Origin of the sequence: Paludibacterium flexuosum, from assembly GCF_037076605.1 — a bacterium.
Classification (GTDB): domain Bacteria; phylum Pseudomonadota; class Gammaproteobacteria; order Burkholderiales; family Chromobacteriaceae; genus Paludibacterium.
Genome location: NZ_AP029060.1, coordinates 2,957,114 through 3,072,456, shown reverse-complemented (window position 1 = coordinate 3,072,456; position 115,343 = coordinate 2,957,114). Strand labels below are relative to the sequence as shown.

106 protein-coding genes, 2 tRNA genes and 1 pseudogene (2 of these 109 running past the window's edge) are annotated in these 115,343 nt (G+C 58.4%); 23 read left to right on the top strand and 86 right to left on the bottom strand.

What is annotated here, in order from left to right; all coding sequences use genetic code 11:
* On the bottom strand, nucleotides 1-138 hold the start of the coding sequence (locus AACH39_RS14640; RefSeq protein ID WP_215778238.1) for a DedA family protein. It extends 522 nt beyond the left edge of the window; only the first 138 of its 660 coding nucleotides appear in the window; the start codon lies at nucleotides 136-138; its stop codon lies off the left edge, out of view.
* Nucleotides 139-246: 108 nt separating this feature from the next.
* Here AACH39_RS14640 and alr point away from each other — a divergent pair, with 108 nt between their 5' ends.
* Complete coding sequence (gene alr, locus AACH39_RS14635) at nucleotides 247-1,320, top strand: alanine racemase (protein ID WP_215778241.1); 1,074 nt, start codon at nucleotides 247-249, stop codon at nucleotides 1,318-1,320.
* 61 nt (nucleotides 1,321-1,381) lie between these two features.
* Here alr and glmM read toward each other — a convergent pair whose 3' ends face one another.
* From glmM to rlmE, 4 genes are all read right to left on the bottom strand, one after another.
* Nucleotides 1,382-2,719 (bottom strand): phosphoglucosamine mutase, encoded by a 1,338-nt coding sequence (gene glmM / locus AACH39_RS14630; protein WP_215778243.1) that lies wholly within the window; start codon nucleotides 2,717-2,719, stop codon nucleotides 1,382-1,384.
* A 20-nt stretch (nucleotides 2,720-2,739) separates the two neighbouring features.
* Entirely contained in the window at nucleotides 2,740-3,579 is an 840-nt protein-coding gene (folP, locus tag AACH39_RS14625; protein WP_338621282.1) for a dihydropteroate synthase, read from the bottom strand.
* Nucleotides 3,580-3,621: 42 nt separating this feature from the next.
* On the bottom strand, nucleotides 3,622-5,508 hold the full coding sequence (ftsH, locus tag AACH39_RS14620) for an ATP-dependent zinc metalloprotease FtsH (RefSeq protein ID WP_215778245.1): 1,887 nt from the start codon (nucleotides 5,506-5,508) through the stop codon (nucleotides 3,622-3,624).
* Nucleotides 5,509-5,721: 213 nt separating this feature from the next.
* Nucleotides 5,722-6,339 (bottom strand): 23S rRNA (uridine(2552)-2'-O)-methyltransferase RlmE, encoded by a 618-nt coding sequence (rlmE, locus tag AACH39_RS14615; RefSeq protein ID WP_215778247.1) that lies wholly within the window; start codon nucleotides 6,337-6,339, stop codon nucleotides 5,722-5,724.
* 87 nt (nucleotides 6,340-6,426) lie between these two features.
* On the opposite strand from rlmE, the gene AACH39_RS14610 reads away from it, so the two are divergent.
* A complete protein-coding gene (locus AACH39_RS14610; protein WP_215778249.1) occupies nucleotides 6,427-6,753 on the top strand; it encodes a YhbY family RNA-binding protein in 327 nt (108 codons plus the stop codon).
* A 27-nt stretch (nucleotides 6,754-6,780) separates the two neighbouring features.
* Here the strand turns inward: AACH39_RS14610 and AACH39_RS14605 are convergent, their stop codons facing one another.
* The 19 genes from AACH39_RS14605 to AACH39_RS14515 form a co-directional block, all read right to left on the bottom strand.
* Entirely contained in the window at nucleotides 6,781-7,218 is a 438-nt protein-coding gene (locus tag AACH39_RS14605; protein ID WP_215778252.1) for a DUF4149 domain-containing protein, read from the bottom strand.
* Between the two features lie 13 nt (nucleotides 7,219-7,231).
* A complete protein-coding gene (gene greA / locus AACH39_RS14600; RefSeq protein ID WP_215778254.1) occupies nucleotides 7,232-7,708 on the bottom strand; it encodes a transcription elongation factor GreA in 477 nt (158 codons plus the stop codon).
* A gap of 147 nt (nucleotides 7,709-7,855) precedes the next feature.
* Entirely contained in the window at nucleotides 7,856-11,074 is a 3,219-nt protein-coding gene (gene carB, locus AACH39_RS14595; RefSeq protein WP_338620469.1) for a carbamoyl-phosphate synthase large subunit, read from the bottom strand.
* Between the two features lie 33 nt (nucleotides 11,075-11,107).
* Nucleotides 11,108-11,758 (bottom strand): leucine efflux protein LeuE, encoded by a 651-nt coding sequence (leuE, locus tag AACH39_RS14590; protein WP_215778258.1) that lies wholly within the window; start codon nucleotides 11,756-11,758, stop codon nucleotides 11,108-11,110.
* Nucleotides 11,759-11,780: 22 nt separating this feature from the next.
* On the bottom strand, nucleotides 11,781-12,923 hold the full coding sequence (gene carA / locus AACH39_RS14585; protein ID WP_215778260.1) for a glutamine-hydrolyzing carbamoyl-phosphate synthase small subunit: 1,143 nt from the start codon (nucleotides 12,921-12,923) through the stop codon (nucleotides 11,781-11,783).
* Between the two features lie 196 nt (nucleotides 12,924-13,119).
* Nucleotides 13,120-13,620: a type II secretion system protein GspM gene (gspM, locus tag AACH39_RS14580; protein WP_215778263.1), complete on the bottom strand. Its 501-nt coding sequence runs from the start codon at nucleotides 13,618-13,620 to the stop codon at nucleotides 13,120-13,122.
* Nucleotides 13,614-14,777, bottom strand: a complete 1,164-nt coding sequence (gene gspL, locus AACH39_RS14575) for a type II secretion system protein GspL (protein WP_338620468.1) — start codon at nucleotides 14,775-14,777, stop codon at nucleotides 13,614-13,616. Before gspL ends, gspM begins: the two co-directional genes overlap by 7 nt.
* Nucleotides 14,778-14,785: 8 nt before the next feature.
* Nucleotides 14,786-15,670, bottom strand: coding sequence for a type II secretion system minor pseudopilin GspK (gene gspK, locus AACH39_RS14570; RefSeq protein ID WP_215778267.1), 885 nt, complete (start codon nucleotides 15,668-15,670; stop codon nucleotides 14,786-14,788).
* On the bottom strand, nucleotides 15,667-16,215 hold the full coding sequence (locus AACH39_RS14565) for a prepilin-type N-terminal cleavage/methylation domain-containing protein (protein WP_215778269.1): 549 nt from the start codon (nucleotides 16,213-16,215) through the stop codon (nucleotides 15,667-15,669). Before AACH39_RS14565 ends, gspK begins: the two co-directional genes overlap by 4 nt.
* Complete coding sequence (gspI, locus tag AACH39_RS14560; RefSeq protein WP_215778271.1) at nucleotides 16,212-16,580, bottom strand: type II secretion system minor pseudopilin GspI; 369 nt, start codon at nucleotides 16,578-16,580, stop codon at nucleotides 16,212-16,214. The genes AACH39_RS14565 and gspI overlap by 4 nt, the downstream gene beginning before the upstream one ends.
* Nucleotides 16,577-17,023 carry a prepilin-type N-terminal cleavage/methylation domain-containing protein gene (locus tag AACH39_RS14555; protein WP_215778273.1) on the bottom strand — a complete coding sequence of 149 codons (447 nt, stop codon included), beginning with the start codon at nucleotides 17,021-17,023 and terminating at the stop codon, nucleotides 16,577-16,579. The genes gspI and AACH39_RS14555 overlap by 4 nt, the downstream gene beginning before the upstream one ends.
* Before the next feature lie 6 nt (nucleotides 17,024-17,029).
* Complete coding sequence (gene gspG / locus AACH39_RS14550) at nucleotides 17,030-17,464, bottom strand: type II secretion system major pseudopilin GspG (protein ID WP_215778276.1); 435 nt, start codon at nucleotides 17,462-17,464, stop codon at nucleotides 17,030-17,032.
* Nucleotides 17,465-17,527: 63 nt separating this feature from the next.
* Nucleotides 17,528-18,715, bottom strand: coding sequence for a type II secretion system inner membrane protein GspF (gspF, locus tag AACH39_RS14545; RefSeq protein ID WP_215778278.1), 1,188 nt, complete (start codon nucleotides 18,713-18,715; stop codon nucleotides 17,528-17,530).
* Between the two features lies 1 nt (nucleotide 18,716).
* Nucleotides 18,717-20,117: a type II secretion system ATPase GspE gene (gene gspE, locus AACH39_RS14540; RefSeq protein ID WP_338620467.1), complete on the bottom strand. Its 1,401-nt coding sequence runs from the start codon at nucleotides 20,115-20,117 to the stop codon at nucleotides 18,717-18,719.
* Nucleotides 20,114-22,147: a type II secretion system secretin GspD gene (gene gspD / locus AACH39_RS14535; protein ID WP_215778283.1), complete on the bottom strand. Its 2,034-nt coding sequence runs from the start codon at nucleotides 22,145-22,147 to the stop codon at nucleotides 20,114-20,116. Before gspD ends, gspE begins: the two co-directional genes overlap by 4 nt.
* Nucleotides 22,147-22,617, bottom strand: a complete 471-nt coding sequence (locus AACH39_RS14530) for a hypothetical protein (protein ID WP_215778286.1) — start codon at nucleotides 22,615-22,617, stop codon at nucleotides 22,147-22,149. The genes gspD and AACH39_RS14530 overlap by 1 nt, the downstream gene beginning before the upstream one ends.
* Before the next feature lie 218 nt (nucleotides 22,618-22,835).
* Entirely contained in the window at nucleotides 22,836-24,617 is a 1,782-nt protein-coding gene (locus AACH39_RS14525) for an acyl-CoA dehydrogenase (RefSeq protein WP_215778288.1), read from the bottom strand.
* A gap of 92 nt (nucleotides 24,618-24,709) precedes the next feature.
* Nucleotides 24,710-25,651 carry an FAD-binding protein gene (locus AACH39_RS14520; RefSeq protein ID WP_215778290.1) on the bottom strand — a complete coding sequence of 314 codons (942 nt, stop codon included), beginning with the start codon at nucleotides 25,649-25,651 and terminating at the stop codon, nucleotides 24,710-24,712.
* Nucleotide 25,652: 1 nt separating this feature from the next.
* Nucleotides 25,653-26,402, bottom strand: a complete 750-nt coding sequence (locus AACH39_RS14515) for an electron transfer flavoprotein subunit beta/FixA family protein (protein WP_215778293.1) — start codon at nucleotides 26,400-26,402, stop codon at nucleotides 25,653-25,655.
* A gap of 272 nt (nucleotides 26,403-26,674) precedes the next feature.
* Between AACH39_RS14515 and AACH39_RS14510 the strand changes: the two genes are divergently transcribed.
* Complete coding sequence (locus tag AACH39_RS14510) at nucleotides 26,675-27,091, top strand: MaoC family dehydratase (RefSeq protein WP_215778295.1); 417 nt, start codon at nucleotides 26,675-26,677, stop codon at nucleotides 27,089-27,091.
* A 1-nt stretch (nucleotide 27,092) separates the two neighbouring features.
* Here the strand turns inward: AACH39_RS14510 and queG are convergent, their stop codons facing one another.
* Nucleotides 27,093-28,178, bottom strand: coding sequence for a tRNA epoxyqueuosine(34) reductase QueG (gene queG / locus AACH39_RS14505; protein ID WP_338620466.1), 1,086 nt, complete (start codon nucleotides 28,176-28,178; stop codon nucleotides 27,093-27,095).
* Here queG and tsaE point away from each other — a divergent pair.
* Entirely contained in the window at nucleotides 28,177-28,665 is a 489-nt protein-coding gene (tsaE, locus tag AACH39_RS14500) for a tRNA (adenosine(37)-N6)-threonylcarbamoyltransferase complex ATPase subunit type 1 TsaE (protein WP_215778299.1), read from the top strand. The genes queG and tsaE overlap by 2 nt on opposite strands.
* Nucleotides 28,623-29,873: an N-acetylmuramoyl-L-alanine amidase gene (locus tag AACH39_RS14495; protein ID WP_215778301.1), complete on the top strand. Its 1,251-nt coding sequence runs from the start codon at nucleotides 28,623-28,625 to the stop codon at nucleotides 29,871-29,873. The genes tsaE and AACH39_RS14495 overlap by 43 nt, the downstream gene beginning before the upstream one ends.
* Before the next feature lie 66 nt (nucleotides 29,874-29,939).
* Here the strand turns inward: AACH39_RS14495 and AACH39_RS14490 are convergent, their stop codons facing one another.
* The 7 genes from AACH39_RS14490 to AACH39_RS14460 all read right to left on the bottom strand — a co-directional run bounded on the left by AACH39_RS14490 (nucleotide 29,940) and on the right by AACH39_RS14460 (nucleotide 35,816).
* Nucleotides 29,940-30,122 (bottom strand): DNA gyrase inhibitor YacG, encoded by a 183-nt coding sequence (locus AACH39_RS14490; RefSeq protein ID WP_215778304.1) that lies wholly within the window; start codon nucleotides 30,120-30,122, stop codon nucleotides 29,940-29,942.
* Between the two features lie 8 nt (nucleotides 30,123-30,130).
* Nucleotides 30,131-30,889, bottom strand: coding sequence for a cell division protein ZapD (gene zapD / locus AACH39_RS14485; RefSeq protein ID WP_215778306.1), 759 nt, complete (start codon nucleotides 30,887-30,889; stop codon nucleotides 30,131-30,133).
* 44 nt (nucleotides 30,890-30,933) lie between these two features.
* Entirely contained in the window at nucleotides 30,934-31,536 is a 603-nt protein-coding gene (gene coaE / locus AACH39_RS14480; RefSeq protein WP_215778308.1) for a dephospho-CoA kinase, read from the bottom strand.
* A gap of 14 nt (nucleotides 31,537-31,550) precedes the next feature.
* On the bottom strand, nucleotides 31,551-32,321 hold the full coding sequence (locus AACH39_RS14475; RefSeq protein ID WP_338620465.1) for an A24 family peptidase: 771 nt from the start codon (nucleotides 32,319-32,321) through the stop codon (nucleotides 31,551-31,553).
* Nucleotides 32,321-33,367, bottom strand: a complete 1,047-nt coding sequence (locus tag AACH39_RS14470; protein ID WP_338620464.1) for a type II secretion system F family protein — start codon at nucleotides 33,365-33,367, stop codon at nucleotides 32,321-32,323. The genes AACH39_RS14475 and AACH39_RS14470 overlap by 1 nt, the downstream gene beginning before the upstream one ends.
* A gap of 4 nt (nucleotides 33,368-33,371) precedes the next feature.
* Entirely contained in the window at nucleotides 33,372-34,502 is a 1,131-nt protein-coding gene (locus AACH39_RS14465) for a GspE/PulE family protein (protein WP_338620463.1), read from the bottom strand.
* Nucleotides 34,503-34,649: 147 nt separating this feature from the next.
* Entirely contained in the window at nucleotides 34,650-35,816 is a 1,167-nt protein-coding gene (locus AACH39_RS14460) for a porin (protein ID WP_338620462.1), read from the bottom strand.
* Nucleotides 35,817-36,148: 332 nt separating this feature from the next.
* On the opposite strand from AACH39_RS14460, the gene AACH39_RS14455 reads away from it, so the two are divergent.
* Nucleotides 36,149-37,540, top strand: coding sequence for a deoxyribodipyrimidine photo-lyase (locus tag AACH39_RS14455; protein WP_338620461.1), 1,392 nt, complete (start codon nucleotides 36,149-36,151; stop codon nucleotides 37,538-37,540).
* Between the two features lie 47 nt (nucleotides 37,541-37,587).
* Here the strand turns inward: AACH39_RS14455 and AACH39_RS14450 are convergent, their stop codons facing one another.
* Together AACH39_RS14450 and ccsA are read right to left on the bottom strand one after the other, a co-directional pair.
* Nucleotides 37,588-37,872 (bottom strand): ComEA family DNA-binding protein, encoded by a 285-nt coding sequence (locus AACH39_RS14450; RefSeq protein WP_215778322.1) that lies wholly within the window; start codon nucleotides 37,870-37,872, stop codon nucleotides 37,588-37,590.
* A gap of 38 nt (nucleotides 37,873-37,910) precedes the next feature.
* Nucleotides 37,911-38,732, bottom strand: a complete 822-nt coding sequence (gene ccsA, locus AACH39_RS14445; protein ID WP_338620460.1) for a cytochrome c biogenesis protein CcsA — start codon at nucleotides 38,730-38,732, stop codon at nucleotides 37,911-37,913.
* Between the two features lie 108 nt (nucleotides 38,733-38,840).
* Between ccsA and ffh the strand changes: the two genes are divergently transcribed.
* Nucleotides 38,841-40,193 (top strand): signal recognition particle protein, encoded by a 1,353-nt coding sequence (gene ffh, locus AACH39_RS14440; protein WP_215778335.1) that lies wholly within the window; start codon nucleotides 38,841-38,843, stop codon nucleotides 40,191-40,193.
* A gap of 60 nt (nucleotides 40,194-40,253) precedes the next feature.
* Entirely contained in the window at nucleotides 40,254-41,624 is a 1,371-nt protein-coding gene (gene purB, locus AACH39_RS14435; protein WP_215778337.1) for an adenylosuccinate lyase, read from the top strand.
* Between the two features lie 222 nt (nucleotides 41,625-41,846).
* On the opposite strand, the gene AACH39_RS14430 is transcribed toward purB, so the two are convergent.
* From AACH39_RS14430 to AACH39_RS14405, 6 genes are all read right to left on the bottom strand, one after another.
* Nucleotides 41,847-41,923: transfer RNA gene (locus tag AACH39_RS14430), tRNA-Met, on the bottom strand.
* A gap of 49 nt (nucleotides 41,924-41,972) precedes the next feature.
* Nucleotides 41,973-42,794 (bottom strand): undecaprenyl-diphosphate phosphatase, encoded by an 822-nt coding sequence (locus AACH39_RS14425; RefSeq protein ID WP_215778339.1) that lies wholly within the window; start codon nucleotides 42,792-42,794, stop codon nucleotides 41,973-41,975.
* 59 nt (nucleotides 42,795-42,853) lie between these two features.
* Nucleotides 42,854-43,471 (bottom strand): thiol:disulfide interchange protein DsbA/DsbL, encoded by a 618-nt coding sequence (locus tag AACH39_RS14420; protein WP_338620459.1) that lies wholly within the window; start codon nucleotides 43,469-43,471, stop codon nucleotides 42,854-42,856.
* 62 nt (nucleotides 43,472-43,533) lie between these two features.
* On the bottom strand, nucleotides 43,534-44,247 hold the full coding sequence (locus AACH39_RS14415) for an SPOR domain-containing protein (protein WP_252346091.1): 714 nt from the start codon (nucleotides 44,245-44,247) through the stop codon (nucleotides 43,534-43,536).
* Between the two features lie 71 nt (nucleotides 44,248-44,318).
* Nucleotides 44,319-45,821, bottom strand: coding sequence for a YifB family Mg chelatase-like AAA ATPase (locus AACH39_RS14410; protein WP_338620458.1), 1,503 nt, complete (start codon nucleotides 45,819-45,821; stop codon nucleotides 44,319-44,321).
* Between the two features lie 8 nt (nucleotides 45,822-45,829).
* Complete coding sequence (locus AACH39_RS14405) at nucleotides 45,830-46,090, bottom strand: accessory factor UbiK family protein (protein ID WP_338620457.1); 261 nt, start codon at nucleotides 46,088-46,090, stop codon at nucleotides 45,830-45,832.
* Between the two features lie 357 nt (nucleotides 46,091-46,447).
* On the opposite strand from AACH39_RS14405, the gene glnK reads away from it, so the two are divergent.
* On the top strand, nucleotides 46,448-46,786 hold the full coding sequence (gene glnK / locus AACH39_RS14400; RefSeq protein WP_133679525.1) for a P-II family nitrogen regulator: 339 nt from the start codon (nucleotides 46,448-46,450) through the stop codon (nucleotides 46,784-46,786).
* A 23-nt stretch (nucleotides 46,787-46,809) separates the two neighbouring features.
* On the top strand, nucleotides 46,810-48,120 hold the full coding sequence (locus AACH39_RS14395; protein WP_215778350.1) for an ammonium transporter: 1,311 nt from the start codon (nucleotides 46,810-46,812) through the stop codon (nucleotides 48,118-48,120).
* Between the two features lie 111 nt (nucleotides 48,121-48,231).
* Here AACH39_RS14395 and AACH39_RS14390 read toward each other — a convergent pair whose 3' ends face one another.
* From AACH39_RS14390 to AACH39_RS14335, 12 genes and pseudogenes are all read right to left on the bottom strand, one after another.
* Complete coding sequence (locus AACH39_RS14390) at nucleotides 48,232-48,678, bottom strand: ClpXP protease specificity-enhancing factor (protein WP_215778352.1); 447 nt, start codon at nucleotides 48,676-48,678, stop codon at nucleotides 48,232-48,234.
* Between the two features lie 9 nt (nucleotides 48,679-48,687).
* The gene (locus AACH39_RS14385) at nucleotides 48,688-49,290 is read right to left on the bottom strand and encodes a glutathione S-transferase N-terminal domain-containing protein (RefSeq protein ID WP_215778355.1); all 603 of its coding nucleotides are present in this window, start codon (nucleotides 49,288-49,290) and stop codon (nucleotides 48,688-48,690) included.
* A 154-nt stretch (nucleotides 49,291-49,444) separates the two neighbouring features.
* Nucleotides 49,445-50,200, bottom strand: coding sequence for a cytochrome c1 (locus tag AACH39_RS14380; RefSeq protein WP_215778357.1), 756 nt, complete (start codon nucleotides 50,198-50,200; stop codon nucleotides 49,445-49,447).
* 17 nt (nucleotides 50,201-50,217) lie between these two features.
* A complete protein-coding gene (locus AACH39_RS14375) occupies nucleotides 50,218-51,561 on the bottom strand; it encodes a cytochrome bc complex cytochrome b subunit (protein ID WP_215778359.1) in 1,344 nt (447 codons plus the stop codon).
* Nucleotides 51,562-51,576: 15 nt separating this feature from the next.
* Nucleotides 51,577-52,161, bottom strand: coding sequence for a ubiquinol-cytochrome c reductase iron-sulfur subunit (gene petA, locus AACH39_RS14370; RefSeq protein WP_215778371.1), 585 nt, complete (start codon nucleotides 52,159-52,161; stop codon nucleotides 51,577-51,579).
* 117 nt (nucleotides 52,162-52,278) lie between these two features.
* Nucleotides 52,279-53,025, bottom strand: a complete 747-nt coding sequence (locus tag AACH39_RS14365) for a Nif3-like dinuclear metal center hexameric protein (RefSeq protein WP_215778374.1) — start codon at nucleotides 53,023-53,025, stop codon at nucleotides 52,279-52,281.
* Between the two features lie 147 nt (nucleotides 53,026-53,172).
* Nucleotides 53,173-54,822, bottom strand: coding sequence for a chaperonin GroEL (gene groL / locus AACH39_RS14360; protein WP_215778377.1), 1,650 nt, complete (start codon nucleotides 54,820-54,822; stop codon nucleotides 53,173-53,175).
* Between the two features lie 39 nt (nucleotides 54,823-54,861).
* Nucleotides 54,862-55,149, bottom strand: coding sequence for a co-chaperone GroES (gene groES / locus AACH39_RS14355; RefSeq protein WP_215778379.1), 288 nt, complete (start codon nucleotides 55,147-55,149; stop codon nucleotides 54,862-54,864).
* A gap of 184 nt (nucleotides 55,150-55,333) precedes the next feature.
* Nucleotides 55,334-55,966, bottom strand: a complete 633-nt coding sequence (locus AACH39_RS14350) for a response regulator transcription factor (protein ID WP_215778382.1) — start codon at nucleotides 55,964-55,966, stop codon at nucleotides 55,334-55,336.
* A gap of 152 nt (nucleotides 55,967-56,118) precedes the next feature.
* Nucleotides 56,119-57,231, bottom strand: a complete 1,113-nt coding sequence (locus AACH39_RS14345) for a glycosyltransferase (protein ID WP_338620456.1) — start codon at nucleotides 57,229-57,231, stop codon at nucleotides 56,119-56,121.
* 378 nt (nucleotides 57,232-57,609) lie between these two features.
* A pseudogene (locus AACH39_RS14340) lies at nucleotides 57,610-57,948 on the bottom strand (transposase family protein); the annotation flags it as partial.
* Between the two features lie 81 nt (nucleotides 57,949-58,029).
* Nucleotides 58,030-59,138, bottom strand: a protein-coding gene (locus AACH39_RS14335; protein WP_338620455.1) for an IS3 family transposase whose coding sequence is annotated in 2 segments (ribosomal slippage) — nucleotides 58,030-58,880 and nucleotides 58,880-59,138 — 1,110 coding nt in all. Because the reading frame shifts where the segments join, the coding sequence is not laid out codon by codon here.
* A 189-nt stretch (nucleotides 59,139-59,327) separates the two neighbouring features.
* On the opposite strand from AACH39_RS14335, the gene rfbA reads away from it, so the two are divergent.
* The 7 genes from rfbA (at nucleotide 59,328) to AACH39_RS14300 (ending at nucleotide 67,608) form a co-directional block, all read left to right on the top strand.
* Nucleotides 59,328-60,206, top strand: coding sequence for a glucose-1-phosphate thymidylyltransferase RfbA (rfbA, locus tag AACH39_RS14330; protein ID WP_215778388.1), 879 nt, complete (start codon nucleotides 59,328-59,330; stop codon nucleotides 60,204-60,206).
* 2 nt (nucleotides 60,207-60,208) lie between these two features.
* Nucleotides 60,209-60,769 carry a dTDP-4-dehydrorhamnose 3,5-epimerase gene (rfbC, locus tag AACH39_RS14325; protein ID WP_215778390.1) on the top strand — a complete coding sequence of 187 codons (561 nt, stop codon included), beginning with the start codon at nucleotides 60,209-60,211 and terminating at the stop codon, nucleotides 60,767-60,769.
* Nucleotides 60,770-61,945: 1,176 nt separating this feature from the next.
* Nucleotides 61,946-62,083 carry a hypothetical protein gene (locus AACH39_RS14320; protein WP_215778393.1) on the top strand — a complete coding sequence of 46 codons (138 nt, stop codon included), beginning with the start codon at nucleotides 61,946-61,948 and terminating at the stop codon, nucleotides 62,081-62,083.
* A gap of 33 nt (nucleotides 62,084-62,116) precedes the next feature.
* Entirely contained in the window at nucleotides 62,117-63,157 is a 1,041-nt protein-coding gene (locus tag AACH39_RS14315; protein WP_338620454.1) for an NAD-dependent epimerase/dehydratase family protein, read from the top strand.
* 202 nt (nucleotides 63,158-63,359) lie between these two features.
* Nucleotides 63,360-64,505, top strand: coding sequence for a glycosyltransferase (locus AACH39_RS14310; protein WP_338620453.1), 1,146 nt, complete (start codon nucleotides 63,360-63,362; stop codon nucleotides 64,503-64,505).
* Nucleotides 64,506-66,473 (top strand): asparagine synthase (glutamine-hydrolyzing), encoded by a 1,968-nt coding sequence (asnB, locus tag AACH39_RS14305; protein ID WP_338620452.1) that lies wholly within the window; start codon nucleotides 64,506-64,508, stop codon nucleotides 66,471-66,473. It abuts the gene before it with no gap.
* 25 nt (nucleotides 66,474-66,498) lie between these two features.
* A complete protein-coding gene (locus AACH39_RS14300; RefSeq protein WP_338620451.1) occupies nucleotides 66,499-67,608 on the top strand; it encodes a glycosyltransferase family 4 protein in 1,110 nt (369 codons plus the stop codon).
* A 16-nt stretch (nucleotides 67,609-67,624) separates the two neighbouring features.
* Here the strand turns inward: AACH39_RS14300 and AACH39_RS14295 are convergent, their stop codons facing one another.
* The 17 genes from AACH39_RS14295 to gltB all read right to left on the bottom strand — a co-directional run bounded on the left by AACH39_RS14295 (nucleotide 67,625) and on the right by gltB (nucleotide 89,741).
* On the bottom strand, nucleotides 67,625-68,878 hold the full coding sequence (locus AACH39_RS14295) for a glycosyltransferase (RefSeq protein ID WP_215778404.1): 1,254 nt from the start codon (nucleotides 68,876-68,878) through the stop codon (nucleotides 67,625-67,627).
* Nucleotides 68,875-70,272 carry a hypothetical protein gene (locus tag AACH39_RS14290; RefSeq protein ID WP_338620450.1) on the bottom strand — a complete coding sequence of 466 codons (1,398 nt, stop codon included), beginning with the start codon at nucleotides 70,270-70,272 and terminating at the stop codon, nucleotides 68,875-68,877. Before AACH39_RS14290 ends, AACH39_RS14295 begins: the two co-directional genes overlap by 4 nt.
* A gap of 50 nt (nucleotides 70,273-70,322) precedes the next feature.
* On the bottom strand, nucleotides 70,323-71,081 hold the full coding sequence (locus AACH39_RS14285; RefSeq protein ID WP_338620449.1) for a glycosyltransferase: 759 nt from the start codon (nucleotides 71,079-71,081) through the stop codon (nucleotides 70,323-70,325).
* A 14-nt stretch (nucleotides 71,082-71,095) separates the two neighbouring features.
* Nucleotides 71,096-72,766 (bottom strand): ABC transporter ATP-binding protein, encoded by a 1,671-nt coding sequence (locus AACH39_RS14280; RefSeq protein ID WP_338621281.1) that lies wholly within the window; start codon nucleotides 72,764-72,766, stop codon nucleotides 71,096-71,098.
* Between the two features lie 172 nt (nucleotides 72,767-72,938).
* Nucleotides 72,939-73,526, bottom strand: coding sequence for a D-glycero-beta-D-manno-heptose 1,7-bisphosphate 7-phosphatase (gmhB, locus tag AACH39_RS14275; protein WP_215778412.1), 588 nt, complete (start codon nucleotides 73,524-73,526; stop codon nucleotides 72,939-72,941).
* A gap of 55 nt (nucleotides 73,527-73,581) precedes the next feature.
* Entirely contained in the window at nucleotides 73,582-74,820 is a 1,239-nt protein-coding gene (gene lhgO / locus AACH39_RS14270; protein ID WP_338620448.1) for an L-2-hydroxyglutarate oxidase, read from the bottom strand.
* Nucleotides 74,798-75,736 carry an SDR family oxidoreductase gene (locus tag AACH39_RS14265; RefSeq protein ID WP_215778415.1) on the bottom strand — a complete coding sequence of 313 codons (939 nt, stop codon included), beginning with the start codon at nucleotides 75,734-75,736 and terminating at the stop codon, nucleotides 74,798-74,800. The genes lhgO and AACH39_RS14265 overlap by 23 nt, the downstream gene beginning before the upstream one ends.
* A gap of 22 nt (nucleotides 75,737-75,758) precedes the next feature.
* Entirely contained in the window at nucleotides 75,759-76,340 is a 582-nt protein-coding gene (locus AACH39_RS14260; protein ID WP_338620447.1) for an SIS domain-containing protein, read from the bottom strand.
* Between the two features lie 11 nt (nucleotides 76,341-76,351).
* Nucleotides 76,352-77,092 carry a nucleotidyltransferase family protein gene (locus AACH39_RS14255; RefSeq protein WP_215778417.1) on the bottom strand — a complete coding sequence of 247 codons (741 nt, stop codon included), beginning with the start codon at nucleotides 77,090-77,092 and terminating at the stop codon, nucleotides 76,352-76,354.
* Nucleotides 77,093-77,098: 6 nt separating this feature from the next.
* Complete coding sequence (locus AACH39_RS14250) at nucleotides 77,099-78,268, bottom strand: DegT/DnrJ/EryC1/StrS aminotransferase family protein (protein ID WP_215778418.1); 1,170 nt, start codon at nucleotides 78,266-78,268, stop codon at nucleotides 77,099-77,101.
* 32 nt (nucleotides 78,269-78,300) lie between these two features.
* Nucleotides 78,301-79,263, bottom strand: a complete 963-nt coding sequence (locus tag AACH39_RS14245; protein WP_215778419.1) for a transketolase C-terminal domain-containing protein — start codon at nucleotides 79,261-79,263, stop codon at nucleotides 78,301-78,303.
* Nucleotides 79,260-80,078: a transketolase gene (locus tag AACH39_RS14240; RefSeq protein WP_215778420.1), complete on the bottom strand. Its 819-nt coding sequence runs from the start codon at nucleotides 80,076-80,078 to the stop codon at nucleotides 79,260-79,262. Before AACH39_RS14240 ends, AACH39_RS14245 begins: the two co-directional genes overlap by 4 nt.
* Nucleotides 80,079-80,087: 9 nt before the next feature.
* Complete coding sequence (locus AACH39_RS14235) at nucleotides 80,088-81,029, bottom strand: GDP-L-fucose synthase (protein WP_215778422.1); 942 nt, start codon at nucleotides 81,027-81,029, stop codon at nucleotides 80,088-80,090.
* Between the two features lie 2 nt (nucleotides 81,030-81,031).
* Nucleotides 81,032-82,027 (bottom strand): hypothetical protein, encoded by a 996-nt coding sequence (locus tag AACH39_RS14230; RefSeq protein WP_215778424.1) that lies wholly within the window; start codon nucleotides 82,025-82,027, stop codon nucleotides 81,032-81,034.
* 86 nt (nucleotides 82,028-82,113) lie between these two features.
* Nucleotides 82,114-83,388 (bottom strand): Vi polysaccharide biosynthesis UDP-N-acetylglucosamine C-6 dehydrogenase TviB, encoded by a 1,275-nt coding sequence (gene tviB, locus AACH39_RS14225; RefSeq protein ID WP_305798419.1) that lies wholly within the window; start codon nucleotides 83,386-83,388, stop codon nucleotides 82,114-82,116.
* A 480-nt stretch (nucleotides 83,389-83,868) separates the two neighbouring features.
* Nucleotides 83,869-85,281, bottom strand: coding sequence for an FAD-dependent oxidoreductase (locus AACH39_RS14220; protein ID WP_338620446.1), 1,413 nt, complete (start codon nucleotides 85,279-85,281; stop codon nucleotides 83,869-83,871).
* 11 nt (nucleotides 85,282-85,292) lie between these two features.
* Nucleotides 85,293-89,741: a glutamate synthase large subunit gene (gene gltB, locus AACH39_RS14215; protein WP_215778430.1), complete on the bottom strand. Its 4,449-nt coding sequence runs from the start codon at nucleotides 89,739-89,741 to the stop codon at nucleotides 85,293-85,295.
* Between the two features lie 285 nt (nucleotides 89,742-90,026).
* On the opposite strand from gltB, the gene AACH39_RS14210 reads away from it, so the two are divergent.
* A complete protein-coding gene (locus tag AACH39_RS14210) occupies nucleotides 90,027-91,538 on the top strand; it encodes a phospholipase D-like domain-containing protein (RefSeq protein ID WP_215778432.1) in 1,512 nt (503 codons plus the stop codon).
* A 6-nt stretch (nucleotides 91,539-91,544) separates the two neighbouring features.
* Here AACH39_RS14210 and rfbD read toward each other — a convergent pair whose 3' ends face one another.
* From rfbD to AACH39_RS14195, 3 genes are read right to left on the bottom strand one after another with little or no spacing between them, the layout of a single operon-like run.
* Entirely contained in the window at nucleotides 91,545-92,438 is an 894-nt protein-coding gene (rfbD, locus tag AACH39_RS14205; protein ID WP_338620445.1) for a dTDP-4-dehydrorhamnose reductase, read from the bottom strand.
* Nucleotides 92,435-93,502 carry a dTDP-glucose 4,6-dehydratase gene (gene rfbB, locus AACH39_RS14200; RefSeq protein ID WP_338620444.1) on the bottom strand — a complete coding sequence of 356 codons (1,068 nt, stop codon included), beginning with the start codon at nucleotides 93,500-93,502 and terminating at the stop codon, nucleotides 92,435-92,437. Before rfbB ends, rfbD begins: the two co-directional genes overlap by 4 nt.
* A gap of 52 nt (nucleotides 93,503-93,554) precedes the next feature.
* The gene (locus tag AACH39_RS14195; RefSeq protein WP_215778441.1) at nucleotides 93,555-94,700 is read right to left on the bottom strand and encodes a PLP-dependent aspartate aminotransferase family protein; all 1,146 of its coding nucleotides are present in this window, start codon (nucleotides 94,698-94,700) and stop codon (nucleotides 93,555-93,557) included.
* A 211-nt stretch (nucleotides 94,701-94,911) separates the two neighbouring features.
* Between AACH39_RS14195 and AACH39_RS14190 the strand changes: the two genes are divergently transcribed.
* Nucleotides 94,912-96,678, top strand: a complete 1,767-nt coding sequence (locus tag AACH39_RS14190; protein ID WP_215778443.1) for a long-chain fatty acid--CoA ligase — start codon at nucleotides 94,912-94,914, stop codon at nucleotides 96,676-96,678.
* A 46-nt stretch (nucleotides 96,679-96,724) separates the two neighbouring features.
* Here the strand turns inward: AACH39_RS14190 and eutC are convergent, their stop codons facing one another.
* The 3 genes from eutC to eat are packed head-to-tail and all read right to left on the bottom strand — an operon-like array spanning nucleotide 96,725 to nucleotide 100,320.
* Nucleotides 96,725-97,504 carry an ethanolamine ammonia-lyase subunit EutC gene (gene eutC / locus AACH39_RS14185; protein WP_338620443.1) on the bottom strand — a complete coding sequence of 260 codons (780 nt, stop codon included), beginning with the start codon at nucleotides 97,502-97,504 and terminating at the stop codon, nucleotides 96,725-96,727.
* A complete protein-coding gene (locus AACH39_RS14180; protein ID WP_215778447.1) occupies nucleotides 97,501-98,886 on the bottom strand; it encodes an ethanolamine ammonia-lyase subunit EutB in 1,386 nt (461 codons plus the stop codon). The genes eutC and AACH39_RS14180 overlap by 4 nt, the downstream gene beginning before the upstream one ends.
* 36 nt (nucleotides 98,887-98,922) lie before the next feature.
* Nucleotides 98,923-100,320, bottom strand: coding sequence for an ethanolamine permease (gene eat / locus AACH39_RS14175; protein WP_215778459.1), 1,398 nt, complete (start codon nucleotides 100,318-100,320; stop codon nucleotides 98,923-98,925).
* Nucleotides 100,321-100,540: 220 nt separating this feature from the next.
* On the opposite strand from eat, the gene AACH39_RS14170 reads away from it, so the two are divergent.
* Nucleotides 100,541-101,458, top strand: coding sequence for a helix-turn-helix domain-containing protein (locus AACH39_RS14170; protein WP_215778461.1), 918 nt, complete (start codon nucleotides 100,541-100,543; stop codon nucleotides 101,456-101,458).
* A gap of 31 nt (nucleotides 101,459-101,489) precedes the next feature.
* Here AACH39_RS14170 and AACH39_RS14165 read toward each other — a convergent pair whose 3' ends face one another.
* From AACH39_RS14165 to AACH39_RS14125, 9 genes are all read right to left on the bottom strand, one after another.
* Complete coding sequence (locus AACH39_RS14165) at nucleotides 101,490-102,413, bottom strand: hypothetical protein (protein ID WP_338620442.1); 924 nt, start codon at nucleotides 102,411-102,413, stop codon at nucleotides 101,490-101,492.
* Nucleotides 102,414-102,649: 236 nt separating this feature from the next.
* A complete protein-coding gene (gene ychF, locus AACH39_RS14160; protein WP_215778466.1) occupies nucleotides 102,650-103,741 on the bottom strand; it encodes a redox-regulated ATPase YchF in 1,092 nt (363 codons plus the stop codon).
* Nucleotides 103,742-103,789: 48 nt separating this feature from the next.
* A complete protein-coding gene (pth, locus tag AACH39_RS14155; protein ID WP_215778468.1) occupies nucleotides 103,790-104,374 on the bottom strand; it encodes an aminoacyl-tRNA hydrolase in 585 nt (194 codons plus the stop codon).
* Between the two features lie 97 nt (nucleotides 104,375-104,471).
* Nucleotides 104,472-105,089, bottom strand: coding sequence for a 50S ribosomal protein L25/general stress protein Ctc (locus AACH39_RS14150; protein WP_215778470.1), 618 nt, complete (start codon nucleotides 105,087-105,089; stop codon nucleotides 104,472-104,474).
* A gap of 104 nt (nucleotides 105,090-105,193) precedes the next feature.
* On the bottom strand, nucleotides 105,194-106,177 hold the full coding sequence (locus AACH39_RS14145) for a ribose-phosphate pyrophosphokinase (protein WP_215778472.1): 984 nt from the start codon (nucleotides 106,175-106,177) through the stop codon (nucleotides 105,194-105,196).
* Nucleotides 106,178-106,261: 84 nt separating this feature from the next.
* Nucleotides 106,262-106,336: transfer RNA gene (locus AACH39_RS14140), tRNA-Gln, on the bottom strand.
* A 9-nt stretch (nucleotides 106,337-106,345) separates the two neighbouring features.
* Nucleotides 106,346-107,185 (bottom strand): 4-(cytidine 5'-diphospho)-2-C-methyl-D-erythritol kinase, encoded by an 840-nt coding sequence (gene ispE / locus AACH39_RS14135; protein ID WP_215778474.1) that lies wholly within the window; start codon nucleotides 107,183-107,185, stop codon nucleotides 106,346-106,348.
* 19 nt (nucleotides 107,186-107,204) lie between these two features.
* Nucleotides 107,205-107,747: a lipoprotein insertase outer membrane protein LolB gene (gene lolB, locus AACH39_RS14130; protein ID WP_215778476.1), complete on the bottom strand. Its 543-nt coding sequence runs from the start codon at nucleotides 107,745-107,747 to the stop codon at nucleotides 107,205-107,207.
* The gene (locus AACH39_RS14125) at nucleotides 107,744-109,489 is read right to left on the bottom strand and encodes a tetratricopeptide repeat protein (RefSeq protein ID WP_338620441.1); all 1,746 of its coding nucleotides are present in this window, start codon (nucleotides 109,487-109,489) and stop codon (nucleotides 107,744-107,746) included. The genes lolB and AACH39_RS14125 overlap by 4 nt, the downstream gene beginning before the upstream one ends.
* A gap of 81 nt (nucleotides 109,490-109,570) precedes the next feature.
* Between AACH39_RS14125 and mutM the strand changes: the two genes are divergently transcribed.
* Complete coding sequence (mutM, locus tag AACH39_RS14120; protein WP_215778481.1) at nucleotides 109,571-110,386, top strand: bifunctional DNA-formamidopyrimidine glycosylase/DNA-(apurinic or apyrimidinic site) lyase; 816 nt, start codon at nucleotides 109,571-109,573, stop codon at nucleotides 110,384-110,386.
* Nucleotides 110,387-110,425: 39 nt separating this feature from the next.
* Nucleotides 110,426-111,256 (top strand): lysophospholipid acyltransferase family protein, encoded by an 831-nt coding sequence (locus tag AACH39_RS14115; protein ID WP_215778484.1) that lies wholly within the window; start codon nucleotides 110,426-110,428, stop codon nucleotides 111,254-111,256.
* Here AACH39_RS14115 and AACH39_RS14110 read toward each other — a convergent pair.
* Complete coding sequence (locus tag AACH39_RS14110; RefSeq protein WP_215778486.1) at nucleotides 111,186-112,004, bottom strand: symmetrical bis(5'-nucleosyl)-tetraphosphatase; 819 nt, start codon at nucleotides 112,002-112,004, stop codon at nucleotides 111,186-111,188. The genes AACH39_RS14115 and AACH39_RS14110 overlap by 71 nt on opposite strands.
* A gap of 190 nt (nucleotides 112,005-112,194) precedes the next feature.
* Here AACH39_RS14110 and AACH39_RS14105 point away from each other — a divergent pair, with 190 nt between their 5' ends.
* Nucleotides 112,195-114,201: a UvrD-helicase domain-containing protein gene (locus tag AACH39_RS14105; protein WP_215778488.1), complete on the top strand. Its 2,007-nt coding sequence runs from the start codon at nucleotides 112,195-112,197 to the stop codon at nucleotides 114,199-114,201.
* Nucleotides 114,202-114,259: 58 nt separating this feature from the next.
* On the opposite strand, the gene AACH39_RS14100 is transcribed toward AACH39_RS14105, so the two are convergent.
* Nucleotides 114,260-115,343, bottom strand: partial view of a C69 family dipeptidase gene (locus tag AACH39_RS14100; RefSeq protein WP_215778490.1) — the 3' portion only. It continues 383 nt past the right edge of the window; 1,084 of the gene's 1,467 nt are visible here — the last part of the coding sequence; the start codon falls outside the window, past its right edge — the gene reads right to left on this strand; the stop codon is at nucleotides 114,260-114,262.

Below are 115,343 nucleotides of genomic sequence, written 5' to 3'. Positions count from 1 at the left end.
ACCGGAAATGATGCCACCCGCCACCAGGGTAATATCCTCGGGAATCGGCACACCGAAACCGCACAGCAGCAACACCGTGAACACGGCCAGATAGCCGTAACCGGTGAAGAAGTCGATCAGAATCTGAAGAATATCCATCTACCGTTGCCTGACTCCGCCCTCATGACAAGAAAGTGCTGATGGACAATGCCCCAGCAAGGCAAGAGGAGAATATAATAACACACCTACTGTGACGATACCCCGAACATGACTCGCCCCATTCGCGTTGAGATCAACCTCTCCGCCATCAAGCATAACTACCGCCATTCCCGCCATCAGGCCCCGGGCAGCCAGGCCTATGCCGTCATCAAGGCCAATGCCTATGGCCATGGTGCCATGGAGGTCGCCACTGCACTGGCCGAGGAGGCAGATGGCTTTGCCATGCTGAATCTCGAAGACGCGCTGGCGCTGCGCAAGGCCGGCATCCGCCAGCCGCTCGCGCTGCTGGAAGGCCCTTTCGAGAAGCAGGAAACCATTCTGATGGCCGCACACGGCATTGCCGGCGCCATCCATAGCGAGCATCAGCTGGCCTGGCTGGCCGATGCCCATTTCCGTCATGGCCAGTTTGACGCCTGGCTGAAGGTCAACAGCGGCATGAACCGCCTTGGCTTCCAGCCGCGCCAGGTCCGCCTGGCGCTCCAGCAACTGCGCAACATGCCGGATGTCCAGCTGTCGACCATCATGACCCACTTTGCCAGTGCCGATGACGAACGCGGCGTGGCGGATCAGTGGCAGCGCTTCGAGCCCATCGCCCGTGAATCGGGTCTGGCCGTCAGTGCCGCCAACTCCGCTGCCGTGTTCCATCACCCGCACACCCACTGCGACCGGGTACGTCCCGGCATCACGCTGTATGGCTGCTCGCCGTTCGAAGGGCAGACCGGGCGCGATCTGGGGCTGATTCCGGCCATGACCCTCTCGGCCGACATCATCGCCGTGCAGTACCTGCAGCCCGGCGACAATGTCGGCTATGGCTGCCGCTTCACGGCCGACAAGCCGATGCGCATCGGCATCGTCGCCTGCGGCTATGCTGACGGCTATCCGCGCATTGCACCGAACGGCACACCGGTCAGCATCGACGGCATTCGCTCCGGCACAGTGGGCCGGGTGTCGATGGACATGCTGGCGGTGGACATCAGCCACATCGAACAGGCCGGCGTCGGCAGTCGCGTGGTGTTGTGGGGGGAAGACATTCCGCTGGAAAACGTCGCGGCAGCGGTCGGCACCCTGGCCTACGAGCTGATGTGCGGCGTGACCCTGCGGGTTCCCAAGATCTACGTCTGAGCACCTGAGCGCCCGTCAGTCAGGCCGTCGTCGCGGACAACGGCCTGACCGCTGGCCAGGATCAGGCAGCGGCCGCCTCGATGGCGGCGGCGATGGCGCGAGCCCACTTGTCGGCCAGTTCGGCGGCATCGGCTTCGACCATCACCCGCACCACCGGTTCGGTCCCGCTCGGGCGCAATACCACCCGGCCATGACCGGCCAGTGCGGTTTCTGCCTGAGCCAGGGTCTCCTGTGCCGCCTGCTTCCAGTCCTGGCCTTTGAGGCGGACGTTGATCAGGGTCTGCGGGAAGGGCTGCCAGTCGGCACAGATACCGGCCAGATCGGCGGACAGCTCGCGCAGGCTGTTGAGTACCTGCAGGGCGGAAATGATGCCATCGCCGGTGCTGTGCTTGTCCAGACACAGGATGTGACCGGAAGCTTCGCCGCCGACCTGCCAGCCATTGGCGTGCAGCATCTCCAGCACGTAGCGGTCACCCACCTTGGCCCGGCCGAATTCGACGCCCTGCTTCTTCAGTGCCAGCTCCATGCCCAGATTGGTCATCACGGTACCGGCAATGCCACCCTTGAGTTCACCCCGCGCAGCCCGCGCCTTGGCGATCACATAGATCAGCTGGTCGCCGTCATAAACCCGCCCCGTGCGATCCACCATCATCAGCCGGTCGCCATCGCCATCCAGCGCGATGCCGAAGTCGGCCTCGTGCTGCAGCACGGCCGCCTGCAGGGTCTTGGTATGGGTGGCCCCCACCTTGTCGTTAATATTGTAGCCGTTCGGCTCGCCACCGATGACGATGACCTCGGCGCCCAGTTCGTGGAACACCTTGGGGGCAATGTGGTAGGTCGCGCCATGGGCGCAGTCGACCACCAGCTTGAGGCCCCTCAGATCGCGATCATTGGGGAAGCTGCTCTTGCAGAATTCGATATAGCGCTCGGCCGCGCCTTCAATGCGACGGGCACGTCCCAGCCCGGTCGAGGGCTTGGTTTCCAGCGGCTCGTCCAGCATGGCTTCAATTTCCAGCTCAATGCGGTCATCCAGCTTGATGCCGCCTTCGGCGAAGAACTTGATGCCGTTATCGTGGAAGGGGTTGTGCGAGGCCGAGATCATGACCCCGGCCGACAAACGCAATGCGCGTGTCAGGTAGGCAATGCCCGGGGTCGGCAGCGGCCCGGTGAGCAGCACATTGACCCCGGCGGCGGTAAAGCCGGCCTGCAGAGCCGCTTCCAGCATATAGCCGGAAATGCGGGTGTCCTTGCCGATCAGGACCGTCGGATGCTGGTCGCGATCATGATTGACCAGCACGCGGCCGGCGGCATAACCGAGCTTGAGGACAAACTCGGGAGTAATCGGAAACTGGCCGACTTCGCCACGCACCCCATCGGTGCCAAAGTATTTGCGAGACATCGTATTCATCCTGCTCAAGGTTATTCTTGCTGCAACGCGGCCAGCACTTGCAGTGCCTGGCGTGTTGCCTTGACATCATGTACCCGGATCACCGCGGCACCGCGGCGTGCCGATTCCATCGCGACGGCCACGCTGGCCCCGAGACGCTCGCTGGCCACGCGCTCTCCGGTGATGGCACCCAGCATCGACTTGCGCGACAGGCCGACCAGCAGGGGCACACCGGCGCGCGCCTGCAGCTGCGGCAAGGCGCGCAACAGCGCCAGGTTGTGCGCCAGGGTCTTGCCGAAGCCGAAGCCCGGGTCCACCAGCAGACGCTCGCGGGCGATGCCGGCATCCAGGCACAGCGCCACGCGCCGTTGCAGATAGCTGCCGACCTCGTCCACCACATCCTGATAGTGCGGATCGTGCTGCATGGTGTCCGGATTGCCCTGCTTGTGCATCAGGCAGATCCCGGCCTCGCAGTCGGCCATCAGCGCCACGGCGCCCTCGTCTTCCAGCGCCGATACGTCATTGATGAGATCGATGCCGATGGTCAGCGCCTCGCGCATCACCTCGCGGCGCCGGGTATCCAGCGACAGGGGCACACCGCACCCCTGCAGCCGTGCCAGAACCGGCAATACCCGGTCCATCTCCTGCTGCGGGCTGACAAAGGGCGCATTGGGACGTGTCGATTCGCCACCGATATCCAGCAGGTCGGCGCCCTCGGCCAACAGCCGTTCGGCCTGCGCCAGTGCCGCATCGGGCGCGTCGAACCGGCCACCGTCGGAAAACGAATCAGGCGTGACATTGAGAATGCCCATCACCAGGGGACGGGACAGATCAAGCTGGAAACGGCCGCATTGCATCATGGCAGTCAAAATGGAAAGACTGGCGGGGAAACCCCGCCAGTCTGCATGAGAAGATCAGGAAGCCACCGGCGCCAGATCGGCCGGCGGAGGATTGTCGTTCTTGCCCAGTGCCGCCATGCCCTGCGGCGCGGTCGGCACTTCGCCTGCCATGATCTGGTTGATCTGGCCGGCATCGATGGTTTCCCATTCGAGCAGCGCAGCGGTCATGGCTTCCACCTTGTCGCGGTTTTCCTCCAGCAGGCGACGGGCCAGGCTGTACTGCTCGTCGATCACGCGGCGGATCTCCTGGTCAACCAGCTGCATGGTGGCTTCAGACAGATTCTTGTGGGTGGTGATCGAGCGGCCGAGGAAGACCTCGCCCTCGTTCTCGCCATACACCATCGGGCCGAGGCGATCGGACATACCGTAACGGGTGACCATGTCGCGTGCCATCTGGGTGGCGCGCTCGAAGTCGTTGGAAGCGCCGGTGGTCATCTGGTTCATGAACAGCTCTTCGGCAATGCGGCCACCAAACAGGATGGCAATCCGATTGAGCAGATATTCACGATCGTAGGCGTAACGGTCTTCTTCCGGCAGCTGCATGGTCACGCCCAGGGCACGGCCACGCGGGATGATGGTGACTTTGTGTACCGGATCAGTCTTGGGCAGCAGCTTGGCGACGACCGCATGACCGGACTCGTGATAGGCGGTATTGCGCTTCTCGTCCTCGTTCATGACCATCGACTTGCGCTCGGCGCCCATCATGATCTTGTCCTTGGCTGCCTCGAAGTCTTCCATGTCGACCAGACGCTTGTTGCGGCGTGCGGCGAACAGGGCGGCTTCATTCACCAGATTGGCCAGATCGGCACCGGAGAAACCCGGGGTACCGCGGGCAATGATGGTGGCTTCGACGTCGGCGGCAATCGGTACCTTGCGCATGTGCACCGACAGAATTTGCTCGCGACCGCGGATATCCGGCAGCGGAACCACAACCTGACGGTCAAAGCGGCCGGGACGCTGCAGCGCCGGGTCCAGCACGTCCGGACGGTTGGTGGCGGCAATCACGATGACGGTCGTGTTGGTATCGAAACCGTCCATCTCCACCAGCAACTGGTTCAGTGTCTGTTCGCGCTCGTCGTTGCCACCGCCGAGACCGGCGCCACGCTGACGACCGACAGCGTCGATTTCATCAATGAAGATGATGCAGGGCGAGCTCTTCTTCGCCTGTTCGAACATGTCGCGCACACGGGCGGCACCGACACCGACGAACATTTCCACGAAATCGGAACCGGAGATGCTGAAGAACGGGACCTTGGCCTCACCGGCAATCGCCTTGGCCAGCAAGGTTTTACCGGTACCCGGGCTACCGCACAGCAGGATGCCGCGCGGGATGCGGCCACCCAGGCTCTGGTAACGACTCGGGTCGCGCAGGTAATCGACGATTTCCTTGACCTCTTCCTTGGCCTCGTCGCAACCGGCGACATCGGCGAAGGTGACGGTATTGCTGTCCTGGTCCAGCATGCGTGCCTTGCTCTTGCCGAACGAGAAGGCACCGCCCTTGCCACCACCCTGCATCTGGCGCATGAAGAAGACCCAGACGCCGATCAGCAGCAGCATCGGGAACCAGCTGATGAAGATGTTCATCAGCATGCTCGGTTCTTCTTCCGGCTTGGCGGCAAAGCGAACGTTGTTCTTGATCAGGTCATCCACCAGCTGCGGGTCGTAGGGCGCGTAGGTGGTGAAGGTCGAACCGTCGGCACGCTTGCCCTTGAGCCACTGGCCGCGCAGGGGGTTGCCCTCGATGGTCAGGTTGGTGACCTTGCCGGATTCGACGTCGCTAATGAACTGGGAATAAACAACCAGGTCCTGTGTTTCCTGCTTTTTGTTGAGCTGATTGAATACCGTCATCAGCACAACACCAATAATGATCCAGATGGCGATATTTTTGCCGATATTGTTCACTCGCGCGGACTCCTCTGTGCCCTACTTGCTGGTTTCCGATTGATTCGGATTGTAACCCCCGGCGCGCTTAATGTCAGCGTCGTCACATGCGACCAAGCGCAATGACAGTATCCACCGGGCTTTCATCGCCACAGGCACGTGCGAAAACTTCACGCGGCATGCCGGATTGTCGTTCCGTTGTCAGATATTGGGCTGAGTAGGCAAATTGCAAGCTCAGCGCCGGCCACGACCCAGCAGATAGACCTCGCTGGAGCGATCGCGCGAGGCCTTGGGCTTGCGTGTCAGCACTTCGCCGAACAGTTCGCGCATGGCTTTCATATAGGCCTGGAACTCGCTGCCCTGGAAAACCTTGACCAGGAAATGCCCGCCCGGCTTGAGGTGATCGCGGGCGAAGTCCAGTGCCAGCTCGGTCAGGAGGAAGCTGCGCGCCTGATCAATACTGCTCATGCCGGAGATATTCGGCGCCATGTCGGAGATCACCAGATCCAGTGCCCGGCCGTCGAGCAGCTCGATGAACTGCTCCAGCACTTCTTCCTCGCGGAAGTCTCCCTGAATGAAGTTCACCCCCGGCACCGGATCCATCGGCAGGATATCCAGGGCGAACACCCGCCCCTGATCGCCGACGATACGCGCCGCCACCTGCGACCAGCTGCCCGGGGCACTGCCCAGATCAGCCAGCACGGTACCCGGGCGAATCAGTTTGTCTTTCTCGTTGATTTCCAGCAGCTTGTACGCCGCACGGGCGCGATAGCCGTCTTTCTGTGCCATGTGCACATAAGGATCGTTCACATGTTCCTGCAGCCAGGCATTGCTGGATTTGCTTCGTTTCATACTGGATGGCTCGTTGTTTCTGGCAAGTGATTGGGATTATGACTAAATTCTAGTAAAATCCGCTTTTAGTCAGGAATTTACCCATACATGAAAATTGAACTTGCTACCTTTGAGCGCCAGTACCTCAAGGGTCTGGCTCATGGTGTCGATCCGGTGGTGATGATCGGCAACCAGGGTCTGTCCGAGTCGGTGATGCGTGAAATCGCCATCAGCCTGGACGCTCACGAACTGATCAAGATCCGCGTGCAGGGCGATGACCGCGACGCGCGCATCGCCATGTTCGAGCAGATCTGTGATCAGCTCGACGCCGCACCGGTACAGCATATCGGCAAGCTGCTGGTCATCTGGCGACCGTCCGACAAGCAGCGCATCGTGCTGCCAAAAAGCAAGAAGGCGCTGAAAGCAGCGCCTTGATCCGCAACGGGCCAGTCGGCCCGTTTTTCATTTCCCGCTGTCGACCTTGATCACGTACACCAGCCCCATCAGGCTCTGCACCAGATAAATCAGGCTGGAGATCGCGTGCCAGGTGCCAAAACCGCCGCCAAACAGGCCTTCTGCCGCCTGGTTCATGTGCTGCTTCAGATTGCTGATGATTGGCGAGACGGCGAACTGGTTGATCACCGTGCACACCAGCATGCCGAACACCAGCCAGAAGGCGGCGGTTTTCAGCCCGCGCACGCCCTCTTTCCAGATGACGTGAACCAGCAGGAAGGTCCCGCACACCAGCCCCACCCAGGCAATGGACTGGAACAGCCGTCCGGCCACCATGCCGGCCGACATGCGATCGAGCAGGGCAAACAGCACCGGCGTCACCAGAATGCCGATGGCCCACATACCGCCGATCCAGAAGGTTTTGGCAACCGCCTTCAAGCCGTCCATGGCATCCCCCGCGTCAGATGTATTGCACTTCCAGCACTTCGTATTCGCGCACACCGCCCGGCGCCATGACTTCAGCCACGTCGCCTTCTTCCTTGCCGATCAGTGCACGGGCGATCGGCGAATTGACCGATACCTTGCCCAGCTTGATGTCGGCCTCATCGTCGCCGACGATCTGGTAGGTGACTTTGTCTTCGGTTTCCAGATCCATCAGCGAGACAGTGGTGCCAAAGACGATGCGTCCTTCGGCATCCAGCGTGGCCGGATCGATGATCTGGGCGTTGGACAACTTGCTCTCCAGATCGGCGATACGCCCTTCGACGAAGGCCTGGCGTTCCTTGGCGGCATCGTATTCGGCATTTTCCGACAAGTCGCCGTGCGAACGCGCTTCGGCGATGGCCTCGATCACGGCGGGACGCTCAACGCTCTTCAGGCGTTGCAGTTCTTCTTTGAGCATTTCTGCGCCACGCACGGTCAACGGGACTTTACTCATTCTTTCTCTCCAGCGGCGGAATGCCCGCCATCATCAAAAACACAAGCCGCCGTACGGGACGGCGGCTTGGCTGCTGCTAACTTTAATGCTGATTGTAACGGCAAATTGTCCGGCATTCAAAGCCCGACGCTTGCATCACCCTGTCAATCAGCGGATTTGATCTCCCAGCAAGGCATGGAGTTCCTGCACGCTGTACACGTCGAAGTCAGCCGCATGCGCCAGACCCAGGCAGACCGCCTTGGCGCCGGCCAGCGTGGTGTGCAGCGGGATGCGCGCCTGCAGGGCAGAGCGACGGATCGAGCGGCTGTCCTGCAGCGCCTGACGCTTCTCGGTCACCGTATTCACCACCAGGGCAATCTCGCCGTTCTTGATCATGTCGACCACGTGCGGACGGCCCTCAGTGACCTTGTTGACGCGCTGAACCACGATGCCGGCATCGAGCAGACTGCGGGCGGTACCTCGTGTGGCGCAAACGCCAAAACCCAGCCGCTGCAGCTCGCGGGCGATTTCAATGACACCGTTCTTGTCAGTGTCGCGTACCGACAACAACACCTTGCCCGACTTGGGCAGCACGTCGCCGGCAGCCAGCTGGCTCTTGACGAAGGCCTCGGCAAAACTCTTGCCCACCCCCATCACTTCGCCGGTCGACTTCATCTCCGGCCCGAGCACCGTATCGACCCCCGGGAACTTGATGAAGGGGAACACCGCTTCCTTGACCGAATAGTAGGCCGGCACCACCTCGCGCTCGACGCGCTGCTCGGCCAGCGAGATACCCGCCATGGCGCGTGCCGCCACCCGGGCCAGCGGCACCCCGGTGGCCTTGGAGACAAACGGCACCGTCCGGCTGGCCCGCGGATTGACCTCCAGCACGTAGATCTCGTCGCGCTGGATGGCGAACTGCACATTCATCAGGCCAACAACGTTCAGGGCGCGGGCCATGGCGATGGTCTGGCGGCGAATTTCATCGCGCAGGGACGGGAACAGGCTGAACGGCGGCAGCGAGCAGGCCGAATCGCCGGAGTGCACCCCGGCCTGTTCGACGTGCTCCATGATGCCGCCGATCACCACCTGCTTGCCGTCGGCCACGCAGTCGACATCCACTTCGATGGCGTCATTGAGGAAGCTGTCGAGCAGCACCGGGCTGTCGTTGGACACCTTGACCGCCTCGCGCATGTAGCGCTCCAGATCGGCCTCGGCGTGGACAATCTCCATCGCCCGCCCCCCCAGCACATAGGACGGACGCACCACCAGCGGATAGCCGATCTCGGCCGCCAGGCGCAAGGCCTCTTCCGGGCTCCTGGCGGTGCGGTTTTCCGGCTGTTTGAGTCCGAGCGACTGCAGCATCTTCTGAAAACGCTCGCGGTCTTCGGCGGCATCGATCATGTCCGGCGAGGTGCCGATGATCGGGACGCCATAGCTTTCCAGCGCACGCGCCAGCTTGAGCGGCGTCTGCCCGCCATACTGCACGATCACGCCGAACGGCTGCTCGACATGCACGATCTCCAGCACGTCTTCCAGCGTCAGCGGCTCGAAGTACAGGCGGTCCGAGGTGTCGTAGTCGGTGGAAACGGTTTCCGGGTTGCAGTTGACCATGATGGTCTCGAAGCCGGACTCGCGCAGACTCAGGGCCGCATGCACGCAGCAGTAGTCGAATTCGATGCCCTGGCCGATGCGGTTCGGCCCGCCGCCCAGCACCATGATTTTCTTGCGCGCCGAAGGCGCGGCCTCGCACTCCTCCTCGTAGGTGGAGTACAGATAGGCCGTCGAGGTCGCGAACTCGGCCGCGCAGGTGTCAACACGCTTGTAGACCGGACGCACCTTCAGCGCCCAGCGCCGTGCACGTACTTCGGCAGCCGGGACGCCCAGCAGGGTGGCCAGCCGGGCATCGGAGAACCCCTTGCGCTTGAGACGGAACAGCGCGTCATGGTCCAGCGCCGCCAGCGACTGGCCGCCGAGCGCCTGCTCTTCGTGGACCAGGTCCTCGATCTGCGCCAGGAACCAGGGGTCGATGTGCGACTCTTCGAACACTTCGTCCAGACTCATGCCGACGCGGAAGGCATCGGCCACGTACAGGATCCGCTCCGGGCCGGGCGCACCCAGTTCGTGGCGGATTTCCTCCGGGTCAGTCGAGCGCGGATCAAAACCGCTCAGACCGGTCTCCAGTCCGCGCAGGGCCTTCTGCATCGACTCCTGCAGGCTGCGGCCGATGGCCATGACTTCGCCCACCGATTTCATCTGGGTGGTGAGACGGTCGTCGGCCAGCGGGAATTTCTCGAAGGCAAAGCGCGGGATCTTGGTGACCACGTAGTCGATGGACGGCTCGAACGACGCCGGGGTAGCGCCGCCGGTAATGTCGTTCTTCAGCTCGTCCAGGGTGTAGCCGACGGCCAGCTTGGCCGCCACCTTGGCAATCGGGAAGCCGGTCGCCTTGGAAGCCAGCGCCGAGGAGCGCGAGACCCGCGGGTTCATTTCGATGACGATCATGCGGCCGTCTTCGGGGTTGATGGCGAACTGCACGTTGGAGCCGCCGGTATCGACGCCGATCTCGCGCAGTACCGCGATCGAGGCATTGCGCATCAGCTGGTATTCCTTGTCGGTCAGCGTCTGCGCCGGCGCCACGGTGACCGAGTCACCGGTATGCACCCCCATCGGGTCGAAGTTCTCGATCGAGCAGATGATGATGCAGTTGTCCTTGCAATCGCGCACCACCTCCATCTCGTACTCTTTCCAGCCCAGTACCGACTGCTCGATCAGCAGCTCGTGGGTGGGCGAGGCCTCGAAACCACGCTCGCAGATGGCGGCAAACTCCTCGCGGTTGTAGGCAATGCCGCCGCCGGAACCGCCCATGGTGAAGCTGGGGCGGATCAGGGTCGGGAAGCCGACCTGGCTCTGGGCGGCCAGGGCCTCCTCCATGCTTTGCGCCACAAAGGACAGCGGGCAGGACAGGCCGATCTTTTCCATGGCCTCCTTGAAGCGGCCACGGTCTTCTGCCTTGTCGATGGCATCTTCGGAGGCGCCGATCAGTTCGACGCCATAGCGCTCGAGCACGCCATGTCGCGCCAGGTCGAGCGCGCAGTTCAGGGCGGTCTGACCGCCCATGGTCGGCAGCAGGGCATCGGGCCGTTCCTTGGCAATGATCTTTTCCAGCACCTGCCAGTTGATCGGCTCGATATAGGTCACGTCGGCCATTTCCGGGTCGGTCATGATGGTGGCCGGATTGGAGTTGACCAGAACGATCTTGTAGCCCTCTTCGCGCAGGGCCTTGCAGGCTTGTGCGCCGGAATAGTCGAATTCGCACGCCTGGCCGATCACGATCGGGCCGGCGCCGATAATCAGGATGCTCTTGATGTCAGTACGTTTTGGCATATTGCACGCTCATCATGGATGTCTTTGTTTTTGCTAGCCCAGGCTCGCCATGGCGAGCTTGGCGCCGAAGCCGAGGAACATGGCCCCGACCCCGCCCTTGAGCACCGACGACAGCCCCTGGCGTCGTCGGAAGGCATGCGCCAGTCGCGTACCGGCAAAGATCAGCGTCGACAGATAGAGCGCGCTGAAACATTGCAGGATGGCGCCGAGCGCCAGGAAGGTCAGGGCCGGATGCGGGTAGGCCGGATCGACGAATTGCACGAAGAACGACACGAAGAACAGGATGGCCTTGGGATTCATCAGGCTGATACCGAGCGAACGGCTGAACGGTCGCGACAGGGCGATGGCCGGCACACTGGCCTCCGGCACATCCTGGCCGCGCAGCCGCCAGGAGCGCACGCTGCCGCGCAGCATGGCGATACCCAGCCAGGCCAGATATGCCCCGCCGGCATACTTGATGCCGGCAAACAGCAGCGGATTGGTCTTGAGCAGCGAGGCCGCCCCGGTGGCCGCCAGCGTCATCAGCACCGAGTCCCCGACGAAAATGCCACAGGCGCCGCGAAAGCCCTGGCCGATACCGCGCTGTGCCGCCACGGACAGCACATACAGCGAATTCGGTCCGGGCAACAGCACAATCACGATCACACCAAGCACGTAGGTAGTCAGGTCGGTAATCCCCAGCATCCGGTTCTCCTTAGTCGTTGGCTCAGGCGCGGGTACGGGCACGTTGCTGGTCGATGGCCACAGTGAAGCGATCGAACAGATAGGCCACATCCTGAGGTCCCGGACTGGCTTCCGGGTGACCTTGAAAACCGAAGGCCAGACGGTCGGTCAGGCTGATGCCCTGCACCGTGCCGTCGAACAGGCTGCGGTGCGTCACGCGCACATTGGCCGGCAACGAGGTTTCATCGACATGAAAACCATGGTTCTGGCTGGTGATCATCACCCGCCCGCTGTCGAGATCCTGCACCGGGTGATTGGCGCCATGATGGCCGAACTTCATCTTGCCGGTTCGGGCGCCGCTTGCCAACGCCAGCAACTGGTGGCCAAGGCAGATACCGAACAGCGGCATGCGCAGATCCAGTAACTGGCGGATAGCACGAATGGCGTAGTCACAAGGCTCCGGATCCCCGGGGCCATTGGACAGGAAGACCCCGTCAGGTTGCAGCGCCAGCACTTCGTCGGCCGGCGTGGTAGCCGGCACCACGGTCAGGCGGCAGCCGCGTTCGGCCAGCATGCGCAGAATGTTGTGCTTGACGCCAAAGTCGTAGGCCACCACATGGCGCGCCACATCGCGGCGCGGCACGAAGCCCTGGCCGAGACGCCATTCGCCCTCCTGCCATTCATAAGGGGAGGTGCAGCTGACTTCGCGCGCCAGATCCTGGCCGGCCATCGAACCGAAGGCCTGTGCCAGTGCCACGGCGCGCGCAGGGTCGATGTCCCCGGCCATGATGGTGCCGGCCTGGGCCCCGCCTTCGCGCAGGATACGCGTCAATCGTCGGGTGTCGATGCCGCCAATCGCCACCACCTTGTGTTCGCGCAGGTAGTCGGACAGCGATTGTCCGGCCCGGAAGTTGCTGTGTCGCAGCGGGACATCGCGCACGATGAGCCCAGATGCAAAAACGGCGCGAGATTCGTTGTCTTCCGAATTCGCGCCGACGTTTCCGATATGGGGATACGTCAAGGTGACGAGTTGCTTGCAGTATGAGGGATCGCTGAGGATTTCCTGATACCCCGTGATGGCAGTATTGAATACCACCTCACCGACCGACAGGCCGGTGGCGCCGATGGCGTGCCCCGTGAAAAGGCTGCCGTCGGCCAGTGCGAGAATAGCGGCTGTTGCTGACACGGCTGGCTCCTGGTGAGTCTTTTTATGATTGTCTGACGTGAATAACGGGACTGGCGCCACGCGCTCGTCCCGTTTTGCCAAACCTTCTCATCATATGATCATCAGCCTTTTCTGGCAACAGAAACTTATATTTTTGCGACATGAACGTAAACAAAGACGACGTGAAGATAAGTACTGACCACCTGACAGATCGCGCTCAGGGCCGGGCACCGCTGAATACCGCATCAACCTCGACCAGCCCAGACCCCACGGCCTGCACGCGCAGCTGGCTGACGCGCACTGCATGGCGCTGCTGCAGCTCGGCCAGCAGGTGCAGCCAGCCATCAAAGGCAACCCGCCCCGCCAGCCGCACGCCGTCAGCCTGCCGGGACCACTGCCAATCGTGATGATCCAGCCCCTGCGCCTCGGCCAGTTGCGCCAGACGCTCGGGAAGCTGCGCCAGGGGCAGCGACGGTTGGACACTTTGCCCGCGCAGCGCCTGCCAGTCCTGCGCGACGGCCTGCAGACGGGCTGCGTCGCCCTGCACTTCGATCAGAACCTGACGCGAGGTCTGCACCGCCTGCCACAGTGGCCCGCGCCACACGCCGTATTGCAGGCCAAGCAGGAGCAGCAGCGCCAGCGGCGGCCAGAGCAATCGCCACGGACGCACAGCCCGCGACAGCCAGCGCGGTCGACGCCAGACCAGGCGGCTCACCATGCCCCCTCCGCGTCGGGGCGGGCGGCAAAGCGCAGCGTCAGTTGCAGGGCATCGGCCTGCGCCACGTGCCAGCCCCCCTGCGCCAACAGTCGGGATTGTTCACGGCTCAGGCGCGGGAAGGGTCGGCTGCCCTGCAGGGTCAGCAAACCTTGCCGATAGTGCAGTCCCTGCAATGCCCCGGCCTCGGCCAGCCCGGAAGGCAGGGCGGCCAGCATCGGCAGCAAGTCGCCGTCCTGTGCCAGCCCATGCTGCAGCCGTCGCTGTGCCAGCTGCTGGCGGGCCTGGTCCAGCACTTCGGCACCAGCGGGCCGCGGCGTCACCCCCATAGGCTGCGCCAACTGCTGCATCTGAGCCACCAGCTGTGCACGCTGCCAGCTGAGCCAGCCCCACTGCGCCATCAACCAGCCCCCCTCCAGCAGCGACAGCAGCGATAACAGCACGACCCCCTCGCGGCACAGCGCCGGGACACGGCGCAGGGTGCGCCACCAGCGCGCCAGAGAGGGTGAAAAGTCATGAGCGCAGACCGGTTGCGCCTGCTGCCAGCGGCAGTCCGGCTGCCGCCGCCAGGGCAGATCCGCCAGCGCATCCGGCAGAGCACTGTCACCGCACAGCCACAGTTGCTGAGGTTCTCCCCGGCGGCGCAGCGTCGCCCACAGCGCATCCCCCTGATGCGGCACGCACAGTGTCTGCCCGTCGGCAAAACGCACCGCCCAGACAGCCTCTCGCCGGGCCACGACCCAGGTGTCCGCAGGCGGCAAGGGCAGGCACTGCTCCTCAGGCACGATGGCGCTGACAGCGACGCCCTGCCGCCCGAGCCAGCCCAGCACCGCCTGCAGCGGCGCCTGTGCGGTCAGACACACCCGCAGATCCGTCCTGTCCGGCAGGCTGGCATAACGATTGTCCTCCGCCTCATTGAGCAGGCCCTCTTCCAGCGCATAAGCGATCAGGGCCGAGGTCTGCCGCCGGGTACCGCCGGGCAATGCCACGCGCGCACAGCGACTCGTCCCGGCGGCCAGCACCAGCAGGCATTGATCAGCCCCCCGGGGCAGCACCCCTCCCTGTCCGCTACTCAGCGTCCGGCCCTGGGCATCGCTCAGGCTCCAGAGCACTTCCGATTCGGCCGTCGTGGCCGACAGATACACGCGCAACACCGACATCGGCTATCTCACTCCGCAAGAGGGGGCAAGGCCCCCGGTTCTGCCCGCCGAAGCAGGCGCACCCGCCCGGCCTCCACTTGCAGGATGGCCTCGACATGGCGCTCGGCACGCTGATGCCGGACGACACCATGCAACTGAAACAGCACCGAGCTGGTCGCAAACAAGCTGGGGCGCAACACGGCAGCAGCCCCGACCCGACTGGCAAAATCCGCCTGATCACGAAACGGCAAGGTACGACGCTGCTGCAAGACACGCGCCAGCGCAGCCGGCGCCACCTCCGGCAACAAGGCCTGCAACAGCGGCAAGGGCGCCGTGTTCAGATTGATTCGGCTGAAGGAGCTCGGCAGCAGACTTACCAGCGGACCCAAACGCTGCATGACGGCCGGGGTGTAGCCACTGACCTCGGCCAGTTGCCGCCAGTCGCGCAATCCGCGTACCGCTTGACCACTGCCGCCCTGGCCATCAGCCGGGCGCAGCCCCTGCCAGCGCACCAGTTGATCGGCCAGCGTCCCCGGCAGCTGCAAGGACTGCAACAGCCGCTGATAGGCCTCGAGCATGTCCTGATTGACTCGCCCGTCCGGCAGACCCAGTGCATTGAGGTTCAACCTTGACTGCAAGTCATGCAGCCGGGCCTGCCAGTGATAGTCACCCTCGCTACCCTGCCAGGGACGGGCCCAGGACTGGTTCAGCGCCACGATGGCACGACTATGCAGACGGGTTGCCGCCCAGGCCAGCTGGGCATCCAGCAGCAAGCGCATCTGAGCCCGCTGACGATCCACTTCCACCTGCTGCCACCACAGCCCCTGTTGCCACAACACCAGACTGGCGGCCGAAGCGGCCAGCGCCACCAGTAACAGCGCCATGATCACCGCCATGCCGGACTGACGCCTCATGGCAACCGCCAGAAGCGTGTCACGCTGCCCAGGGCACGGTCGCGCACCTGCATTTCCAGCAAACGAGGCCGGTTGGCCGAAGCGCCGTGCCACTGCTCGACCCAGCGCCCGTCATCCAGTTGCAGGCGCCACTGCACCCGGGCGCCGGAAGACAACAGGGGAAAGAACTGGCCGTCGGCACGGCTGCTGGACCAGGCCAGGCCTTCCTGACCGGCGCGATAGCGTACCTGGTCCAGGCTGCCGGGCGAGGGCGTGCCGGGCAGCCAGACGCTCAGCACCTGATTCGTGGGTTCGCCCTGCAGCAGCAGGCGGGGCCGGGGATCCGCGCCATCCAGGGGGGGCAGGCGATCAAGATCATGCCCCACGCGGGCGAACACCCGGGCCAGATCGACCCATTGCGCCGAGACCGACAGCAACCGTTCACGGGCGATCAGCAGGGCACTGAAGCCCTGGTAACCCAGCACGGACAGGATGGCCATCAGACTCATGGCCACCAGCAACTCGATCAGGGTCATGCCCTGCTGCCTGGCCGATGGCGCCGTCATGAGCGCGCCCCCGGCAAATAGGCCACTAACCGTGCCAGGGGATAATCCCGCCCGGCATCGGCCTGCACGCTGACCTCGATCCGCAGCAAGCTGCCTTCGAACAAAGGAGAAACCTGCTGGCGCCAATACCAGCGCCGCTCGTCCAGCTCGACACTGCCTTGCTGCAGACCAGGGACCGGTGGCGTCCCTGCCGTCTGCAGCAGGGCGAGATGATCTTCGGCCACCCAGCCTGCCAGCATGCGCTCGCGCAGTACCATACTGTTCTCGGCGGCCAGACCGCTGACTCGCAGCAGGGCCGACAGGGCAATGGCGGTAATCGCCAGTGCCACCAGTACCTCCAGCAGGGTAAAGCCTTGCTGCCTCATGGCGCCGCGCCGTCCAGCGAGACCCGCCCCAGCGGCGACAGACTCAAATCCACCTGATGCCCGCCGCCGGTCAGACGCAAAACCAGCCAGGGGCTCTGCCCTTGCTGCCACAGCGGCCAGGGCTGCGCGGCAGGGGCACGCAGAATCTGAGCCTGAACCCCTTCCGGCCAGGCATGCGCCGCAAAGAAGTCATCGCCGGCCGGCTGCCAGCGCCCGGCGACATCGCGCCGCACGAAGGCATAGCCGGCCGGTTGCCAGCGCAGCGCCAGCGGGTCGCCCTCCTCTGCCATGGCGACGCCCTGCTCCAGCATCCGCGCCAGACGATAGCTTTCTTCCTGCAATTGGCGATGCGTGTCCGGGCTGATCGACAGGGTCAGGGTGGTGGTCAGGATGCCGATGATGGCCATGACCACCAGCACCTCAAGCAGGGTGAAGCCGCGCATCGTGCCTCACTGCATCCAGTTGCCGATATCGCCATTGACGCCGCTGCCGCCCGGCTGGCCATCGGCCCCCAGACTCCACAGATCGATCTCGCCATGCGCCCCGGGATTGAGATAACGATACGGCGTCCCCCAGGGATCAAGCGGCAGTCGCTCGAGATAACCGCCGGGTTTCCAGTTGCGCGGCAGCGGCGGCGTGGCCGGCTGCTGGATCAGCGCCTGCAAGCCCTGGACCGTGGTCGGGTAACGACCGTTGTCCAGGCGGTACAGTTTGAGCGCCTGCATCAGGGCATTGATGTCCTGGCGTGCCGCCACCACCCGGGCCTCATCCGGGCGGCTCATGACCTTGGGCACCACCAGGGCGCCCAATACCCCGAGGATGACGATGACCACCATGATTTCGATCAGGGTGAAGCCGCGCTGCATCTTGGCCGATGACTGCATGAAAACTCCTTGAAACGCCGTGAAGGCAGGTTGATGGCAAAACCGGAAATCGGGTGGCTGCACTCAGTGCACCATCTGGTTCATGTCGATGATCGGCAGCATGATGGCCAGCACGATCACCAGCACCACGCCCCCCATGCACAGAATCAGCAGCGGTTCCATCAGTGCGCTCATGGTGCCCAGCCGTCGCTCGACCTCCTGTTGCTGCTGCAGGGCGGCCCGCTCCAGCATCAGCGCCAGGGTACCGCTGGACTCTCCGCTGCCCACCAGGTGCACCAGCACCGGGGGAAAACAGCCGCGTGCCGCCAGGGCACGCGACAGCGGCTGCCCTTCGCGCACCTGGGTCATGACCTCGTCCATGGCGTCACGCAGCAGCAGACAGCCGAGCAGCGGCTGGACGGTGGCCAGGGCAGACAACAACGGCACGCCGCTGGACACCAGGATCGCCAGCGTGCTGGCCATGCGGGCCGTGTTGATGGCCAGCAGCAGACTGCCAAACAATGGCAGGGCGAGCAGCAGGGACTCGCTGCGCCGGCGCCATGCCGGCCGCGATAACAGGCGGCGCAGGCACAGCACCACACTCAGCAGGCCAGGCAACAGCAGCCAGCCCCATTCACGCAAGCCGGCGGACAGGGCCATCAGGGCCCGCGTCAGCCACGGCAGCGTCTGATGGCTCTGGACAAACACCCCGACAACCTGCGGCACCACCCAGGTCATCAGGCCGCTGACCACCAGCAAAGCAACCAGCATGACGGCCAGCGGATAGGCCAGCGCCTGAATCAGTTTCTGCCTTGCGCTGGCACGCCGGGCCAGATAGTCGGCCAGCCGGACCAGCACGCTGTCCAGACGGCCACTCTGTTCCCCGGCCTCGATCAGCGCACGGTACAGCGGCGAAAACACGCCGGGACGCTGGGACAGCGCCCCGGCCAGACTTTGCCCCTGCAGAATGTCCGTGCGCAGCGCTTCCAGCACCTGCCGTGCCGGGCCCTGACCGGTCTGCTCGATGACGGCGCTGAGCGCTCGTTCCAGCGGCAACCCGGCCTCCAGCAAGGTGGACAACTGCTGGGTCAGCAACACCAGACTGCCGGCCGGCAGGCGCAGGCGCCGCTGCCGGCCTGGCAACTGCAACGTCAGCGGCATCAGCCCCTGTTCGCGCAGGCGGCTGCGTGCCTGGCGCGCACTTTCGGCCTGCAGTGTTCCACGGAGGCGCCGTCCGTCCTTGTCGAGTGCCTGATAGCGATAGCTGGCCATCTCAGGTCCGGGTCACACGCAAGACCTCTTCCTGAGTGGTCTCGCCGCGCTCGACAAGCCGCAGACCATCCTCGCGCAGACTGCGCATTCCCTGCGTCTGCGCGTGCTGCCGCAGTTGCTGTTCCGAGGCCGCGCCGTGGATCAGCCGCTGCAATTCGGCATCAACCAGCAACAACTCGTACAGACCGGTACGACCACGGTAGCCACTACCACCGCAGGTCGGGCAGGCATGCCTCACCGGCCCCGCCCGTGTGGTGCGGCAATCCGGGCAACAGCGTCGCACCAGCCGTTGCGCCATGACCGCCAGCAGCGACGAGGCCAGCAGAAATGGCTCCACCCCCATGTCCACCAGCCGCGTCACGGCACTGACGGCATCATTGGTATGCAGGGTAGCCAGCACCAGATGGCCGGTCAGCGAGGCCTGAATGGCGATCTGGGCGGTTTCCAGATCGCGGATCTCGCCGATCATGATGACATCCGGGTCCTGGCGCAGGATGGCGCGCAGGGCACGGGCAAAGCTCATGTCGATGCGGGCATTCACCTGGGTCTGGCCAATACCCGGCAGGTGGTACTCCACCGGGTCCTCGACGGTCATGATGTTGGTCTGATCGGCATCCAGCCGCGACAGGGCTGCATACAGGGTGGTGGTCTTGCCCGAGCCGGTCGGCCCGGTCACCAGCAGGATGCCGTGCGGCTGACGAATCACCCGGTCGACGGCCGCCAGGGTGTCGGGCGGCATGCCCAGCGCGCCCAGGTCCAGGCGGGCGGCCTCCTTGTCCAGCAGACGCAGCACCACCCGCTCGCCAAAGCCGGTCGGCAGGGTCGAGACCCGGACGTCGACCGGCCGCCCCCCAAGGCGCAGCGAGATGCGGCCATCCTGCGGCAGGCGCCGCTCGGCAATATCCAGGCTGGCCATGATCTTGATGCGCGACACCATGGCGGCATGCAATGCCCGGTGCGGACGGGCAATGTCGCGCAGCGTGCCGTCCAGGCGAAAGCGCACCACCGAATACCCCTCGAAGGGCTCGATGTGGATGTCGGAGGCCTGCTCGCGCAAGGCCTGCGCCAGCAGCGCATTGATCATGCGGATGATCGGGGCATCGCCCTCGCTCTCCAGCAGATCTTCCACCGTGGGCAGGGACTCGATCAGCCGGGCAATATCCAGGGTCTGGCCGATGTCCTCGACCACGCCGGCCGCCCCGTCATGCTCGGCATAGTGCGCCGCCAGGGCCTGGCCGAAGGCCGTCTCCGTCAGCAGGACGACCTGTGCCGGTGGGCCGAACAGGCGCAGCACCTCACTCCATCCCTCCGGCGCCGCATCCTCGCGCACCTGCCAGCTGCCATCCGGCAGCAGCAGCACGCCCTGATCACGGGCAAAGGCAAAGGGCAGACGACGGCTCATGGTGCGCCGCCCTCCCCCTGCAGCGACTTGATGCCGCTGGGCAGCGCTTCCAGCGCGCTGCGGGCATCCAGCGCCAGCGGGCTCGTCCGGCGCGCATAGCTGTCGCCCAGAATGTAGCGATAGCGCTCTTCGGCGATGGCGCGCGCACCGCCGTCATCCCGCACGATGGTCGGTTTGAGGAACACCAGCAGATTGGTTTTGTTGCGGGCCTTCACCTGATGCCGGAACAGCCAGCCCAGACCGGGGATGTCGCCCAGCAGCGGGATCTTGTCCTGATTGTTGCTGACGGTCTCCTGGATCAGCCCGCCGATGGCGATGATGCCGCCATCCTCGACCGTGACCGAGGTTTCCACCGAGCGGATGTTGAAGGTCGGGAGAGTGGAGTTGGCACTGGCCGGATCAATGGAGGAGGCCGTCTGCAGGATCTTCATGCGAATGCTGCCGCCCTCGGAGATCTGCGGCACGATGGCCAGCTTGAGGCCGACCGTCTTGCGGTCATAGGTGGTAAAGGGCGAGGCCGTATTGCTGCCTGAGCCGAGATTGCTGTACTGACCGGTCTGTACCGCGATTTCCTGGCCGACCTCGATGCGCGCCGGTTCGTTGTCGGTCGCCATCAGCGTCGGGTTGGAGAGGATATTGCCCTGAGCCTCGGTCTCGAGTGCGCGGGCCAGCACCGTCAGGTCCAGCACATTGCCCAGACCCTTGACGTGCAAGACACCAGCCCCGCTTCCGGCCGTGAGTCCCAGCCCCTGACTGCCCAACTGAAGCGCCAGCGTATTGCCGCCGGCCGACCCACTGCCGGGCTGTGTCTGCAGCGCCTGCCAGCGCACGCCCAACTCCTGCAGACGCTGTGCCGAGACCTCCATGACCAGGGTCTCGACATGGACCTGAGCGCGCCGGCGATCCAGCAGGTCGATCACATTGCGCAGGTTGCGATACATGCTGTCCGGCACATTGAGAATCAGGGCATTGCTGGCGGTATCAGCCTGCACCAGCGTACTGGCCGGAGTGTTGCCGGCGGCGGATCCGTCGGGCGCTGCCGCCGGATCGGCCGCCAGGGGTGCGGCATTGCTGCTGCCGGCGTCCTGATTGCCGGCGACCTGCCCCTGGCCGATCCCGCTGGCGGCGGGGGATGAGGGCAGGCTGCTCTTGCGCGTTTCGGCCAGCGGGGCGGCACTGCTGCTCAACAGGGCTCGCAAGGTTTGCGCCACGCGGGCGGCATCGGCGTTTTTCAGGTACACCACCCGTACATTGGCACCGGCCTGGCTGGGCTGATCCAGCATCTGCACCAGTTGCCGCACCTGGTTAAGCCGCCCCGGCAGGTCGGCACGCACCAGCAACACATTGGCCCGGCTGTCGGCATTGATGATCAGCCGGCTGCCCTCACTGCCGGCATCCTGCAGCAGCTTGCCCAGCGTCGTCGCCAGCTCACTGGCCGAGGCATAAAGCAAGGGAACCACGGCCGTCTGACTGTCGGCCACGCCCTCCAGGCTGGCCACGATGCTTTCGATGCGGCGCAGGTTGTCGGCGTAGTCCGTCACCACCAGCGCATTGGCCTGGGCAAAGGCGGACAAGGCATTGTTGGGAGACACGATCGGCCGGATGACCGGCAGCAACTGTGCCGCATTGCTGTTTTTCAGGGTGAAGACCCGGGTGATCAGTCGCTCGCCGCCCTGACCGCCCCGAGTCGCAACACGGGCATGCAGCTTGGCATCCGACTCGGGCACGATCTTGACCACCCCCTCCCCCTCGACCGCGCTGAAGCCCTGCAGACGCAGTGAGGACAGCAGGATCTGGTAGGCCAGCGCCCTTGACACCGGCTGGGAGGAGATAATGTTGACGGTACCTTTGATGCGCGGGTCGAGCAGGAAGTTGTGCCCGGTCATCTCGCCGATGGCGCGCACCACGGTCTCGATATCGGCATTGGCAAAATTGAGCGTGACACTCTCCCTGCCCGCCGGCGTGGCGCCAAGCGGCGTGTTCAGTGCGGCCAGCAGGAACAGCAGCCCCGCCAGGTGGTGGCGCGGCATCACTCGTCGTCTCCCGGCAGCGGCAGGGCATCCTGACCGCCCCCCTCCCCCGCCGGGGTCGTCTGCCGGCTGAGGGGATAAAAGTGCTGATGGCGTCCCTGAGCCAGAATCAGGCCATCCGGCGCAATCGCCTGCACGCGCCATTGTTCCAGTTGCTGACCGGCCAGCAGCGCCAGGCTGGCGCCATCACGGCGGGCAATGGCAAAGCCGGGCTGATGCGCCCCGTGGCCGGGCGCAAAGACGCCGAGCACGACCAGACCAGGCGGGTCGGGGGGCACAAGCGGGCCGAACCAGTGTGCCGACGCCAGACGGCTGGCGGCCTGCTGCAAGTCCGGTGCGGCCGCGGGCTTTGCCATCACGACAGGCAGCGTCGGCAAAGTCAGCAGCCGCCAGCCGGACCAGACCAGGCAGAGACACAGCAGCGCCCAATGGCGACGAAAGGGGAAGCGGGAAATATCGATGACGTTCATTGTGTCCGAGCGTACTGATCGTGGCCTCGCCCTTCACCTGACCGGAGGAACGGGAGGCGGCACGAGCAGAACACTGATTCAGGCTGATAATCAATCGGACAATTATTAATAGCTGCTTTCAAATGGCAAGGCGGCGCGGTCGATCCATGGCGGCCGGCCAAAAAAAACCGCCGTGCGGTCCCTTGGGACGGCACGGCGGTGGCAGGCGGGGAAGCCGCTCAGAAGCTGGCTTCGCCCAGCTCCAGCACGCTTTCGGCCCCTTCGACGATGGCATGCGCCAGGCCGGCGGTCTGCGGCAGCAGGTGTTCGCCATAAAAGCGCGCGGTGACCAGCTTGGACTGCAGGAAATCCTGATCGGCGCCCTCCTCGGTCAAGCCACGCTGGGCAATCAGCGCTGCCCGTCCCATTTGCCAGCCGCCGAGTACGATACCCATCAGCTTGAGGAAGGGTACCGAGCCGGCTGCCGGCCATTCCGGCCGGGTAGTGAAATGTTCGAGCACGAAACCGATGGCGCGACTGGCGTCTGCTGCGGCACGACGCAAATTGCGCGCCAGACCGCTCTGCCCGGCAGCCTCCAGCTCGCGCACCGTCACCAGAACCTCTTCCAGCAGCCCCTGCGCCACGGCGCCCTGGTCACCGGCAGTCTTGCGGCCGATCAGATCCAGCGCCTGGATACCGGTCGTGCCTTCGTAAATCGCCGTGATGCGCGCGTCGCGGTAGTACTGCGCCACGCCGGTCTCCTCGATATAGCCCATGCCACCGTGTACCTGGATGGCCATCGAGGTGATCTCATTGGCCTGTTCGGTATTCCAGCCTTTGACGATGGGGATGAGGAAATTCAGCAGTGCCTGGTTGCGTGCACGCTCTTCCGGTACCGGATGATGGCCGGCACGATCCAGTGCGGCGGCGGCATAGCAGGCCAGTGCCCGTTGCGCCTCGATCTGCGCCCGCATGGTCATCAGCATGCGGCGGATATCTGGATGGCGAATGATCGGTACGCCTGCGGCATCGGCGGCGCCGACGGCACGGCTTTGCACGCGCTCGCGGGCATAGTTGACCGCGGCCTGATAGGCGCGCTCGGACACTGCCAGCCCCTCTACCCCGACGCCGAGACGGGCATGGTTCATCATGGTGAACATATAGGCCAGGCCTTTGTTCAGCTCGCCCACCAGATAGCCGACGGCGCCGCCCTGATCGCCAAAACTCATCACGGCAGTCGGGCTGCCGTGAATGCCCAACTTGTGTTCGATCGACACGCAGCGCACATCGTTGCGGGCGCCGAGGCTGCCATCGGCATTGACCAGGAACTTGGGCACGATGAACAGCGAGATGCCCTTGACACCGGCCGGGGCATCCGGCAGTCGGGCCAGCACCAGATGGACGATGTTGTCCGCCATGTCATGCTCGCCCCAGGTGATGAAGATCTTCTGGCCACTGATGCGGTAGCTGCCGTCGGCCTGGGCTTCGGCCCGAGTGCGGACCTGCGCCAGATCGGAACCGGCCTGCGGTTCGGTCAGGTTCATGGTGCCGGTCCATTCGCCGGTCGCCATGCGCGGCAGGTAGAGGTCCTTGAGGGCCTCGCTGGCATGGTGTTCGATCGCTTCGATGGCCCCCAGGGTCAGCATCGGTGCCAGGGAAAAAGCCAGGTTGGCCGAACACCACATTTCTTCGGCCGCCAGCGCCACCAGGGCCGGCAGGCCCTGGCCGCCATAGGCTGCCGGGGCGCGCAGGCCGACCCAGCCGGACTCGACATAGCCCTTCCAGGCCTGCTTGAAGCCCGGGGCGGCGGTCACCTCGCCATCGTGCCAGCGTGCCCCCTGGTCTCCCTGGCGGTTGATCGGTGCCAATTCCTGTTCGGCGAACTTGGCGCCCTCCTCCAGGATGGCCTCCACCAGTTCAACGCTGCAATCCTCATAGCCCGGCAGGCTGCAGACCGATGGCAGCTCGGCAATCTGGTTGAGCACGAAATTGAGCTCTTTCAGCGGTGCCTTGTAGTTCATGCTGTTTCTCCCGTGTTGCTGTGTTTTTATATGAAAAAACCGGCAAACGCGCCCCTCGTGCGTTGCCGGTCTGTTTACTGCGACATGCCTGCTCAGCCCTTGGACAGTTCAGCCAGCAGCTCGGGCACCACGGTGAACAGATCGCCGACAATGCCGTAATCCGCCACCTGGAAAATCGGTGCCTCTTCGTCCTTGTTGATGGCCACGATGACCTTGGAATCCTTCATACCGGCCAGATGCTGAATGGCACCGGAGATCCCGACGGCAACATACAGCTGCGGCGCCACCACCTTGCCGGTCTGACCGACCTGCAGGTCATTGGGCGCATAACCGGCATCCACGGCGGCGCGCGAGGCACCGAGTGCCGCGCCCAGCTTGTCGGCCAGCGGCGCCAGGACGGCCTGGAACTGATCGGCCGAACCCAGGGCACGCCCGCCCGACACGATGATGCTGGCGGCGGCCAGCTCGGGACGATCCGACTTGGTCAGCTCCTGCGAGACAAAGCGCGACACACCGGCATCCGCGGCAGCGGCAATGTTCTCCACGGCAGCGCTGCCGCCGCTGGCAGCCACGGGATCAAACGCCGTGGTACGCACGGTGATGACCTTGACGCTGTCGGCAGACTCGACCGTAGCCAGCACGTTACCGGCGTAGATCGGGCGCACGAAGACATTGGGCGATTCGACGGCCACGATGTCGGAGATCTGCGCCACGTCCAACAGGGCGGCGACGCGCGGCAGGAAGTTCTTGCCGCTGGCGGTGGCCGGCGCCAGCACATGGCTGTAGCCCTTGGCCAGACCCAGCACCAGATTGGCCAGATTTTCAGCCAGACCGTGGGCATACAGCGCATCGTCGGCCAGCAACACCTTGCTCACGCCGGCGACCTGACGGGCCGCTTCGGCAACGGCGGCGCAACCCTGGCCGGCCACCAGCAGGTGAATCTCGCCGCCGATCTTGCCGGCCGCAGCAACGGTGTTCAGGGTGCCTGCTTTCAGGCTGTGATGATCGTGTTCAGCAATAACAAGAATGGCCATGTCACAGCACCTTTGCTTCGTTCTTGAGTTTGGCCACCAGCTCGGCTGCGTTGGCCACCTTGATGCCGGCAGCACGGCTGCCCGGCTCGGCGACTTTCACGGTCTTGAGACGCGGCGCCGGATCCACCCCCAGCTCGGCCGGGGTGAGTTTGTCCAGCGGCTTCTTCTTGGCGGCCATGATGTTCGGCAGCTTGACGTAGCGCGGCTCGTTCAGACGCAGGTCGGTGGTCACGATGGCCGGCAGACGCAGATCCACGGTCTCCATGCCGCCGTCGATTTCACGTGTCACCTTGATGGTTTCACTGCCCAGCTCGACCTTGGAGGCAAACGTGCCTTGCGCCCAGCCCAGCAGGGCGGACAGCATCTGGCCGGTCTGATTGGCATCGTCATCGATGGCCTGTTTGCCGAGGATGATCAGTTGCGGCTGTTCGCGCTCGGCCACGCTCTTGAGCAGCTTGGCCACGGCCAGCGGCTGCAGTTCGACCTCGGTTTCCACCAGAATGGCGCGGTCGGCCCCCATGGCCAGCGCGGTACGCAAGGTTTCTTCACACTGCTTGACCCCGAGCGACACCACCACGATTTCCGAGATCTTGCCCGCCTCTTTCAGCCGGACGGCCTCTTCCACCGCGATTTCGTCGAACGGATTCATCGACATTTTGACATTGGCGATGTCAACGCCGGAACCATCGGCTTTGACACGGACTTTGACGTTGTAATCAACAACGCGCTTTACAGCTACAAGGGCTTTCATCGTTCTGGTTCACCATATTGAGTTGTATCAAAGGCGGTGCGTATCGGCGTTCGCCGTCGCGTCCGGTCTGGGTGCCGGCTGGGCGAACGGTGAAGACGTCCTGATTATGCATGATCATCCATTTCAAACAATCGTTTGTTTGGAGTGACATCAGCATATCGTCGCAAAAATGCAACCAAATCCAGATACTACGTCATCTGACGATAATTTGCATGGCGTCAAACTGCGGTAGTATGGACGTCCATTTCTTTGTCATAGCCAGGAAGCACACCATGACCGTTTACTTCGAAGAGTTGAAAGTGGGCGATGTTGCCGAGTTCGGCAAAACCATCACCGAAGCCGATGTGCTGATGTTTGCCGCCGCCAGTGGCGACACCAATCCGGTGCACTTCAACCAGGCCTATGCCGAAACCACACCGTTCAAAACCCGCATTGCCCACGGCATGCTGACGGCCAGCCTGATCTCGACCATTCTCGGCACCAAGCTGCCGGGCGAAGGCACGATCTATCTGTCGCAATCGGCCAAATTCAAGGCGCCGGTGAAGCTGGGTGAAACCGTGATCGCTCGTGCCACGGTGATTGCGCTGGACGAGGCGAAGAAGCGGGTGACGCTGGCCACGCAATGCCTGGTCGGCGACAAGGTGGTGATGGAAGGCGAGTCGCTGGTGATTGCCCCCAGCCGCAGCTGATTCAAGCCCGGTCCGGCACGCCGTGCCGGGCCAGCGCCCAGGCCACATGCTCGCGCACCAGCGCGGAGGGATGATCGGCCCGCGCCTGCAGGGCCGCGATCACCGCGGGGCTGCCCGGCGCATTCCCCAGCCCCACGGCCAGATTGCGCAACCAGCGTTCGAACCCGATGCGATAGATCGGACTGCCGGCCAAGCGGGCATGAAAATCTGCTTCACTCCAGGCAAACAAATCCACCAGACTGGCCCGGTCCAGCCCGTGCCGGACCGCGAAATCGGCCTCACTCGCCGGCACGGCAAAGCGATTCCACGGACAGGCCAGCTGGCAGTCATCACAGCCATAGACACGATTGCCGATTAATGGCCGCAACGTTTCGGGGATGGGACCGGCCAGCTCGATGGTCAGATAAGAGATGCAGCGGCGTGCATCGACCTCATACGGCGCCACGATGGCACCGGTGGGGCAGGCGCTGATGCAGCGCGAGCAACGGCCACAATGCCCTTGCTGCGCGGCATCTTCCGGCAAGGGCAAGGTGGTAAACAGTTCGCCGAGGAAAAACAGCGAACCCTGCTCCCGGGTCAGCAGCAGCGTATGTTTGCCGCGCCAGCCCAGCCCGGCCTGGCTGGCCAGCGACACTTCCGCCACCGGGGCGCTGTCGGTAAAGGCCCGGTGGCCGTAAGGACCGATGTGGGTCTGAATGCGCTCCGCCAGTTTCTGCAGGCGGTTGCGCAGCACCTTGTGGTAGTCGCGCCCCAGGGCATAGCGCGACAGATAGGCCTGCTGACCATCCTGCAACTGCGTCATGGCATCGGCTGCCGTCTGCGGCCAGTAGTTCATGCGCACGCTGATGACCGACAAGGTCCCGGGGACCAGCGCGGCGGGCTGCACGCGCAGCACGCCGTGGCGCGACATATAGTCCATCTCGCCATGATGGCCCTTGCTCAGCCAGTCATTCAGCCGTGCCTCGGCGGCCGCCGGCAATGACGGGCGGGTAATACGGGCGTCGGCAAACCCCAATTCATGGCTCCAGGCTTTGATTTGCCGCGCCAATTCGGGATAATCCGGTGTTTGAAAGGATATTTCGCTCATGGACTCACATGATACCAGCCTATGTTATCTGCCAGACGAAGCCGCTACGCTGGCGCTCGCCGGGCGGTTTGCACGCGCACTGACGCCGGGGCTGGTGATTCATCTCCATGGCGATCTGGGTGCCGGCAAGACCACCTTCACTCGCGGCCTGCTGCAAGGACTGGGCTATCAGGGCAAGGTCAAGAGTCCGACCTATACCCTGGTGGAAACTTATTCCCTGCCCGCTTTGACACTACACCACTTCGACCTCTATCGCTTTGCCGATCCCGAGGAGTGGGAAGACGCGGGCTTTCGCGATTATTTCGCGGCAGACACGGTCTGTCTGGTGGAATGGCCGGACAAGGCACAGGGGCTGTTGCCGCCACCGGACCTGATCCTGGCACTGGAGGTGGCCGACAGCGGCCGTCATTACCGATTCACCGCATTGAGCGAGGCAGGAAAAACATGTCTGACACGCCATTCGACCCCACCCGCCGCCGATTGCTGAATCTGGCGGCAGCCACGCTGATCCTGTCGGTCAGCCGGGTCAGCCGTGCAGCCGAAAGCCAGTTGGTCGCCGTCCGCGTCTGGCCGTCTTCGACCTATACCCGGGTCACGCTGGAAACCAGCGCGGCCGTGCAGTTCAAGACCTTCACCCTGGCCAACCCTGACCGTCTGGTGGTGGATCTGCAGGGCATCAGCCTGAATGGCATCCTCAAGGATATCGGCAGTCAGATCAGCGCCAGTGACCCGTATATCAAGTCGGCACGCGCAGGCCAGTACTCTCCGGACACGGTGCGTCTGGTACTGGAGCTGAAAACACCGATCAAGCCGCAGGTGTTTACCCTGGCGCCGGTGGCGGACTTCAAGAACCGCCTGGTGGTCGACCTGTATCCGGGCGGGGCCGCAGCGGCACAGGATGACCCGCTGCTGGGGCTGCTGGAGGATTACAACAAGGGCACCATGACGCAGCCGGACGTGCGCACCCGCAACAAGCCCTCCCCCAGCCAGGGCCGCCCGATCGTGATCATGCTCGACCCCGGCCATGGTGGCGAGGATCCCGGTGCCACCGGCCCCGCCGGCAATCACGAAAAGCATGTCGTGCTGAAAATCGCTTCGCTGCTCAAGTCCCTGATCAACGCCGATGGCAAGATGAAGGCTTACATGACGCGCGAAGATGACGTCTTTATTCCGCTCGGTGTACGGGTGGCCAAGGCGCGCAAGCTGAACGCGGATCTGTTCATCTCGATTCATGCCGATGCCTTCACCACGCCGCAAGCCAGCGGGACATCGGTTTTTGCCTTGTCGGAAAAAGGCGCGACCAGTGCGGCAGCACGCTTCCTGGCACAAAGCCAGAACGAGGCCGACTTGATCGGCGGGGTGAAGATTGCCAATACGCGCGACAAATATCTGGCCAATACCCTGTTCGACCTGACGCAGACCGCCACCATCAATGACAGCTTGAAGCTGGGCCGTCTGGTGCTCAACCAGGCCGGTTCGCTCAATCGCCTGCACAAGGGCAAGGTCGAGCAGGCCGGGTTTGCGGTGCTCAAGGCACCGGACATTCCTTCTATCCTGGTCGAGACCGCCTTCATCAGTAATCCGGATGAAGAACAGCGGCTGATCAGCGGGGAGTTCCAGCAGAAAATGGCGCAGGCGATTTATGATGGCATCAAAGCCTACTTCGCCCAGGGTGCTGCGCTGGCCCGGGTCTGAGGAGGGTGGCCAGCGAAAGAAAAAACGGGGCGATTCGCCCCGTTTTTTCTTTCGGCTGTCCGGCGGTCAGATTTCATTTTCCATCGGCTCGGTCTCAACGGCCGGCAGGCGATAGCCCTCTTCGGCCCACTGGCCGAGATCAATCAGCTTGCAGCGCTCGGAGCAAAACGGCCGCCAGGTGCTGGCAGCCACCCAGCGCACCTTGGTGCGACAGGTCGGACAACGGACGACAGTGACAGATTCAGACATTTTCAAAGTTAAAATTTGCAGTGGGTCAGGCCGAACTCGATGTCGCTCTCGGTCTGGCGGGCACGCGACTCACCGGTGCCGGCCTCGATGAAGCGGATGTTCAGCGCGTATTTGTTGGCGGACAGCTCGGGCAGGATGCCCAGCGTTTCATCGTAATTCACCCGGATCAGCTGAACCACCTTGCCGCCAGACATTTGCTGGAATGCACCGTGGCGGGCCACGTAGTGGTGGGTTTTACCACTGTCGCGCAGGATTTGCAGCAGGATGCGCGTGGCTTCGGCAGTCGGCATCAGCGGGGCAACCCAGCGTTTCAGGTCGATGCGTCGCTCATCGGAGGTTTTTTCCTGCCACAGATGGTAGGAGGGCAAATCGAACTGGCAAGTCCCGCCCGGAATGCCTGCCCGCTGTTTGATGGCCATCAGCCATTCGTTTTCGCGCAGATGCTGGCCGAATTTGCCGGTCAGGGCCAGCAGATCGGTCGAGGTCGCCTCGATCGACTCCAGCACCCCTTCCAGGGTTTCTTCCGCCACATTCGGGTTGTCGCGCAAGGCCTCGAGCATTTGCTTCTGTCGCTCGAGTTCCTGCAGCAGATCCGCCTTCAGATCGGCCCTGGACGCGGTTTCCATCAGCTCGAACAGCACCAGCAGCGCAGCATGATGCTCGTAGCAATGCTCACGCTCGATGAAAAAGCCGAGCCGTCCATAGAGCTGTTCCAGTCTGAGCAGGATCCGAGTCCGCTCGGTGACAGGGAATTCAAAACTGATCACGACGCGTCCGCCCTTCTTGGTGGCTTTGATTCAGGATGGTTAATCTAGCTGAGAATGGCATGATAATAACGATGTTTCTCCTCAACTTGAAGCCTCAAATCATCCAATGAGCCGTTATTGTGGATAATATCGTCCGCGCGGGCCTGTCTTTCTGCCCGAGACATCTGCGCCGCCATGATGGCGCGCACCTCCGTATCGGACAATCCACTGCGTTGCGCCACGCGCGCCACCTGCAGCGACTCGTCACAATCGATCAGCAAACTGCGTGAAATCAGGGTCAGATAGCGCTGGCTTTCAAACAGCAGCGGCACCACCAGCAGCGCGTAAGCCCCCTGTGCCTGCTGCAGCTGACGCATGCCGTGCACCATGATCATGGGGTGCAGGATCGCCTCCAGCCGTGCACGCGCCTGCGGATCGGCAAACACCTGCTGCCGCATCGCCACCCGGTTCAGGGAACCATCCGGCAACACACACTCGGCACCAAACGCCTGGCGCAACGGCGCCATGGCCTCGCCATCGGGCCCGGTCAGACGGCGCGAGATGACATCAGTGTCGACGACCACCACCCCCAGCCCGGCGAACAGATCAGCCGCCGCGCTCTTGCCTGAACCGATACCGCCGGTCAGGCCCACTACCTTGATTGCCATGGTTCAACGTCTCTTCAAGCAGCCCCCCACAGCCAGTACATCCAGCCAGCCAGCGCCAGAAATGGTCCGAAGGGCAATGCATCACGGCGCGACATGCGCCGCAAAAGCATAAGGATACCCGCCGCAACCAAACCTGTCAGCGAAGACAGCAGCAGCAGCGGCGGCAACGCCTGCCAGCCCAGCCAGGCGCCCAGCGCCGCCAGCAGCTTGAAATCGCCATACCCCAGGCCTTCACGCCCGGTCAGCAGCCGGAAGCACCAGTACAACAGCCACAGCACCAGATAACCAGCCACCGCCCCGAGCACAGCCTGCGAGAGCGGGACACGGGCGCCGTTCAGGTTGAACAGCAGCCCGGCCCACAGCAGGGGCAGCGTCAGGCTGTCCGGCAACAGCCCGGTTTCGGCATCGATGACCAGCAGGGCGATCAGGCAGGCCGTCAGCCACAGCCCGCCAAGCAGCCAGTAAGCATCCCCCGCGCGCCAGGCCAGCAAGGCGAAACAACTCCCCGTCAGCAGCTCGACCAAGGGGTAGCGTGCGGAAATGCCCGCCCGGCAAAAGGCACAACGTCCGCGCAGGCACAGCCAGGAGAGCACCGGAACCAGGTCACGAGCACGCAGGACATGGCGACAAGCCGGACAATGCGAACGCGGCCAGACCGGGTTGTACACCCCGCTGACCTCCCCTCGCACCATGCGCGGCAGGCGGTGGATCAGTACGTTCAGAAAACTGCCGATCAGCAGGCCAAACAGGCCGACCAGCCACCAGGGAAGCAAGGAAATCATCATCACATCACCGTTTCACCCAATTCAAAGATCGGCAGATAAAGTGCCCAGATCAGGCCGGCACACATCAGCCCCAGCAGCAGCATGGCAAAGGGCTCCAGCAAGCCAGTCAGCACGGCCACCCTTTGCTCCACCTCCGCCGCAAAATACTCGGCAGCCCGCGCACACATGCCGGCCAGTGCCCCGCTCTGTTCGCCGACACGCAGCAGCTGGACCAGAATCGGCGGAAACCAGGGCATGCCCGCCACGGTCTGGTGCAGGCTGCTGCCCGCACTGACCAACTGCAGCATTGTGCGCGAAAGATGATCCAGAACATGATGACCGGCCGCCTGCGAAGCCGCCGGCAATGCCACCATCAGGGGCACCCCGGCCTCGAGCAGCAGGGACAGTGTCCGGGTCCAGCGCGCCAGGGCCGCCTCGCGTCTCAGCGGCCCCCACAGCGGCAGCCGGTCCGCCAGCCGCGCCAGCAGCCCGCTGCGCCCGAGCCAGGCCCGCCGACGGAGAAGCCAAACCAGCAGGACAGCACAGATCGGCAACAAGGCGCCCAGGGGGCTGGTGAGGGCGTCGGTCAGCGCGAGCAGCCCCCGCGTCACCAGGGGCAAGTCACGTCCGGCGGCCAGATAGTGCTCGCGAAACACCGGCACCACCGTCAGACAGACGCCGAGCATTACCCCCAACCCGGTCAGCATCACCAGGACCGGGTAAAACAGTGCCTGACGAACCCTGGCTGCCAGACGATTTCGCCCCTCCTGCTCCAGCGCCAGCTGCATCAGCGTCCTGGCCAACTGGCCGCCGGCCTCGGCGGCCATGATGGCCACGCAGACCCTGGCAGGAAACAGCCGCGGAAAGCGCTGCAGCGCCCGATGCAATGCCTCGCCTTCACTCAGGGCATAACTCACCCCCTGCAGTGCCTGATGCATATTAGCCGACAATGGCCCCTGGACCAGGATTTCCAGCGCCTGACTCAGTGGCACACCGGCCTGCAGCAAGGTTGCCAGCTGACGCAACACCCAGCCCAGCTGTTGTGCGTGTGATGACTGACGCAGCATGGACTCAGGCCACTGTCTGCGCCAACGCTTCGGCCAGACTGGTTTCCCCCTGCATCACCTTGAGCAAGGCGGCCTGGCGCAAATTGGGACCGGTTTCCTGCATCTCGGCCCCCCGTCCCTCTTCGGAAAACTGCAGCAATTCGAAGATGCCAATGCGCCCGTGATAGCCACTGAACTGGCACGCCGGGCAGCCTGCAGCATCATGACAATCCATCTGTTCCGGCAGGGCCTGCGGCCACCCCAGCTCTCGCCAGCCACCCGGCGACAGATGCACTGGCAGGCGACACTGTCGGCATAGCCTGCGCAGCAAGCGCTGCGACACGATCAGCGGTCTGGCCGAGGCCAGGTTGACGGCGGAGACGCCCATATTCAACAAACGGGCAATAGACGCACGGGCACTGGCAGTATGCAGACTGGACAGCACCAGATGACCCGTTTGCGCCGCCTTGATGGCGATGTCGGCCGTAAGGCCATCGCGCATCTCACCGACCATGATGACATCCGGGTCCTGCCGTAGCAGCGCGCGCAGCGCCAGCGGAAAGTCCAGTCCACTCCGCTCACACACCGCCACCTGATGTACGCCCTCCAGCGCCATTTCCACCGGGTCTTCCACCGTACTGACATTCAGCGTCTGTACCGAGAGTGATTGCAGGCAGGCATACAGCGTTGTGGTTTTGCCACTGCCGGTCGGACCGGTCATCAGCAACATGCCATGCGGCCGGGCCAGTCCCTGCTGCAGGCGCTGCAATTGCGCGGACGCCAGCCCGAGTGCACTCAATGGCAGGGCCTGCGGCTGGCTCAGGATACGCATCACCAGTTTTTCGCCTGCCAGCGTCGGCAGACTGCTGACACGGATATCGCGCACGACGCCATCCGGCAGCGTGAAGTCAAAGCGGCCATCCTGAGGCAACCGCCGCTCGGCAATGTCCATCTGGGCCAGCACCTTGGCGCACGACACCAGGCGGTCATGCCCGACGGGAGAGGACAGCGTAGCCGGTCGCAGCTGCCCGTCGATACGCCAGCGGATGACACTGTGCACATGCCCGGGTTCGAGATGAATATCGGATGCCCGCTCGCCGATGGCGGCTTCAATCAGAGATTGCAGGTAAGCGCTGCTGGGTTCGTGTTCGAACATGACTCAGCTCTCCGTGGGTGGAAAGCTGCCAAGACTAGGCAAGTACGTGGAGAAAGAACAGGGAGCGTGGCAAAGGGAAAAGCGCAAATGGAAAAAGGGCTGCCGAAGCAGCCCTTTCCATCACAGTTCTAACTGATCGGAATCAGATTAGAAGTTGTGTTGCAGGGTGAACGCCAGGGTCTTGACGGTCAGGTCGGAACCAGAGTTCCAGCCTTGAGCCAGGGTGGTGTTCTTGTCGAAGTTTACACGACCGTAGGACAGACCAGCGGTGGTACGCTTGGACAACAGGTAGTCAACGCCCAGAACATACTGGGTGTAGCCCGAGTTGTTCACGCTCGAACCGTTGGCGCTTTGATCCCAGCCCTTGGCGTAGGTGATCTTCGGTACGATGGCGCCGAAAGCGTAGGAAGCGGACAGAGCAGCCTGACGGGACTTCAGCTGAGCTTGAACCGAGTTGTTACCGGTAGCGCCAACAACATTACCGTTCCACTTCTTGGTGATGTCGAAGCCGCCGTTGTCGCCAGCGAAGCCGTCTTGCCAGTCGTAACCGGTCGAAGAAGCGTAAGCCAGGCCAACAAACAGGTTGTCTTGGTTGTAGTCAACTTCTACGTAGTGCTTGGAAGCCGAATGGTTGCCAGTGGAGCCAACGACGTTCGACGGATTGCTTTCTTGCTGGTAAGCGTAGTGAGCAGCAACCGGGCCGTAGGTGTAGTTCAGGCCAGCACCCCAGATGTTGGAGGAGCTAGTGGTGCCGTCAGCACGTTGGTTTTGAACGGCGTTTTCACCAGCGCTGTACACCAGGCCAAAGTTGAAACCGGCGAAGGTAGCGCTGTCGTAACGGATGGCGTTCTTCAGGCGGGCACCGGTATTGGTGAAGATACCCAGACCGTTAGCACCGGACAGGGAAGCGTTACCATTTGCCGTGGAAGAGCCATAACCGTAGTTGCTGTTGTATTGCCACTGGTCAACCGCGCCCAGATCGTTCTGGAAGTTGTTGATATAACCGACACGGATCAAACCCAGGTTGCCACCGTCCAGACCTACGAAGGTTTGACGCGAAGCGAAGCCGTCGGAACCGGTGCCATCAGCGTGAGCGCGGGTTTCAACTTGCCATACGGTCTTCAGGCCGTTGCCCAGGTCTTCGGTGCCCTTGAAACCAACCTTGGAGGTGGTATCTTGCACGCGGTTTTGCGAAGCTTGGTTGGTCACCGAGTCATGCTGTACAGCAACGCTCAGGTCACCATAGATGGTTACGTCAGCCATAGCGGCGACCGGCAGAGCAGCCAGTGCAACAGCGATCAGCTTTTTGTTCATCGCTCATTCCTTTCGAAGTCAGTTAAATTTGTCCGTAACGCTGAATTGTCCGAACATTTTGTCACCACCGTTACTGTGCGGTGGTTTGTGTCCGGAATATAAATCGCCCGTTGCTAAAATACAAAACCGTCGCGAGCTGTCGGCGCACGTCGCTAGACAAAATCACAGCAAAACATCATAAACATATGTTTTTAATAGATATTTTAAGTTTGTCGCTTTGTTGCCAAATCACAACAAAACAATCGCAACACACATATAGTGTTGTAAAAAACACAACAAAAGTGGTCTAACAAGACCTGAACCGCGCTTCAGAACAGTGAGATTTGCCCATCATGAGCACCGAAACCGCCCTTTGCTGGCTCCGCCGCGACCTTCGCCTGCAGGATCACGCCGCGCTCTATTCTGCGTTGATAAAACATCCGCGGACACTCTGTGTCTTTGTCTTCGACCGGGGCATCCTGGAGCATCTGCCGCGGCATGATCGCCGGGTAGACTTCATCTGGCACAGTCTGCAGGTGCTGAAACAGCAGTTGCAGCAGCGTGGCAGTGACCTGCTGGTGGCCATGGGACATCCGCAAGAAGAGATCTGCCGCCTGGCGGCGCGCCATCAGGCTGTCGCCGTCTATGCCGCCAGCGATGTGGAGCCACAGGCAATCAGCCGCGACCAACAGGTGGCCCAGGCGCTGCAGCAGCAAGGCTGCCGCCTGGAGCTGGTGCAAGACCAGGTCATCTTCGCCCGCGATGCGATTCTGAGCAAAGCCGGTACGCCCTACACCGTATTCACTCCCTACAAACAAGCCTGGCTGGCGCGCCTGACGTCCGCCGACTGGCAGCCCTATCCCAGCGAGACACTGCTGCACAAGCTTTGCCCGATCGCCCCGCAAACTTTGCCATCGCTGGAAGAGATCGGCTTTATGCCGACTGATTTGTGCTCTCTGGGCTGGCAACCCGGTGAATTCGCCGCGCAGACCTTGCTGCAGCGCTTTGCCGACCGACTGGATCGTTATCACGAGGAGCGGGATTTTCCTGCGGTGGATGGCACTTCACGGCTGTCGCCGCACCTGCGTTTTGGTACGGTGTCCGTTCGTCAGGCGGTCGCACTGACCACCTCTCGCCCCTCCCCGGGCGCCAGCACCTGGCTCAATGAACTGATCTGGCGCGAGTTCTACCAGCAACTACTGTGGCATTTCCCCCACGTCGTGGAACAAAGCTTCCGCCCTCAGTACCGCCATCTGGCCTTTGGCAATCGCCAGGACTGGTTCGAGGCCTGGTGCGAAGGGCGCACAGGCTACCCGCTGGTGGATGCGGCGATGCGGCAATTGCGTCAGACCGGCTGGATGCACAATCGCCTGCGCATGCTGGTCGCCAGCTTTCTGGTCAAGGATTTGCTGGTGGACTGGCGCTGGGGGGAGCAGTTTTTTGCCGAACATCTGCTCGACTACGAACTGGCCTCCAACAATGGTGGCTGGCAGTGGGCCGCCTCGACGGGCTGTGATGCGCAGCCGTGGTTCCGCATTTTCAATCCGGTCACCCAGTCAAAGAAGTTTGATCCGCAAGGCCGCTTCATCCGCCAGTTTGTGCCAGAGCTGACCGGGATGAGTGATCGAGACATCCATGCCCCCTGGCAGGCCGGCGAAAAACTCCGCCATGGAGACTACCCGCCCCCGCTGATCGACCATGCCGTTCAAAGAGCCGCTGCGCTGGCTCTGTTCGGCCAGACGTAACATCGGGCCGCCGGCAGGCGGCCCGACCCGCACTCCTTATATATTACTTACCGCTTGGCTTGCTCTGCTTCGATCACGGTCGGCCCGCTGACGCTCAGTTTGTCGGCGAGCTTGCGCACCGTCTTGTCGCCAAAGCCCGGCACGCGGCGCAGATCCTGCACCGCAGCAAAAGGCCCATGCTTTTCGCGAAACTCGATAATGGCACGGGCCTTGGCGGGGCCTACCCCCTGAAGTGTTTCAAGTTCCTGCCGGCTGGCGGTATTGATATTGACGGCTGCCAGCGCCAGCGCTGACAGACACATCAGAAAAAACGACAAAACCAGTTGCTGCATGGCCTGCTCCTTTCAAGAGCGCGGCCAGTCGGCAGCCCCTAGCCGCGGTGGAGAATCAACTCGAGAACAATCTTGCTGCCGAGGTATGCCAATAACAAAGCGACAAAACCGGCCAGGGTCCAGCGGATAGCCACCCGGCCCCGCCAGCCGTAACGCCAGCGCCCAGCCAGCAGCGCACCGAACAGCAGCCAGGAAATGGCGCCGAACACGGTTTTATGGGTAAAGGCCGCAGGGCGTCCCAGCACTTCTTCGGAAAACACCACCCCGCTGACCAGTGTGGCGGTGAGCAGCACAAAGCCCACCGACAGCACCTGGAACATCATGCGCTCGAGCGAGAGCAGCGGCGGCAGACGACTGAGCAGCGGTGCGGCACGACGGGCATGCAGGGCCCGCTCCAGCCACAACATCAGGATGGCCAGCATGGCGCCGATAGCGAACAGGCTGTAGGCCAGCATCGAGACCAGAATGTGGAAGGCAAAGGCGGGGTTGAACAGATCGTGCACCGCATGGCTGCCAGGGAACAACAGGGCAAAGGCCAGCGTCAGGCTGGCCAGCGGCATCATGAACAGTTGCAGACCATCGACGCGATAGAAAAAGCCGCTGGTCCAGTAGATGGTCAGCATCAGCCACACGACGGCCGCCATGGCATGCCCGACACCAAGCGCCACCATCTGCCCCTGCATCATGGGAGCGAACACGGCAATGGCGTGCAACAGCAACAGCACCCCCAGCGCGGAGTGCTCGCGCCGTACATTGCGCGTTCCGCTCTGAGGACCGCCCCAATGGCGGATGACATGCCAGGACAATGCCGCATAGGCGACAATCAGGATCAGGCTGAGTGCGGGCAGAAAACCGGTCATCGTGGTAATTTCGTCGGCAGCCGGACACAGGGTCGGCCGCTAGTGTAAAATGGACTGTTTGAGAGTCTACACCAAGCTGCCGTTTGATGGCAGACACGAGGAAGTTCCATGCTCGACAACCTTTCCAATCGCCTCTCCGGCGTCATCAAAACCCTGCGCGGCCAGGCCCGTCTGTCGGAAACCAATATCACCGACGCACTGCGTGAGGTGCGCATGGCACTGCTGGAGGCGGATGTGGCGCTGCCGGTGGTCAAAAGTTTCATCGCCGACGTCAAGCAACGCGCCCTCGGTCAGGAAGTCATCGGCAGCCTGACCCCCGGCCAGGCGCTGATCGGCGTGGTCAACGAAGAACTTACCCGCCTGATGGGCGCCCAGAATGACGCGCTCAATCTGGCTGCGGTCCCGCCCGCCATCATCCTGATGGCCGGTCTGCAGGGCGCCGGCAAGACCACCACCGTGGGCAAGCTGGCCAAACTGCTCAAGGAAACGCAAAAGAAAAAGGTTCTGGTGGTCTCGGCGGACGTTTACCGTCCTGCGGCTATCGAGCAGTTGAAGCTGCTGGCGAGCCAGGTCGGCGTGGAGTGGTTCCCGTCGGATGCCGGTCAGCAACCTGAAGCCATCGCGCGCGCGGCGCTCGACCATGCCAAGCGTCACTACTTTGACGTCCTGATGGTCGACACCGCCGGCCGCCTGGCCATCGACGATGCCATGATGCAGGAAATCAAGTCCCTGCATGCCGCGCTCAATCCGATTGAAACCCTGTTCGTGGTCGACGCCATGCAGGGCCAGGATGCCGTCCATACGGCCCAGGCCTTCAACGAAGCCCTGCCCCTGACCGGCGTGATCCTCACCAAGATGGACGGTGACGCGCGTGGTGGTGCCGCCCTGTCGGTACGCCATGTCACCGGCAAACCGATCAAGTTCATCGGTGTCGGCGAAAAGATCAACGGCCTCGAGCCCTTCCATCCGGACCGCATGGCCAGCCGCATCCTCGGCATGGGCGACGTACTGTCGCTGATCGAGGATGTCCAGAAGGGCATCGATCAGGAAGAAGCCGCCCGTGTGGCGAAAAAGCTCAAGAGCGGCAAGGGTTTCGACCTGGAAGACTTCAAGGCCCAGATGCAGCAGATGAAAAAGATGGGCGGCATGAGCAACCTGATGGAAAAAATGCCGGGCCAGCTGGGCCAGATGGCCAAGGGCATTCAGGGTGCCGAGGCAGAAAAGAGCATGGCGCGCATTGAAGCCATCATCAATTCGATGACCCCGCTCGAACGCCGCAAGCCGGAACTGATCAAAGCCAGCCGCAAGCGACGGATCGCTGCCGGTTCTGGCACCTCGGTGCAGGAAGTCAACAAACTGCTCAATCAGTTCGAGCAGACGCAAAAACTCATGAAGCAGTTCTCCAAGGGCGGCTTGATGAAGATGATGCGCGGCATGAAGGGCATGATGCCCGGCATGTAAGCCATCGCAACACATGGGCGCTGGCGCGCCCGGATTCAAATCTCTGACTGGAAGCAAGCCATGAATTTGTCGACGATGACCGCACTGAGCCCGCTGGACGGCCGCTACGCCGGACAAACCGAGCCGCTGCGTAACCTGTTCTCCGAATACGGACTGATGAAAGCCCGCATCAAGGTCGAGCTGGAATGGCTCAAGATGCTGGCTGCCGAACCGGGCATCGAAGAAGTGCCGCCGTTCTCGGCCACCACCATCGCTGAAATCGACGACATCATCCTGCACTTCAGCGAAGAGCATGCCCAGGCCGTCAAGGCGATCGAAGCGCGCACCAACCACGACGTCAAGGCGATCGAGTACTGGCTAAAAGAACGCCTGTCCGACAACCCCGAGGTCATGAACGCCAGCGAATTCATCCACTTCGCCTGCACCTCGGAAGACATCAACAACTTGTCGCACGCCCTGATGCTCAAAACCGCGCGCAACACGGTCATGCTGCCGGCACTGGATGGACTGATCTCGCGTCTGACCGAACTGGCCCACGAGCTGGCACCGGCCCCCATGATGTGCCGTACCCACGGGCAGCCGGCAACGCCGTCCACCATGGGCAAGGAGCTGGCCAACGTCATCTATCGTCTGCAACGCCAGCGTGAACAGCTGATGGGCCAGGAAATGCTGGGCAAGATCAACGGTGCCGTCGGCAATTACAACGCCCACCTGGTCGCCTATCCGGAAATCGACTGGGAAAGTCTGTGCGGCCGTTTTGTCGCCAGCCTCGGCCTGACCTTCAACCCCTACACCATCCAGATCGAACCGCACGACTACATGGCGGAGCTGTTCCAGACCCTGTCGCGCATCAATACCGTGCTGATCGACCTGAACCGCGACATCTGGGGCTATATCTCGCTGGGCTACTTCAAGCAGAAGGTCAAGGCAGGCGAAGTGGGCAGCTCCACCATGCCGCACAAGGTTAACCCGATCGACTTTGAGAACGCCGAAGGCAACTTCGGTCTGGCCAATGCCCTGCTGACGCACCTGGCGGAAAAGCTGCCGATTTCGCGCTGGCAGCGCGACCTGACCGACTCGACGGTGCTGCGCAACATGGGCGTAGCCATGGGCTACACCCTGCTGGGCTACTCGGCCTGCCTGCGCGGCCTGAACAAGCTGGAAGCCAACCTGCCGGCCATGCAGCAGGATCTGGACAGCACCTGGGAGCTGCTGGCAGAGCCGATCCAGACCGTGATGCGCCGGTACGGTGTCGCCAACCCCTACGAGCAACTGAAAGAGCTGACCCGTGGCAAGGACGGCATCACCCGGGAAACCCTGGCCTCGTTCATCCGCAGCCTGGCCATCCCGGAAGCGGAAAAGGCACGCCTGCTGGCTCTGACACCGGCCAGCTACACCGGCAAGGCGACCGACCTGGCCAAGCGCATCTGAGCGGTCTGCACTGGACAACGCAAAAAGGCGATCATCCGATCGCCTTTTTTGTTAGCAAACATTGCCGCGGAACATAAAAGAACGGCCATGCGCAGGCATGGCCGTATAAAAACATGACTCGAGGGGAACGCGCCCAAAAAAGAATGAACGCGAACTAACGCCAAGCTAAACGCGAAGGAGCCAGAGCACCTCTGACAAGGAATGCTCTGGCTTCGGAATACTTGGTTGCGGGGGCAGGATTTGAACCTACGACCTTCGGGTTATGAGCCCGACGAGCTACCAGACTGCTCCACCCCGCGTCCGTTAGAGAAAAGCATATTACAGAACGAATACCTTGCTGTCAAGGCCTCAGGAAGACCAAGCGACCCAGCCCAGCTTCCAGCTGGCCAGAATCAGTAAACCAAATGCGATTCGGTACCAGGCGAACACAGCGAAGGAATGGTTCGAGACATAGCGGATCAAGCCGCGAACCGCCACCAGGGCACTAAAGAACGCCGCGATGAACCCCAGCGCAAACACCGGCAGATCCGATATCGAAAACAAGGCATGGTGCTTGTAGACATCGTAAAGCGTCGCGGCAAACATGGTCGGCACGGCGAGGAAGAACGAGAACTCGGTGGCGACACGCCGGTCCAGCCCGAACAACATGCCGCCAATGATGGTCGCCCCGGAACGAGACGTTCCCGGCACCAGCGCCAGCACCTGGGCACAGCCGACCTTCAGGGCATCCTGCCAGCTCATGGCATCCACATCGAGCACCCGGCCCCGTCTCGGACGTCGTTCCACCCACAGAATGATCAGTCCCCCGACCACCAGCGCCATGGCCACGCTGGGCGCATTAAACAAGCGGGCCTTGATGAAGCCCGCCGTCAACACCCCCACCACGGCCGCGGGCAGAAAAGCCAGCAGCAAGTGGCCGGCAAACTGCTGTTGCTCGCGCTTGGCGACAATCCCGCAGGCCAGGTCCCAGAAACGCTGGCGGTAGATCCACAGAACAGCCAGGATGGCCCCCAGCTGAATCACGACCTCAAAGACTTTGGCGGTGGCACCATCAAAGCCGATCAAGTCGGCGGCGACAATCAAATGCCCGGTACTCGAGATTGGAAAAAACTCCGTGATGCCCTCGACGACACCCAATAGCAGAGCCTTGCCCAGAAGAATCAGATCCATCATTTCCCCATAAAAAAACGGGCGCACAATGCGCCCGTTATTCTAACCCTTCCGAAGGGTTATTTGATCTCTTTCTTCGCCATGGCCACCATTTCATTCAGGTGTTTGAGCAGCACATCCGGGGTAGCCGGCTGCAGGGCATATTTGCCATTGACCACCAGGGTCGGCGTGCCCTGAATGGCATAATTCTGTGTCATCTGCTTGGCACTGGCCACCTGGGCATTGATGCCGAAGGAGTTGTAGGTCTGCATGAACTTGTTCACATCAACCCCGGGCTGGGTCTTGAGCCAGGCAGTCAGCTTGGCCGGATCGCCCAGATTGATACGCTTTTCGACCATGGCCACAAACACCGGATGATGCAACTTCTCGGTCAGGTTCAGGGCGTTCATGGTGGCGAACAGTTTGGCAAACGGCTCGAACTGCGAACCCCAGACAATCTGCACACGCTTGAAATCAACGTAGGACGGCTTGGTCTTGACCCAGTTGCTCATGCTGACATCCAGGTCATAGCAATGGATGCAGGTATAAGAGAAGAACTCGATTACCTCGACCTTCTTGGGATTGGCAACCGGTTGCGGTGTCATCAGACGGGTATAGTCCTTGCCCTCGCCCTCAACCAGTGCGGCGTGCGCCAGACCGGTGACCACCATCAGTACTGCGAAAAGCCACTTCTTCATGCTTTCTCCTCACTCTGTGCTTTTGATTGACAGGCCGGCCTTCGAGACCGTGCCCGTGTGCATCAATTCGCGGGACGCCCCGCCAGATCGATGCCGTTTTGCTTGAGCAGACTACGAACCCGGTCAATATCTGCCTGGGTGGCAAACGGGCCGACCCGGACTCGGTGCACGATCCCCTTGCCCGGCACATCGGCAGACTGAATGGTGGCTTCGACGCCAATCAGGGCCAGCTTGGCCTTGAGATTGTCGGCATCATCCTGATCCTGGAAGGCGCCCAGCTGCAGATAGGGCTTCTTGCCGACATTGTCCGCATGGGCGGCGGCCGGTGCAGCGCCATCCTTGACGACGGCATCGACCTGCCCCGGCAGGATCTTGTAGAAATCGAAACGCTGGCTGTTCTTGTCCTTGTCCGCCGGCTGCGGCTTGGCGACCTGGCCGCCGGCAGCAGGCTGCGGGGCGGTTGCCGGCTGCGATGCCGCAGCGGACGGCGCGGGCGGCGCCTCGACCGGGCCCTTGTCATTGGCACTGGCATTGCTCAGGGTTATCCCTGGCGACAGGATCTGCGTCGGGGTGGAAGCCGCCCCCTGGCTGGCCGTGTGCTCCATCTTCTGCAGGTTGGTGAACGGCGTACCCGCCTTGCTGAAATACATCACCACGCCGACCACGGCCGCCACGCCCACGATCAGGCCAATGATGACGCCCATCATCACCCCACCACCACCGCCACTACGTTTGCTGGTCGCATGACTGCGTGCCGGCCGAGAAGAATTCTTCAAATCACGATGACCCATCAATGACATACCAAGTTGATTGATTCAGGCATTATCCCGCCTAAAACAGAAGAGGACTACTGCCGCGCGAAGGTCTGCCTCCTCAGTTGCACGGCCTGCAACACCTGCGCGCGACCAACCTTTGCCAACCCGGCCAGATCGGCCAGGGTCAGCGCCAGACGCAAGGTTCGATGCAAGGCGCGTGCAGACAGATGCAGTCGCCCCAACAACTCAGCAAGAAACTCAAGCAAACCGGTTTCGACACGGCAATAGCGCTCAAGTTCACCTGCCGTCAAAAAAGCATTCACCTTGCCCTGGCGATGCAGTTGACGCTCACGCGCCATCTGCACACGCTGCAGCACGAGGGCGGACCCTTCTCCCGGGCCGTTTTGCAACAGCTCGGCAGGCGTGTGCCCCGCCATTTCCACCTGCATGTCGATACGATCCAGCAGGGGGCCGGAGATTTTACCGCGATAACGCGAAATTTGCTCAGGCGAACACAGACATCTTCCCGAGACATCCCCGGCATAGCCACAGGGGCAGGGATTCATGGCCGCCACCAGCTGAAAACGGGCCGGGAAGGAGAAACGGCGTGCGGCGCGCGCCAGATGGACCACCCCGGTCTCCATGGGCTCGCGCAGCGCCTCCAGAGCCCGTCGTTCGAACTCGGGCATTTCATCCAGGAACAGCACCCCATGATGCGCCAGCGTGATTTCCCCCGGTCTGGGCACGCTGCCGCCCCCCACCAGCGCCGCGACAGAACTGCCATGATGCGGGGCGCGAAAGGGACGCTGGCGCCAGTCCGCCGGATCGAAGCCCTGCGAGCTGAGGGAATGCAGCGCAGCACACTCCAGCGCCTCCGCTTCGCTCATCACGGGCAGAATACCGGGCAAACGCGCCGCCAGCATGCTCTTGCCACAGCCCGGCGCCCCGATCATCAGCAGGCTGTGGCCCCCAGCCGCCGCCAGTTCGAGAGCATGACGGGCAACGCCCTGCCCGCGAACCTCGGCAAGATCCGGCAGCAAACGACCACACGGCGGAGACTTCGCCTCGGCGATACTCAGCGCCTGCACACCATTGAGATGCGCACAGACCTGCAGCAGGCTGTCTGCCTGCAAAACCTGCACGCCGGGCACCAGTGCCGCCTCGGCCGCACTGGCCGTGGGCAGCACCAGGCAACGTGCAGCACGGGCCGCATGACAGGCCATCGCCAGCGCACCGCGCACCGGCCGCAACTGCCCGGACAGCCCCAGCTCGCCGGCGAACTCATGCCGGGCAAGTGGCGCTGCCAGCAGTTGGCCGGAAGCGGCCAGGATGCCCAGCGCAATCGGCAGATCGAAACGGCCGGAGGCCTTGGGCAGGTCAGCCGGCGCCAGGCTGACGATGATCTTGCTGGCGGGAAATTCAAAGCCGGAGGTCTGAATCGCGCTGCGGACCCTGTCGCGACTCTCCTTGACCTCGGTATCAGGCAAACCAACGATATGAAAAGCGGGCAACCCCGCTGAAAGATGCACTTCCACTTCCACGTCGGGCGCATCCGCACCATCCAGCGCCCGACTATGCACCACGGCGAGCTTCATCGCCGCAATCAGGCGCGGCCGTGTTCCGCAGCCTCATCCGACGCCCCTTCCAGACGCGCCAGACGCTCCTCCAGCCGAGCCAGCTGCTCGCGGGTGCGAACCAGTACCTCCTGCTGCACCTCGAACTCCTCGCGGGTAACCAGATCCAGCTTGCTGAAAGTCGCGGCCATCATGGCCTTGAGGTTTTTCTCCACATCCCGAACCGGGCTGGCGGCGATGGTCTCACTGATTTTGCTGCTCAATTCCTCGAACAGTTTCTGACTAAGCATGGCAATACTCCGTTCGTATTCGGTCTGATTGAAATCCGGCTTGAGTGTAGCAAAAAGCCCCAGCTCCCGCAGTGTCCGTGGCATGCACCAGACTTGCCAGCCAACGCACCAGCATGGTGCATGAACAGACGAGCCGGACCTGCGCCCCCGCATCACCGCCCTGCCCTCGTTCAGACAACAACGCGGACGAACAGACAGCCTGCTTTTTTCAAGCGGCCGAAATGCTGGCTGGATAAGGCATTCAGTCTGCTCGCGGAATTTTTTTCTCACAACAGTGTGAGGCTGGCATGTTTTCTGCAATGCAGCATATGAAGTCTACAAAACATCAGCAGGATCAGGGACAGCAAAGGAGAGGTCATGAAATTGGTCACAGCGATTATCAAGCCGTTCAAGCTTGACGAAGTACGCGAGGCCCTCTCGGCCATCGGCGTACAAGGTATCACCGTCTCGGAAGTCAAAGGCTTCGGGCGCCAGAAGGGACACACCGAACTCTATCGCGGCGCAGAGTATGTGGTGGACTTCCTGCCCAAGGTCAAACTGGAAATCGCCATCGACGATGCCCTGCTTGATCAGGTCGTCGAAGCCATCGAGAAATCGGCGCGTACCGGCAAGATCGGTGACGGCAAGATTTTTGTCGTGGATCTGCTGCAGGTTGTCCGTATCCGGACGGGCGAAACCGGCGTGGACGCAGTTTGATCATTGGACAGGGGGGAATAGAGATGAAGAAAACCATCACTGCGCTGGGTCTGGTCGGGCTGTTTCTTGCCCTGCCGGCTTTGGCCGATGCGCCGGCAGGTCCGGCACTGCAAGACTTCAAGGTCATCAACTCCGGTGACACGGCCTGGATGATGACCTCGACCGCGCTGGTTCTGTTCATGACCATCCCGGGTCTGGCGCTGTTCTACGGTGGCATGGTACGCAAGAAGAACGTCCTGGCGACCCTGATGCAGAGCTTTGCCATTACCGCACTGGTCACGATCATCTGGACGGTCATCGGGTACAGCCTGGCCTTTACGGTCGGCTCGCCGTACATCGGCGACCTCAGCCGCGCCTTCCTGCAGGGCATGGACTACCTCAGTGACGTCAAGAAGATCAGCGTCCACCCGAGCGCCGGCACCATTCCTGAAGCAGTCTTCATGATGTTCCAGATGACCTTTGCCATCATCACGCCGGCACTGATCACCGGTGCCTTTGCCGAACGGATGAAGTTCTCCGCCATGCTGATCTTCATGACCCTGTGGTCGATTCTGGTCTACGCGCCGGTCGCCCACTGGGTGTGGGCACCGGGCGGATGGATGGCCGGCAAGGGGGTCCTGGATTTTGCCGGCGGCACAGTGGTGCACATCAATGCCGGTATCGCCGGTCTGGTCTGTGCCCTGGTGATGGGCAAGCGTGTCGGTTTCGGCAAGGAAGCCATGCCGCCGCATAACCTGGTCCTGACGCTGATTGGCGCTTCGATGCTGTGGGTAGGCTGGTTCGGCTTCAACGCCGGCTCCGCGGTCGTCGCCGATGGGCGTGCCGCCATGGCCATGGTCACCACCCAGATCGCTACTGCCGCGGCGGCACTGGCCTGGATGTTTGCCGAATGGCTGACCAAGAAAAAGCCGTCCGTACTCGGCATCGCCTCCGGCGCCGTCGCCGGCCTGGTGGCCATCACGCCGGCCTCCGGTTTCGTCGATGTACAGGGTGCCCTGATCATCGGCATCGCTGCCGGGGTGGTCTGCTTCTGGGGTGCCACCGGCCTGAAGCACATGCTGGGCTATGACGACTCGCTGGATGCCTTCGGTGTTCACGGCGTCGGCGGCATTCTCGGCGCCCTGCTGACCGGTGTCTTCGCCGTCAAGCATATCGGCGGCGCCGATGGCAGTCTGGCCACTCAGGCGCTGGGGGTTGGCGTCACGGCGGTGTACTGCGCGATCGTGACCTTCATCCTGCTGAAAGTCATCGATCTGGTTGTCGGTCTGCGTGTCGCCGAAGAAGAAGAACGCGAAGGGCTGGACGTGGTTCTGCACGGTGAACGCATCGAATAAGCACAGAATTCGTGGTAAGGGACTTTGGGGCGCTTCGGCGCCCCCTTTTTTTGTCTGCCGGGCGGACAAAGAAAAACGGGCGCCGCAGCGCCCGTGATGATTCGATCCGGCTTACTTGACGATGCGCAGGTTGGGCGGCCCCTTGGGCTTGTCGCCCTCGGGGGCGGCAGGCGAAGCAGACTGATTGCCCTTCTCGCCCGGAATCGCCGCCGGTGCATGATCAACGGCATGCAGGTGCTCGGTATTGGCCAGCTCGACATCAAACCCCATCCCCTCACCGGTTTCGCGGGCGAAGATCGACATCACGTTGCCAATCGGCACGAAGACCTGACGGGCCACACCGGCAAAACGCGCCGAGAAGGTGATCAGGTCATTATCGATGCGCAGCTCCTTGGTGGCATCGGCACTGATGTTCAGCACAATCTCGTTGTTCTGCACATACTCGCGCGGCACATCGGTACGCTCATTGACCCATACGACGATATACGGCGTATGACCGTTGTCGGTGCACCACTGATGCAGGGCACGGAGCAGATAGGGTTTGGTGCTGGTGGTCATGGGAACCCCTTATTTACGCATGGCCTTTTCGGACGGCGTCAGCGAATCGATGAACGACTGGCGCTGGAAAATACGCTCGGCGTACTTGAGAATCGGCGCGGCACTCTTGCCCAGATCGATGTTGTAGTGTTCCAGACGCCACATCAGCGGCGCGATGGCCACATCGATCATCGAGAAATCATCGGCCAGCATGAACTTCTGCTTGGCAAAGATCGGGGCGATGGTGGTCAGGCCGTCACGGATGGCTTCACGGGCCTTGGTGGCTTCCTTGCCGGTCGCACCGGATTCCAGTGTCTTGACGTGGTTGAACAGTTCCTTTTCGAAACGGAACAGGAACAGACGGGCACGGGCACGCATCACCGGATCGGCCGGCATCAGTTGCGGGTGCGGGAAGCGCTCGTCGATGTATTCGTTGATGATGTCGGATTCATGCAGGATCAGATCACGCTCGATCAACACCGGCACCTCGTTGTACGGATTCATTACCGCGAGGTCTTCCGGCTTGTTGTGGAGATCCACGTCGATGATCTCGAAATCCATGCCCTTTTCGTACAGCACGATACGGCAACGGTGGCTGAAGGGGCAGGTAATGCCGGAGTACAGGGTCATCATGGCAGGCACTCATCCTTGACGGTTCAGGTTGGAAAATTGCCACGATTCTAGCATTTTCCACCCTGCCATTACCAGTTTTTATGCGTAAGCGCATGATTAAAAAAGAAAAAAGGCAAGGTTCGCACCTTGCCTTTTATCCCGAAGTTCACACGTCTCAGTGCACGTCGCGCCAGTATTCCTTCTTGAGGAAGTAGGCCAGCGGCAACAGCAACAGGCCGAGGAACATCAGCACGACATAACCGATCTGCAGTCGCTTGACCTGAGCCGGCTCGGCCATGAAGACCAGGTAGTTGGTCAGGTCGGCCATACGCTGGTCGAACTCGGCCGTATTGGCGTGACCGTTTTCCAGCTTGGTCATGCTGCCTGCCTTGACCAGCACCAGTTGTTTCTCTTCGGTGCCGTCACTGTTCTTCACGGTTTTCAGCTGCTGGTCACCCTGCCATTGCCACAGCACATGCGGCATGGCCACCTTGTCGAACACCAGGTTGTTCCAGCCGGTCGGACGGGTATCGTCCCGGTAGAAACCGCGCAGGTAGGCATACAGCCAGTCGGCGCCACGAGCACGCGCCTCAACCGACAAATCCGGCGGGTTGTTGCTCAACCACTTCTTGGCATCCTGCGGATCCATGGCCACATGCATGGTGTCGCCGATCTTGTCACTGGCGAACATCAGGTTCTTCTTGATCTGATCTTCCGAAAGACCAATATCGGTCAGCCGGTTGTAGCGCATGGCATTGGCCGAATGGCAGGACAGACAGTAGTTGACGAAGATCTGCGCACCGCGCTGCAACGACTCGGTGTCCTGAATATCAATCGGTGCCTTCGGCAGCACCGGACCTTCTTCGGCCGCTGCTGCCAACGGCAGCAGCAGTGCCAGCGCCGCGAGCAGATGACGAATTGGCTTTTTCATGATGGTCATCCCTTCGGTCAGATATGGTTGGCGAACAGGGCGGCGGCCACGATCAGCAGCGCCCACAGCACGAAGAACATCACCTTGCCGCGCGTCGTCGACTCGGTCACCCGTGTCGGTACCGGCACCTTGCCGGCATCGTTCTTGGTATAGAACGGCATGCCGAGGAAGAAGGCAAAGTAAATGACCGACAGCGTGCGCGCCACCAGCGTACGAACATCCGTCGGCGGCAAGGCGCCCAGGATGCCGAGACCGACAAAGGCAATCACGAACAGCGTCAGCATGAACTTGAACTTCGGCCCACGATAGCGCACCGACTTGATCGGCGAACGATCCAGCCAGGGCAGGAACACAATCAGCACCACCGCGGCGCCCATGGCCAGCACGCCCCAGACCTGAGTCCCGAGGAAGGACGGCACGGCGCGCAAGATGGCGTAGAACGGCGTGAAGTACCATACCGGCGCAATATGCGGCGGCGTCTTGAGCGGGTCGGCCGGGAAGAAGTTATTCGCTTCCAGGAAGTACCCCCCCATGGTCGGCATGAAGAACACGATGCAGGAGAACACAATCAGGAACACGGCCACGCCCAGCACATCCTTGACGGTGTAGTAGGGGTGGAACGGAATGCCATCCAGCGGCAGATGGGTTTGCGGATCCTTGTGCTCCTTGATTTCCACGCCATCGGGGTTATTGGAACCGACCTCATGCAGCGCCATCAGGTGCGCCACGACCAGTGCCAGCAGCACCAGCGGCACGGCAATCACGTGCAGGGCAAAGAAGCGGTTCAGCGTGGCGCCCGACACGACATAGTCACCACGGATAAAGACCGACAGGTCAGGACCGATGACCGGGATCGAGCTGAACAGGTTGACGATCACCTGAGCCCCCCAGAACGACATCTGGCCCCATGGCAGCAGATACCCCAGGAAGGCCTCGGCCATCAGGCACAGGAAGATCAGCATGCCGAAGATCCACACCAGCTCGCGCGGCTGCTTGTAGGAGCCATAGATCAGGCCACGGAACATGTGCAGATACACCACGACGAAGAACATCGAGGCGCCGGTGGAGTGCATGTAGCGGATGATCCAGCCACCGCTGACGTCACGCATGATGTACTCGACCGAGGCGAAGGCCACCGACATCTTGGTACCGGGCACCAGGGTGGCATCCGGCATGTAGTTCATGGTCAGGAAGATACCGGTCAGCAGCTGCATGACCAGCACCAGCAGCGCCAGCGAACCGAAGAAATACCAGAAATTGAAATTCTTGGGCGCGTAATACTCGATTACGTGCTCCTTGAGCATCGACGTCAGCGGAAAGCGTGCGTCGATCCAGTTCAGCAGTTTTTGTCCCTTGCTCATGGTTTCGCCCTCAGCTTATTTATCGTCGCCGACCAGGATGCGCGTGTCGGACAGGTATTTGTGTGGGGGAATCAGCAGATTCTTCGGTGCCGGCATGCTCTTGTAGACGCGTGCGGCCAGATCATACTTCGAACCGTGGCAAGGACAGTAGAAACCACCCAGCCAGTCCGGGCCCAGATCTGCCGGCGCCAGGTCAGGCCGGAAAGTCGGCGAACAGCCCAGATGCGTACAGATACCCACAGTCACCAGCAAGCCAGGCTTGATCGAGCGATGACGGTTTTTGCAGTACTCCGGTTGCTGATCCATGTCGGACGTCGGATCGGCCATCTGATCATCCAGCTTGGCCAGATTCGCCACTTGCGTCGGCGTGCGCGACAGCAGCCAGACCGGCTTGCCCTGCCACTCGACGTTGACCATCTGGCCAGGTTCGATCTTGCTGATATCCACCTCGACCGGCGCGCCGGCGGCCTTGGCACGTTCTGACGGCAGGAAACTCAGCACAAACGGCGTGGCCACCCCGGCCACCGCCACTCCCCCGACCGCGCTGGTTGCCACCGTCAGGAAGCGACGGCGCCCTGCATCGACTTGTTGTTCACTCATTACAGTCATCCTCAATCATGGAAACTCGAGCGTTTATCCCAACGGATTTTACCTGATTACCCCTACAAATCTGAAGGGTTTATGCAAATAAATTGATTATGCCCGCTACATTTATGCTTAAACAGGGTTTGGCAGATCAACAAAATCCACCTCAATGCCAAAGGCATCAGCCAGCGAGCCCCCCAAAGCCGCGATACCATAGCGTTCCGTGGCATGATGGCCGGCCGCCATAAACACACAGCCAGACTCCATGGCCATATGCTGATTTTGTTCAGAAGCTTCCCCCGTCAGAAAGGCATCTACACCGAGGGCAATGGCGGCATCAAAAAAGCCCTGCGCACCGCCAGTACACCAGGCCACACGACGAATCGGCCTTGAGGCCTCGCCGAGCATCAGGACCTCACGGTGCAGACGGGCAGACACCGCCTGGCGCCAGGCCTCCGCCGACAGGGCCTCTGGCAAGTGGCCATGCCACAGCAGATCCTGCTCTCCCGTCTGACCTTGCGGCAGCAACCCCAGCACTTTGGCCAGCTGGGCGTTATTGCCATACTGCGGATGGGCATCCAGCGGCAAGTGATAGGCCAGCAAGCTGATGTCATGCTGCAGCAGGGCCTGCAGACGACGCTTTTTCATGCCGATAATGCGCTGGTCCTCACCCTTCCAGAAAAAGCCATGATGCACCAGCACCGCGTCAGCCTGGCGCGCTACCGCCTCATCAATCAGTGCCTGCGAGGCGGTCACGCCACACACAACCCGCCTCACCTCCTCGCGCCCGGCCACCTGCAAACCATTGGGGCAATAATCCTTGAAACGCCACGGCTCCAGCACCTGATCCAGATGATTCAGCAAATCTGCTAACTGCATATCACATCCAATAATTGAAAATCTCTGTCATTAAAGCCTACCGCAGCAAGAAACAAAAGCCCAGCCACCCGGCTGGAAACAATAAAAAAACGCCACGAGCAAGCTCGTGGCGTTTTTCATGACAGATGACAGATGGTCTGTCGGCGATTACATCATGCCGTCCATGCCCATACCGCCCATGCCGCCCATACCGCCCATGCCGCCAGCAGCAGCCTTGTCTTCCGGCAGTTCAGCGATCATGCAGTCGGTGGTCAGCATCAGGCTGGCGACCGAAGCGGCGTGTTGCAGCGCAGTGCGGGTCACCTTGGCCGGATCCAGCACGCCCATTTCCAGCATATCGCCGTACTCGTCGGTCGCAGCGTTGAAGCCAAAGTTGCCCTTGCCTTCCAGCACGCGATTCACCACAACGGACGGTTCGCCACCGGCGTTGGCAACGATCTGACGCAGCGGCGCCTCGATGGCACGCAGCACGATCTTGATACCGGCATCTTGATCAGCGTTGTCGCCCTTCAGGGTTTCCAGCGATGCACGAGCGCGCAGGATGGCAACGCCACCGCCAGGCACCACGCCTTCTTCAACGGCTGCACGGGTAGCGTGCAGGGCGTCTTCGACGCGTGCCTTCTTTTCCTTCATTTCAACTTCGGTGGCAGCGCCAACCTTGATCACAGCAACACCGCCTGCCAGCTTGGCAACGCGCTCTTGCAGTTTTTCACGGTCGTAATCGGAAGTGGCTTCTTCGATCTGCTTGCGGATTTCACCCACGCGCGCCTGGATCGAGGCGGCATCACCAGCACCGTCGATGATGGTGGTGTTTTCCTTGCCCACTTCGATACGCTTGGCTTGGCCCAGCATGTCGAGGGTGACCTTTTCCAGGGTCAGGCCCACTTCTTCGGCAATCACGGTACCACCGGACAGAACGGCGATATCCTGCAGCATGGCCTTGCGACGGTCGCCAAAGCCCGGAGCCTTGACGGCAACGGTCTTCAGGATGCCGCGAATGTTGTTGACCACCAGGGTCGCCAGGGCTTCGCCTTCAACATCTTCGGCGATGATCAGCAGCGGACGGCCCGACTTGGCCACCTGTTCCAGAACCGGCAGCAGGTCGCGGATGTTCGAGATCTTCTTATCGAACAGCAGGACGAACGGGTTGTCCAGGGCAGCGATTTGCTTGTCCTGATTATTGATGAAGTACGGGGACAGGTAGCCGCGGTCAAACTGCATACCTTCCACAACTTCCAGTTCGTTGTTCAGCGACTTGCCGTCTTCAACGGTGATCACGCCTTCCTTGCCAACCTTTTCCATGGCATTGGCGATGATTTCGCCGATGTCGGAGTCAGAGTTGGCGGAGATCGAACCCACCTGAGCGATTTCCTTGGAGTTGGAGCACGGACGCGACAGCTTGGCCAGTTCGCCAACCAGGGCGATCACAGCCTTGTCGATACCACGCTTCAGATCCATCGGGTTCATGCCGGCAGCGACGAACTTCATGCCTTCCTGAACGATGGCCTGAGCCAGCACGGTCGCCGTCGTGGTACCGTCACCGGCCACGTCGGAGGTCTTGGAAGCCACTTCCTTGACCATTTGAGCGCCCATGTTCTCGAACTTGTCCTTCAGTTCGATTTCCTTGGCAACCGAAACACCATCCTTGGTGATGGTCGGAGCACCGAAGGAACGGTCCAGGACCACATTACGACCCTTCGGGCCCAGGGTGACCTTGACCGCATCGGCCAGGACATTGACACCCACTACCATCTTGGCACGGGCGGATTCACCAAAACGTACGTCTTTAGCAGCCATTCTCAAACTCTCCAGTAATCTGTTCAGTCAGCGACAGCATTATTCAACGATGGCCATCACGTCTTCCTCGCGCATCACGAGGACTTCGTCACCGTCGATCTTGACGGTCTGGCCGGAGTACTTGCCGAAGATCACCTTGTTGCCGACTTTCAATTCCAGCGGACGACGTTCGCCGTTTTCCAGGATCTTGCCATTGCCGACGGCAATCACTTCACCCATATCCGGCTTTTCGGCAGCTGCACCCGGCAGCACGATACCGGACGCAGTTTTTTCTTCTGCCTCAAGGCGCTTGATCACAACACGGTCATGCAAAGGACGAATAGCCATTGATTTCTCCTGATATCCAGTGGCTGTTGAAAGTTGAAATACCAATCAAATCAGCATTTTGTTCGAGCGCCTAGCACTCGACCCTAGCGAGTGCTAATGATATGGGCGCATCAAACCCCTTTCAAGGGCACGGAGAACAAAAATTATTTCTATAGACGCAAAGCAATCAATAGAAACCGGCAAATCAGACCACCCCCATTTCTCTTGCATACTCGGCAATGGCGATCGAATTCTTCAGCTTGAGCTTGGTCAGCACCCGGGCCTTATAGGTACTGACCGTCTTCTGGCTGATGAAGAACATGGCGGCAATTTCCTTGTTGCTGAAGCCCTTGGCGATGTAGCGCATGATGGCCAGCTCCCGGACCGTCAGGGCGGTCAGGGCATCGCTGGCCTTCAAGGCCTGAGGATTGATCCCCTGCGCGGCAATCAGATGGGCGGCCGGAAAGCAGTTATAGCCCGCCAGCAGCGCACGCACCGTATTGGCAATTTCGGTCATGTCCTTGGACTTGGTGACAAAACCATTGGCCCCCTCCTCGGCGGCCTTGGCGGCGTACAAACCTTCTTCATGCCCCGTCAGCACCAGGATGCGGATCTTGTCACTCACCGCCTTGATGCGGCGAATCATGCCCAGGCCATCCGTCTTCGGCAAAAACAGATCCAGAATCACCAGATCCGGCACATGGCGCTTCACTTTTTCCAGCCCGTCCTGCCCACTGTCCGACACATCGACGACAGACAGATCCCCTACCTGCTCCAGGCAGGTCTTCAAGGCCAGCACGATCACCGGATGATCGTCGATCACAATGATTTTTTTCATATGCATACCCTTGCGGCGCAATCGTCCGCTGTTATCCCCGCGGGAACTATGGGGTACACAAGGATGGCAGGGCTATCAGATGAAAAGAGCCGGCGTCACGGCCGGCTCTGAAAGACAGGTAAGATCATTCCTAAATGCCTGGCGAGCGTGAATCAAGCGTCCCCATCACGCTTGCACGAAGCGCGCACCAGCCAGCGCGGCGTTTTAAATCGAATGATCATGCGATAGAGTGCGAGGTAAAGCAGGACAAACAGCAGCACACACACCATCAAAACCGGTGTGCTCTGCCAGAACAGCATGGCAGGCGCAATCGACAATGCGGTCAGACCCCACAGATAAGGAGCGGTCATGCTATTACGGCGAGTGAGGTGCTCGGCTTCGCGGGAGCCGACCATCCACAGTACCAATCGTTTGTACACGAGCATATGTAAATGCAAGCCATCAGGTACGCCAGGGGACATGCCACGCAACACTTTTTTGCGGTAAATAGAGTACAACGTCTCAAAAACCGGATACACAACACATAGCAAAGGAAACCATGGAGAGACTTGTGCATTGCGAGCCACAAGCAGAACCGAAACTTCCGCAATCAGGAAGCCTACTAAATAAGCACCACCATCACCCGCAAAGATCAATCCACGCGGGTAATTCAACAGCAAGAATCCCAGTAAAGCGCCACAAGCAGAAGCACTGATTGATAAGAGGAGAGAGTCACCTACCTTAAATGAGACATAACCCAGTGCAATGAAGATCAACATTGAAACCATACCAGACAAACCATTATAGCCATCAATGATATTTATTGAATGTGCTACACCGCCTACAGCAATCATAGTAAACAGAATTGCGACGATCGGGAACTTCAATAAGAGCCCGTCAACCAATGGCAATCCAAGGCGTCCAATCACCGCATGAAAAACCAGAATTCCAAGCAAAGCTGCGGCCAAGGTTGCACCTAGCCTGGTCTTCACACCCACCCCTTTAGTGATATCTTCGACGAGACCCGCCACATAAGCAGGCAAGGCCACTAGAAGAATTTCTATACCAAGCAGATCTCTTTGCAGCCAGAACATTAAGCCACTACCGACCAACAGCCCGAGAAAAATTGGCACGCCACCAATTCTAGGCACTGGGGTTGCATGGAATTTCTGGACGCCCTGTAAATCATTATCAGCAGAAAACTGAGCATGCAGATGCTGATAGCGGATTAACAAGACAGCAGAAATAAAAGCACACAACATCGACATCAATAAAATAAGCAACATAGAGTAGTGTTTTCATCCAGGCGAAAAACAGATACTTGAGAGGCACAGACGACTATCAAAGCCTACCTCACAATGCTCCAACCAGCAACGAGATGCCCTCATTAAAGCCCCTCTGGATTGCTTCCTTCACAGCAAAGATACTCCATTGTCATTGATTTATGGTATGACGCCAAGGTGAAATGAGGATCACCCGGCATACGTGGGCCCCAAAACCACGCTCACAGCGCATTACAGATCAATCTCTCCATCAGGAAGTCGCATGCCATATCGGAAAATAGCCTGTACCACAGGCCGGTCTGTAGCCGTTGCGGAAAGAGAAACTAGAGGAGACCGTCAAACCCAAGCAATGCATACCATCCCACCGACATCCCCCTGTATTCAGTAGCAGAGGGCTTTAGAGTCCGAGGGTAATTTAACTGATTTTCCGGTGAGTGACTTGGCGTAAGCTGCTGGGGTCAATCCACCAAGGACTTTCTTGGGCCTTTCATCGTTGCATTCCCTGCGCCAGGCTTCGATAACGACCTGGGCATGGCGTAGGCTAGTGAACCAGTGTTCGTTTAGGCATTCATCGCGGAAACGCCCGTTAAACGATTCGATATACGCGTTCTGATTGGGCTTGCCGGGCTCGATCAGAAACAGTTGCACGCCACGAGCATGCACCCAGGTCAACATGGCTCGACTACAGAACTCCTTGCCGTTATCCGTCCGAATCGCTTTGCCCCCCGTGTCGTCGCCAGCTGCTCCAGGATGGACGTCAGTTGCATGCTGACCTGACTGCTTTTATCGGACCACTCGCCTCTAGAAATTCATGACCCAAGGTTGCGTAGTCATCTCCGACTTCCGACGAAACTCCATCGGTGTCAGGTACTGCAAACTCGAATGCGGGCGCACTTCATTGTAATGAACGCGCCAGTCTTCGATCACGATTCTGGCTTCAATTCGGTTCCGGAACCACTCCATCGCCAGACACTCATCGCGAAATTTCCCGTTGAAGCTTTCATTCGTACCGTTTTGCCACGGTTTGCCGGGTTCAATGAGCGTCGATTCAATCCGCTCCTCCATCGCCCATTTCAATAACGCCTCACTGACAAATTCAGGGCCATTGTCTGATCGGATGTAGCGTGGCGCGCCATGGATACTGATCAACCGGCTCAGTACGTCGATGACACGTTTTGACCGGATCGATCCGGCGACATCAATGGCCAGACATTCCCGCGTGTATTCGTCGATCACCGTCAGGCATTTGATCTGCTGACCATTGGCACAGGCATCAAACACAAAGTCATAGCACCACACGCTGTTTCTACTGGCGGGCGCATGGGGCCGTGGCCGGCTGCCGGCTACGCGGCGCCGACGCCGTTTCCTGGGCACTTGCAGTCCGGCCTGCGCCCATAGCACGACACAGCGATCCCGGCCAATCACGATCCCTTCTCTTTGCAGGAAGACACGAATGCGCCGCGAACCAAAGCGGGGGTACTGCCCCGCTAACAACCGCATCGATTCGATGACCGGCGCGTTCTTGCGCCGCATCTTGGGCTCGTAGTGCAAGGTCGAACGGCTGATCTGCATCAGCGCACACGCCTGCCGCTGGCTGAGCCCTCGCTCAATGGCATAGTGAGCTTGGGTCCGGCGGACCTGTGCGCTCACCATTTTTTTGCGACAATTTCCTTCATCACTTCGATTTCGAGATCGCGTTCCGCCACCAACTTCTTCAGGCGGGTATTCTCGGCTTCGAGCGCCTTCAATCGTTTGACGTCGTCGCTGACCATCTCGTCAAACCGTTTACGCCAGGCGTAGATCGATGCCTCGCTGACGCCATGGCGCTTGGCCACTTCGGTGATCGGAGCACGATCCGCTTCACGCAAGATCCTGACGATTTGTTCGTCGCTGTACCGGCTCTTCTTCATTGCCGCACCTCAGATCTGAGGAGCCATTATCTCTAGATTCGATTGGTCGGAAAAACCCATGACAGGTCAGAGGGACGTCGTTATACATAAGAAAAACATGGACAACCGGGTTCTTGTATAATGATAAAGTCCCTCTAAGCATGAACTTGTCTATTCTAGAGAGTCCGACTCAAGGGAGTTCCACCGCTGATGAGTAATATACGTAAAGGCATCATCCTGGCCGGCGGGTCTGGCACACGCCTATATCCTGCGACCCTGGCACTCAGCAAGCAGTTGATACCCATCTACGACAAACCCATGATCTATTACCCGCTCAGCACACTGATGCTTGCCGGCATACGAGAAATACTCGTCATTTCAACACCACAGGATCTACCTCGGTTTGAGGCATTACTCGGAGACGGGGCTCGTTGGGGATTAGACATCCAGTACAAAGTGCAACCATCGCCTGATGGTATCGCACAGGCATTCCTGCTCGGTGAGCAGTATCTCGCTGGAGCGCCATCTGCGCTCGTATTGGGTGATAACATTTTTTATGGCGATGATTTTGCCACTCTCTTGCAACACACCAATCGTCAGACGAGCGGAGCAACAGTTTTCGCCTATCGTGTGCAAGATCCCGAACGTTACGGCGTGATCCAGTTCGACGAAAATGGCAAGGCCGTTTCAATAGAAGAAAAACCACAATTTCCCAAATCAAACTATGCCATAACCGGTTTGTATTTCTATGACGAGCACGTTTCAGACATTGCTAAATCCATTCGTCCCTCTGCGCGCGGCGAACTTGAAATCACTGATGTCAATCTTGCCTATCTTGCTGCCGGTTCATTGGAAGTAACAACAATGGGACGTGGTTATGCGTGGCTAGACACTGGAACTCATGAATCAATGCTGGACGCCAGCCAATTTATTGCAACCATCGAAAAACGCCAGGGATTAAAAGTTGCCTGCCCAGAAGAAATATCCTACCGCATGGGCTATATATCAGCAGAACAAGTTTCTGCGTTGGCAAGCACAATGAAAAAAAACAACTATGGACAATATCTGCTTAGAATGCTAGAAGAATGACAATGCGAGCCATTGACACCCCCTTGGATGGTTTGAAAATTATTGAACCCGTTATCTTTGAAGATGATCGTGGATTTTTCTTTGAAAGTTTTAATCAAAAAGATTTTTGCAATGCCATAAACAGGGAAATTACCTTCGTCCAAGATAATCATTCTAAGTCAAAAAAAGGGGTATTGCGTGGTTTGCATTTCCAGACCCCCCCCTTTGCACAGGGTAAGCTAGTACGCGTCATCGAGGGAGAGGCATTTGATGTTGCTGTTGACATTAGACCTGACTCGAAAACTTTTGGCCGATGGTATGGGCTAAATCTCTCCGAAAAAAACAAGCTACAACTATGGATACCAGAGGGCTTCGCCCACGGCTTCTTAGCCCTAACAGAAACCGTTGAGCTCATATATAAAACCACCAATTACTGGGTCAATACGGCAGAAAAAACAATACATTGGAAAGATTCAGACATTTGTGTTGAATGGCCACTAACCGAAGCACCCATTTTATCGATTAAAGACCAGCAGGGTATCCGTCTGAAAGAAATTATCAGATCGACCACCTCCAACTCATAGAACGTCATCACTTTCAAAAAGTGGGCCTCACAGATTCGTCCGCCCGATCAGGAGAAGGGTCACGTGGAGCAACACGAGCCCCGTAGTGAGTCATCTAATAATGAAGCACGGCTGTAAATAAATCACCGCACCAAGCCCCTTTCATCCCATGACACTATTTAACGGCCCAAAGAGAAGGCCAATGTCACAGCGAGAGGACTTAATTGTATAAATCATAAAAAGGGCAAACTGCCCCCCCCCCCCGGAGGGCCTGATACCATGCGGACCGTCTGCGTCCTGCCCAAGGCTGTATAACAATTCAAAGTCGCAACCCAGATTTGAAGCACCACCACCTGTCAGTCAAAGTCGCGCGACTTGCCTCGTTCAGCCAGGAATTTGGAACCGTGCATCTCTGTTTCGACCAGGTTGCGGCGATGGTACTCACTCCACTTTTTCCTAAGCTTTCGTCCCAGATACTTTTGGCGCAGCGACTCATTGCGAGCCCGATTGTCCTGTGAATGCCCTTTCCAGCGTCGGCCGTTTCGACACGGCGGCATGATGGCGGCTGCCGCGCGATCTACAATCGCTATTTGACATAGAAGTGTCGTACGCCCCTCCGTGGCAACCATCTCAAGTCCATCAGCCTCCGGAATTTGTGATAGCCGCTCTGGCTGCATCGTGGCATCGCCAATTTAGAGCGTTGGTAACTTTCATTGCTCGGATTTCCTGTATCTGCGCGTTAATGCCCAGATGTAGCTTGCGTCATTGGCGGCGGTAGTCTGCGCCATGCGTTTTACCCTCCACACACCCTTTTCCACCATACTTGATGCCTATGTTATCTACCAGGAGCTGTAGGCAGCCGGCTTCTTCCATACTGAGATGAAAACCTGCAGGTCTGTCTGGGGGCGGGCAATCGCACCAAGGTCAGAAACGAACCAGTTAAGTCCAGCTAGGCATAACATACCTTCGCTCATGCCTGTGGCTTAGCGTATCGCCTGACCAAACAGGTCATGGTATGGTAGGACGTAACTGGATAGCCACTTCGTAGAAAGTGGGCTGCCTTTGCCGGCTGCAGAGGATGGGACCACCTCGTGCATGTCATTGTCCAGCCAAAGAAGGTGCTACCCACTCTGTTCGAGGGACTGGTTGTAAACCCGCCAGCAAAACCTTTGTCACTTGGCACGAAGGAGCTAGATCATGCAATCACTCAACCTGACAGACGCAAGCCATGATTTGTGCAACAAAGCCATTACCAGAAGAAAGTCCAACGTCAGGCATTACCTCATCGTTGATTTGCTCACCGAGGGGCTTGGTAAGCCATTTCACATCCTGTAGCATCCAACTTGTAAAAACACTAAGCCCCTGTTCATGAAGCCGACAACATCCTATCAACATATCTGTGAAGAAATTGCTGAGAGTCCCCGCGACTGGTTGGTAACCGGCTCGGCTGGCTTCATCGGCAGCAACCTGGTCGAGACCCTGCTTAAGCTCAACCAACGAGTAGTTGGTCTGGACAACTTCTCCACAGGTTTTCGCCACAATCTGGAAGAAGTTAAATCACAAGTCTCGGAGGCTCAGTGGGCTCGATTTAAATTCTTCGAGGGCGATATTAGAAACCTTGATGATTGCATGCGTGCGTGTTCTGGGGTGCAGCATGTACTCCACCAAGCAGCCCTCGGCTCTGTGCCGCGCAGCATAAATGACCCCATTTTAACCAATGCGAACAATATTGATGGCTTCCTGAACATGCTCGTTGCAGCGAGAGACTCAGGTGTTTCGCATTTTGTCTTTGCTGCAAGTAGCTCTACGTACGGCGACCATCCGGGGCTACCTAAAGTTGAAGATTTGATTGGATCCCCGCTATCTCCCTATGCAATTACCAAATATGTTAATGAACTCTATGCAGATATATTTGCGCGTTGCTATGGATTTCACTCCATTGGATTACGTTACTTCAACGTATTTGGAAAGCGCCAGGATCCAAATGGCGCATATGCAGCAGTGATTCCAAAGTGGATTTCATCTCTTATTAAAAACGAGCCTGTATATATCAATGGTGATGGAGAGACTAGCCGCGACTTTTGTTATATTGAGAACTGCATCCAAGCTAATATCTTGGCAGCAACTACAACCACACAGGCAGCCCAGAATCAAATTTATAATGTTGCAGTGGGCGATTCTACCTCGCTAAATCAACTATTCAATTTATTGCAAAAAAACCTATCGAATCATTTTGACCATGTAGCAGCTATCCAGCCTGTTTATCGAAATTTTCGAGCAGGAGATGTCCGTCACTCATTGGCATCAGTTGAAAAAGCAAAAATGCTCTTGGGGTACCAACCGTCATACAAGGTAGAAGATGGCCTCAACGAGGCGATGAAATGGTACATTGATTACCTGGATGAATGACTGTCCCTGCTGTTTCGTTATCCGGCCCGACCGGCTTGTTGAGCCTTGACAACAAGCAGCCTCCCTCGCGAGGGTACTAAATTGTCCTGATGTTTAACTGGTTTACCCCTTGCAGGATCAAGAATGAAACACCCCCATCCCCCATGATGGTGGGGCCGGATGCTTCTGCAGACTTCATAACGATTAAGATTGCCAATATCGAATGCGTGTTCTTTTTATCATTACCTCGCTGTCGACTGGTGGCGCTGAGATCTCCTTAAAAAAGCTTGTACTCAGCATGAACCCTCAGGATGTTCTTGTCGTTTCCCTGACAAGCCAAGGGGAGGTCGGCAACGAACTGACAAAAGCGGGATACACGGTGAAGGCGATACAGCTCAAGCCTGGCATTGGAGGGATTAAGTCGCTGTACAATCTTATCCGGCTTATTAAGAAAAGTCAGCCAGACATAGTCTCGACCTGGCTCTATCATGCGGATCTCATCGGAGGGCTCGCAGCACGCTTGGCCGGCATCAATGCTGTCGTCTGGGGAATCAGGAATGGGGAACTCCCCCGGCATGCCACCAAGCGCACTACGCGTCTCACGGCAAAGATATGTGCAATCTGCTCGCGCTGGATACCAGCAAAGATCATCTCGTGCTCACAAAAAGCTCAACAAGTGCACATCAAAATGGGGTATGACCCTAGAAAATTCTCAGTCATCCCCAATGGATTTGACCTGACCAAGTTCAAGATAATCCCTAATGCCGGATCAGAATTACGCGACAGCCTTGGTATCTCGCCGACAGTCCAGTTAATTGGAATGGTTGCACGCTATGATCCAATTAAAAACCATGAAGGCTTTCTTAAAGCCGCAGCAATTCTAAGTGCACATCGAGAAAATGTGCATTTTATTCTTGTTGGCCAAGGGATAGATCATAATAACCAACCACTTTCAGATTTAATTACATCGCTCAATCTACAGAATCGGGTTCATCTGCTGGGGCTTCGGCGAGATACAGCATCGCTATACCCTGCCTTCGACATTGCTACCCTTACGTCCTGGAGCGAAGCATTTCCCACAGTCGTTGGAGAGGCAATGGCTTGTGCAGTGCCATGTGTCGTTACCGATGCAGGCGATGCCGCCCATATCGTAGGGGATACTGGCATAGTGGTCCCAGCAGGTGATATAGAGGCGTTATCCCATGCCTGGCAACAGCTATTAGAATTAGGCCCTGACCATCGTAGGCAGATCGGTTTACGTGCAAGAGCAAGAATTGCAGAAAACTTTGAAATCAGCTCAACCCAGAAACGCTTTGCATCGCTATTTTCAGAAACTGCACAGCGCCATCCTATAGGTAGACAACTATAAATGTGTGGCTTCACTGGATTCGCCACCCCACGCTCATGGGGGGCCTTGGATGCAGCCAAGATACTGCAAATGATGGCCAGTGCCCTGTCCCATCGGGGGCCAGATGATGAAGATATATGGTTGGATAGACAAGCAAACGTTGCGCTCGCCCATCGGCGATTGGCCATTGTCGATCTGTCAACCGCCGGGCACCAGCCCATGCACTCTGCCAGCGACAGATTCGTCATTGTCTATAACGGAGAAGTTTACAACTACCAAGAGTTACGTCGCGAGCTGGAAAAGATTGCTTCGTGGCAGTGGCGAGGGCACTCAGATACGGAGGTACTGCTGGCCGGTTTTGAAACGTGGGGGATTATTGGAACATTGCAACGCAGTGTTGGCATGTTTTCTTTCGCCCTTTGGGACAAAGCGGAACATACTTTAACGCTAGCGCGAGACAGGTTTGGCGAGAAGCCATTGTATTATGGCTGGAATGACGGAATGCTCCTCTTCGGCTCCGAACTCAAAGCATTAAAGCAGCATCCATCCTTTGACCGCGAAATCGATCACTACGCATTGACGCTCATGTTGCGGTATGGCTACGTTCCCACGCCGCACTCTATTTATAAGAAAACAAAAAAACTTTCGCCGGGACATTACATCACAATCCCCCTTAATCAAGGCGTTGCCCTGGCACAGGCAGCCACCTCTTCACCATATTGGTCTCTTGAGAACGTCATTGAACAGGCGGCCCACTCTCCATTCAGTGGCACAGAAGGGGAAGCCATTGAGCAGCTCGATAGCTTGCTCAGACAAACAATCCGGCAACAACAGGTCGCCGATGTTCCCCTGGGCGCCTTTCTTTCGGGCGGAGTGGACTCCAGCACCATCGTTGCACTCATGCAGGCAGAGTCATCCCAGCCCGTCAAAACCTTTTCAATTGGATTCAATGAATCAGGCTACAACGAGGCCGGATATGCCAAGGCCGTAGCCCAACATCTTAAAACCGATCATACCGAACTGTATGTCACACCACAGGAAGTCATTGATTTAGTGCCGAAACTAGCACAAATCTGGGATGAGCCATTTGCCGACTCATCACAGATGCCAACCTACCTCGTTGCCGAATTGGCAAAGCGGCAGGTAACCGTTGCATTGTCTGGTGATGCTGGAGATGAGGTGTTTGCTGGCTACAATCGATACCTTCTTGCACAAGCAGTCTGGCGTAGAATTTCTCCTCTGCCACAGACCGTGCGAAGAGCCATGTCTTCAGGACTGACAGCTGTCGCACCGGAGCAATGGGATAAGCTGTATAAAAATACCTCCCAGATATTGCCAAAAAAATATCAGCTGGCCCAATTTGGAGACAAACTCCACAAGTTTTCGGCACTACTCGCTGCTACCAGCGATAAAGCACTCTATCAATCATTAATCACATACTGGGGAAATCCAGCGTCGATTCTATTGAATGCAGCGAATGCTGCACAAGTTCACCAAGCATTTGATCCGAATAATCAAATGAACTTGGACTTTACCAGTTGGATGATGGCTCAGGATACCAAGTCATACCTGACTGATGATATTCTCGTCAAAGTCGACCGGGCCGCGATGGCGAATAGCCTTGAAACACGAGTTCCACTACTAGACCACAGAATCGTTGAGTTTGCCTGGTCTCTCCCTGGCGACATGAAGATTAGAAATCAGCAGGGAAAGTGGCTTCTTCGCCAGGTTCTATATAAATATGTACCTGCCTCATTAATCGAACGGCCGAAGCAAGGGTTTGCAATACCAATCGGCACCTGGCTTCGTGGTCCGCTCAAAGCCTGGGCAGAACGCCTTCTGGATCGCCCCCGATTACAACAAGAGGGCATATTCAACACAGAGATGGTTCACCGCTACTGGCAGGAACATCTATCAGGGAAGCGCAACTGGCAACATCAGATATGGGCCGTTTTGATGTTTCAGAACTGGCTAGAACACAACAACTAAACTCTGTTTTGTGATTTCGTATCATATGAAAATAATACTTCTATGTTCTAACACAGCCTGGTCCATCTACAACTTCCGCAGAACCCTTGTATCTAGACTATTAGAACAAGGCCACACCGTTATTGTTCTGGCCCCACACGATCAAACATCAGAAAAACTAATACAATTAGGTTGCCAATTCATTGATATCAGCATCTCGGCTCAAGGCACCAACCCGATTAAAGATGTAAAATTAATTTACAGTTTATTTAAAACATACAAACGCCTCAAGCCAGATGTGATCCTGCATTACACAATAAAACCCAACATTTATGGATCAATGGCTGCAGGATTAGCAAAAATAAAAAATATAGCGACTGTAACTGGCGCAGGATTTACTTTCACTTCAGACACTTGGCTTTCAAAAGTAGCACGGCTCTTATATCGCATTGCTTTTCGATACCCAGCGAAGATTGTTTTTCAAAATCTTGATGATCGTCGAGAGTTCATCTCCTATAAGCTATTAGATTCCAAGCTATCTGAGCATGTTCCCGGCTCAGGTGTAGATCTTCACTTTTACACCCCACAACCATCTAGTGAGAGAGATAAAACGACTTTCCTCCTGGTTGCCAGAATGCTTTGGGACAAGGGGATTGGCGAATATGTTGAAGCAGCAAAAATCCTAAAAGAAGGATATCCAGACATTGAACTGCAGATGGCAGGAGCAAGCAACGTCCCAAACCCCAGTGCAATCCCTATTGAACAAATCAACCACTGGCAAGAACAAGGGCTGATCAATTATCTTGGCTACCAAAACGACATCCGTAGTCTAATTGCCAATGCGGACTGTGTTGTCTTGCCATCATACCGAGAGGGAGTTCCTCGCTCGCTCTTAGAGGCCGCAGCGATGGGTAAGCCAGTCATCACGACGGACACTCAAGGTTGTCGGGACGTTGTCATAGCTGGCAAAACAGGCTGGCTGTGCCCAGTAAAAGATGCACATGCACTGGCTGATTGCATGAAAGAGTTTCTTTCGTTGGAAAAAGAAGACCGAGCACGCATGGGGACGATGGCTCGGTCATTTATTGAAGAGAAATTTGATGAAGAGATTATCATCAAAAAATACATGGCAATGATTGCGGAAATTACTCTCTAAGCCATCAAAACATCGGTTAATATTTGAGCTTAACCGGCACCACTTTTCTTATATTTTTAAAAAACTGCTCAAGCTTTGGCCGCGCCCTCAAATAGTGAAGCAGCCCTCGAATAGAAAAGTGGTAAGCTGCTGAAAAATTAATACGCCTTGTTTTTATTACAACCCAAACCTCTTCAAAGGCAAGCTTAATTTTGAACTGCAGCAAAAACAACATCACATAAAAAAACCTGAATGCCGCATAATTTCTTCTGAACTCCACATCCTGACAAACAGGCACGCTATTATTTATTAAATTGCCACCATTCAATTTATCAAATACAAGCTTAAAGCCAGAGTCGATATCATAGGTTTTGATCGCTCTTTCATATGCCTGCTGTGCCATCGCCTCTCTGCGATTGTTTTCTGACAAATACAGCCGCACCTTCTCAAGAAGTTCTTCTCGGGTATGAAATACATCAAATTCATCTCCCAGAGCAAACATGTTTTCAATCCCAGCCGCATGCTGCGATAAAACAAAACCACCACATAGCGCGATCTCGATTGGCCTTCCCTTTGACTGTTTTATTCGTTGATTAATGGATGGAAGTCGAATTGCATAGCCTGAAAAATCAGCCGTTCCCGTAAAATTCAGATTGATCTTGCTTCTATTAAATACTTCAATCATTTTTTCGAAAGAAGCAAATCCATTCTCGCTCCCCACGCCATATGTTTGAACATTAACGCCATTACTTCGGAGGTAATCAATATATTCAGCGCGATTTGACTGTTTCAAGTTGCCCACAAAGGAGACATCAATATCCTTCTCTATGCTGTCAAGTTTTTTATATGCCGATTTATCATACAATGCAAAGCTTGTATGTGCAGGTATATTTAAATGCTCATACCGATATCTTGACAGCCAATCAGGCAGCAGAACAAGACTTGCCACTTGAGCATAATATCGATCTACGCCCTCAAAAAAATACTCTGTATCAAAGTAGTTAATGACTATTTTGGCCTTACTTGACAATCTAGACAAATAATCAAGACTGAACGTCAGGTCGCATGACCACCATACAAAAAAAACATGGGTAATGGCATACTTTTCCACCTCCTCGTCAATCAGGCTCTCAAGCCTCCTTCGTCCAAGCTGGTGGTATGTCTCTATATAATCTATATATCTATATACGCCAGCATTACGCCGAATTCCATTACAGTAATCTTCAAAGACCCTATTGATTCCATCATTAAAATGACTAAGAACCAAAACACGGTTAGAGTTTTCTATCATGTCGATTTTTTCGAGCAGCGCCCATACATGGCAAAAATAGGGAAAAGCGGAACCCAAAGATACCGGAGATACAAGTGCGGATTAACAAGCGCTATAAATAAAAACATAAAACATGCCAACGCAGCCGGTATACGCTCAAGGGATGAGTTATCAAGGAATAATGTCCGCGCACCAGTCCAAAAGTAGCAAAAAAAGGCGATAGCAGACAATAACCCACATTCCAACCAGAGAAGCATATAGGTGTTATGAATATCCAGTTGCACACCAAAAAACTTGAAATTCGAGGAATATACAGAATTACCTAACCCTACCCCCCAAACAATATTTCCACCGTAATGACGAATCTCATGAAAGCCCATACGAATTAGCTGCATTCGCTGAATAGCACTGCCGACTTCTCCGTGCGAGGTTACTGGCACTTGATCGGAGGTTGCTGGCACCTGATCGAAGGATTCTGAAACGTGGGCAGAGGCCACGTCCGGGCCAACCACAGTTCTGACCATTTCAGTGAGTTTTATTGCGGCGCTGTCGACTCTCGGTGACAAGTCAGTTGTAACTGTTTTGGCATAAAAATAAACAAGACAACTTGTCATCAACACCCAGAGAAAACTCTTTAAAAAAAATAAAAAAATTTGCTTAATTTCAATATGCCGGCTGCGCACTAGTTGTGACAGAGGATAAACAGCTAGCACACAGAGCATCAGCAGACCAAGCCATCCGCTAAACGAGACAGTCAAAACCAGAGAAACAATGGATAGTGTTTGCCCCAGAAACCCTACAATTCTCCACCGACCGAAATCACATGAAGCAAGATAGGTATAAAATGGCAGCATCAAAATAATAACATTTGCAAATCCGTTTGCATTGCCATAAGTGCCTATCGCCCTGTGTACTGAATAAAAATGGCTTCGAATAAACTCCGGAATGGCATGATTCAATAGAACAAGTCCAATCATCATCGGCACAAGGTATCCGACAGCCAGCCATCTAATTAATGTATGTACTCTCATGCTAAAGAAGCGCTCAGCGATAAGCGGTAGCGCAACCATGACAAAACCATACTGACATAGCGCAACTAAAAAAGAGTAAAAATGAAATGGATAGGTTTCTGAGGCGTATACTCGTCCTGTCAACGACCCCAAAATCAGCAGGGCAACAAAAATTGCCCCTAGTGATGACAATTGATTCCCCCGAAGCCGAGTCATCATATGATGACGCTCCTCGTAAACGACGATTCCAAATAACACAAACAAAAAAATATCTACTAAGCTTAGGCTGACCCCACGAGAAAAATCATCACCATACCAGCGAAGGTAATAAAAGGGCGCAAGTAAAATCGCCCCCATTGTCATAAATCGTATACATTTTTCTCGTAAAGCTCCAATCTCGTTCATCCCCCGCCCCCAGCCTTGCTAGAACATTAACCAATGAGTTTTACAAAACTCTATAATCCACTGCACGCGTCTTTAAGTTTCTTCAAAAAAGGGATTTTTCGCAAAACACTTTTTACTCGACCTTTAAAATCGTATGGAATAGGGGTATTGATTTCCCACCATTCACACCGTCTTTTCCTGCCCAAAAAAGGGTGCCATTTTGCAAAAAAAGTCTCGGTATCCTTCTCAAATGAACTCGCCAAATTGGCCTGCTTCACTACATCTTCTGCTTGAGCAATTTCAATCCAAGCATTCTGACACACTTGAACACTCCCGCCCATGGCATGAATTCTGAGAGAAAGATCAGGATCCGCCCAATAATTACGGAAAACCGGATCAAACAATCCACCGGCGGCATCAATCGTTTTCTTTGTGGCGCATAGCCAACCTACATAAAGCTTCCCATAAACCGACCACTGCTCCGACTCTCTGCCTGTTTCATCTTTTTTTCGGAAGCCTGCAGCGAAAAGCCCATCCTGACTCTTAGTAAATTTCACTATATTTTCAATGGCTTGTGGCTGTATTTTTGCATCATCGGACCAAAGCACAACCATCTCGCCAGAAGCTGCCTTATAAGCCTCGTTCATGGCGTGAATGACTCCACGACGTTCGTTTTCCTGTATATGAACAACTCTTGGCAAATCAACACTAAAAGGACTAACGAGAACCACTTCATAGTCAATTTGATGGATATGTTCGGCAAACTCGCTTATACGTTGCTTCGCGAGCTCTGGCCTGATCGACGGAAGAAGAATACTGATAGCAGTCATGCGTATAGGTGCCTTTAGGCAAGATTAGCAATGATATTGGGGTCATCGAGAACTCGTACAATTTTCCCGGCCTCTAGATTTAAAATAAAATCGCAAGTGCGCAAGGTACTAAGCCGATGTGCGATGATCAGAAGCGTGATGCTGCGATCCAGCATCGTGATGGATTGCATAACCGCTCTCTCAGTCTCGGTATCCAATGCACTAGTGGCCTCATCCAACACCAGTACAGAAGCTTGTTTATACAGTGCGCGTGCAACACCAATACGTTGCCGCTGGCCACCAGACAAACGTACTCCTCGTTCACCGACCAGAGTGTCATAACCATGAGAAAGGCTCATCACATACTGATCGATCTGGGCCATTTTTGCGGCCTTATGGACCAGATCAATATCAATGGATTTACGTTCGACACCAAATGCAATGTTTTCTGCAATGGTCGTGTCGGCAAGATAAAGACTTTGCGACACATGCGACACAGTTCTCTGCCAACAACCGAGGTTTTGTTGGCAGAGCTGGGTGTCATCAATGTATATCTTGCCCTCTGTCGGCAGCAGCAGTCCCATGACAATATCAAGCAGAGTACTTTTCCCACTCCCGGTGGGCCCGATAATTCCTACTCGTGAGCCGGCTGGAATACGCAACTGTTCGATATCAACAATCCAAGAGCCGGCAGTCTGATAACGAAATTTCACGCCTTCTAGTGTCACCGCCTCACGTAAAACTAGAGGAGTATCTAGCTTTCCTTGCACGGGCCTAACTTGGTCAAGCAGCAGCAAGGAATCTTCAAGGGAAGACTTACTCCCCATGATTAATGACCATGAGTTATATGCTTGTTGAAAGGCGGGCAGTAAGCGCTGAACGCCAAGGGTGAGCGCGCCGAGCGTTGGTAGTGCATTAGCCAACCCCCCCTGCTTCTGGAGCACAAATGCTAGCAGCGCAATAGTTACAGCACCAAGTGCCTCCATGACATAGCGCGGACACCCGGATGTGAATAGATTCCGGCCCTGTGCACGTCTCATCGCCAAATCCGCTTTGCTGTACTGCTCACAAAAAATATGCTGGGTACCGTTAACAAGTACCTCTCTAATCCCGCCCAACCCCTCCTGCAGCGCCTTGATTGTGCTCGTCTGCGCACGAGCAATGATCTTGCTGTCTGCAGAGAGCTGAGCATATGTCATTCGTGCCAAACCTAAGTAACATGCAGCAAAAAAAGCGGAAGTACCAAGTGCAACGACAGGGTCGATGACTACTAGCGCTGTAAAAATGAATACCAAAACAATCGTCGAGTTCACAATGGTAAGACTCGGCAGCAATACATCGAACATCACCGCATTTGTCTTGGTTGTGATGCCGCTAACGATCTCAGCGCTGTTTCTGGCTATATGCACTGCGTACGGCTGATACAGCGTACGCTCGTAAATATTCATACTCAAATCCGCGCCTGCACTGAACGTCAGCCAGGTAGTCGCGCGCAGTAACACCAGCCTCAATACACCGGCGATCAATGACAAGACTACAAATACTAAAGTCAACATTGCGAATGGTCCCAATCCAAGAAAACCTAGGATTGGTTCCAACCTCTGCAACACGGCGCGTGTTGTATGTCCATCAGGTGCAGCAAGGGCGCCAAGGAAAGGTAAGACAGCTCCCAATGATGCAATCTCGGAAATTGCACTTGCTAGCATAAGAAGCAGCAACCACCCGAATTGCCACCGGCGATTAGGCGCAAGATGATGCCATAACCGCTGTAGTTGCTTAAGAACATTCAATGCACGATTTGGGGACGCTATCTGCGGCATTCGCTAATCTCAACACTCGCTGAAAATAAATGGATCAACCTAGAAGATGGTAATGTGCCTACCTTGCTCCGGACTTAGCAATGTAGTGCACTGCAGAAAGCAGGTTCTCGGCAAGAGGGATTTCTGGCGATACTGCAGCAGACTCCCTCAACCCATATCCCGTCTGAACCAGGATCGGAGACACACCACACTTCATACCTGCGGCAATATCCGACTGCTTATCGCCAACGATCCAGGATCTGTGTAGCGCGATATTAAACGATTGCTGTGCAGCCAGTAGCATGCCGGTATCCGGTTTGCGGCATGAGCATGCACGGTCTAATCCGAATTGAGGATGGTGCGGGCAGTAGTAAAAGGCATCAATTTTTGCCCCTGCCCTGGCCAGCTCTTCATCAACCCTAGCATGCAAATTCAGGATATCTGCCTCGTTATAATAGCCACGCGCAACGCCGGCTTGATTAGTTACCACAATGACAAGATAACCTAATCGATTTAGCAATCCGATTGCATCAATTGCACCAGGAATCCACTCCCAATCCTCGAACTTGTACAGATACTCTTTTTCAATGTTAATCGTACCATCTCGATCCAAAAATACAGCTTTTTGGCCAACAAATTCAGATATTTTGGGAGCACTTTGGGTCATAAACTTTCCATCATTTTAAGTTGCTGGCAAGAAAAATCAGTCAAGTCCATGCCCGTCAACGCGCCTCCTCCACTCTATCCACCAGCCACTCAGCAAATGCCATTGAGCTCGTAAATGCAGGAGAAATAGAATTAAGTACATGCAGCGTACTATCAGTTCTCTCGATAATATAATCCATCTCAAGCGTTTTGGTTTTGACATTGATTAGCTGAGGTCGTATACCCACCTTATCACAGGGAATCAAGTCAGAAGCAGTCAGCTCTTTCATCAATTTTTGCGCAGATGCCAAAAAGGAGCTTTTTAAATATTTTTTTGCTTCTGTATGCACCAGCAACCTGAAATTTTGCTTATTGGCACAGTACATACCAAAAAGTTCTACGCCAATCTTCATGCTTTCGAACAGCTCCAGCCCCTTGAGGATGCCATAATTCTCGCGGCCAAGGGCTGGTATTGCGGTTGGACCAACGTAGACATCTCCGCTGATGCCTCGCGTGAGATGGACGCCGAGGAAAGGTAGATCAACATCGGGCACAGGATAAATATTGCCAAGTACGAGATCTCTGCGCTCTGGTCGCAATTTGTAGTAAATACCCTTGAAAGGTACTAATGTATAGTCCTTCGCTAATCCAAACTTTTTGGCTACTATATCTGCTCCAGCCCCCGCGCAATTAAAAAGATATCCATAGGAAAATGTTTCCTTTGGGGTCTGCGCAATTTTTTCACTGGGCAAAGCCGACACAAGAGGAGATTCGAAAACAATCTCTACTCCTTCTTGCTCTAGCAACGTCCGTAGCTTACAGACAACTGCTTTACTATCTATTACAGCAGTATCTGGACAATATATGCCCGTTTGATACGCTGTCGCATGCGGCTCAAGCCTGCGAATACCGTCCTCATCCAAGCGTTCGGCAACTATGCCATTCTCTTTCGCATTTTTTAATAAACGCTCGACTGTTGGCAAATCCCGCTCAGATGTTGCAATGATAACTTTCCCAGAACGGCGGCAAGGAATGTTGTGCTCTTCGGCAAACAAGCGCATTTTAGTTGCGCCCGAAGAGCACACCTTCGCTTTGAGCGTCGTGCTTCCGTAGTAAACACCAGAATGTAATACGCCACTGTTACGCCCACTGGCATGCTTTCCAACTTCAACATCTTTCTCCAGCACAATAATTTTTGCAGCTGGATTACGCCGTTTCAGTTCTCTTGCAACCGTCAAGCCAACAATACCAGCACCGACAATCAAGTAATCACAGGTTTGAGCCATAATATTTTTACACGTTACCAAAACGGGCATTGCGAATCATAGTAAACCCGGTAATTAGCTCGGAAATACCACGATCAAGAGAGAACTCTGGTTTAAATCCAGTGGACTCCAATTTTTCATTAGAAACAATATAATTACGCTGGTCCGGATCTTTACCAACCGGGGCGTCAATGAAAACGAAATTAGGCAATTGTTTTTGAATATGTTCGCAAAGTTCTGTTTTCGACACGTTTGCATCAGACAGGCCGACGTTATAGATTTGGCCCTTCATTTTCTCATGATTATTCAGAGCGTGCTGGAATGCCCGTGACACATCTCGCACATGGATATAGTTTCGTTTGAATTGTCCTTCGAAAAGAACTACAAAACGGTCATGAACAGCTCGGTAGGTGAAGTCATTCACCAGCAGGTCGATTCGCATGCGGGGAGACATACCAAACACCGTAGCCAGTCGGAAGCTAATCGCATTCGGGTGCTCCATGAGCTTTTTCTCAACCTTAACCTTTTCGATAGCATATTGCGAAATAGGATTAAGCGGAGACTCCTCGGTGCAGAAGTTATTCTCATCGCCAGTACCGTATGCACTATTGGTCGTTGGCATCAGTACCATTTGCTCTTTCGACATCAGCTTAAGCATCATCTCAATCGCATCATGGTTCGTCGTTGTCGCCCCAACGGGATCCATGCTGCAAAGAGGCGCACCGACCAAGGCAGCCAGAGGAATTACGACATCATTTTTTTTCAACAGTGGTGCGATAGTCGACTCAACACGAATATCACCTTTGACAACAGAGAAATTCGGGTGATAGCAGCAATGGTTGAGACTTGCTTGCTTATACATAAAATTATCAATCACGGTCACTTTATGGCCTGCAGCTAGCAAGTCGGGAACCATAACAGAGCCAAGGTAACCGGCGCCACCAGTGACTAGAATATTAAAGGCCATTTTTTTTCCTTCTAAAGTTGCGTTAATTAAACATCAGCTGCTCGATATACTCACACAGCGTATGAGCAAGCACTATATGTACTTCTTGAATTGTTGCGGTATATTCACCCGGGGAAACAATGCAGTGGGTAGCCAGTTCTTTAGAAAGTCCGCCATCACGGCCAGCAAAAACGACACTAGGAATATCCATTCGTTTACATGCTTCAAGCGCACGTATGATATTCTTCGAATTACCCGATGTAGTGATCCCGAGGAAAATATCCTGAGGGGACATTTTTCCTTCTACCTGACGAGAGAAAACCTCATCATAGCCATAGTCATTACCAATGGCCGTCAAAATAGAAGTATCAACTGTTAATGCTTCTGCCGGGAGGGGTTTTCTGTCCCTTGCCAGCTTGCTGACAAACTCGGCAGCCAAATGCTGGGCATCCGCAGCAGACCCACCATTTCCAGCAATGTAGAGTCTGCCACCATTGCGATATTGTCTGGCTACATCCAGAGCCGCCTGCTCGAAAGAAAGACATTGCGCAGCATCAGCCAAAAGTGCCTGCTTAGCAGCAATCGACCGGAGCAAGTTAGCCTGCAAAATTTCGGATGGTTTCATTTCTTTTCCCGTCATGTACGCAAAAATTCACTCGCACGATGGTAATCATGGGGAACACCAATATCGATAAACTTCCCGGGGCAGGCCAAACCATACAATGCTCGGCCAGCATTCTGGATCGTGCTCAGGATACCCTCCTCCAGTGAGACCTTCTCTCCCTGAGCATATCCACAGTCAGCCAAAACGTCAGACTGTATGATGTATACGCCACCATTCCCCAGAAAAGGCTTTTTATCACTCATTGCCGATCGAAGAGAAACAATGCGACAATCATCATCAGTAATGACACCCATATAGCGATTGGCATCACATGTATTAAACAAGGCAAACGTCCAATCCGACTTTCTCTGTCGATGAAAGGCAATCAGCTCAGACAGTGACACATCAAAAAACGTATCGCCGTTTAAAACAAGGAGCGTTGAATGCGGCGGAGCAAGGGTGGCAGCCATCAAAAGCCCACCCCCGGTTCCCAACGGCTGCTCTTCAACCGCATACTGAAGCATTGCCCCATGATAATTGGCGCCAAAGTGGTCAATTATCACTTCATAGCGATAGCCAACGGATAGGATGAAAGAGCGGATGCCCTGATCAATCCAATAATCAAGCTGATACTCAAGGAAAGGGCGCCCATCGATAGGAGCCATTGGTTTCGGTACATCGGCGACAACACTCCGCAACCGTGTTCCTAAGCCTCCAGCAAGAATAATTGCTGTCGTTGGCTCCCCGTCTGTCAAGTCATCTCCTCGAATCATGGCAAATCAGACCGCATTCAAGATTCGGCACAACTCATCGACTTCTTCATCATGAAGATCCGGGAAATTGCCAATATAGAAGCCGTAGAAGTGGATGTGCTCAGTCTGAGGGAACTGAAGGTGATAATCGTGCGGCACAATACCCTTTAAGTAGGGCTGTCGCAGCTGATTTCCGCCCCCTGCACTTCCACGACGGAACTCGATACCGCATTCTCTCATCCGAACCATTAAGTGCTGGACAAAATCGTCATCAGGTTGTTGCAAGATAAGATTAAAGGCATAGTTGCTCGACCCTTCGAGCTTAAAATCTGTGCGGTATCTTACAGGATCAATCTTACTCAAGAACCGCTCCAGATTCGCCGTTCGCCTTGCAACATTCTGGTCAAGACGCTTCAGTTGACTGAGCCCCATGATGCCGCCAATCTCGGTATTACGCACGTTATAAGCGGGATAAGCAAAGATGAAATCCGGATTCAATTCAGGATATTGCTCCAAATACGATGCCTTGAGTTGATCGTTATTGGCTTCTCGGACCATTCCATGCGAACGAAGCATGCGTGCTTGTTGATACACAGACTCATCATTGGTGCAGACCATCCCCCCCTCAATCGTGCTCATATGATGGGCATAGTAGAAGGAGAAGTTGGACATCCAGCCGATACTGCCGGCTTTCCGATGATTATGCATGGCACCGTGCGACTCACAAACATCCTCGATAAGCGGAATATTGCGACGCTCCAGTTCGACAATCAGCTCATCCGTCAGTGCATCGAAACCCTGAATATGACTTAAGAACACAGCCCGGGTTTTTTCACTCAGCTTGGCGATGATTTGAGCGCTATCCATCCCTAATGTACGCGGATCAATATCAACAAAAACCGGGGTAAACCCATTTTGCAAAACGGAAGCAATGTCTGAAATCCATGTCAGGGGGGGGACAATCACCTCACCGCCATCAGGATGATTCAAACGCAAAATGGCCATTGACAACAGGTTAGCAGAGGCACCGGAATTGACAAAAACGCTGTATTTTACGCCAAGCCATTTGGACCATTCCGCCTCAAATTTACGGACATTAACCGAATGAGTCAGAATTGGATCATCTTGCTTCAGATGCTCAATAACAGCATCCAAATCTTCTCGAGCAATATTATTGCGCATCAATGGAAATTTCATTAGTTCTCCCAACAAGTTTTCTATGATCCAATTTAGAGGACATTTAAGAAATTCTGAACTTTTGACATGACAGCGTGGGGGCCAATACCCACTTCTTCATGAAGACTGGAGCGTGTCCCGAGTTCAAAGCTATACCCACCTTCCACACCAAGATTCAAAAGCCGTGTCGGCAAATTTTCACGCTGAATAAACTCGAATAGCATTGCATCCATGCCGCCACGTCCATGGAACCCTTCTTCAAGAGACACGGCACCTTCGTATCGTGCCAACTCATTATTCAGACCTATCCGATCAAATTCAGACAAATCGAACAGATCGATCACGCCAACATTTACCCCCTCAGCTGTTAATGCTTCGGCCACTTGCAATGCCGTATGCACCATGTAACCCGTCGCAATCAGAGCAACCTTTTTACCCTGACGATGAACGTGGAATCCCATATGTAAATCAGGCTCAGAGGTATAGATCATGGGCAAAACCTGAGCGTCCAATCGGAGATATTTTGGTCCATTCTTTTGTATACACAGATCGAACAGCCCCCCGGCCACAACCTGATCCGCCGGCGACAACACGCGCATATTTGGCATTGCACGCATCAGTGTAATATCCTCGTAGCACTGATGTGTCGGACCGGATACTACGTAGCTGTATCCTGCACCGACACCAATGAGATTCACATTCATTGGTCGTACCTGAGACAACAGCGCAAGATTGACGCGGATTTGCTCGTAGCAGCGCATTGTAATGAATGGCGCAATCGCATAAGCAAAAACCGTATAACCCTCAAGAGCTAAACCTGCAGAAACATTGATGAGATTCTGTTCCGCAATACCGACGTTTACGAAACGATCTGGGTAGTCAGCACGAATTTTATCAAGCACGGGGGAGCCAAAGTCCGCGCAGGCAAAGAAAATTTTGGGATCTTCACCCATTGCAAGCCAAATACGCTGCAATAAGGCATCACGCATTGCTAGCGTCTTCACGGGCGCATTCATTTCGTTTGCTCCAACAAGCTATCGATCAACTCCGGCTTGGGATTGATGATATGAGATAAGGGTGCATCCTCAAGGCCTGGTATGCCTCGCCCTTTAGTCGTATGGGCGATAATTGCCTTAGGCTTGCCTTCCCTGCATTGCTTGGCCAGCAAGAGGGCATTTTGCACCTCAAGAACATTATGACCATCAACTTCCTGGCAATCCCAGCCAAATGCGGCCAAGCGAGCACTCAATTGGCCATGAGATACGATGGTATCTGTATGGCCAAGCATGCTGATTCGGTTGTCGTCTACAATAAGGTGCAGATTGTCCAATTGGTGCTGCGCGGCAAACATGATCGCCTCCCAGTTCGCCCCTTCATGCAATTCACCATCACCTGCAACGACAAACACGCTCATATCCTCTGATTGTCTTTTCAGCCCAAACGCCGATCCTGTCCCCACCCCCAAGCCATGGCCCAACGAACCATTGACCGTCTCGTAGCCGGGAATCACTGGATCAGGAATTCCGCCAAGAAAGCCGCCGGGCTCGCAGACATGCTGCAGCGCCTCCATGGCAAAAAAGCCCAAGTCAGCCAGGATTGGATACATGCAAATCGAGCCATGCCCCTTGCTGATAATGCACCGATCCCGCTGCTTCGCCCTGGGGTTTTTCGCGTCGTAGCGGAGAACCCCACCATAGTAAAGCGCTACAAAGATCTCGATAGAAGACAAAGAAGATGCCAAGCGAGTCTCTGGCGCACGCCGATGAATTGCCAGCGTTTCGCGCCAAACCCAGTGGGCTTTTTGTAATAAATCTACAGGCTCATTTCGCACAGGGTATCCTCACTTCGTTTGCTGACCAACATACCATTGGTACGTTGACTTCAGACCATCGTAGAAATCGACAGTTGGACGCCAACCAAACTCCCTCAGACGAGAACTATCCAACAGTTTTCTTTGAGCACCATCAGGTTTGCTGGTATCCCACTCCAGCGCTCCATCATAGCCAACAACGGAGGCAATTTTCTCCGCAAGCTCCTTAATCGAGAAGTCCAGTCCACTACCCACATTCACAGGCAATGATAACTGCGAAGTATCTTGTACCAACAATGAGAGACAAGCATCAGCAATATCGTCAACATGGATAAACTCTCGGCGAGGTTGGCCACTCCCCCACAAAGTCACACTGGCGGCTCCAGCGAGTTTTGCCTCGTGAAACCTTCGGATCAAGGCAGATAACACATGTCCCGACTTGGGGTCAAAATTATCATTCGGTCCATAAGCACTATTAGGAATGACAGGAATGAACCGATTTTCCCCATCCTGCTGATTATAAGCTAGGCACATTTGAACTCCTGCCAACTTTGATATGGCGTACGCCATGCTGGTTGGCTCCGGGTAGCCGGAAAGCAAAGCTGCTTCGCTCATTGGCTGAGGACAAACTTTTGGGTACATGCATGAGGATGCAAAAAATAGCAATTTACGAACTTTAGAACGACGCGCCGCCCGCATGACATTGAGCTGGATTGACAAATTCTTATCCATGAAATCGGCAGGATGCGTTTGATTCTCAACGATGCCACCAACTTTTCCCGCAGCCAAAACTACGTAGTCTGGCTTGTGCTCATCAAAAAAACGTTCTACAGCCGCAGTATCCGTCAACTCCAGATCTCGATGGGATTTGACCAAAATCTGGCGAAATCCTTCACGCTCTAATCTGCGCAGCACGGCTGAACCAATTAAGCCGGTGTGGCCGGCCACGTAAATTTTTGCTTGCTTATCCATTTTCAGAACCCATTCGGCTGGTATAAAACGACGCGGCTTCCCGAGTCCTCAAAATCAAAAGGAACGTGAATAAGCTTATGCAACCTTTCACGAATTGCTTGTTGTCGTTCTGGCTTAGCAAATAAGAGAAGGAACCCCCCCCCACCAGCACCAAGAATTTTACCTCCAAGAGCCCCCGCATCAAGTGCAGATTGATAAATTTCATCAATTTCAGGCGTAGAGACGCGATCCGACAAACTACGCTTATATAACCAGCTCGTATGCAACAATTGGCCAAACCGTTCAATTGGCTCGCGTGAATCTTGCAGCAATCCAATGGCCTCATCCACCATGGCGCGCATATGGTTCAATTCTTTTTCTCGGTTTTTTAAATTCTCAACCTTAGATTTAGCAACTTCAGAAGCAATACGAGAGAATCCAGTAAAGAACAACATCAAGTGAGAACGCAGTTCTTCTTTGCGATTTGCCGGCAAAATTACTGGCGAAGCATCGAAGGAGTCATTCTTGTGAAACTCAATTCTATTAAATCCCCCGATTGCAGCAGAGATTTGATCCTGTGATCCTACATTTTCCCCAATCACGTTTTGCTCTACATGGATAGCATCAGCCGCCAGTTTTTCCTGACTGACCATCTTTCCTTGCATTCCATATAGCGCATGTAATAAACCAACAGTAAACGAAGAGCTAGAACCCAAGCCAGAGCGGGCGGGAAGGTCGCCATCATGGTGAATCTCCAAGCCATCGTCTACATTCATCCATTGCAAAATGGCGCGTACCGCAGGGTGTTGAATCGCATCGATTGTCTGGACATTTTCAATTTGCGAATAAACAATACGGTGTTTGTGTTCAAAGAAAGGAGGGAGCCGTCTGCACGAAATATAGCAATATTTATTGATGGAGGTTGCCAAAACAGAGCCGCCATGCTCTCTATACCAGGCAGGATAATCACTCCCACCTCCAAAAAACGAAATTCTGAAGGGCGTTCTGGTAATAATCATATTAACGTTTCTCAAACACAATGAAATTTATCGCCAAATTGACAACGCAAATTTTTATCCGCCGCGCGCAGAAAACTCAGTGAAATTCAGAGTCTCAAATCTGACTCCTGAGCAGTCAGAACGTATTTCAGATCATACAAAACTGAATTGGGCTTACCAAGTGCACGGATTGCAGCAGCCCCCATGCTTTTGAACTGATAATGAGATACGGCCAAAACGATGGCATCGTAGCTACCGGAATGCGGCTCAGGAATTGGCGAGATGTTGTATTCGTGCCGGGCCTCATCAACGGACACCCAGGGATCGTAGACTTCCACAACACAGTTGTAGTCTTTAAGTTCAGCAACGATATCGACCACACGCGTGTTACGTAAATCCGGACAGTTCTCTTTGAATGAGAGTCCCATGATCAATACCTTGGCACCCTCTACTTGGATACGCTTCTTGATCATTGATTTGACCAGCTGAGCCGCCACATAGGCACCCATGCTGTCATTCAGACGCCTGCCGGCCAGAATAATTTCTGGATGGTAACCAATAGCTTGTGCTTTATGAGTTAAATAATAAGGATCGACACCAATACAGTGACCACCAACCAAACCTGGGCGGAAAGGAAGAAAGTTCCACTTGCTCCCAGCTGCCTTTAGCACAGCTTCCGTATCGATATCCATTTTGTTAAAAATCAGGGCCAGTTCATTCACGAGGGCGATATTGAGATCACGCTGAGTGTTTTCAATAACTTTGGCAGCCTCGGCCACTTTGATACTTTCAGCTTTATGTGTACCGACTGTAATAATTTCGTTATATAAAGCATCGATCAAGTCTGCAATTTCAGGCGTTGAGCCAGACGTGATTTTTTTAATAGTTGTGACGCGGTGTTCTTTGTCACCAGGATTAATTCGTTCTGGGCTATAGCCGCAGTAGAAATCTTGATTCAGCTTCAACCCAGAAAACTTTTCAAGAACAGGGGCACAGTCCTCTTCAGTACACCCAGGATAGACTGTAGACTCATAAATAACGATGTCTCCCTTTGCAAGTACCTTCCCGACAGTTTCGCTAGCCTTGATCAAAGGAGTTAGGTCTGGCCGCTTGTATTCGTCAATGGGAGTAGGGACCGTTATGATGTAACAGTTACATGCACGAAGATCATCGATTTCTGCGGTATAAGTGAGGAGTTTTGCTGCTGCTAGCTCATCCGACGTAGTTTCCAGAGTATAATCCGAGCCACATTTCAGATCATTAATACGCCGCTGGTTGATGTCGAACCCTACAACGGAGCGTTTCCGACCAAACTCTACTGCCAAGGGCAACCCAACATAACCAAGTCCAACAACAGCAAGCTTAACATCTTGTAGATGCATCAAGTTTTACCCCGAAACGAAAATTCAATGGAAACAATGCTGTCCGCCCAAAAGCGGTGGTAAACCCCGCCAAATTATCCAATAATAATCAATAACCTACTAAACTGATGAAAAAGCCGTGACACCGACACACATCTCATTTCATGAGTGCATAGCGCTGTCGAACAGAGTCTAACAGATGCACTTACAGAACAAAAATTTTAGCCTAATGTACTACAATATGAGGAAGGCGTGGACTGTCTTTTCCGAAGCTAGAAGACGATAAGATATATAACGTTCAAAACGAAAAACACCCAAATTCGTTTGAAACACAAATAAGACTGTATCGAACTCCACGGATGACAGATGCGTGGGGGGGATTCTATGATCATCCGTCACCGCTCAACAACATGAGCAGTCTCTCAACCTGATGAATCTATCGAAGGATACTTAATCAGAGGGGAGCCTTGTTGTCACCCTCCCCTCCCTGTCAAAATCAATTCACCTCCCCAGCCACCCCAAAATCCCCTCCGCCGCCTCCCGGCCCTCAAACACCGCACGCACGACCAGATCGGCCCCGCGCACCATGTCCCCGCCGGCGAAGATCTTTGGATTTGCGGTCTGGTACTTAAACTCGCCACGTGACGACACCACCGTCCGGCCACGACCATCCACCTTGACACCTTGTGCCTCAAACCAGGAGGCCGCCTCGGCCTGGAAGCCGAAGGCAATCAGCACGTGGTCACATTCGAGGATCTCTTCCGAGCCGGGCACGATCTCGGCATTGCGCCGCCCCTTGGCATCCGGCTCGCCCAGGCGGGTTTCAGCCAGTTTTACCCGCAAGCTGCCGTCTGCAGCACGCTCAATGCCCAGCGGTTGCCGTTGCCAGAGGAACTCGACACCTTCTTCCTTGGCGTTGGCCACTTCACGGCGCGAGCCCGGCATGTTGGCTTCGTCTCGACGATAAGCACAGATCACACTCTCCGCGCCCTGGCGGATGGCAGTCCGGTTGCAGTCCATCGCCGTGTCACCACCACCCAGCACCACCACACGCTTGCCCTGCATATTGAGCGGCGCCTCGCCGGCCGGCAGGGTGCCCATGCTCTGGCGCACGTTGTTGATCAGGTAGGGCAAGGCCTCCAGCACGCCCGGCAGATCCTCGCCGGGGAAGCCGCCCTTCATATACTGATAGGCGCCCATGCCCATGAACACCGCATCGTACTCTTGCAGCAGCTGCTCAATCTTGATGTCACGGCCGATTTCGGTGTTCAGGCAAAACTCGACACCCATGCCCTCCATGATCTCGCGCCGGCGGCGTACCACGGCCTTTTCCAGCTTGAACTCCGGAATACCGAAGGTCAGCAGGCCGCCAATTTCTTCATAGCGGTCAAACACCACCGGCCGCACCCCATTGCGCACCAGCACATCGGCACAGGCCAGGCCGGCCGGGCCGGCGCCAATGATGGCCACTTTCTTGTTGCTGAAGGAGACGCGACTCATGTCCGGTCGCCAGCCGGCCTTGAAGGCCTCGTCGGTAATGTACTTCTCCACCGAACCGATGGTGACGGCCCCGAAGCCGCCCTGGTTCAGCGTGCAGGCGCCTTCACACAGTCGGTCCTGCGGACAGACGCGTCCGCAGATTTCCGGCAGCGAGTTGGTCTTGTGCGACAGCTCGGCCGCATCGAACAGACGCCCCTGCTTGACCAGCTCCAGCCAGTTGGGAATGTAGTTGTGTACCGGACACTCCCATTCGCAATACGGATTACCACAGGACAGGCAGCGCCCGGCCTGCTCGCCGGCATCTTCCCGGTTCAGCGGCTGGTAAATTTCCTTGAACTCGATCTTGCGGACTTCGGCGTCCACCTTCTCGCCCGGATTGCGTGCGAGATTCATAAATTGGAATACGTCACCCATGATTCACCTCATCAATCTTTCAGCAGGCTGTCGAGCTTGGCCGCCTTGGGCTTCACCAGCCAGAAGTCATCCACGTAGTCGTCAAAGTCCTGCAGCATCTTGCGCCCCATCTCCGAACCGGTCAGTTCGACGTGGCGGGCAAGCTTCTCCAGCAGGAAGGCACGGTAGGTGCCCATGGCTTCGCCGTTGATCAGGTGAATGTCGATCAGTTCGTTGTTGTAGCGGTAGGCGAACTTCTCCGTCGGGTCGTAGACGAAGGCAAAGCCGCCGGTCATGCCGGCACCGAAGTTGTAGCCGGCCTCGCCCAGCACGATGACACAACCACCGGTCATGTACTCGCAGCAATGGTCGCCGGCACCTTCGATCACCGCCAGCGCCCCCGAGTTGCGCACGCCGAAGCGCTCACCGGCCACGCCGGCCGCGTACAGCTGGCCACCGGTGGCGCCATACAGGCAGGTATTGCCGATGATGATCGATTCATGCGCCACATAGGCAGCGTTTTTGGGCGGGTAGATCACCACCCGGCCACCGGCCATGCCCTTGCCGACGTAGTCGTTGGCGTCGCCTTCCAGCTCCAGATGCAGGCCGGGGGCGTTCCACACACCAAAGCTCTGGCCGGCGGAGCCGGTGAACTTTACCGTCAGGCAGCCATCCGGCAAGCCGGCGGCACCATGCTTGCGGGCGATCTCACCCGACAGGCGCGCCCCCATGGAGCGGTTGACGTTGTCGATCGGGAATTCGAGACGCAGCATCTGACGTTGCTCGATGGCCGGTGCCGCGGCACGCAGCACCTCTTCCGCCAGCTCGCCCTTGTCGAAGGAGGGATTGGAGGCTTCGGTACAGTAACGCGGCACATCGGCCGGGATACTGCCCTGACTCAGCAGCGCACCAAGCTGCAGCTTCTGCTGTCGGGCGGTTTCACCGGGCAGCAGTTCCAGCAGATCGAAGCGGCCGATCAGGTCTTCCATGCGGGTCACACCGAGGCGGGCCATCCATTCACGGGTTTCACGCGCCACGAACAGGAAGTAGTTCATCACCCGCTCAGGCAGGCCGGTGAAGTACTTCGAACGCAGCTTGAGTTCCTGGGTAGCGACACCGGTGGCGCAGTTGTTGAGGTGGCAGATGCGCAGATATTTGCAGCCCAGGGCAATCATCGGGCCGGTCCCGAAGCCGAAGCTTTCGGCGCCCATGATGGCAGCCTTGACCACGTCCAGACCGGTCTTCAGGCCACCGTCGGTCTGCACGCGCACCCGGCCGCGCAGGCCATTGGCGCGCAGCACCTGCTGGGCTTCGGTCAGCCCCAGTTCCCAGGGCGAACCGGCGTACTTGACCGAGGTCAGCGGCGAGGCGCCGGTCCCACCGTCGTAACCGGAGATGGTGATCAGATCGGCATAGGCCTTGGCCACCCCGGCGGCCACGGTGCCGACCCCCGGCTCGGCCACCAGCTTGACCGACACCAGCGCCTGCGGATTGACCTGTTTCAGGTCAAAAATCAGCTGGGCCAGGTCTTCGATCGAGTAGATGTCGTGATGCGGCGGCGGCGAGATCAGGCTGATTCCCGGCTTGGAGCAGCGCAGACGGGCGATCAGCGGCGAGACCTTGTCGCCCGGCAGCTGGCCGCCTTCACCCGGCTTGGCACCCTGCGCCACTTTGATCTGCAGCACGTCAGCATTGACCAGGTAGTGCGGGGTCACGCCAAAGCGGCCCGAGGCCACCTGCTTGATGCGCGACATCTTCTCGGTGCCGTAGCGCTCAGGGTCTTCGCCGCCTTCGCCGGAGTTGGAGCGACCGCCGAGGCGGTTCATGGCAATGGCCAGCGCCTCATGGGCCTCGGGTGACAGCGCACCCAGTGACATACCGGCCGAGTCGAAGCGCTTGAGCAGGCTTTCCACCGGTTCAACGTCGTCAAGGCTGACCGGCTGATCGGCCAGCTTCAGTTGCATCAAATCGCGGAACATGGCCGCCGGCCGCTGGTTGACCAGTTCGGCATAGCGCAGATAGGCGTTGTAGTCGTCGTTCTGCACGGCCTCCTGCAGGGTCATCACCACGTCCGGGTTGTAGGCGTGATATTCCTCGCCATGCACGTACTTGAGCAGACCACCCTGCTTGATATCGCGCAGCGGATTGAAAGCCTGACGGGCCAGCTTTTTCTGGTCGTCGGCAAAGTCGGCGAAATCGGCACCGCCAATACGGCTGACCGTGCCCTTCATGCACAGGGCGATCACTTCGTCGTTCAGGCCGACGGCTTCGAACAGCTGGGCGCCGCGGTAGGAGGCGATGGTGGAAATCCCCATCTTGGACAGCACCTTGAGCAAGCCCTTGTTGATGCCGCGCCGATAGTGCTGCAGCGCCTCGTTGACCTTGAGCTGCAGGTCGCCGCGATGCACCAGGTCGATGATCGACTGGTAGGCCAGATAGGGGTAGACCGCCGTGGCACCGAAGCCGATCAGACAGGCCATCTGGTGCGCGTCACGCACCGTGGCGGTCTCGACCACGATATTGGTCTTGCAGCGCAGGCCACTGTCGATCAGGGCATGGTGTACCGCACCGGTGGCAAACAGGGCATGGATCGGCAAGCGCTGCGGAGTAATGTGGCGGTCGGACAGCACCACGATCACCGTCCCTTCGCGCACGGCCTCGACCACGTGCTGGGCCAGTTGCTCGATGGCGGTTTTGAGATCGGTCTCGGCCGGGTCGTAGCACAGATCGAACGAGGTCGCCTTGAGATAGGGCTCGGGGCGGGTGGTAACACGCTGGAACTTCTCGTGCGACAGCACTGGCGAGCGGACTTCCAGTCGCTTGGCGTGCTCGGCGCTCTCGTCGAACATATTGCGCTCGGGACCGAACACCGAATTGAGCGACATCACCACGGCTTCGCGGATCGGGTCGATCGGCGGATTGGTCACCTGGGCGAATTGCTGGCGCAGGTAGTCAAAGGGCGAACGCACCTGGCCGGACAGGACCGCCATCGGGGTATCGTCGCCCATCGAGCCGACCGGTTCCTGGGCATCATCGGCCAGCACGCGCAGGATCTGGTCTCGCTCTTCGCGTGTCAGGTTGTACAGTTTCTGGAAGGTGGCGAGCTCATCAGCCGGCATCGGCTCCAGCGTGGAGTCGTCGTCAATCGACAATTCAAGATACTTGGCATTGTCCTTGATCCACTGGCGATAGGGCTTGGCACTCTTGAGCTGGGCGTCGATCTCTTCCGGCATCAGCAGTTCGCCGGTTTGCAGATCGGCCGCAAACAGCTGGCCGGGCTTGACACGCCCCTTGCGAACCACGTCTTCCGGCTTGTAGTCCCAGACACCGACTTCGGAGGCAATGGTCAGGATGTTGTCGCGGGTCAGCACCCAGCGTGCCGGACGCAGGCCATTACGGTCGAGAATACAGGCGGCATAGCGGCCATCGGTCAGCACGATGCCGGCCGGACCGTCCCAGGGCTCCATATGCATGGAGTTGAATTCGTAGAAGGCGCGCAGATCCTTGTCGGTGCTGTCGCCATTCTGCCAGGCCGGCGGCACCAACAGACGCAGGGCACGGAACAGGCCGATCCCCCCCATCAGCAGGCCTTCCAGCATATTGTCCAGACTCATCGAGTCCGAACCGTCGGTCTGCACGATCGGACGCACCTGTTCCATGTCGAGGTGGGGCGAAGCCATGATGCGTTCGCGTGCCCGGGCCCAGTTGCGATTGCCCTGTACGGTATTGATTTCGCCGTTGTGCGCCAGATAGCGGAAAGGCTGTGCCAGCTTCCACTGCGGCCAGGTATTGGTCGAGAAGCGCTGGTGGAACACCGCCAGGCTGGATTCGAAACGCTCGTCCTGCAGGTCGAGGAAGAAGCGGGTCAGATTGTCCGGTGTCACCAGCCCCTTGTAAGACAGGGTGTGCGGCGACAGGGTCGGAATGTAGAAATAGCTGTCTTGTGCCTTGTTGGCCTTTTCGGCCTGCCGGCGTGCCATGTACAAACGGCGCTGGAAGGTGAGCTCGTCCATGCCGAAGGGGCAGTTGACGAACACCTGACCGATGGACGGCAGGGTTTGCAGGGCATACTCACCACAGGCGGCGGGATCGACCGGCACCTGGCGCAGGCCGGCGTACTCCAGTTCCTGGCCCTCGATGGCGCCACGCAGGGCGGCGATGCTGGCCAGCCCCTGCGCCGTGTCCGGATGATGGAACACCAGGCCGGCGGCATACACCGCCTTGAGGGTGATGCCCTCTGCCGCGGCCACCTCGCGCAGGAAGCCATCCGGCTTCTTGAACAGCAGGCCACAGCCGTCACCGGATTTGCCATCGGCCGCCACGGCACCGCGGTGCGTCAGTTTGGCCAGTGATTCAATGGCGGTCTTGACGATCCAGTGGCTGGGTTTGTCATCCAGCTGGGTGATCAGGCCGAAACCGCAACTGTCCTGTTCAAAGTCGGGTTGGTATAAAGTACCCTCCAGCCAACGTTGTCTGTCCATGGTGATTGCCCTGTTATTATCCAGATGTAATGACATCGATTCTAAGTGCAACATTTGACCGTCGCAACACATTATTTGTGCGGTGCATTAATTATTTAAAATCATTTAGCTAAGCCCTGGTTTGGCGCATTTTTTGCATGGCATTCGCACAAAATTTGGCCATATTTCCACCTGAACTTACGCTAAAGTTAAATCATAAAAACATTGCATACTCATGCAGATAGCATCAGGCTACGGGGTAGTTCGCTGTCAGACTTGAATATTGTTTAACAATTCGCCAATTTCATGACTCATCCGCCGAGCACCGAGACCGACCAACGTTCGATTCGCCTGCTGGCCGACCAGGCTTTTGCCCGCTCGGCCGGTGCGCCGTTAATCAATGGCAATCAGGTTGAGTTGCTGTTCGACAGCACGCAGAACTTCCCCGCCTGGCTGCAGGCCATCGAGTCGGCCAGCGAGTCGATCCTGATCGAGATGTATTTGTTCGCGGATGACGACTATGGCCGGCGCGTGCGTTCGGCACTGATCGACAAGGCGATGAACGGCGTGGCGGTGTATCTGCTCTACGATGCACTGGGTTGCTGGCGCGAGCATTGGCGCGGTTTTTTCAAGCCACTGCGTCTGGCCGGCGCCCAGGTGCGCGCCTATAACCCGATCAATCCGCTGCGCGGACTGGGTTTGCTGGGGCGCAATCATCGCAAGCTGATCGTGGTCGACCGTCAGCTGGCCTTCGTTTCCGGCCTGTGCATCAGCTCACGCTGGGAGGGAGATGCCCGGCGCCACCTGCAGCCCTGGCGCGACACTGGCGTGGCGCTCAGGGGACCGGTGGTGGATGAGGCCGTCGCCGCCTTTGCCGACAGCTGGGTCAGCTGTGGCCCCGCCCTTCAGCTTCCCCCGCTCCCCCCTGCGCCCATCGCGCACCAGCCGGCACCGGTTGCCGTGCGCCTGATCGCCACCACCCCCAGCACGGCACACATGATGCGGCTGGACCTGCTGATCACCAGCTTCGCACGCAAGACGCTGTGGCTGACTGATGCCTACTTCATGGGCACCAGCCTGTATCTGTCGGCACTGAAACAGGCGGCCAAGGACGGGGTGGACGTGCGCCTGCTGGTACCGCGCTCCAGCGACATCGGCTGGATCGCCACGGTGTCGCGCACGCTGTACCGTCCGCTGCTCGAAGCCGGGGTCAGGGTCTTTGAATGGAACGGGCCGATGGTGCATGCCAAAACGGCAGTGGCCGATGGCCGCTGGGCCCGCATCGGTTCCAGCAACCTGAATCTCTCCAGCTGGCTGGCCAATCGCGAGCTGGATGTTGCCATTGAGGACGAGGGCATTGCCAGTGCCATGGCCGTGAAGTTTATCGAGGATCTGGCGCAATCAACCGAGATCGTACTGAAAGGCTCGCGGCGCCGGCCTCAGTTGTCGGCACCACGAGAAGTGGACCTGGCACAGTCTGTCCTTGAACTGATGCATCCGGGCACCAACGCCCGGCGAGCCTCGGCCGCCGCGCGCCAGGCGGCACGCATCAGTGACGCACTGGGCGCCGTGGTGCGCGGCACCCGCCCGGTGGAGAGCAGTGAGGCCGCCTCATTCCTGTCGATCGGGCTGGCGCTGCTGGCCACGGCGTTGCTGGTCGGTTTCTTTCCCTATCTGGTGGCCGCACCGCTGGTGCTGGCGCTGGTCATCAGCGGCGGCGGCATCGCCCTGCGCTCGCTCGGTCTGATGTGGCAGCGACATCGCCGGCAGGGGGATCTGCCGCCCAGACATGAGCCTCCTCGGGACAAGAACGGCTGAAATGCTTTAGCGCCGGGATGGCAGCAACTGATCCAGCACCTGGCGCACCCCTGCCTGCCAGTCCGGCAGCGTCAGGCGGTAATCCTGCATCAGCTTGTGGCAATCCAGCGAGGAGTTGGCCGGACGGGTCGCCGGCAGTGGATAGGCCGATGCCGGAATGCCTTCGACCTCGCGCACCATGAGCGGGGCCCCGCGCAGACGGGCTTCGGCAAAAATGAAACGGGCATAGTCACACCAGCTGGTGCGTCCCTGCGCCGTCAGATGATAGGTCCCCAGAGGCAGCGAATCCGCTGCGGCGATGGCTTGCTGCAGCATGGCCGCGCTCACCTCGGCGATCAGCGCCGTGGAGGTCGGGGCGCCGAACTGATCCGCCACGATGCGCAACTGCTCGCGTTCGGCGCCGAGTCGCAGCATGGTCTTGAGGAAGTTGCCACCATGCGCGCCAAACACCCAGCTGGTACGCAGAATCAGATGACGGCAGCCACTGGCCCGAATCGCTTCCTCTCCCCGGCATTTGCTGCGGCCATAGGCCGACTGCGGAGCCGTGGCATCCTCCTCGCGGTATGGCCTGTCCAGCTGACCATCAAACACATAATCAGTGGAGTAATGCATCAGCAGCGCGTCATGGCGGGCCGCCCACTGCGCCATGGCCGCCGGGGCGTGCGCATTGACCGCCATGGCCTGAGCCTCTTCGCTTTCTGCTCGATCGACCGCCGTATAGGCCGCCGGATTGATGATGATGGCCGGCTGCCACTGGTCGAGCCGGGCCTGGATCGATGAAGCATCGGCCAGGTCCATCTCGGCCCGGCTCACGGCATGTACCTCACCCAGCGGAGCCAGCGCTGTCTGCAGGACATGCCCCAGCTGGCCACTGACACCGGTCAGCAGGATCCGGCTCATGCGCGATCCCCGTACTGCTTTGCCACCCAGTCGCGATAGTGCCCGCTCACCACGTTCTGCACCCAGTCCTGGTTGGCCAGGTACCACTGCACCGTCTGACGGATACCGCTGTCAAAGGTCTGCTGCGGTTTCCAGCCCAGCTCGCTTTCCAGCTTGCGCGCATCAATGGCATAGCGGCGGTCATGACCGGGGCGATCCTGAACGAAGGTGATCTGGCTGGCATAGGACTGGCCATCGGCACGGGGACTGAGCGCATCCAGCGTGGCACACAAGGTATGCACCACCTCCAGATTGGTTTTTTCGTTCCAGCCACCGACGTTATAGGTTTCCCCCAGTTTTCCTGCGGCCAGCACACGGCGAATGGCGCTGCAGTGGTCCTTGACGTACAGCCAGTCGCGCACTTGCCGGCCATCGCCATAAATCGGCAACGGCTTGCCGGCCAGGGCGTTGAGGATCACCAGCGGAATCAGCTTTTCCGGAAAATGGTAGGGGCCGTAGTTATTGCTGCAATTGGTGGTCAGTACCGGCAGGCCATAGGTATGGTGCCAGGCGCGCACCAGGTGATCCGAGGCGGCCTTGCTGGCGGAATAAGGGCTGTTTGGCTCGTAGCGGCTGCTTTCGACAAAGGCCGCATCTTCCGGCGCCAGCGAGCCATAGACCTCGTCGGTGGAAACGTGCAGGAAGCGGAATGCCTCCCGTTCGCCGGCCGGCAGGTCCTGCCAGTAGGCACGAACCGCCTCCAGCAGATGGAAGGTACCGACAACATTGGTCTGAATGAATTCACCCGGACCATGGATCGAACGATCGACATGCGATTCGGCGGCAAAATTGAGCACCGCACGCGGCTGATGCTGCGCCAGCAGCGCCGCGACCAGCGAGCGGTCACCAATATCACCCTGCACGAAGACATGACGCGCATCATGGCGCAGCGAGGACAGGGTCTCGAGATTGCCGGCATAGGTCAGCTTGTCGAGATTGACCACCGGCTCATCGCTGCCGGCCAGCCAGTCGAGCACAAAATTGCCACCGATAAAGCCGGCTCCGCCGGTCACCAGAATCGTCATGCTGCATCACCTGAAAGCAGATCAAGCCGAGATCATAACGCCAATGGCTGGATTATTCAGCCAGCGCCTGCGCCAGATCCGCCAGGATGTCGTCGATATCCTCGATGCCGATGGACAGACGCAACTGCCCCTCGCGCACACCAAGCTGCTGCTTGAGCTCGGCCGGCATGGCGCCGTGCGACATGCTGGCGGAGTGATTGACCAGCGACTCCACGCCCCCCAGTGATTCGGCCAGGGCAAACAACTGCAGACGCTGGGCCACCCGACCGGCCGCCTCGCGGGTGTTGTCTTTCAGGTAGATGGTAATGACGCCACCAAAGCGCTTCATCTGCCTGGCGGCCAGTGCATGGCCGGGGTGCGCCGGCAGCCCGGGGAAGAAGACCTTCTCCACCGAGGCTTGCTGGCACAGCCAGCGGGCGACCACCTCGGCATTGTCGCAATGGCGCTCCATGCGCAGGGCGAGCGTCTTGATGCCGCGCAGAGTCAGGAAGCAATCCTGCGGCCCGGGTACGCCGCCCGAGGCACTCTGGATAAACCGGATGGCCTGAAACAGCTCGCTGTCATTGACGGCCACCAGTCCGAGCAGCACGTCGGAATGGCCGGCCAGGTATTTGGTCGCCGAATGGACCACCACATCGGCGCCCTGATCCAGCGGGTTCTGCAGATAAGGTGTGGCAAAGGTGTTGTCGACGGCCACCACCACATTCTGCCGATGCGCCAGGGCACTGAGCGCCTGGATGTCGACCAGCTTGAGCAAGGGATTGCTCGGCGTTTCCAGCCACAGCAGTTTGACCGCCGGCGTCAGCGCGGCGCTCAGGGCGGCCGGATCGGACAGATCAACAAAATGCACCTTAATGCCGGCCGGCGCCAGCACCTTGGTCAACAGCCGGTAGGCGCCGCCGTACACGTCCTGCTGGGCAATCACTTCGTCTCCGGGCTTGAGCACTGCACGCATCACGGCATCGATGGCGGCCATGCCACTGGCAAAAGCCAGACCATGCGCCGCATTTTCCAGTGCAGCCAGATTGGCCTCCAGCGCCGCCCGGGTCGGCGTACCGGTACGGGCGTAGGAAAAGGGCAGCTTGCTGTCCAGCGCGGGATGGGCAAAGGCCGAGGTCTGATAAATGGGCGGCATGACGGCATGGCCATGCTCTTCACTGTCATAACCGATGTGGATCGCCTTGGTGGCAAATTTCATGATGATTTCACCTGGAGGTTGCCGGGCAGGACGGTCAGACACCGGCCAGCCCAATCATTTTGCATAATGCATTTGTGCCATGCAATTACCATGCACAACGCATCAAACAGAGGCAGGATGTTGATTTCAGGCAATTTAATCATGAAGATTTCTTTACACTGAATCACTTTCGCGTTAATGTGCGGCGTTTCCAAAATCAAGTACCGCCGGCATGACGCAAACCCGCGCTTTTGACTTTCTGCAGCAACAGCTCGACCGCTTTCCCCGCAAGGATTGCCTGTGTGGCAAGAATGGCAAATCCTGGACGGTGATGTCGACCGCAGAAACGGTGAAAACCGTGGACCTGCTCAGCCTTGGCCTGATGCACCATGGCATCGAACCGGGCGACCGTGTCGCGATCGCAGCGGAAAACTGTCTGGAGTGGGCGCTGGTTGACCTGGCCCTGCAGCAGATCGGCGCCGTGAGCGTACCGCTGTATCCTACCTGCACGCTTGATGATGCAAGATATATCCTTGCCCACGCCGAGGTCAAACTGGCTTTTGCCGGCAATACGGCCCAGCATGACAAGCTGGTCGCAGCCACCGAGCCTGCCGCCCTGCCGATCTTCGCCTTTGGCAAGGTAGCCGGCGCCCCCTCCTGGCGCCAGTTGCTGGAAGCCGGCAGGGAGGGCGACCAGGACGAACTGAGCCGCCGCCGCGATGCCATCACCGAAGACGAGATCTTCACCATCATTTACACCTCCGGAACCACCGGTCGCTCGAAGGGCGTCATGCTCTCGCACCGCAACGTGGTTTCGACCGTACGCTCATCAGCGGCACACACCGGCCTGCCACGCGGAACCTGCCGCGCCATCAGCTTCCTGCCCTTGTCGCATATCTTCGAGCGTGCCTGCGTACACTACTATCTGCACACCGGCACCGGGGTGTACTTCAGTACGGTCGAGCAACTGTCCTCGACGCTGTCCGAGGTTCGGCCGCATACCTTCAGCGCGGTCCCGCGCGTACTGGAAAAGGTCTACGAGAAGCTGGCCGGCAAGGCGCGCACGCTGAGCGGTGTCACCCGCAAGCTGTATATCTGGGCACTGCACCTGGCCGAACACTACGAACCGAATGCGCGTTACTCGCTGTTCGACAAGGCCCGCTACGCCATTGCCCGTCAGCTGGTATTCAACAAGTGGTACCAGGCCATGGGCGGCGAACTGCGCTGGATCAACGTCGGTTCCGCTGCGCTGCAACCCCGGCTGGCACGTCTGTTCTGGGCGTGCGGAGTGGTGGTCAGCGAAGGGTATGGCATGACGGAATCGGCGCCGGTGATTGCCGCCAACCCGTTCAATGCCGCGGGCGTGCGCATTGGTACCGTCGGCATCCCGATGCCGGGCGTGGAAGTGCGCTTTGCCGACGATGGCGAGATCCTGGTGCGTGGCGACAACGTCATGGAAGGCTATTACAAGGAGCCGGAACTGACCGCCGAGGTCTTGCGCGGTGGCTGGCTGCACACGGGTGACATCGGTGTCATGGAACAGGGCTATATCCGCATCACCGATCGCAAGAAAGAAATGTTCAAGACTTCCAACGGCAAGTACATCGCCCCGCAGGCGATCGAAAACAAGCTGAAGGAGTCGGCCTTCATCGATCAGGTGATGGTGGTGGGCGACGGGGAGAAATACCCCAGCGCGCTGATTGTGCCGCTGTTCGACAAGCTGCGCGAATGGTGCGCCGATCAGGGTATCTGCTATACCTCCGATCATGACATGACGCTGCATCCGAAGGTGCATGACCTGATTGACCGCGAAATCAAGCGGTTCAATCATTACTTCGGCAGCTGGGAGCATATCCGCAAGTTCACCCTGCTGGACCGTGCCTGGTGCGTTGATCAGGGCGAACTGGCGCCGACCCTCAAACTGCGCCGCAAGGTCATTACCGAGCGCTGCCGCGACATGATCGAACGCATGTACGCTCACCAGCCCGAACTGGCGTGATCAAAGCAAAACCGGCCTGATGGCCGGTTTTGCTTTTCTGCCGTCTTCAGCCGCCATCCGCGCGGACCACCAGCACATCGCTCTCGTCCTTCAGCCCGACTCCGGTCAGCGCCAGCTCCCGTGCCCTCGTCAGCATCCAGGCCAGCTTCCTGGCTGCCAGACCTACCGGCAGGCCTTCGGGACGGACATTGGACAGACAGTTGCGCTCAGCATCGAGTCGGCCGACTTGCGGCGCATACGTCAGGTAGATGCCCAGGCTGTCAGGAGAAGACAGGCCCGGCCGCTCCCCGACCAGCAGCACCACCATGCGAGCGCCGAGCGCCTGCCCCACCTCGTCCCCCAGCGCCACCCGCGCCTGGCTGGCCAACACCACAGGACCGGACCGCCAGCCGGCATCCTGCCACAACGGTCTTGCCTCGCACAGCAAGGGGACCGCATGCCGCTCGACCGCCTGCGCCGACAGACCATCGGCAATGACAAACACCAGTTCAGCCTGCGGCAAACGCTGCAATGTCTGCAGACTGTCCGCCGACAGGCGCCGACCGAGATCGGGCCGTTGCAGATAGATCCTTCTGTCACCGGCCTGACTGCAAACCGGCACCGAGGCAAAACCATGCGATGACAGCGCCTTGGCGATGGCGGCCCAGTCGGCCTCAGCATGAACCGCGTCACGGGCCTCGGCGAGGGCCAGGGTAAAGCGCAGCACTTCACGACTTGGCAGGCTGCCGCCACTGCGCCCCAGCGCAATCCGTGCCGGCGTCAAACTGCTCAGCGCCTGCCAGGGGTCCTGGCGGCTGGCCGTTGGCTGGATGGCCTTGTCGCTCATGCCAGCTCCCGGCTCATCGCCAGCAAGGGGATGCCATTGTCGGGGGGCAACAGGGAGCCATCCGCGCGCGCAATCTGCATTCGCTGCAACCAGGCCTCGAACTCGGGGGCACGCTGCAAGCCGAGCAGCTGACGCACGTAGAGCGCATCATGGAACGAGGTACTCTGATAATTGAGCATGATGTCATCAGCCCCCGGCACACCGATGATGAAATTGATCCCGGCCGTGGCGAGCAAGGTCAACAGGGTATCCATATCGTCCTGATCGGCCTCGGCGTGATTGGTGTAGCAAATGTCACAGCCCATGGGCAGTCCCATCAGCTTGCCGCAGAAGTGATCCTCCAGCCCGGCACGAATGATCTGCTTGCCGTCGTACAGATATTCCGGGCCGATGAAGCCGACCACGGTATTCACCAGCAGCGGCTGGAAATGGCGAGCAACCGCATAGGCACGGGCCTCGCAGGTCTGTTGATCGACACCATGATGTGCATTGGCCGACAGGGCACTGCCCTGCCCGGTCTCGAAATACATGACGTTATTGCCCAGCGTTCCGCGTTGCAGCGACAAGGCAGCTTCGCGCGCCTCGCCCAGCAAGGCCAGATTGACGCCGAATCCGGCATTGGCCGCCTCGGTGCCGGCGATGGACTGGAAAACCAGATCGACCGGCGCACCGCGACGGATCAGTTCCAGGGTATTGGTCACATGGGTCAGCACACAGGTCTGGGTCGGGATCTCGAAACGCGCGCGAATACCGTCCATCAGGTACAGCAGGTCGTGAATCGCGCTCAGACTGTCGCTGGCCGGATTGACGCCGATGACCGCGTCGCCGGCGCCATACATCAGTCCGTCCAGGATCGAGGCAGCGATGCCACGGGCATCATCGGTCGGATGGTTAGGCTGTAGCCGCACCGCCAGATGGCCCGGCAGGCCGAGGGTATTGCGAAAGCGTGTCACCACCCGGCACTTTTTGGCCACCAGAATCAGATCCTGGTTACGCATCAGCTTGCTGACCGCCGCTGCCATCTCCGGCGTGATCCCCGGTGCCACCCGGGCCAGCGTGTCGCCATCAGCCTGCTCGGAAAGCAGCCAGTCGCGAAAATCACCCACGGTCAGATGACGCAGCGGGGCAAAGGCGACGGCATCATGCCGGTCGATGATCAGCCGTGTGACCTCATCGGCCTCATAGGGAATCAGGGCCTGCTCGAGGAAGGTGACCAGCGGCAGATCCGCCAGCAACATGCGCGCCACAATGCGTTCCTGAGCCGTCTCAGCCGCCACGCCGGCCAGGCAGTCACCCGCGCGCAATGGCGTGGCTTTCGCCATCAAGGTTTTCAGGTCGGCAAACTGGTAGCGACGCACGCCAACGGTAGAGGTATAAGCCATGACGGTTGCGGGCGCCGTAACGCCCGCCCTGTGCAGTTAACGGGTTTCTGCCGGTGCCAGATTCCCTTCCAGCAAGGCATCCGGTGCGGCGGCGGCACGATGGTGCGAAGTCAGGCGATAGTAAACATAGCCGGCCAGCAACATCACGGCGAAAATCGCCGCCAGAAGCTGATTGTAGTACACCATGGCCAGCAGACAGCCGACGGACAGGCTGAGGGCAATCGCCGGTACCAGCGGATAGGCCGGTGCACGGAAGGGGCGCGGCAGCAGCGGTTCGCTGCGGCGCAGCTTGAACAGCGCCAGCATGGAGACGATGTACATCACGATGGCGCCAAAGACCGACAGCGTGACGATATTGGCCGTCAGCGGCTGCCCGGCAATCACAATCAGGTTGTCGCTGAAGATCGCGGCGATGCCGATCACGCCACCGGCCAGAATGGCGCGGTGCGGGGTCTTGAAACGTGGATGCACGGCGGCCAGCCAGGGCGGCAGGAAGCCGGCACGGGCCAGGGCAAAGATCTGGCGCGAGTACCCCATGATGATGCCGTGGAACGAGGCGATCAGGCCGAACAGCCCGAGCCAGACCAGCATGTGCAGCCAGCCGCTGTGGCTGCCGACGATGCGCTTCATGGCCTGAGGCAGCGGGTCGTTGATATTCGCCAGGGTGCGCCAGTCACCGACGCCGCCGGCAAACACCATGACGCCCAGCGCCAGCACCACCAGCGTCAGGATGCCGGCGATATAGGCCACCGGAATGGTGCGCTGTGGATCTTTGGCCTCCTCGGCGGCCATGGCAGCGCCCTCGATGGCCAGAAAGAACCAGATGGCAAACGGCACGGCAGCCAGCATGCCGGCCAGCGCGCCGGGATGAAACTGATCCTGTCCGGCCCAGCCCGCCTGGGTAAAGTGCGCCCAGGAAAAGCCGGGGGCCACCACGCCCATGAACACCAGCAGCTCGATAATCGCCAGCACGGTGACCAGCAGCTCGAAGGTCGCGGCAATGCTCACGCCAAGGATATTCAGTGTCATGAACACCCCGTAGCAGCCGACGGCCACCCACTTGGGGCTCAGCTCGGGGAACTGGACGTTCAGATAGGCGCCGATGGCCAGGGCAATGGCCGGCGGTGCGAAGACGAACTCGCACAAGGTCGCCAGGCCGGCGATGAAGCCCCCCAGGGGACCGAAGGCCCGCCGGGCATAGGCGAAAGGACCACCGGCATGCGGAATCGAGGTCGTCAGCTCAGTAAAGCTGAAAATGAATGCGGTATACATGATGGCCACCACCAGTGCCGCCACCATGAATCCCATCGTACCGGCGCTGGCCCAGCCATAGCTCCAGCCGAAGTACTCACCGGAAATCACCAGCCCGACGGCAATGCCCCAAAGCTGCCAGGGGCCGAGGCGCTGCGCCAGTCCTCCTTGTGCTGAACTCATCTGCTTGCTCCCATACAGGTTAATGACGCAATGAGCATAGGCATGGCCGGACGGGCAACGTTATCAGAAATCGGAAAATATGCTGCACCGCAAAAAGGCGGCATGCACCGAAATCGGTCACGGTCCGCGGAGAACCCCCGCTCTGAGCGGTCTCTCCGGGCATGGCTGCAGGCATGATGCTTGCAAGGCAGAAGCCAAACCGTGTCATTTGGGGTGAGACATGAATCGCTTTCAACAGCGTCGGCTCGATGACGTGGATGAGCAGGCCAACAGTATCAGCGCCTGGCAACAGGCCTACCTGCAACTGAGTGATGGCCCCTTCCACGGTCAGCTGGACGAAATCTGCAGCGGACAGGTGCAGTTATTTCATGAATACACCAGCCTGGCCACCTGGCAACAGTGTCAGCCCTGGCGAACGGCCATCTGGTTCGGCCTGCCCTCGGACCCCGAGGTAGTGGGACTGCACTATGCCGGGCGCCCCATGAGCGGGCAGCCTTTACTGATCTGCCCGGCAGGGCAGGATTTCGATTTGCGCACACCGGGCGACTTCGGCATTTTCGGGCTGGTGGTCGATCAGGCATGGCTGGGCGAGGTCGCGGCACGTCACGGCCTGCCCTGTCAGCTGCCGGCCGCGCCGGCAGCCCTGCCCTTGTCCGGGCAGGCCTACTGGCATCTCGGTCATCATCTGCGCCTGCTGCTGGCACAGCCACCCGACCGGCAGCACGCGCCACTGGAAATCCAGACCGAGCCCCTGCTGGTGAGCCTGTTGCGTCTGCTGGCCAGTACCAGGCTGCCCAGCCTGCCGGCGCCCACCCGCCACTGGGCCGTCATGGAGCGGGCGCGCGCGCTGATTGCCGATGAGCAGCACGGCGTCCATGACGTACAGACACTGGCGCGGCGTCTTTACCTGACACGACGCACGCTGCAGAACCTGACACAGGAAACGCTGGGCATCACGCCGCTGGCACTGATTCATGCCATCCGGCTGCAGGCGTTGCGCCGCGATCTGCGCGATCCGGCACAGGCTGCCATCCCGCTGGCGGAGCTGGCCTCCCGGCACGATTTCTGGCATGCCGGACAACTGGCTCAGAGCTATCGGCGCCACTTTGGCGAAGGGCTGCGTCCTGGCAGGCGTTGACAGGCGCGCTGCCTCAACCGCTGTCCTGTGCTCACCCCGCTGGCCTAACGTTCAGTTGCAGCGCGCCCCGTAGCGTCAGGGCCTGCTCCAGGGCGGGGCTCAACGCCGCACGCTGAAACTGCAGTTCCGGCTGAATCAGCGCCGAGCTGGTCCACATCGATTGCTCCGTGAGTTCTGCCTTTCCCCGGCCATCGTGCTTCAATTGCGCCAGCAGTCGGGAAAAGCCATCCACGGCACTTCGTTCATGTGCACCGCCCTCCGACCGCAGATAGTCATCCAGCACATGCGTCCATTGCATGCACAGCCCCAGGTCCGCCGTGTCGTCCAGTTTGCCCAGCACCTTGCCGATCACCTGTTGCAACAGATCCTTCATGAAATGCGACTGTTCCAGCAACGTGGCTTTTGCCAGCAATGCCGGATTTGGGTCAGATGCGGGTCCGGACGACGGTGCAGCCACTGCTGGGCTGGCGAATGCACGGAACACTTCTGCGGTACGATCTAACGAAGTGCGAAACACGCCCTCTCCCGTGGCAGAACGCATGACTTTGTCCGGGAAGGCATCGAACATCCGGGCACAGGCGAGACGCATGTCCGTGTTAAGCGCACACGCGTCCCACAGACGGGAAAACCGCACCTTGACCGGCGACATGGCCATGGCCAGCATCGCATTAAATATCTGCTTGCTGGCCTCCGTCGGCGTCACGCTACCGGATGGTCCGTCAATACAAATCGCGCCCGGTCTGGCGCGCGGGGCAAGCCTTGATCCAACCGGCCTCCTCTCCACGCCCGTGGACAAGTCCGCCGACTGGCGAATGCCCTCAGGGCGAGCCCGCCGGACCGGGTTCGAACGCAGGCAGACCGTCTCATCGGGCAGCGATGTCTCGCGCACAAAATCGCCGGCGGCCGCAACGGGGCGCATGGTCAGGGTATGAGAGCGATAGCGGGCGATAGCCACGTCCGGCGCAACGGCAGCGGATTGAGGGAGACCGGCAGTACTCAAAGTGGTAGAGACTGAAAGCATTTTTTCGCCTTTATCTGATTGAAAATCAGAGTGTCCACACGGCGAGCAGCAGAGGCTTTGGAATTATGGCCAGGATTTTGGCATCTGCACGATGACGTGCGGCCATGAAAGCACAGGGCCGCGGCCACACACAGCAAGGTGCGACCGCGGCCCCGGAGGACGGCGAGGGGTCAGACGTTGAACAGGAAGTGCATTACATCGCCGTCCTTGACGATGTATTCCTTGCCTTCGACGCGCATCTTGCCGGCTTCCTTGGCCTTGGCTTCACCGCCCAGTGCCACGAAGTCCTCGAAGCTGATCACCTGGGCGCGGATGAAGCCGCGCTCGAAGTCGGTGTGGATCACCCCGGCTGCCTGCGGGGCGGTGGCGCCCACGGCCACGGTCCAGGCGCGCACTTCCTTCACCCCGGCGGTGAAGTAGGTCTGCAGGCCCAGCAGCTTGTAGCCAGCACGGATCAGTCGATTCAGACCCGGCTCTTCCAGGCCCATGTCGGCGAGGAATTCGGTCTTGTCGGCATCATCCAGATCGGCAATTTCCGATTCGATGGCGGCACACAGCGCCACGACCGGAGCGCCTTCGGCATCAGCCAGCTTTTGCAATGCATCCAGGTGCGGGTTGTTGTGGAAGCCGTCTTCCGCCACGTTGGCCACATACATGGCCGGCTTGATGGTCAGCAGGCAGTAGGGCTTGAGCAGCTCGATTTCTTCCACATCCAGGCCCATGCTGCGTGCCGGCTTGCCCTGATCAAGGTGGCTGCGCAGCTTTTCCAGCAGGGCGATGGCCTTGATGGCTTCCTTGTCGCCCGACTTGGCTTTTTTGCCATCGCGCTGGATGGCTTTTTCGACGGTGGCCAGGTCCGCCAGCGCCAGCTCGGTGCCGATGGTCTCGATGTCCGAGATCGGGTCGACGCGGCCGGCAACATGCACCACGTTTTCGTCATCGAAGCAGCGAACGACGTTGACGATGGCGTCTGTTTCGCGAATGTTGGCCAGGAACTGGTTGCCCAGCCCTTCGCCGCGCGAGGCACCGGCGACCAGACCGGCGATGTCGACGAATTCGACGATGGCCGGCTGCATGCGCTGCGGATTGACGATGGCCGCCAGTTGCGCCATGCGCGTATCCGGCACTTCGACGATGCCGACGTTCGGCTCGATGGTGCAGAACGGGTAGTTGGCCGCTTCAATGCCGGCCTTGGTCAGGGCATTGAACAGGGTGGACTTGCCGACATTGGGCAGACCGACGATGCCGCACTTGAGACTCATGAGCGCTTTCCTTTCGTTGTCGGGCAGTGTACTCACTGCCCGCGAGATTCATTTGGCTGCGGTGTGCAGCGTTTTCATGGCACCGGCCATGTCACCGGCCAGGGCCTGCGGCAGGACGCGCAAGGACGCCACGATGGCCTCATCGATGGCCGTCTGCTCTTCTGCCCGCGGCTTTTTCAGCACGAAGTTGACCACTTCGTTGCGATCGCCCGGATGACCGATCCCCAGGCGCAAGCGCCAGAAGTCCTGAGTTCCCAGCTTGGCGATGATGTCGCGCAGCCCATTATGACCGCCGTGGCCACCGCCCTGCTTGAAGCGGGCACTACCTGGCGGCAGGTCGAGTTCATCATGCACCACCAGGATTTCATTGGGCAGGATTTTGTAGAATCGCGCCAGCGCCACGACGGCCTGGCCCGAGAGATTCATGAAGGTGGCCGGTTTGAGCAGCCACAGATCGCCACCACCCGGCAGGCTGGCTCGCGCCGCCTCGCCGAAGAACTTGCTCTCCGCACGGAAGGTCTGTTTGTAGTCCCAGGCCAGCTCGTCCAACAGCCAAAAGCCCGCATTGTGGCGGGTACGTTGATATTCAGGCCCGGGGTTGCCCAGACCGACAACCAGTTTGATCGCTGTCATGGTGTGTCTTCAACACGCAAACAGGGGAAAACCCCATACAGTAAAAAGCCCGCGGCGAACCGCAAGGGCACGCAGCGGGCTTTGACCGTCGCCGAAATTACTCGGCAGCAGCCTCGCCTTCACCGGCAGCAGCCGCTTCAATCACGCCGCGCGGCACAACAGCCTGGGCAACCACGGCGTTGTCGCCACGGGCCAGCAGGGTGATTTCGACGCCAGCCGGCAGCTTCAGATCGCTCAGGTGCACGGAGGCGCCTGCTTCGATGGTCGACAGGTCGACTTCGATGAAGTGCGGGATCTGGTTCGGCAGGGCACGAACGTCAACATCGTTCACCACGTGGGTGATCTTGGCGCCTTGAACCTTGACGGCCGGCGATGCATCGGCGTTCACGAAGTGCAGCGGAACACGTACGTGCATCGGGGCGTTCAGGTCAACGCGCTGGAAATCGATGTGCAGCACTTGCTGCTTGTACGGGTGCATCTGGAAGTCGCGCAGCAGCACGGATTCCTTCTGACCATCCACGACCAGGGTCAGGATGCCGCTGTGGAAATCTTCTTCCTTCAGCGCATAGAACACCGGGTTGTGTTCCAGGACGATGGATTCGGCAGCCTTGTCGCCACCGTAGATAACGCCCGGCAATTTGCCAGCATGACGCAGGCGGCGGCTCGCACCCGTACCCATCTCTTCACGCTTGGCAGCAATCAGTTCGTAAGACATTGAAATACTCCATTCAAGTTAAAGGCATTCCCCCTGCCGCGACCAGCTGGAGGAATGTTTTTCCGGTTGCCCGGAAATTCGCGGCATGCCCGCAGGCCGCCATGTTACGGCAGGCAGGCGCCCGACGAAACCAATTCTTCGTTGAAGAGATAGGAAACCGACTCTTCGTTGTTGATCCTGCGCAGCGTTTCAGCCAGCAGACCGGCAATGGAGACCACACGGATCTTCTCGCACTGCAGCGCCTGGGCGGTCAGCGGGATGGTATCGGTGATCACGACCTGGTCGATGTCCGAGTGGCTGATGCGGTCCACCGCCTGGCCCGAGAAGACCGGGTGGGTGGCATAGGCCAGCACGCGCTGGGCGCCGCGCTCTTTCAGCGCGGAAGCCGCTTTGCACAGCGTGTTGGCGGTATCGATCATGTCGTCGACGATCAGGCAGGTACGGCCGGAAACGTCACCGATGATGTTCATGACTTCCGCCACGTTGGCCTTGGGACGACGTTTGTCGATGATGGCCAGGTCGGTGTTCAGGGCCTTGGCCATGGCACGGGCACGGACCACACCGCCGACATCCGGGCTGACCACGATCAGGTCTTCGATGCGCTGGGCGCGCATGTCCTTCAGCAGCACCGGGGTGGCATAGACGTTGTCCACCGGCATGTCGAAGAAACCCTGGATCTGGTCGGCATGCAGGTCAACGGTCAGCACGCGGTCGATGCCGGCAGAGGTCAGCATGTTGGCCACCAGCTTGGCCGAGATCGGTACGCGGGCCGAACGCGGGCGACGGTCCTGGCGGGCATAGCCGAAATAGGGGATGGCGGCGGTGATGCGACCGGCAGAGGCCCGGCGCAGCGCATCGGCCATCGCCAGGATTTCCATCAGATTGTCATTGGTGGGGGCACAGGTGGACTGCAGGATGAACACATCTCGACCGCGGACATTTTCCAGCAACTCGAGGGCAACCTCCCCGTCGCTGAAGCGGCCGACATCCGCTCTGCCGAGCGAGATATCGAGGTGCTTTACCACATTTTGTGCGAGTTCCGGATTTGCCGTACCGGTGAAAACCATCAAACTGTCGTATGCCGCCATGTCGTCGCCCCAACTGGAATAAAGAAAAAGCGTGTAAGGAAACTTACACGCTTTTATTCTGGTTCTCTAGCATAGAGAAAACTGTGGCTGGGGAGGTAGGGATCGAACCTACGAATGCCGGAATCAAAATCCGGTGCCTTACCACTTGGCGACTCCCCAGTAATCTGCTCAGACCGTGTCGTACAGCGGGTGGTGATCCAACCCCTTGGCCACAAAGCCGTTGTACTTTTCTGACACTAGCCGAAAAATTCTTGCTGCCTCGTTTTCGCTGCCACACTCTAGGAAAACACAACTTCCCGAGCCTGTCATCAACGGCGAACCGAATTTTCCTAGTTCGTCCAGCGCATTTTTTACCGCCGGATACAGCTTGATTACAACGCCTTGCAGATCGTTTCCTGCTTGCTGCGTCGTTTCGAGGATTGGCATTATGCTTGGCTTGGAATCCCTTGTCAACAGGGGCGATGAAAAAATTTCAGCGGTCGGCACATGCACACCAGGATGCAGGACGACATACCATTTTTCCGGCAGGCTGAGCGCGGTGAGTTCTTCACCCACGCCACGCGCAAAAGCGTTCTGTCCGAAAATAAAGACAGGCACATCAGCACCGAGTGACAACCCGATTTCCATCAGTCGCTCGCGAGACAGACCGGTTTCCCACAAACGATTCAGCACCATCAGCACCGTCGCGGCATCCGAGCTGCCGCCACCCAGCCCCCCACCCATGGGGATACGCTTGCTGACGCGCAGATCGGCCCCCGCCTGACAGCCGGTCTCCTTCTGCAGCAGGCGCGCCGCACGCACGGTCAGATCCGCTTCCGCTGCCACGCCGGGAATCGGGTCGTGCAGCACGATGCGCCCATCGTCGCGCAACGCCACCAGGACGTCATCGCCATAGTCCACAAAGCGAAAGACGGTTTCCAGCAGGTGGTAGCCGTCACTGCGGCGCCCCACCACCTTGAGCATCAGGTTGAGCTTGGCCGGAGCCGGATAAGATTGAAAGGCATTCATGGGCATGACGTACAAAAGATTATTGCCAGCGGTAGGTCACCAGCCGGATGGTCAGATCATCGCGGCTCAGGTCAACACGTTTCGGATAGGGACTGGCCGCATCAGGGTCACTCAGGAAACGGATACGCCAGCCCTGCTGCAGCAGATTGCCTTCGGCATCGTAGGCTTCGGTCTCCCCCGGCGCCGGGCGCCCGCGAATCCACCAAACAAGATTGCCCAGCGGCAGCGGCCAGCCCAGACGTGCCTGGGTCAGGCTCTCCACGTCAGGGGCCTGCCAGGTCTTGCCATCGGCCTGCAACGTCACGCCCGCGGCATCGCGCTGCAGACGCGCGACGGTGGTGCCAACCGGGGTATTGACCGACAGCTCATCACTGGCCACGCTGTGCGTCCACTCGAAATTGGCGGTGTGCCCGCGCCCGGCCATATCCACGGCCAGACGCCCGGAGACGCTGAACGGACTGTCGACCGACGACTGCTGGCCGGCGGTCGGGCGGAACAAGGCTTCCTTGCTGGCGCAGGCAGACAGCAGCGCCAGCAGGCAGAGTATCCACCAGTGCCTCATTGCTGCACCGTCAGACGCTTCATGGTCTCGTCCAGTGCCGGGTGGGTTCCAGCGGCCTGCAAGGCCTTGTTCCACAGCGCACGCGCCTCATCCTGGCGACCGAGCGACCAGAGCACCTCGCCATAGTGGGCCGCCACCTCCTGATCAGGCAGCAGACTGTAAGCACGGGACAGATACTGCAGTGACTCTTCGCTGCGCCCCAGCTTGAACAGTACCCAGCCCATGCTGTCGATGATCATGGCGTTGTTGGGCTCGATACGCAGCGCACGGTTGATCAGACCATAAGCCTCCTGGTAACGGTTGGTGCGCGTTGTCAGGATATAGCCCAGGGCATTGAGGGCCTGCTGGTTTTCCGGCTGCAGTTTCAACACCTGGCGCAGATCGCGCTCGGCGGCGGCCGTATCCTGACGGGCATCCGAGATCAGCGCCCGCTCATACAGCAGGTCAGGCCGCTTACCACTCTGTTTCAAGGCATCGCTGAGCATGGCATAGGCAAGATCGTAGCGCTTGGCCTCACGGGCAATCTCGGCGCTGGCCAGCGTCAGTTGCAGCCGTTCCTCCGCCGAACTGCCCAGCCGCCCCAGTCGGGCGATGGCCTGGTCGGTCTGGCCGGCCTGGGCCTCCAGATAAGCCTGCCTGACCTGGGCCGCCATGTACTGACTGCCCTTCGGGACTTGCAGATACCAGCGCGAAGCGGCCGCATTATCCCCCTGGGCTTCAGCGATCTGCCCGAGCGAATAGGTCAGAAAGCCGGTATCCGGATAGTGCTCTGCCAACGCGGCCTCCAGATCGCGCCGGGCAGCCGGCAGGTCATTCAGCTCGAAAGCAAGCAGACCGGTCGCATACAGCAGCTCCGGCTGGCGCGGGTATTGCGGCAACAATCGCTCGAAAGCCGCCCGGGCCTCGACAAACTGCTTCTGCGACACCAGCAGGCGCGGATAGGCCATTTTCATTTCGAAGGAGGCCTCCGGGCGACGGGCCAGTTCCTTCTTCAGCAGGGCCAGGGCCGCGAGAGGCTGATCCTTGCGCAGCCGGTCGGCCAGCCAGGCGACGGGCAAATCCCATTTGGGCGCCAGCGTCGCAAGCCGATCCAGCTCCTGATCAACGACCTCTGTCTTGCCGCTGTCTGCCGCCGCAGTCAGCAGGGCAAACCGTGCTTCGGGCAGGTCGGGATAGTTCTTGGCCAGCGTATCGACCATGGCATAAGCCGCTGCCTTGTCTTTCTGCCCCGGCACCATACGTACCAATTGCTGGAAAACCGGCGAAGCCATGTCCGGCTGCCTGGCCAGCAACTCGTCGATCAGCCGCTGAGACTCAGTCAGCTTGCCGGTACGCAGGGTCACCACGATCAGTTGCTCCCGCGCACGCAGCGAGTCCGGATCTATCTGCAACCACAGTTGCAGGGCTTCGCTGGCGGTATCCATATTGCCGGCCACCAGGGCAAATTGCGCCGCCCGCTCTGCCAGACGCGGATCCCGGGTCTGTTTCGCCAGTGTCAGTTCAGTCACGGAGGCAGAGGCTACGGCGCCGCGCTGGGCGGCAATTTCACTGGCCAGGACACCAAACAGCAACTCGGGGCTCAGGTCCATTTTCGGATAACGCGCCACCTCGCTGTCCGGGACACCGGCAGATGCCGATGCCGCGGAGCGGGCCATGGGCGCGGGCGCGGGGGGCTGGTTGACGGCACAAGCCGTCAACGAAGAAAGCAGAATCAGCAACAGGGGGCGTTTTAGCGATTTCATCAGCATGGAATCATTTTCTGGCGAATGGGTAGAATAACATGCGTAACGACCAACATTTCATTTTCTGGGGCCACTTCAGCCATGCCCGAATTACCGGAAGTCGAGACCACCCGCCGCGGCGTCGAGCCCTGGCTGCTAGACCGAACCATCCACGATGTCGTGGTAAGGGAAGACCGCCTGCGCTGGCGGGTGCCACCACATCTTGCCGAGACCCTGCGCGGCCTGCGTGTGCGTGCCGTCGAGCGACGGGCAAAATACCTGTTGCTGCACTTTGATACCGGCTGCCTGCTGATCCACCTGGGCATGTCCGGCAGTCTGCGCATCGTCGACCCCGATGCGCCACCCGGCAAGCATGACCATCTGGACTTCATTCTCGATGAGCGCCTGATGCGCTACCGCGACCCTCGCCGCTTCGGGGCCGTGTTGTGGCATGTCGGCCCGCTCGAATTCCACCCGCTGCTCAGGGATCTGGGGCCGGAGCCACTCGGTGACGGCTTTGACGGTGCCGCCCTGTTTGCTGCCACCCGCGGCAAACGCACGGCCATCAAACTGATGTTGATGAACAATCACGTGGTGGTCGGTGTGGGCAACATCTACGCCAACGAGGCCCTGTTCAGCGCAGGTATCCATCCCGCCCGCCAGGCCGGTGGCCTGTCGCGTGCCGAATGCGACAGCCTGGCCGCCATCATCAAGCAGACGCTGGCGCGCGCCATTCAGGCCGGCGGCAGCACCCTGCGCGATTTTGTCAGTGCCGAAGGCAAGCCGGGGTATTTTCAGCAGACCTACCAGGTTTATGATCGGGCCGGTCTGCCCTGCCCGCACTGCGCAACACCCATTTGCCATATCCGGCAAGGGCAAAGAAGTTCGTACTATTGCCCACAATGCCAACCATGCTAGAGTGGCGCATCATTTGCCGAACCAACTGATCGTACTGCCTTGAAGACCACCCTGCCCCACACCGCCCTTCCGACCCGGCTGCTGCGCCTGAGCTGCATGGCCTGGCGTTTTCTCACCGGTTTCTCGCTGCTGACCTTCCGCTATCAAAGCCTGTCACGCGAGCAGCAAACCCTGATTACCCGCCGTTGGTGCCGACAGTTCCTGCGTGCACTCGGGCTGGAACTGAAAGTCAGCGGGCAGGTGCCGCAGGGTTTTCCGGGCAATACCCTGCTGGTCTCCAACCATGTTTCCTGGCTGGACATCATTGCCCTGGCCGCCTGTACCCCGCCGCGCTTCGTCGCCAAGATGGAAATCCGCCACTGGCCGATCGTCGGCTGGATGGTCGCCCGGGGCGGCACCCTGTTCATTGATCGCAGCAACCGGCGCGATGCCGGCAGGGTGAACCAGATCATGGCGGCGTCCCTCCGTCAGGGTGACTGCCTGTGCGTTTTCCCGGAAGGGACGACCACCACCGGACATCACATGCTGCCGTTCAAGTCCTCGCTGTTCGAATCCGCCATCCTGGCCGGCAGCACGGTACAACCCGTGTCGCTGCGCTACCTGGACGAACAGGGCAATCTCACCAGCGCACCGGCCTATGCCGGCGATACCACCTTCTGGCAGAGCCTGTGCCGCATGCTGAAGCTGCGCCGGATCACGGTCGAGCTGCACTACGGCCAGCCCCTGGTCAGCGGTCAGGAGCCGCTGCTGACCCGTTTCGAGCTGGCCGAAGCGGCCCGTCACGACATTGCCGCGAACCTCAAGCAATTGCCTGATACGCCTGACACTCAAGCGAAAACAGCTGACGATCCTCAAGTCGAAGTGCGGTAAGGCTGCCCCCCCACAGGCAGCCAGTATCGATCGCCAGGATCTCGTCGGTCACGAACAGCCCCAGCGCAGACCAGTGTCCACAGATGATCGGCGTCCCCTGGCTGCGGCGTCGCTCTACGGCAAACCAGGGCATCAGGTTGGCCGGTGCATCGGCCAGTTCACCCTTGAATGACAAGTCGATTTCCCCATCCCGCGTCACCAGACGCATGCGCGTCATGGCATTGACGATCAGCCGCAGGCGTTCGACACCGCGCAACTCCTCACTCCAGCGCGTCGGCTTGTTGCCGTAGAGTCTGGCGAGGAACTCGCGATACCCCGGGCCGGCCAGCTCGTTCTCCACCTCTTCGGCCAGATCCAGCGCCCGATCGATGGTCCACTCCGGCAGCAGGCCGGCATGCACCATGGCATAGCCGTCGCCGGCAATCATCAGCGGCTGGCAACGCAGCCAGTCGAGCAGGACCTTGCCGTCTGCCGCATGCAGGATATCCAGAATGGTGTCGCTGGCATGCACCTTGCCAAACCCTTCCGAGACCGCCAGCAGATGCAGATCATGATTGCCCAGCACCGTCTGCACGCAATCCTGATGACGATAGACCCAGCGCAGCACCTCGAGAGATTCCGGACCGCGGTTGACCAGATCGCCCGTCAGCCACAAGGTGTCTTTGCCCGGATTAAAGTCGATCTTGCGCAGCAGTTGCTGAAAGGGCGCAAAACAGCCCTGGATATCACCGATTGCATAGCTGGCCATGGTCAAGCTCCTCATTCTGGCGGCTCGCTGCCGCGCGAACCGTACGAAGTGACATGATACCCCATGCTACAATGGACTTTCTGCGTTACCGATTTATTCCAGCAAGCAAAATAATTCCCGGGCTTGCGCTTAGGCGCCCGGAGCTGGCCAGCCTGCCAGTCATCGTCCGTCTGGCTTCGACCGAGAGACCATGTCCCTGACCCAACTGAACACGCCGCAACGCGATGCGATTCATTACCTTGACGGCCCCCTGCTGGTCCTGGCGGGAGCCGGCAGCGGCAAGACCCGCGTCATCACCTTCAAGATTGCGCACTTGATCCGTCATGCCGGCATCAGCGCGCGCAATATTGCGGCCATCACCTTCACCAACAAAGCCGCGCGCGAAATGCTGGAGCGCATCGGCAAGCTGATGAACCCTGGCGAAATCCGCGGCCTGACCGTCTCGACCTTCCACTCGCTCGGCATGCAGATGTTGCGCCAGGAAGCACCGCACCTCGGCTACAAGCCACAGTTTTCCATCCTCGACGCCTTCGATGCCGGCAAGATCATCTCGGACATCCTGCTCACCACGCACAAAGAAGAAGTGCGCAAGGTGCAGACCCAGATCTCCCTGTGGAAAAACGATTTCAAGGACCCGCAGGAAGTGCTGTTCGCGGCAGAGACCGAATTCGACAACGTCTGTGCCAGGACTTACCTCGCCTATCAGGACACGCTGGCCGCCTACCAGGCGATGGACTTCGACGACCTGATCCGCCTGCCGGTCCAGTTGTTGCGCACCAACCCGGAAGTCCTGGAGCGCTGGCAAAACAAGCTGCGCTACTTGCTGATCGACGAATACCAGGACACCAATACCTGCCAGTACCAGATGGTCAAGCTGCTCACCGGCGTGCGCGGCATGTTCACTGCCGTGGGGGACGACGATCAGTCCATCTACGCCTGGCGCGGCGCCAACATGGAAAACCTGCGGCTGCTGCAGCACGATTTCCCGCGCCTGAACATCATCAAGCTGGAGCAAAACTACCGCTCTACCGCGCGCATCCTGCGCGCGGCCAACAGTGTGATCGCCAACAACCCCAAGCTGTTCGAGAAGCAATTGTGGAGCGAACTGGGCCTGGGCGAGCCGATCCATGTCGTGCAGTGCAAGGATGAAGAGCACGAAGCCGAAGTGGTGGTACAGCGCCTGCTGGCACACAAGTTCGAGCACCGTACGTCGTTCAAGGACTATGCCATCCTGTACCGCGGCAACTATCAGGCACGCATCTTCGAACAGGCACTGCGCAACCAGCGCATCCCTTATCAGATGTCGGGCGGCCAGTCCTTCTTCGACAAGCCGGAAATCAAGGATGTGATCGCCTACATGCGGCTGATCACCAACCCGGATGACGATCCGGCCTTCATCCGCGCCCTCACCACCCCGCGGCGCGGCGTCGGTGCCGGTACGCTGGAAAAACTCGGCAGCTATGCCGGACAGCGTCAGAAGAGCCTGTTTGCTGCGGCCCATGAAGAAGGCTTCCAGCATCAGGTGCAGGCGGCCCAGCTCGACCCCTTGCTCGATTTCTGTCGCTTCATCGTCAATCTGCAGTATCGGGCCAGCCGCGAGCCGGCCGGCCCGCTGGCACAGGAAATGCTGCAGGCCATTGGCTATGAGGCCTGGCTCTATGACAGTGAAGAACCCCGTCCGGCGGAAAGCAAATGGAAAAACGTCATGGACATGGTGGCCTGGCTTACCAAAAAAGGGGAAGAGGACGGCAAGTCGCTCATCGACCTGACCCAGACCATTGCGCTGATCACCATGCTGGAAGGCCGCGAAGAAGGCGAGGTGGATGCGGTCAAGATGTCCACCCTGCACGCCTCCAAAGGCCTGGAGTATCCGCATGTGTTTCTGGTCGGGGTGGAAGAAGGCATCCTGCCGCACCAGGAGTCCGTGGATAACGGGATGATCGAAGAAGAACGCCGGCTGATGTACGTCGGCATTACCCGGGCGCAGCGCAGCCTGACCCTCAGCTACTGCGTCAAGCGCCGCCGTGCGGGGGAGTGGCTGTTCGTCGATCCCTCACGCTTCATCGACGAAATTGATCCGCAGGACATCAAGCACTTCGGCCGGCCGGGGGCCGAACCACTGGTCAGCCGCAGCGAGGGCAAGGCCAGACTGGCCAACCTCAGCGCCATGCTGGGCGCCAAGACCAGCAAGGAATAATCCTGCACAAACAAAAAGCCGCCCGAAGGCGGCTTTTCAACCTGCTGAACCTGCTTGATCAGGCACCGTGGAACAGATACATGGCGTTCACGTCGATGGCCATTTGCGTCAGGATGTCGTTGCTCAATTGCTCGGTCAATGCATCCACCTGGCTGACGGTCTTGTCGGTAAAGGCGTCCAGCAGCTTCTGAGCCTGTTTCGGGCTCTTGGCATAAGCCTTCACGTACTCCTTCTCGAACGCCACCTGTTGTTGCTGAATGGAAGTATTCAGCTTGGCAAAGGCGCTTTCCACCATCGGCCCATACTTCGGGAAGTTCTGCATGGCCAGCGTTTGCAGCTTGTGGAGCTTCCACCAGGCCGACTTGCTGTCAGCATGGTCGGTATTGTCCTGATAAGCGGCCGGAATCTTGGCCCCTTGATAGAACGGGACATAGATGCTCAGCGTGGTCATGCCCAGCGCCAGATACTCAACGTTGGCAATCGGCAGCGGCAGATTGGCCCGTTGTTGCAGCACATGCGATTCCTGGGCACGGAATACCGAGATCGGACGATACTTCGACTTCGGATTCTGCGTCATGTACGGCTCGTTCGGCGTGCCCTGATAATGGTTCTGCAGCGCGCTTTCCACATCCGTCACCGACAGCTTGTGCTCAGGCGTCAGGAACACCGGTGCCTTGCCATCCTTGAAGCTTTCATTCTTCAGGCTCGGGTTATAGATGCCCTGCACCGTCCACACACGGTTGTAGTTGTAGTAAACGTTGCTCGGACCATCTTCAGTGAAGGCGGCGAAGAAGTCGAACTTGCCATCGGTACGCGGCTTGGCCAGACCATTCTTCACGGCAAAGTCCGCCAGCCCCTTGGAGGACATCACGTTGGCCTTGTCGTTCAGGTCGATTTCACGCAGACGGCCCTGATTGGCCGACACGAAGTACATATTGTCCGGAATGCGTACCGCCACCCACTGGTGACCGCCAGCGTTCTCGAGATACCAGGCTTCCTTCTGATCGGCAAACGCAATGCCGAAGCCCTCGCCAGAACCCTGGGTTTCAATGATCTTGCCCAGCAGCTCGACACCCTGACGGGCCGATTTGATCTGCGGCAGCAGGATGCTGGTCACTTCACTTTCCGTCAGGCCGGTCTTG

Excerpts from the sequence above, each read along its gene's own strand:
- ffh (WP_215778335.1), top strand. The coding sequence starts at position 38,841 with ATGCTCGACAACCTTTCCAATCGCCTCTCCGGCGTCATCAAAACCCTG.
- AACH39_RS14365 (WP_215778374.1), bottom strand. The coding sequence starts at position 53,025 with ATGCAGTTAGCAGATTTGCTGAATCATCTGGATCAGGTGCTGGAGCCG.
- AACH39_RS14125 (WP_338620441.1), bottom strand. The coding sequence starts at position 109,489 with ATGAAATCGCTAAAACGCCCCCTGTTGCTGATTCTGCTTTCTTCGTTG.
- AACH39_RS14515 (WP_215778293.1), bottom strand. The coding sequence starts at position 26,402 with ATGAAAGCCCTTGTAGCTGTAAAGCGCGTTGTTGATTACAACGTCAAA.
- AACH39_RS14210 (WP_215778432.1), top strand. The coding sequence starts at position 90,027 with ATGACTCATCCGCCGAGCACCGAGACCGACCAACGTTCGATTCGCCTG.
- AACH39_RS14280 (WP_338621281.1), bottom strand. The coding sequence starts at position 72,766 with ATGCTAGCAAGTGCAATTTCCGAGATTGCATCATTGGGAGCTGTCTTA.
- AACH39_RS14530 (WP_215778286.1), bottom strand. The coding sequence starts at position 22,617 with ATGAACGTCATCGATATTTCCCGCTTCCCCTTTCGTCGCCATTGGGCG.
- greA (WP_215778254.1), bottom strand. The coding sequence starts at position 7,708 with ATGAGTAAAGTCCCGTTGACCGTGCGTGGCGCAGAAATGCTCAAAGAA.
- AACH39_RS14145 (WP_215778472.1), bottom strand. The coding sequence starts at position 106,177 with ATGGCGGCATACGACAGTTTGATGGTTTTCACCGGTACGGCAAATCCG.
- AACH39_RS14255 (WP_215778417.1), bottom strand. The coding sequence starts at position 77,092 with ATGATTCGAGGAGATGACTTGACAGACGGGGAGCCAACGACAGCAATT.
- AACH39_RS14525 (WP_215778288.1), bottom strand. The coding sequence starts at position 24,617 with ATGAACTACAAGGCACCGCTGAAAGAGCTCAATTTCGTGCTCAACCAG.
- gspK (WP_215778267.1), bottom strand. The coding sequence starts at position 15,670 with ATGAGGCGTCAGTCCGGCATGGCGGTGATCATGGCGCTGTTACTGGTG.
- AACH39_RS14345 (WP_338620456.1), bottom strand. The coding sequence starts at position 57,231 with ATGTTGCTTATTTTATTGATGTCGATGTTGTGTGCTTTTATTTCTGCT.
- AACH39_RS14470 (WP_338620464.1), bottom strand. The coding sequence starts at position 33,367 with ATGCTGCGTCAGTCATCACACGCACAACAGCTGGGCTGGGTGTTGCGT.
- pth (WP_215778468.1), bottom strand. The coding sequence starts at position 104,374 with ATGACAGCGATCAAACTGGTTGTCGGTCTGGGCAACCCCGGGCCTGAA.
- AACH39_RS14610 (WP_215778249.1), top strand. The coding sequence starts at position 6,427 with ATGAAAATTGAACTTGCTACCTTTGAGCGCCAGTACCTCAAGGGTCTG.
- AACH39_RS14425 (WP_215778339.1), bottom strand. The coding sequence starts at position 42,794 with ATGGATCTGATTCTTCTGGGCAAGGCTCTGCTATTGGGTGTCGTCGAG.
- gspI (WP_215778271.1), bottom strand. The coding sequence starts at position 16,580 with ATGAGGCAGCAAGGCTTTACCCTGCTGGAGGTACTGGTGGCACTGGCG.
- AACH39_RS14195 (WP_215778441.1), bottom strand. The coding sequence starts at position 94,700 with ATGAAATTTGCCACCAAGGCGATCCACATCGGTTATGACAGTGAAGAG.
- AACH39_RS14385 (WP_215778355.1), bottom strand. The coding sequence starts at position 49,290 with ATGATGACCCTGTACTCCGGCATTACCTGCCCCTTCAGCCACCGTTGC.
- AACH39_RS14310 (WP_338620453.1), top strand. The coding sequence starts at position 63,360 with ATGCGTGTTCTTTTTATCATTACCTCGCTGTCGACTGGTGGCGCTGAG.
- gltB (WP_215778430.1), bottom strand. The coding sequence starts at position 89,741 with ATGGACAGACAACGTTGGCTGGAGGGTACTTTATACCAACCCGACTTT.
- ccsA (WP_338620460.1), bottom strand. The coding sequence starts at position 38,732 with ATGACCGGTTTTCTGCCCGCACTCAGCCTGATCCTGATTGTCGCCTAT.
- asnB (WP_338620452.1), top strand. The coding sequence starts at position 64,506 with ATGTGTGGCTTCACTGGATTCGCCACCCCACGCTCATGGGGGGCCTTG.
- AACH39_RS14265 (WP_215778415.1), bottom strand. The coding sequence starts at position 75,736 with ATGGCCTTTAATATTCTAGTCACTGGTGGCGCCGGTTACCTTGGCTCT.
- glnK (WP_133679525.1), top strand. The coding sequence starts at position 46,448 with ATGAAATTGGTCACAGCGATTATCAAGCCGTTCAAGCTTGACGAAGTA.
- gspM (WP_215778263.1), bottom strand. The coding sequence starts at position 13,620 with ATGGTGAGCCGCCTGGTCTGGCGTCGACCGCGCTGGCTGTCGCGGGCT.
- petA (WP_215778371.1), bottom strand. The coding sequence starts at position 52,161 with ATGAGTGAACAACAAGTCGATGCAGGGCGCCGTCGCTTCCTGACGGTG.
- AACH39_RS14565 (WP_215778269.1), bottom strand. The coding sequence starts at position 16,215 with ATGACGGCGCCATCGGCCAGGCAGCAGGGCATGACCCTGATCGAGTTG.
- gspG (WP_215778276.1), bottom strand. The coding sequence starts at position 17,464 with ATGCAGTCATCGGCCAAGATGCAGCGCGGCTTCACCCTGATCGAAATC.
- AACH39_RS14465 (WP_338620463.1), bottom strand. The coding sequence starts at position 34,502 with ATGTTCGAACACGAACCCAGCAGCGCTTACCTGCAATCTCTGATTGAA.
- AACH39_RS14285 (WP_338620449.1), bottom strand. The coding sequence starts at position 71,081 with ATGACTGCTATCAGTATTCTTCTTCCGTCGATCAGGCCAGAGCTCGCG.
- gspE (WP_338620467.1), bottom strand. The coding sequence starts at position 20,117 with ATGAGCCGTCGTCTGCCCTTTGCCTTTGCCCGTGATCAGGGCGTGCTG.
- lhgO (WP_338620448.1), bottom strand. The coding sequence starts at position 74,820 with ATGCCCGTTTTGGTAACGTGTAAAAATATTATGGCTCAAACCTGTGAT.
- AACH39_RS14420 (WP_338620459.1), bottom strand. The coding sequence starts at position 43,471 with ATGAAGAAGTGGCTTTTCGCAGTACTGATGGTGGTCACCGGTCTGGCG.
- glmM (WP_215778243.1), bottom strand. The coding sequence starts at position 2,719 with ATGTCTCGCAAATACTTTGGCACCGATGGGGTGCGTGGCGAAGTCGGC.
- AACH39_RS14380 (WP_215778357.1), bottom strand. The coding sequence starts at position 50,200 with ATGAAAAAGCCAATTCGTCATCTGCTCGCGGCGCTGGCACTGCTGCTG.
- AACH39_RS14235 (WP_215778422.1), bottom strand. The coding sequence starts at position 81,029 with ATGGATAAGCAAGCAAAAATTTACGTGGCCGGCCACACCGGCTTAATT.
- tsaE (WP_215778299.1), top strand. The coding sequence starts at position 28,177 with ATGGACTCACATGATACCAGCCTATGTTATCTGCCAGACGAAGCCGCT.
- gspF (WP_215778278.1), bottom strand. The coding sequence starts at position 18,715 with ATGGCCAGCTATCGCTATCAGGCACTCGACAAGGACGGACGGCGCCTC.
- AACH39_RS14110 (WP_215778486.1), bottom strand. The coding sequence starts at position 112,004 with ATGGCCAGCTATGCAATCGGTGATATCCAGGGCTGTTTTGCGCCCTTT.
- AACH39_RS14395 (WP_215778350.1), top strand. The coding sequence starts at position 46,810 with ATGAAGAAAACCATCACTGCGCTGGGTCTGGTCGGGCTGTTTCTTGCC.
- AACH39_RS14170 (WP_215778461.1), top strand. The coding sequence starts at position 100,541 with ATGAATCGCTTTCAACAGCGTCGGCTCGATGACGTGGATGAGCAGGCC.
- rlmE (WP_215778247.1), bottom strand. The coding sequence starts at position 6,339 with ATGAAACGAAGCAAATCCAGCAATGCCTGGCTGCAGGAACATGTGAAC.
- gspD (WP_215778283.1), bottom strand. The coding sequence starts at position 22,147 with ATGCCGCGCCACCACCTGGCGGGGCTGCTGTTCCTGCTGGCCGCACTG.
- AACH39_RS14300 (WP_338620451.1), top strand. The coding sequence starts at position 66,499 with ATGAAAATAATACTTCTATGTTCTAACACAGCCTGGTCCATCTACAAC.
- AACH39_RS14520 (WP_215778290.1), bottom strand. The coding sequence starts at position 25,651 with ATGGCCATTCTTGTTATTGCTGAACACGATCATCACAGCCTGAAAGCA.
- ychF (WP_215778466.1), bottom strand. The coding sequence starts at position 103,741 with ATGAGTCTCAAGTGCGGCATCGTCGGTCTGCCCAATGTCGGCAAGTCC.
- eutC (WP_338620443.1), bottom strand. The coding sequence starts at position 97,504 with ATGAGCGACAAGGCCATCCAGCCAACGGCCAGCCGCCAGGACCCCTGG.
- AACH39_RS14150 (WP_215778470.1), bottom strand. The coding sequence starts at position 105,089 with ATGTCTTACGAACTGATTGCTGCCAAGCGTGAAGAGATGGGTACGGGT.
- AACH39_RS14475 (WP_338620465.1), bottom strand. The coding sequence starts at position 32,321 with ATGATGATTTCCTTGCTTCCCTGGTGGCTGGTCGGCCTGTTTGGCCTG.
- tviB (WP_305798419.1), bottom strand. The coding sequence starts at position 83,388 with ATGCATCTACAAGATGTTAAGCTTGCTGTTGTTGGACTTGGTTATGTT.
- AACH39_RS14450 (WP_215778322.1), bottom strand. The coding sequence starts at position 37,872 with ATGCAGCAACTGGTTTTGTCGTTTTTTCTGATGTGTCTGTCAGCGCTG.
- alr (WP_215778241.1), top strand. The coding sequence starts at position 247 with ATGACTCGCCCCATTCGCGTTGAGATCAACCTCTCCGCCATCAAGCAT.
- AACH39_RS14315 (WP_338620454.1), top strand. The coding sequence starts at position 62,117 with ATGAAGCCGACAACATCCTATCAACATATCTGTGAAGAAATTGCTGAG.
- gmhB (WP_215778412.1), bottom strand. The coding sequence starts at position 73,526 with ATGACCCAAAGTGCTCCCAAAATATCTGAATTTGTTGGCCAAAAAGCT.
- AACH39_RS14455 (WP_338620461.1), top strand. The coding sequence starts at position 36,149 with ATGAGCACCGAAACCGCCCTTTGCTGGCTCCGCCGCGACCTTCGCCTG.
- AACH39_RS14375 (WP_215778359.1), bottom strand. The coding sequence starts at position 51,561 with ATGAGCAAGGGACAAAAACTGCTGAACTGGATCGACGCACGCTTTCCG.
- carB (WP_338620469.1), bottom strand. The coding sequence starts at position 11,074 with ATGCCAAAACGTACTGACATCAAGAGCATCCTGATTATCGGCGCCGGC.
- AACH39_RS14350 (WP_215778382.1), bottom strand. The coding sequence starts at position 55,966 with ATGAAAAAAATCATTGTGATCGACGATCATCCGGTGATCGTGCTGGCC.
- AACH39_RS14105 (WP_215778488.1), top strand. The coding sequence starts at position 112,195 with ATGTCCCTGACCCAACTGAACACGCCGCAACGCGATGCGATTCATTAC.
- AACH39_RS14490 (WP_215778304.1), bottom strand. The coding sequence starts at position 30,122 with ATGTCTGAATCTGTCACTGTCGTCCGTTGTCCGACCTGTCGCACCAAG.
- AACH39_RS14190 (WP_215778443.1), top strand. The coding sequence starts at position 94,912 with ATGACGCAAACCCGCGCTTTTGACTTTCTGCAGCAACAGCTCGACCGC.
- mutM (WP_215778481.1), top strand. The coding sequence starts at position 109,571 with ATGCCCGAATTACCGGAAGTCGAGACCACCCGCCGCGGCGTCGAGCCC.
- AACH39_RS14460 (WP_338620462.1), bottom strand. The coding sequence starts at position 35,816 with ATGAACAAAAAGCTGATCGCTGTTGCACTGGCTGCTCTGCCGGTCGCC.
- AACH39_RS14410 (WP_338620458.1), bottom strand. The coding sequence starts at position 45,821 with ATGAAGCTCGCCGTGGTGCATAGTCGGGCGCTGGATGGTGCGGATGCG.
- rfbD (WP_338620445.1), bottom strand. The coding sequence starts at position 92,438 with ATGAGCCGGATCCTGCTGACCGGTGTCAGTGGCCAGCTGGGGCATGTC.
- eat (WP_215778459.1), bottom strand. The coding sequence starts at position 100,320 with ATGAGTTCAGCACAAGGAGGACTGGCGCAGCGCCTCGGCCCCTGGCAG.
- AACH39_RS14390 (WP_215778352.1), bottom strand. The coding sequence starts at position 48,678 with ATGACCACCAGCACCAAACCCTATCTGCTCCGTGCCCTGCATCAGTGG.
- rfbC (WP_215778390.1), top strand. The coding sequence starts at position 60,209 with ATGCGAGCCATTGACACCCCCTTGGATGGTTTGAAAATTATTGAACCC.
- AACH39_RS14250 (WP_215778418.1), bottom strand. The coding sequence starts at position 78,268 with ATGAAATTTCCATTGATGCGCAATAATATTGCTCGAGAAGATTTGGAT.
- AACH39_RS14495 (WP_215778301.1), top strand. The coding sequence starts at position 28,623 with ATGTCTGACACGCCATTCGACCCCACCCGCCGCCGATTGCTGAATCTG.
- AACH39_RS14295 (WP_215778404.1), bottom strand. The coding sequence starts at position 68,878 with ATGATAGAAAACTCTAACCGTGTTTTGGTTCTTAGTCATTTTAATGAT.
- AACH39_RS14510 (WP_215778295.1), top strand. The coding sequence starts at position 26,675 with ATGACCGTTTACTTCGAAGAGTTGAAAGTGGGCGATGTTGCCGAGTTC.
- AACH39_RS14320 (WP_215778393.1), top strand. The coding sequence starts at position 61,946 with ATGCAATCACTCAACCTGACAGACGCAAGCCATGATTTGTGCAACAAA.
- queG (WP_338620466.1), bottom strand. The coding sequence starts at position 28,178 with ATGAGCGAAATATCCTTTCAAACACCGGATTATCCCGAATTGGCGCGG.
- lolB (WP_215778476.1), bottom strand. The coding sequence starts at position 107,747 with ATGAGGCACTGGTGGATACTCTGCCTGCTGGCGCTGCTGTCTGCCTGC.
- AACH39_RS14290 (WP_338620450.1), bottom strand. The coding sequence starts at position 70,272 with ATGAACGAGATTGGAGCTTTACGAGAAAAATGTATACGATTTATGACA.
- rfbB (WP_338620444.1), bottom strand. The coding sequence starts at position 93,502 with ATGACGATTCTGGTGACCGGCGGAGCCGGCTTTATCGGTGGCAATTTT.
- AACH39_RS14260 (WP_338620447.1), bottom strand. The coding sequence starts at position 76,340 with ATGAAACCATCCGAAATTTTGCAGGCTAACTTGCTCCGGTCGATTGCT.
- AACH39_RS14180 (WP_215778447.1), bottom strand. The coding sequence starts at position 98,886 with ATGGCTTATACCTCTACCGTTGGCGTGCGTCGCTACCAGTTTGCCGAC.
- AACH39_RS14245 (WP_215778419.1), bottom strand. The coding sequence starts at position 79,263 with ATGAATGCGCCCGTGAAGACGCTAGCAATGCGTGATGCCTTATTGCAG.
- AACH39_RS14405 (WP_338620457.1), bottom strand. The coding sequence starts at position 46,090 with ATGCTTAGTCAGAAACTGTTCGAGGAATTGAGCAGCAAAATCAGTGAG.
- gspL (WP_338620468.1), bottom strand. The coding sequence starts at position 14,777 with ATGTCGGTGTTGCGCGTGTATCTGTCGGCCACGACGGCCGAATCGGAA.
- AACH39_RS14555 (WP_215778273.1), bottom strand. The coding sequence starts at position 17,023 with ATGCGCGGCTTCACCCTGCTTGAGGTGCTGGTGGTCATGGCCATCATC.
- groES (WP_215778379.1), bottom strand. The coding sequence starts at position 55,149 with ATGGCTATTCGTCCTTTGCATGACCGTGTTGTGATCAAGCGCCTTGAG.
- coaE (WP_215778308.1), bottom strand. The coding sequence starts at position 31,536 with ATGGCAATCAAGGTAGTGGGCCTGACCGGCGGTATCGGTTCAGGCAAG.
- AACH39_RS14605 (WP_215778252.1), bottom strand. The coding sequence starts at position 7,218 with ATGGACGGCTTGAAGGCGGTTGCCAAAACCTTCTGGATCGGCGGTATG.
- leuE (WP_215778258.1), bottom strand. The coding sequence starts at position 11,758 with ATGCTGGGGATTACCGACCTGACTACCTACGTGCTTGGTGTGATCGTG.
- purB (WP_215778337.1), top strand. The coding sequence starts at position 40,254 with ATGAATTTGTCGACGATGACCGCACTGAGCCCGCTGGACGGCCGCTAC.
- rfbA (WP_215778388.1), top strand. The coding sequence starts at position 59,328 with ATGAGTAATATACGTAAAGGCATCATCCTGGCCGGCGGGTCTGGCACA.
- AACH39_RS14220 (WP_338620446.1), bottom strand. The coding sequence starts at position 85,281 with ATGGGTGACGTATTCCAATTTATGAATCTCGCACGCAATCCGGGCGAG.
- groL (WP_215778377.1), bottom strand. The coding sequence starts at position 54,822 with ATGGCTGCTAAAGACGTACGTTTTGGTGAATCCGCCCGTGCCAAGATG.
- ispE (WP_215778474.1), bottom strand. The coding sequence starts at position 107,185 with ATGAATGCCTTTCAATCTTATCCGGCTCCGGCCAAGCTCAACCTGATG.
- AACH39_RS14230 (WP_215778424.1), bottom strand. The coding sequence starts at position 82,027 with ATGATTATTACCAGAACGCCCTTCAGAATTTCGTTTTTTGGAGGTGGG.